The 112,839-nt window shown below is 62.8% G+C and carries 94 protein-coding genes and 1 pseudogene; 53 read left to right on the top strand and 42 right to left on the bottom strand.

Annotated elements, in window-relative coordinates; all coding sequences use genetic code 11:
• Positions 1–133: 133 nt before the first annotated feature.
• The 5 genes from Q8X51_RS26910 to Q8X51_RS26930 all read left to right on the top strand — a co-directional run bounded on the left by Q8X51_RS26910 (position 134) and on the right by Q8X51_RS26930 (position 6,619).
• Positions 134–2,647, top strand: a complete 2,514-nt coding sequence (locus tag Q8X51_RS26910) for a TonB-dependent receptor (protein WP_065948157.1) — start codon at positions 134–136, stop codon at positions 2,645–2,647.
• Between the two features lie 141 nt (positions 2,648–2,788).
• Positions 2,789–4,654, top strand: a complete 1,866-nt coding sequence (locus tag Q8X51_RS26915; protein WP_407694711.1) for a phytase — start codon at positions 2,789–2,791, stop codon at positions 4,652–4,654.
• A gap of 47 nt (positions 4,655–4,701) precedes the next feature.
• Complete coding sequence (tolQ, locus tag Q8X51_RS26920) at positions 4,702–5,394, top strand: protein TolQ (protein WP_407694712.1); 693 nt, start codon at positions 4,702–4,704, stop codon at positions 5,392–5,394.
• A gap of 14 nt (positions 5,395–5,408) precedes the next feature.
• A complete protein-coding gene (gene tolR / locus Q8X51_RS26925; protein WP_027607142.1) occupies positions 5,409–5,855 on the top strand; it encodes a protein TolR in 447 nt (148 codons plus the stop codon).
• Positions 5,852–6,619 carry an energy transducer TonB gene (locus Q8X51_RS26930; protein WP_407694713.1) on the top strand — a complete coding sequence of 256 codons (768 nt, stop codon included), beginning with the start codon at positions 5,852–5,854 and terminating at the stop codon, positions 6,617–6,619. Before tolR ends, Q8X51_RS26930 begins: the two co-directional genes overlap by 4 nt.
• 5 nt (positions 6,620–6,624) lie before the next feature.
• On the opposite strand, the gene Q8X51_RS26935 is transcribed toward Q8X51_RS26930, so the two are convergent.
• The 6 genes from Q8X51_RS26935 to Q8X51_RS26960 form a co-directional block, all read right to left on the bottom strand.
• On the bottom strand, positions 6,625–8,745 hold the full coding sequence (locus Q8X51_RS26935) for a TonB-dependent receptor (protein WP_407694714.1): 2,121 nt from the start codon (positions 8,743–8,745) through the stop codon (positions 6,625–6,627).
• 939 nt (positions 8,746–9,684) lie between these two features.
• Positions 9,685–10,629: a D-isomer specific 2-hydroxyacid dehydrogenase family protein gene (locus tag Q8X51_RS26940; protein WP_407694851.1), complete on the bottom strand. Its 945-nt coding sequence runs from the start codon at positions 10,627–10,629 to the stop codon at positions 9,685–9,687.
• Complete coding sequence (locus Q8X51_RS26945; RefSeq protein WP_330214633.1) at positions 10,626–11,795, bottom strand: acyl-CoA dehydrogenase family protein; 1,170 nt, start codon at positions 11,793–11,795, stop codon at positions 10,626–10,628. The genes Q8X51_RS26940 and Q8X51_RS26945 overlap by 4 nt, the downstream gene beginning before the upstream one ends.
• Before the next feature lie 39 nt (positions 11,796–11,834).
• Positions 11,835–12,518 (bottom strand): peroxiredoxin-like family protein, encoded by a 684-nt coding sequence (locus Q8X51_RS26950; protein WP_407694850.1) that lies wholly within the window; start codon positions 12,516–12,518, stop codon positions 11,835–11,837.
• Positions 12,515–13,879 carry an LLM class flavin-dependent oxidoreductase gene (locus Q8X51_RS26955; protein WP_407694849.1) on the bottom strand — a complete coding sequence of 455 codons (1,365 nt, stop codon included), beginning with the start codon at positions 13,877–13,879 and terminating at the stop codon, positions 12,515–12,517. Before Q8X51_RS26955 ends, Q8X51_RS26950 begins: the two co-directional genes overlap by 4 nt.
• An 11-nt stretch (positions 13,880–13,890) precedes the next feature.
• Positions 13,891–14,865, bottom strand: a complete 975-nt coding sequence (locus Q8X51_RS26960; protein WP_065948163.1) for an ABC transporter substrate-binding protein — start codon at positions 14,863–14,865, stop codon at positions 13,891–13,893.
• A gap of 396 nt (positions 14,866–15,261) precedes the next feature.
• Here Q8X51_RS26960 and Q8X51_RS26965 point away from each other — a divergent pair, with 396 nt between their 5' ends.
• Positions 15,262–15,423: a hypothetical protein gene (locus tag Q8X51_RS26965; protein WP_323147376.1), complete on the top strand. Its 162-nt coding sequence runs from the start codon at positions 15,262–15,264 to the stop codon at positions 15,421–15,423.
• A gap of 70 nt (positions 15,424–15,493) precedes the next feature.
• On the opposite strand, the gene Q8X51_RS26970 is transcribed toward Q8X51_RS26965, so the two are convergent.
• Both Q8X51_RS26970 and Q8X51_RS26975 read right to left on the bottom strand, forming a co-directional pair.
• The gene (locus tag Q8X51_RS26970; protein ID WP_407694848.1) at positions 15,494–17,077 is read right to left on the bottom strand and encodes a rhodanese-related sulfurtransferase; all 1,584 of its coding nucleotides are present in this window, start codon (positions 17,075–17,077) and stop codon (positions 15,494–15,496) included.
• A complete protein-coding gene (locus tag Q8X51_RS26975; RefSeq protein WP_065925151.1) occupies positions 17,074–17,685 on the bottom strand; it encodes a cysteine dioxygenase in 612 nt (203 codons plus the stop codon). Before Q8X51_RS26975 ends, Q8X51_RS26970 begins: the two co-directional genes overlap by 4 nt.
• Before the next feature lie 216 nt (positions 17,686–17,901).
• Between Q8X51_RS26975 and Q8X51_RS26980 the strand changes: the two genes are divergently transcribed.
• Both Q8X51_RS26980 and Q8X51_RS26985 read left to right on the top strand, forming a co-directional pair.
• Positions 17,902–18,807 (top strand): LysR family transcriptional regulator, encoded by a 906-nt coding sequence (locus Q8X51_RS26980; RefSeq protein WP_027608694.1) that lies wholly within the window; start codon positions 17,902–17,904, stop codon positions 18,805–18,807.
• Between the two features lie 722 nt (positions 18,808–19,529).
• Positions 19,530–20,324 (top strand): class II aldolase/adducin family protein, encoded by a 795-nt coding sequence (locus Q8X51_RS26985; protein ID WP_074847032.1) that lies wholly within the window; start codon positions 19,530–19,532, stop codon positions 20,322–20,324.
• Positions 20,325–20,623: 299 nt separating this feature from the next.
• Here Q8X51_RS26985 and Q8X51_RS26990 read toward each other — a convergent pair whose 3' ends face one another.
• Positions 20,624–21,700, bottom strand: coding sequence for an LLM class flavin-dependent oxidoreductase (locus Q8X51_RS26990; protein WP_407694847.1), 1,077 nt, complete (start codon positions 21,698–21,700; stop codon positions 20,624–20,626).
• A 258-nt stretch (positions 21,701–21,958) separates the two neighbouring features.
• On the opposite strand from Q8X51_RS26990, the gene Q8X51_RS26995 reads away from it, so the two are divergent.
• Positions 21,959–22,579: a hypothetical protein gene (locus Q8X51_RS26995; RefSeq protein WP_428977862.1), complete on the top strand. Its 621-nt coding sequence runs from the start codon at positions 21,959–21,961 to the stop codon at positions 22,577–22,579.
• On the opposite strand, the gene Q8X51_RS27000 is transcribed toward Q8X51_RS26995, so the two are convergent.
• Both Q8X51_RS27000 and Q8X51_RS27005 read right to left on the bottom strand, forming a co-directional pair.
• Complete coding sequence (locus tag Q8X51_RS27000; protein ID WP_065925155.1) at positions 22,531–22,863, bottom strand: hypothetical protein; 333 nt, start codon at positions 22,861–22,863, stop codon at positions 22,531–22,533. The genes Q8X51_RS26995 and Q8X51_RS27000 overlap by 49 nt on opposite strands.
• The gene (locus tag Q8X51_RS27005) at positions 22,860–23,168 is read right to left on the bottom strand and encodes a phosphomannomutase (protein ID WP_235865593.1); all 309 of its coding nucleotides are present in this window, start codon (positions 23,166–23,168) and stop codon (positions 22,860–22,862) included. Before Q8X51_RS27005 ends, Q8X51_RS27000 begins: the two co-directional genes overlap by 4 nt.
• Positions 23,169–23,398: 230 nt before the next feature.
• Here Q8X51_RS27005 and Q8X51_RS27010 point away from each other — a divergent pair, with 230 nt between their 5' ends.
• The 18 genes from Q8X51_RS27010 (at position 23,399) to Q8X51_RS27095 (ending at position 42,606) form a co-directional block, all read left to right on the top strand.
• A complete protein-coding gene (locus Q8X51_RS27010) occupies positions 23,399–23,839 on the top strand; it encodes a low molecular weight protein-tyrosine-phosphatase (protein WP_065925156.1) in 441 nt (146 codons plus the stop codon).
• A gap of 41 nt (positions 23,840–23,880) precedes the next feature.
• Entirely contained in the window at positions 23,881–26,100 is a 2,220-nt protein-coding gene (locus Q8X51_RS27015; RefSeq protein WP_407694846.1) for a polysaccharide biosynthesis tyrosine autokinase, read from the top strand.
• Positions 26,101–26,105: 5 nt separating this feature from the next.
• The gene (locus Q8X51_RS27020; protein ID WP_074847030.1) at positions 26,106–27,419 is read left to right on the top strand and encodes a lipopolysaccharide biosynthesis protein; all 1,314 of its coding nucleotides are present in this window, start codon (positions 26,106–26,108) and stop codon (positions 27,417–27,419) included.
• On the top strand, positions 27,416–28,591 hold the full coding sequence (locus tag Q8X51_RS27025) for an O-antigen ligase family protein (protein WP_407694845.1): 1,176 nt from the start codon (positions 27,416–27,418) through the stop codon (positions 28,589–28,591). Before Q8X51_RS27020 ends, Q8X51_RS27025 begins: the two co-directional genes overlap by 4 nt.
• On the top strand, positions 28,588–29,751 hold the full coding sequence (locus tag Q8X51_RS27030) for a polysaccharide pyruvyl transferase family protein (protein WP_407694844.1): 1,164 nt from the start codon (positions 28,588–28,590) through the stop codon (positions 29,749–29,751). Before Q8X51_RS27025 ends, Q8X51_RS27030 begins: the two co-directional genes overlap by 4 nt.
• Positions 29,748–30,299 (top strand): acetyltransferase, encoded by a 552-nt coding sequence (locus tag Q8X51_RS27035; RefSeq protein WP_065925161.1) that lies wholly within the window; start codon positions 29,748–29,750, stop codon positions 30,297–30,299. The genes Q8X51_RS27030 and Q8X51_RS27035 overlap by 4 nt, the downstream gene beginning before the upstream one ends.
• Before the next feature lie 14 nt (positions 30,300–30,313).
• A complete protein-coding gene (locus Q8X51_RS27040) occupies positions 30,314–31,273 on the top strand; it encodes a nitroreductase family protein (protein ID WP_159440249.1) in 960 nt (319 codons plus the stop codon).
• A gap of 1 nt (position 31,274) precedes the next feature.
• Positions 31,275–32,210 (top strand): glycosyltransferase family 2 protein, encoded by a 936-nt coding sequence (locus Q8X51_RS27045; protein ID WP_027608682.1) that lies wholly within the window; start codon positions 31,275–31,277, stop codon positions 32,208–32,210.
• Between the two features lie 69 nt (positions 32,211–32,279).
• A complete protein-coding gene (gene gmd / locus Q8X51_RS27050; protein WP_065925163.1) occupies positions 32,280–33,401 on the top strand; it encodes a GDP-mannose 4,6-dehydratase in 1,122 nt (373 codons plus the stop codon).
• A gap of 2 nt (positions 33,402–33,403) precedes the next feature.
• Positions 33,404–34,381 carry a GDP-L-fucose synthase gene (gene fcl / locus Q8X51_RS27055; RefSeq protein ID WP_065925164.1) on the top strand — a complete coding sequence of 326 codons (978 nt, stop codon included), beginning with the start codon at positions 33,404–33,406 and terminating at the stop codon, positions 34,379–34,381.
• Positions 34,381–35,589: a glycosyltransferase WbuB gene (locus Q8X51_RS27060; protein ID WP_065925165.1), complete on the top strand. Its 1,209-nt coding sequence runs from the start codon at positions 34,381–34,383 to the stop codon at positions 35,587–35,589. Before fcl ends, Q8X51_RS27060 begins: the two co-directional genes overlap by 1 nt.
• A 5-nt stretch (positions 35,590–35,594) precedes the next feature.
• The gene (locus Q8X51_RS27065) at positions 35,595–36,053 is read left to right on the top strand and encodes a GDP-mannose mannosyl hydrolase (RefSeq protein WP_065925180.1); all 459 of its coding nucleotides are present in this window, start codon (positions 35,595–35,597) and stop codon (positions 36,051–36,053) included.
• A 23-nt stretch (positions 36,054–36,076) separates the two neighbouring features.
• Positions 36,077–37,486, top strand: a complete 1,410-nt coding sequence (locus Q8X51_RS27070; protein ID WP_407694843.1) for a mannose-1-phosphate guanylyltransferase/mannose-6-phosphate isomerase — start codon at positions 36,077–36,079, stop codon at positions 37,484–37,486.
• A 178-nt stretch (positions 37,487–37,664) separates the two neighbouring features.
• Positions 37,665–37,904, top strand: coding sequence for a hypothetical protein (locus tag Q8X51_RS27075; protein ID WP_027608676.1), 240 nt, complete (start codon positions 37,665–37,667; stop codon positions 37,902–37,904).
• An 87-nt stretch (positions 37,905–37,991) separates the two neighbouring features.
• The gene (locus tag Q8X51_RS27080) at positions 37,992–39,104 is read left to right on the top strand and encodes a polysaccharide biosynthesis/export family protein (protein ID WP_065925167.1); all 1,113 of its coding nucleotides are present in this window, start codon (positions 37,992–37,994) and stop codon (positions 39,102–39,104) included.
• A gap of 12 nt (positions 39,105–39,116) precedes the next feature.
• Positions 39,117–39,770, top strand: coding sequence for a YjbF family lipoprotein (locus tag Q8X51_RS27085; protein WP_407694842.1), 654 nt, complete (start codon positions 39,117–39,119; stop codon positions 39,768–39,770).
• Positions 39,767–40,534, top strand: coding sequence for a capsule biosynthesis GfcC family protein (locus tag Q8X51_RS27090; RefSeq protein ID WP_315871681.1), 768 nt, complete (start codon positions 39,767–39,769; stop codon positions 40,532–40,534). Before Q8X51_RS27085 ends, Q8X51_RS27090 begins: the two co-directional genes overlap by 4 nt.
• Positions 40,531–42,606 (top strand): YjbH domain-containing protein, encoded by a 2,076-nt coding sequence (locus Q8X51_RS27095; protein ID WP_065925169.1) that lies wholly within the window; start codon positions 40,531–40,533, stop codon positions 42,604–42,606. The genes Q8X51_RS27090 and Q8X51_RS27095 overlap by 4 nt, the downstream gene beginning before the upstream one ends.
• Before the next feature lie 462 nt (positions 42,607–43,068).
• Here Q8X51_RS27095 and Q8X51_RS27100 read toward each other — a convergent pair whose 3' ends face one another.
• From Q8X51_RS27100 to Q8X51_RS27120, 5 genes are all read right to left on the bottom strand, one after another.
• Complete coding sequence (locus Q8X51_RS27100) at positions 43,069–44,460, bottom strand: undecaprenyl-phosphate glucose phosphotransferase (protein WP_407694841.1); 1,392 nt, start codon at positions 44,458–44,460, stop codon at positions 43,069–43,071.
• Positions 44,461–44,702: 242 nt separating this feature from the next.
• Positions 44,703–45,350 carry a winged helix-turn-helix domain-containing protein gene (locus Q8X51_RS27105; RefSeq protein WP_065925171.1) on the bottom strand — a complete coding sequence of 216 codons (648 nt, stop codon included), beginning with the start codon at positions 45,348–45,350 and terminating at the stop codon, positions 44,703–44,705.
• A 31-nt stretch (positions 45,351–45,381) separates the two neighbouring features.
• Positions 45,382–46,086 carry a hypothetical protein gene (locus Q8X51_RS27110; RefSeq protein ID WP_407694840.1) on the bottom strand — a complete coding sequence of 235 codons (705 nt, stop codon included), beginning with the start codon at positions 46,084–46,086 and terminating at the stop codon, positions 45,382–45,384.
• Positions 46,079–46,807 (bottom strand): winged helix-turn-helix domain-containing protein, encoded by a 729-nt coding sequence (locus Q8X51_RS27115; protein ID WP_065925173.1) that lies wholly within the window; start codon positions 46,805–46,807, stop codon positions 46,079–46,081. The genes Q8X51_RS27110 and Q8X51_RS27115 overlap by 8 nt, the downstream gene beginning before the upstream one ends.
• 320 nt (positions 46,808–47,127) lie before the next feature.
• Positions 47,128–47,991: a LysR family transcriptional regulator gene (locus Q8X51_RS27120; RefSeq protein WP_065925174.1), complete on the bottom strand. Its 864-nt coding sequence runs from the start codon at positions 47,989–47,991 to the stop codon at positions 47,128–47,130.
• 101 nt (positions 47,992–48,092) lie between these two features.
• On the opposite strand from Q8X51_RS27120, the gene Q8X51_RS27125 reads away from it, so the two are divergent.
• Positions 48,093–49,097, top strand: a complete 1,005-nt coding sequence (locus Q8X51_RS27125; protein WP_407694839.1) for a quinone oxidoreductase family protein — start codon at positions 48,093–48,095, stop codon at positions 49,095–49,097.
• 62 nt (positions 49,098–49,159) lie between these two features.
• Here Q8X51_RS27125 and Q8X51_RS27130 read toward each other — a convergent pair whose 3' ends face one another.
• Together Q8X51_RS27130 and Q8X51_RS27135 are read right to left on the bottom strand one after the other, a co-directional pair.
• Positions 49,160–49,663: a phage infection protein gene (locus Q8X51_RS27130; protein ID WP_407694838.1), complete on the bottom strand. Its 504-nt coding sequence runs from the start codon at positions 49,661–49,663 to the stop codon at positions 49,160–49,162.
• Positions 49,664–49,808: 145 nt separating this feature from the next.
• Positions 49,809–50,531, bottom strand: a complete 723-nt coding sequence (locus Q8X51_RS27135; protein ID WP_323147513.1) for a pirin family protein — start codon at positions 50,529–50,531, stop codon at positions 49,809–49,811.
• 181 nt (positions 50,532–50,712) lie between these two features.
• On the opposite strand from Q8X51_RS27135, the gene Q8X51_RS27140 reads away from it, so the two are divergent.
• Together Q8X51_RS27140 and Q8X51_RS27145 are read left to right on the top strand one after the other, a co-directional pair.
• Positions 50,713–51,663, top strand: coding sequence for a GlxA family transcriptional regulator (locus Q8X51_RS27140; RefSeq protein WP_407694837.1), 951 nt, complete (start codon positions 50,713–50,715; stop codon positions 51,661–51,663).
• A gap of 95 nt (positions 51,664–51,758) precedes the next feature.
• Positions 51,759–53,282 carry a winged helix-turn-helix domain-containing protein gene (locus Q8X51_RS27145; protein ID WP_407694836.1) on the top strand — a complete coding sequence of 508 codons (1,524 nt, stop codon included), beginning with the start codon at positions 51,759–51,761 and terminating at the stop codon, positions 53,280–53,282.
• Here the strand turns inward: Q8X51_RS27145 and Q8X51_RS27150 are convergent.
• Together Q8X51_RS27150 and Q8X51_RS27155 are read right to left on the bottom strand one after the other, a co-directional pair.
• Complete coding sequence (locus Q8X51_RS27150) at positions 53,229–55,991, bottom strand: ATP-binding protein (RefSeq protein ID WP_407694835.1); 2,763 nt, start codon at positions 55,989–55,991, stop codon at positions 53,229–53,231. The genes Q8X51_RS27145 and Q8X51_RS27150 overlap by 54 nt on opposite strands.
• Positions 55,992–56,049: 58 nt before the next feature.
• On the bottom strand, positions 56,050–56,448 hold the full coding sequence (locus Q8X51_RS27155) for a helix-turn-helix domain-containing protein (protein WP_090403294.1): 399 nt from the start codon (positions 56,446–56,448) through the stop codon (positions 56,050–56,052).
• 204 nt (positions 56,449–56,652) lie between these two features.
• On the opposite strand from Q8X51_RS27155, the gene Q8X51_RS27160 reads away from it, so the two are divergent.
• The 7 genes from Q8X51_RS27160 to uvrA all read left to right on the top strand — a co-directional run bounded on the left by Q8X51_RS27160 (position 56,653) and on the right by uvrA (position 69,102).
• Entirely contained in the window at positions 56,653–57,561 is a 909-nt protein-coding gene (locus Q8X51_RS27160; RefSeq protein WP_407694834.1) for a LysR family transcriptional regulator, read from the top strand.
• Between the two features lie 1,337 nt (positions 57,562–58,898).
• On the top strand, positions 58,899–59,516 hold the full coding sequence (gene lexA, locus Q8X51_RS27165) for a transcriptional repressor LexA (protein WP_407694206.1): 618 nt from the start codon (positions 58,899–58,901) through the stop codon (positions 59,514–59,516).
• The gene (gene imuA, locus Q8X51_RS27170) at positions 59,516–60,130 is read left to right on the top strand and encodes a translesion DNA synthesis-associated protein ImuA (RefSeq protein ID WP_027608658.1); all 615 of its coding nucleotides are present in this window, start codon (positions 59,516–59,518) and stop codon (positions 60,128–60,130) included. The genes lexA and imuA overlap by 1 nt, the downstream gene beginning before the upstream one ends.
• A 7-nt stretch (positions 60,131–60,137) precedes the next feature.
• Positions 60,138–61,553, top strand: coding sequence for a Y-family DNA polymerase (locus Q8X51_RS27175; protein WP_407694205.1), 1,416 nt, complete (start codon positions 60,138–60,140; stop codon positions 61,551–61,553).
• 139 nt (positions 61,554–61,692) lie between these two features.
• Entirely contained in the window at positions 61,693–64,764 is a 3,072-nt protein-coding gene (locus Q8X51_RS27180; protein WP_407694204.1) for an error-prone DNA polymerase, read from the top strand.
• Positions 64,765–64,873: 109 nt separating this feature from the next.
• On the top strand, positions 64,874–66,586 hold the full coding sequence (locus Q8X51_RS27185; RefSeq protein ID WP_074847018.1) for an ATP-binding protein: 1,713 nt from the start codon (positions 64,874–64,876) through the stop codon (positions 66,584–66,586).
• A complete protein-coding gene (gene uvrA / locus Q8X51_RS27190) occupies positions 66,583–69,102 on the top strand; it encodes an excinuclease ABC subunit UvrA (RefSeq protein WP_065927183.1) in 2,520 nt (839 codons plus the stop codon). The genes Q8X51_RS27185 and uvrA overlap by 4 nt, the downstream gene beginning before the upstream one ends.
• A gap of 50 nt (positions 69,103–69,152) precedes the next feature.
• On the opposite strand, the gene tkt is transcribed toward uvrA, so the two are convergent.
• Entirely contained in the window at positions 69,153–71,216 is a 2,064-nt protein-coding gene (gene tkt, locus Q8X51_RS27195) for a transketolase (protein ID WP_407694203.1), read from the bottom strand.
• Positions 71,217–71,391: 175 nt separating this feature from the next.
• On the opposite strand from tkt, the gene Q8X51_RS27200 reads away from it, so the two are divergent.
• Positions 71,392–71,616, top strand: coding sequence for a DUF465 domain-containing protein (locus Q8X51_RS27200; protein ID WP_027608652.1), 225 nt, complete (start codon positions 71,392–71,394; stop codon positions 71,614–71,616).
• Positions 71,617–71,874: 258 nt separating this feature from the next.
• Here the strand turns inward: Q8X51_RS27200 and hglS are convergent, their stop codons facing one another.
• Positions 71,875–73,251, bottom strand: coding sequence for a 2-oxoadipate dioxygenase/decarboxylase HglS (gene hglS, locus Q8X51_RS27205; RefSeq protein ID WP_065948186.1), 1,377 nt, complete (start codon positions 73,249–73,251; stop codon positions 71,875–71,877).
• A gap of 288 nt (positions 73,252–73,539) precedes the next feature.
• Between hglS and Q8X51_RS27210 the strand changes: the two genes are divergently transcribed.
• Both Q8X51_RS27210 and Q8X51_RS27215 read left to right on the top strand, forming a co-directional pair.
• Positions 73,540–74,949, top strand: coding sequence for an OprD family outer membrane porin (locus Q8X51_RS27210; protein WP_407694202.1), 1,410 nt, complete (start codon positions 73,540–73,542; stop codon positions 74,947–74,949).
• A gap of 69 nt (positions 74,950–75,018) precedes the next feature.
• Entirely contained in the window at positions 75,019–77,694 is a 2,676-nt protein-coding gene (locus Q8X51_RS27215; protein WP_407694201.1) for an MGH1-like glycoside hydrolase domain-containing protein, read from the top strand.
• 67 nt (positions 77,695–77,761) lie between these two features.
• On the opposite strand, the gene Q8X51_RS27220 is transcribed toward Q8X51_RS27215, so the two are convergent.
• Together Q8X51_RS27220 and Q8X51_RS27225 are read right to left on the bottom strand one after the other, a co-directional pair.
• Positions 77,762–78,076, bottom strand: a complete 315-nt coding sequence (locus Q8X51_RS27220; protein ID WP_065927178.1) for an SCP2 sterol-binding domain-containing protein — start codon at positions 78,074–78,076, stop codon at positions 77,762–77,764.
• A 56-nt stretch (positions 78,077–78,132) separates the two neighbouring features.
• Complete coding sequence (locus Q8X51_RS27225; protein ID WP_092356735.1) at positions 78,133–78,843, bottom strand: histidine phosphatase family protein; 711 nt, start codon at positions 78,841–78,843, stop codon at positions 78,133–78,135.
• Positions 78,844–79,038: 195 nt separating this feature from the next.
• On the opposite strand from Q8X51_RS27225, the gene sohB reads away from it, so the two are divergent.
• Complete coding sequence (sohB, locus tag Q8X51_RS27230; protein ID WP_407694200.1) at positions 79,039–80,064, top strand: protease SohB; 1,026 nt, start codon at positions 79,039–79,041, stop codon at positions 80,062–80,064.
• Between the two features lie 335 nt (positions 80,065–80,399).
• On the opposite strand, the gene Q8X51_RS27235 is transcribed toward sohB, so the two are convergent.
• Positions 80,400–81,908 (bottom strand): MFS transporter, encoded by a 1,509-nt coding sequence (locus Q8X51_RS27235; protein WP_407694199.1) that lies wholly within the window; start codon positions 81,906–81,908, stop codon positions 80,400–80,402.
• A gap of 150 nt (positions 81,909–82,058) precedes the next feature.
• On the opposite strand from Q8X51_RS27235, the gene Q8X51_RS27240 reads away from it, so the two are divergent.
• Entirely contained in the window at positions 82,059–82,955 is an 897-nt protein-coding gene (locus Q8X51_RS27240; RefSeq protein WP_065927174.1) for a LysR family transcriptional regulator, read from the top strand.
• Here the strand turns inward: Q8X51_RS27240 and dhaL are convergent.
• The 7 genes from dhaL to Q8X51_RS27275 form a co-directional block, all read right to left on the bottom strand.
• The gene (gene dhaL, locus Q8X51_RS27245) at positions 82,912–83,559 is read right to left on the bottom strand and encodes a dihydroxyacetone kinase subunit DhaL (RefSeq protein WP_065927173.1); all 648 of its coding nucleotides are present in this window, start codon (positions 83,557–83,559) and stop codon (positions 82,912–82,914) included. The two genes, Q8X51_RS27240 and dhaL, sit on opposite strands and share 44 nt — an antisense overlap.
• 3 nt (positions 83,560–83,562) lie before the next feature.
• Positions 83,563–84,564: a dihydroxyacetone kinase subunit DhaK gene (locus tag Q8X51_RS27250; protein WP_407694198.1), complete on the bottom strand. Its 1,002-nt coding sequence runs from the start codon at positions 84,562–84,564 to the stop codon at positions 83,563–83,565.
• A gap of 143 nt (positions 84,565–84,707) precedes the next feature.
• On the bottom strand, positions 84,708–85,823 hold the full coding sequence (locus tag Q8X51_RS27255; RefSeq protein ID WP_065948191.1) for an MDR/zinc-dependent alcohol dehydrogenase-like family protein: 1,116 nt from the start codon (positions 85,821–85,823) through the stop codon (positions 84,708–84,710).
• A gap of 27 nt (positions 85,824–85,850) precedes the next feature.
• Positions 85,851–86,606 carry an SDR family oxidoreductase gene (locus Q8X51_RS27260; protein ID WP_065927170.1) on the bottom strand — a complete coding sequence of 252 codons (756 nt, stop codon included), beginning with the start codon at positions 86,604–86,606 and terminating at the stop codon, positions 85,851–85,853.
• 87 nt (positions 86,607–86,693) lie between these two features.
• Positions 86,694–87,701 carry a substrate-binding domain-containing protein gene (locus Q8X51_RS27265; RefSeq protein WP_027608639.1) on the bottom strand — a complete coding sequence of 336 codons (1,008 nt, stop codon included), beginning with the start codon at positions 87,699–87,701 and terminating at the stop codon, positions 86,694–86,696.
• A 36-nt stretch (positions 87,702–87,737) separates the two neighbouring features.
• Positions 87,738–88,715 carry an ABC transporter permease gene (locus Q8X51_RS27270; RefSeq protein WP_027608638.1) on the bottom strand — a complete coding sequence of 326 codons (978 nt, stop codon included), beginning with the start codon at positions 88,713–88,715 and terminating at the stop codon, positions 87,738–87,740.
• Complete coding sequence (locus tag Q8X51_RS27275) at positions 88,712–90,199, bottom strand: sugar ABC transporter ATP-binding protein (RefSeq protein WP_074847010.1); 1,488 nt, start codon at positions 90,197–90,199, stop codon at positions 88,712–88,714. The genes Q8X51_RS27270 and Q8X51_RS27275 overlap by 4 nt, the downstream gene beginning before the upstream one ends.
• A gap of 280 nt (positions 90,200–90,479) precedes the next feature.
• On the opposite strand from Q8X51_RS27275, the gene rpiB reads away from it, so the two are divergent.
• From rpiB to Q8X51_RS27290, 3 genes are all read left to right on the top strand, one after another.
• Positions 90,480–90,941 (top strand): ribose 5-phosphate isomerase B, encoded by a 462-nt coding sequence (gene rpiB / locus Q8X51_RS27280; protein ID WP_016969738.1) that lies wholly within the window; start codon positions 90,480–90,482, stop codon positions 90,939–90,941.
• A 63-nt stretch (positions 90,942–91,004) separates the two neighbouring features.
• The gene (locus tag Q8X51_RS27285) at positions 91,005–91,985 is read left to right on the top strand and encodes a sugar-binding transcriptional regulator (RefSeq protein ID WP_027608636.1); all 981 of its coding nucleotides are present in this window, start codon (positions 91,005–91,007) and stop codon (positions 91,983–91,985) included.
• A gap of 543 nt (positions 91,986–92,528) precedes the next feature.
• Positions 92,529–94,097 (top strand): TerC family protein, encoded by a 1,569-nt coding sequence (locus tag Q8X51_RS27290; RefSeq protein ID WP_027608635.1) that lies wholly within the window; start codon positions 92,529–92,531, stop codon positions 94,095–94,097.
• 19 nt (positions 94,098–94,116) lie between these two features.
• Here the strand turns inward: Q8X51_RS27290 and Q8X51_RS27295 are convergent.
• Positions 94,117–94,407: pseudogene (locus tag Q8X51_RS27295) on the bottom strand (thioredoxin family protein); the annotation flags it as partial.
• Between the two features lie 75 nt (positions 94,408–94,482).
• Entirely contained in the window at positions 94,483–94,731 is a 249-nt protein-coding gene (locus Q8X51_RS27300) for a hypothetical protein (RefSeq protein ID WP_065927168.1), read from the bottom strand.
• Between the two features lie 332 nt (positions 94,732–95,063).
• Between Q8X51_RS27300 and Q8X51_RS27305 the strand changes: the two genes are divergently transcribed.
• From Q8X51_RS27305 to Q8X51_RS27340, 8 genes are all read left to right on the top strand, one after another.
• On the top strand, positions 95,064–95,912 hold the full coding sequence (locus Q8X51_RS27305) for a transporter substrate-binding domain-containing protein (protein WP_027608633.1): 849 nt from the start codon (positions 95,064–95,066) through the stop codon (positions 95,910–95,912).
• Between the two features lie 52 nt (positions 95,913–95,964).
• Positions 95,965–96,627 carry an amino acid ABC transporter permease gene (locus Q8X51_RS27310; protein ID WP_027608632.1) on the top strand — a complete coding sequence of 221 codons (663 nt, stop codon included), beginning with the start codon at positions 95,965–95,967 and terminating at the stop codon, positions 96,625–96,627.
• Between the two features lie 11 nt (positions 96,628–96,638).
• Positions 96,639–97,301, top strand: coding sequence for an amino acid ABC transporter permease (locus Q8X51_RS27315; protein ID WP_065927167.1), 663 nt, complete (start codon positions 96,639–96,641; stop codon positions 97,299–97,301).
• A complete protein-coding gene (locus tag Q8X51_RS27320) occupies positions 97,298–98,080 on the top strand; it encodes an amino acid ABC transporter ATP-binding protein (protein ID WP_065927166.1) in 783 nt (260 codons plus the stop codon). The genes Q8X51_RS27315 and Q8X51_RS27320 overlap by 4 nt, the downstream gene beginning before the upstream one ends.
• Positions 98,081–98,096: 16 nt before the next feature.
• A complete protein-coding gene (locus tag Q8X51_RS27325) occupies positions 98,097–98,486 on the top strand; it encodes a RidA family protein (RefSeq protein WP_012723821.1) in 390 nt (129 codons plus the stop codon).
• Between the two features lie 262 nt (positions 98,487–98,748).
• Positions 98,749–99,513, top strand: a complete 765-nt coding sequence (locus Q8X51_RS27330) for an IclR family transcriptional regulator (RefSeq protein ID WP_315871692.1) — start codon at positions 98,749–98,751, stop codon at positions 99,511–99,513.
• A gap of 9 nt (positions 99,514–99,522) precedes the next feature.
• Entirely contained in the window at positions 99,523–100,731 is a 1,209-nt protein-coding gene (locus tag Q8X51_RS27335) for an amino acid deaminase (protein ID WP_323146023.1), read from the top strand.
• Positions 100,732–100,741: 10 nt separating this feature from the next.
• Entirely contained in the window at positions 100,742–101,653 is a 912-nt protein-coding gene (locus Q8X51_RS27340; protein ID WP_065927164.1) for a sugar kinase, read from the top strand.
• A 61-nt stretch (positions 101,654–101,714) separates the two neighbouring features.
• On the opposite strand, the gene Q8X51_RS27345 is transcribed toward Q8X51_RS27340, so the two are convergent.
• The 8 genes from Q8X51_RS27345 to Q8X51_RS27380 form a co-directional block, all read right to left on the bottom strand.
• The gene (locus Q8X51_RS27345; protein ID WP_010564624.1) at positions 101,715–101,990 is read right to left on the bottom strand and encodes a peptidylprolyl isomerase; all 276 of its coding nucleotides are present in this window, start codon (positions 101,988–101,990) and stop codon (positions 101,715–101,717) included.
• Between the two features lie 31 nt (positions 101,991–102,021).
• Positions 102,022–104,529 carry a PAS domain-containing hybrid sensor histidine kinase/response regulator gene (locus tag Q8X51_RS27350; RefSeq protein ID WP_074847007.1) on the bottom strand — a complete coding sequence of 836 codons (2,508 nt, stop codon included), beginning with the start codon at positions 104,527–104,529 and terminating at the stop codon, positions 102,022–102,024.
• A gap of 134 nt (positions 104,530–104,663) precedes the next feature.
• Positions 104,664–106,622, bottom strand: a complete 1,959-nt coding sequence (locus Q8X51_RS27355; RefSeq protein ID WP_407694197.1) for an acetoacetate--CoA ligase — start codon at positions 106,620–106,622, stop codon at positions 104,664–104,666.
• A gap of 95 nt (positions 106,623–106,717) precedes the next feature.
• Positions 106,718–107,491, bottom strand: a complete 774-nt coding sequence (locus tag Q8X51_RS27360) for a 3-hydroxybutyrate dehydrogenase (protein ID WP_407694196.1) — start codon at positions 107,489–107,491, stop codon at positions 106,718–106,720.
• A gap of 7 nt (positions 107,492–107,498) precedes the next feature.
• The gene (locus Q8X51_RS27365) at positions 107,499–108,890 is read right to left on the bottom strand and encodes a GntP family permease (RefSeq protein WP_407694195.1); all 1,392 of its coding nucleotides are present in this window, start codon (positions 108,888–108,890) and stop codon (positions 107,499–107,501) included.
• A 292-nt stretch (positions 108,891–109,182) separates the two neighbouring features.
• Positions 109,183–110,574 (bottom strand): sigma-54 interaction domain-containing protein, encoded by a 1,392-nt coding sequence (locus tag Q8X51_RS27370; protein ID WP_065948197.1) that lies wholly within the window; start codon positions 110,572–110,574, stop codon positions 109,183–109,185.
• Positions 110,571–112,145, bottom strand: a complete 1,575-nt coding sequence (locus Q8X51_RS27375; RefSeq protein ID WP_407694194.1) for an ABC transporter ATP-binding protein — start codon at positions 112,143–112,145, stop codon at positions 110,571–110,573. Before Q8X51_RS27375 ends, Q8X51_RS27370 begins: the two co-directional genes overlap by 4 nt.
• A gap of 10 nt (positions 112,146–112,155) precedes the next feature.
• Positions 112,156–112,839 (bottom strand): ABC transporter permease subunit (locus Q8X51_RS27380; protein WP_407694985.1); only part of this gene is annotated, 684 nt, incomplete at its 5' end.

Below are 112,839 nucleotides of genomic sequence, written 5' to 3' on the forward strand. Positions count from 1 at the left end.
GGACTGCTCTAAACCCCGGTTTACAGGCCTTCGCGCCGACCCCTGTCACAGAACCGTCATCCCCCACCCCTAGCGTGCCCTCCCAGTTGCCGGGCCCCTTGCCTGGCGCCAACGGATTCTTGGGGAGGATTGCATGTACAAGCGCACCGGGCTCGTCAGCTTTACGCTTACCGCCTTGGCCCTGGCGATGGCCAGTGAACGGTTGAGCGCCGCCGAAGCGAGCGCCACCGAGCACGTCGAGGTGGTCGGCCAGGCCGCCGCCATCGACCAGGCGCTCAAGGAGCAACGCAGCGCCGACAGCATCAAGAGCGTGGTGCATGCCGACGGCGTGGCCCAGTTGCCGGATCAGAACGTCGCCGAAGCGGCGCAGCGCCTGCCGGGCATCAGTGTGGAGCGCGACCAGGGCGAAGGGCGTTTTGTCAGCGTGCGCGGCCTGGGCCCGGACCTCAACAGCGTCACCATCAACGGCACCCTGGTGCCCGCCCCGGAAAGCGCGCGCCGCGCCGTGGCCCTCGATGTACTGCCTTCGGAACTGGTGCAATCGCTGTCGGTGATCAAGACCCTCACCCCGGACATGGACGCCAATTCACTCGGCGGCACCGTCGATGTGCAAAGCCTCTCGGCCTTCGACCATAAAGGTTTGTTCTACACCGGCAGCAGCGAAGCCAGCTACGACAAGAACACCCATCAGACCAGCCCGAAATTCTCCGGCGCCGCCAGTAACCGTTTCAGCCTCGGCGACGGCATTGACAACTTCGGCGTCGCCGCCGCCCTCAGTTGGCAAAAGCGCGACTTCGGCTCGGACAACGTCGAAACCGGCGGCGCCTGGGACTTCACCGACGGCGCCCGGCTCAACGAGTTCGAACAGCGCGACTACGACATCAGCCGCGAGCGTGCCGGCGGTGGCCTGAACTTCGACTACAAGCCCGACGACCTCAGCAGCTACTACCTGCGCACCCTCTACAGCCGCTACACCGACACCGAAACCCGCAACTCCACCAGCATCGAGTTTGCCGACCCCCAGGCCCCGGGCCAACTGGGTGATGCCGAGGGCAAGCGCAAGCTGAAAAACCGTGAGGAAACCCAGGAAATCCAATCCTATGTATTCGGCGGCGAACGCATGCTCGGCCTGTGGACCTTAAGCGGCCAGGCCGGCTACAGCCAGTCCAGCGAAGACAGCCCGGCGCATATCGCCGGCGCCACCTTCGACGGCGGCGACTTTGCAGGCAGCGGTTTCTACGACAAGGACAAACCCCGCCCGATCATCGGCAGCGGCTTCTACGACGCCAGCAACTTCAGCCTCGACAAGGTCGACTGGGAAAAACAGAACACCACGGACACCGAGAAAAACCTGCGCCTGGACCTGGCTCGCGACTATGACCTGAGCGGCTATGCGTCACAGGTCAAGTTCGGCGGCAAGGTCAGCCGCCGCAACAAGGACAACGACCTGGAGGCCTGGGTCTACGAAGACTTCGACACCCTCGGCTTCAGTGCCGACCAACTCAACCTCAGCCGCTTCCAGAAGGGCAGCGTCGACTATCGCCTGGGCAACTACGGCCCCGGCATCAGCCCCGGTGCCATCAAGCAGCTGATCGGCAGCCTCAACCCGGCGGACTTCTATGACGAGACCGAATCGCGGGTCAACGACTTCACCATCCGCGAGGACATCAACGCCGGCTACCTGATGAACACCCTCGACGTTGACGACTGGCGCTTTATCGCCGGGCTGCGCTACGAAGGCACCGAGTTCGAAGCCAAGGGCACGGGTGCCACCGATGGCGTGTTCACGCCCACCGAGACCAAGCGCCGCTATCACCATTGGCTGCCGGGCCTGCATGCGCGCTACAAGATCGACAAGAACACCCAGGTGCGCGCGGCCTGGACCAAGTCGGTGGTGCGCCCGACGTTCGGCCAGCTGGCGCCGGGTTTTGTGATCGACGATGACGAAGCCACCTTCGGCAACCCGGACCTCAAGCCCCTGGAATCGAGCAACCTTGACCTGGGTATCGAGCACTTCATGGGCCGCGCCGGCACCGTGTCGGCGTTTGTGTTCTACAAGGACATCAAGAATTTCGTCTACAACACCGACCTCGCCGGCACCGGCGCCTGGACCAACTTCGCCGAGGCTCACACCTACGCCAACGGCGACAGCGCCAAGCTCTACGGCCTGGAACTGGCCTACTCACAGAAGTTCGACTGGCTGCCCGCACCGTGGAACGGTTTGCTGATCGGCGCCAACAGCACCTTCAGCCGCTCCAGCGCCGATATCGAAGGCTTCGACGCCGCCAGCGGCACGAATCGCAAGCGCAACATCAGCCTGCCCAACCAGTCGGACACCGTCGGCAATCTGATGCTCGGCTGGGAGGACGACAAGCTCAGCCTGCGCCTGTCGGCCAACTACAAGTCGGCCTACCTGTATGAACTGGCCTCGATCAACGACAAGGCCCACGACCTGCACGTCGACGCCCAGACCTTCGTCGACTTCAGCGCGCGCTACTCGCTGACCAAGAACCTGCAAGTCAGCTTCGAAGCCCAGAACCTCACCGATGAGTCGTACTTCGTCTACACCGGCCACCGCAGCTACAACGGCCAATACGAAGAGTACGGCCCGACCTACAAGGTGGGACTGACCTTCACTCATTTCTAACTCACACCTCGATTCCAATGTGGGAGGGGGCTTGCTCCCGATGAGGGGGGCCAGTTGTGCATCCTTCACTGATTGACCGCTATCGGGAGCAAGCCCCCTCCCACATTGGAACTCCATTGTTTTCGAAGGATTTGTTTGTACATGAGAATTTCCAAGCTGTACTTGCTGATATCGGTGTTGACCTGCACTCATGCACTGGCTGCCGATCTGACCCTGACGCCTTGGGCGCCATCCTTGAAGGCCGAAGCCGTGGCCTTCCTGCCCAACACCACCGAGCGCCTGGCCACCAGCACCCGCGACGGCCTGCAACTGCTCGACAGCCAGGGCGCCGAGCTGGCGCGATTCAAGGGTAACTTCAGCAGCCTCGACACCCGCGCCGCAGGTGCCCAGGTGCTGGTCGCCAGCCTCGACAACGAGCGCCAACAGGCGCTGCTGATCAGCCTGGACAGCGCCAGCAAAAGCTGGGGCAAACCGCTGTACCTGCCGACCCGCGACTACCCGGTAAATGGCTTGTGCCTGTACCGCGACGCCGCGGCCAATCTGTTTGTGTTCCTGGTGGGCGAAGAGGGCAAGGGCGAGCAATGGCTGGTGGGCAACGGCGCGACGCTGCTCACCGCCCCCCAGCGTGTACGGGGTCTGCCGCTGCCGCCGTCGGCGCAGTTCTGCCAGGTGGACGATGCCACCCAGCAGTTGCTGGTGAATGAAGAGAATGTCGGCTGGTGGGCCTACCCGGCGCACCCGGAAGCCGAGGTGAAACGCACGCCGGTGGCGCTGTTCGACACTCCCAAACGCGAAGCCGGGGCCATGGCGCTGGTACCCGGTGGTGTGGTTGCCCTGGACCCGAAGACCGCCCGGTTACACCTGTTCCAGCACACCGGCGAGCGCTGGGTGGAGCAACCGAGCCTGGGCCTGCCGGGCCTGAAAGAGCCGGAGCAATTGGCGCTCAATGGCCGCCAGCTGCTGGTGCGCGATGATGACAGCGGCACGCTCTACCAGGCCAGGCTCGACTGGCAGGCCACGCCCGTCGCGGCGGCTGCGGTGCTGCCGGAAGTCGCGGCCTTGCGCCAGAGCGACCCGGTCGGCCGCCAGGGCGATGCGGCGGATGACCCGGCGATCTGGATTCACCCGCAAACCCCGGCCAACAGCCGTGTGCTTGGCACCAACAAGAAACAGGGCCTGCTCGCCTACGACCTCGACGGCAAGCTGTTGCAGGAACTGGCGGTGGGCCGCCTGAATAACGTCGACGTACGCCCCAACTTCAAGCTTGGCGCGCAAACGGTGGACCTGGCGGTGGCGAGCAATCGCGATCACAACAGCCTGAGCCTGTTCAGCATCGACCGCCAGAGCGGCGAGCTGCGAGAGGCCGGTGAAGTGCCCACGCCGCTCAAGGAAATCTATGGCATTTGCCTGTTCCAGCCCGCCAGCGGCGAGATCTACGCGATTGCCAACGGCAAGGACGGCACCTTCCTGCAATACCGCCTCAGTGCGCCGGACGGCCGTGTGCATGGCGAGCTGGTGCGTCAGTTCAAGGTCGACAGCCAACCCGAAGGCTGTGTGGCCGACGACCAGCGCCAGCGCCTGTTTATCGGTGAGGAAGACGTCGGCGTGTGGGCGGTGGATGCGCGCGCCGATCAACCGGCGACGTTGACCAGCGTGATCAAGGTCGGCCCGCAATTGCATGCGGATGTCGAGGGCCTGGCGCTGTACCAAAGCGATAAACATGACTACCTGGTGATCTCCAGCCAAGGCAATGACAGCTACCTGGTGGTGGATGCCGAACCGCCGTTTGCCGTGCACGGCGGCTTTCGCGTCGGCTTGAACGCCGCCGCCGGTATCGACGGTGCGTCGGAAACCGATGGCCTGGAAGTCACCGCCATCAACCTCGGCGGGCCATGGAGCCAAGGCATGCTGGTGGTGCAGGACGGGCGCAAGCGCATGCCCGAGCAAACCCAGAACTTCAAGTTCGTGCCCTGGGCCGAGGTCACCCGTGCATTGAAATTGCCGTGAACCGTCATCAACCGGTCATCACTTTTTAATCGAATGGGAGATTCACCATGCACGCGACGATGGAACATATGACGATCTGGGGTTTGATCAGCGACGCCAGCCTGTTGGTCAAGGCTGTCATGCTCACCTTGCTGTTGGCGTCCTTGCTCAGCTGGTACCTGATTATCCAGCGCGGCAGTGTGCTGCGCCGCCTGGAGCGGCAGTTGAATACGTTTGTGCAGCGCTTTCGCGCCGCGCCGGATCTGCAGGCACTGTGCCGTGAGATCCAACAGGCGGGCGAGGGCGGCATTGCGCCGATCTTTATAGCCGGGGTCCAGGAATACCAGCACTTGCACAGCCATGACCCGGCGGTGCTCGAAGGCGTGGAGCGGGCCTTGCAGGTGGCGATCATCGAGCAGGAAATCGAGCAGGAAAAGGGCCTGCAATTTCTGGCGACCGTGGGTTCGGTCAGCCCGTACATCGGCCTGTTCGGCACGGTGTGGGGCATCATGAATTCATTTATCGGCTTGTCCCAGGTGCAACAGGCGACGTTGTCCACCGTAGCGCCGGGCATCGCCGAAGCCTTGATCGCCACGGCCATCGGCCTGTTCGCGGCGATCCCGGCGGTGATCGCCTACAACCGCTTCGCGGCGCGCGGCCAGACCCTGCTCACCCGTTACTACGCGTTTGGCAATGAGCTGCAGGTACGCCTGCACCGCACCCTGCGCGGTACGTCGATCAACCTGGCCGTCGCCGCCTGAAAGGAGCAACTCCCATGTTAGTCAGGCCGCAACGCAAGCACGGGCCCAAGGCCGAGATGAACGTGGTGCCGTATATCGACGTGATGCTGGTGCTGCTGGTGATCTTCATGGTCACCGCGCCGATGCTGACCCAGGGCGTGAAGATCGACCTGCCCAAGGTCGCCGCCGAGGCGTTGGCCACCGACACCCGCCAGCAGATCCTCACGCTGTCGGTAAAGGCCGACGGTGGCTACTACTGGAACCTCGGCGGCGAACTCGATACCCAGCACCAGACCGACAGCGCCGTGAGCCTGGATGAAATGGGCGCCAAGGTCATGCAGGTGGTGGCGGCGCGCAGCGACACCCAGGTCTATATCCGCGCCGACGACAACGCCGGTTACGGCCGTGTGGTCGCGGCCATGGCGGTGTTGCAGAAGGGTGGTGTCAGCAACCTGGGGCTGGTGACCGAGGCCCCGCAATGACGGCGATGATCATGCACAGTCCCACCCTGACGATGGCGCCCCGGGATGCTTCGGGGTTTTGGAGAAACAGCCTCGCCGCCAGCCTGGCGGTGGCGCTGCACGTCGGCGTGCTGGCCGCGTTGATGCTGGGCTGGTCGACGCAAAAGCCCGTGGTGGATACCCCTCGGGTGATGCACACGCAGTTGGTCATGCTGCCACCGGCGCCAGCGCCCGAGCCTGAACCGGTGGTGGCTGCCCCCGCACCGCCGGAACCGGTGGTGATACCGGTGCCGGTAAAGCCCGTGGTCGATCCACAGGTCCAGGCGCAAAAACTCGAGAAAGCCGCCTTGGCGCGTAAACGCGTCGAAGACAAGAAACTCGAGCAGCAGCAGGAACGCCTGGCCACCGAACAACGCAACCGCGAGCTGGAACAACAACGCCTCGATCAGCAACGCCTGGCCGCTGAAAAAACCCGGGCTGCCACACCCGCGCCAGCCCCTGCACCGGCCTTCGACAGCCGCCAATACCAACCCCTGAGCAAGGAGGCACCGGACTATCCCGAGCGCGCCCTGGACAAGAACATCGAAGGCGACTGCACCTTGGAGTACAGCGTCAACACCCAAGGCCGCGTGGAAAACCCCAAGGTGCTGGACGGCTGCCACCCATTGTTTATCCGGCCTTCACTGGCGGCGGCGAACACCTTTCGCTACCAGCCGAGGATCGTTGACGGCAAGGCCGTGGCCGTACCGGCGGTGCGCAATACCTTCCACTACCGCATCAAGTAACGCACTCAGAGGTCATAGCGCACCGACAGCAACAGCGTGCGCGGATCGTTGACCGAGTAATAACGGGCGCCGCTGGACGGCACATAGCCCACCGATTGCGGGTAAGCGCGGTCCAGCAGGTTTTTCACCGCCAGGGTGGTGGTCCAGTGGCCGTCGCCGCTGATGTAGCGAGTGTTGGCGTTCCAGAAGGTTTGCTGCGGCACTTCCTGGATGTCGTCGTTCAGCGCGTTGGCGTAGGACTTGGTCTGGAACTGCGCATCCGTGCCCGCCAGCCAGGTGCCCGGCAGGCCTGCGGGAATGGTGTAGTTCAGGCCGACACTGGCGTTCCAGCGCGGCGAGAACACCAGTTGCTTGCCATTGGCATCGACCCCGGCACCGCTGGCGTTCTGGAAGTCGTCGTACTGGCTCTCCAGGTAGCCGAGGTTGGCGCTCAGTTGCAGGTCGCGGCTCAGGGCGGTGAGGGTTTCCAGCTCGACGCCGTAGGTGTGGGCCTGGCCGACGTTGGTGCGCAGGCTCACCCCCAGCGCCGGGTCGTAGGCGTTGGTCTGCAGGTCTTTGTAGTCGTTGTAGAACAGCGCGACGTTGGCCCGCAGGCGCTGGTCGAAGAAGTCGCCCTTGAAGCCGGTTTCCCAGGTGGTCACGTCTTCCGGCGAAAACGCCTGCTCGGCGGCGGCGCGGGTCGGCGCACGGTTGTCGTATCCGCCGGCCTTGAAGCCCTTGGCGACGTAGGCGTACTGGTTGAGGTGCGGCGTCCAGGCATATTCGAAGCCGATTTTCGGGCTGGTGGACTGCCAGGATTTGCTCGACTCGGCCGCGAAGTTGGTGCCGGTAATCTGCCTGTCGGTATTGATCGCGTAATTGGTGAACTCGAAGTTCTTGTGTTCGCGGGTAAAGCGCAGGCCGGCGATCAGCGACAGCTGCGGGGTGATCTTGTAGGTGCCCTGGCCATACAGCGCGTAGCTTTCGGTGTTGGTGGTGCTGTACTGGCCCTGGCCGATCACCCGGTTGCGTGCGATGGAGTAGGTGAGGTTGTCGCGGTCGGCATCGAAGCGTTCGCGGTACAGGTACAGGCCGGTGCTGAAGCTGAAGTCGTCATAGTCGCCGTTGAGCTGGAATTCCTGGATGGCGTAGTTTTGCTTGTAGAGGATCAGGTTGTTCTGGATCAGCGCGGCCTGGCCAGAGTTGTCGTAGTCCACCGGCTGGTTGAAGGACGACCAGGCAGTGACCGATTTGACATTCAAGTGATCGTTGATCGCATAGATCGCGCGCAACACCGAACTGCCCTGGTCAAGGCGGTTTTTCGGGTCGAGGCTGCTGTAGCTCTTGAACTTGTCGAAACGGCCATTGGCGTCGAACGGCGAGTAGCTGGTGGTGTCGCCACGGTCAAAGGTGCCGGCCAGGGTCAACTGCACATCCCAAGGTGAATCCTCCGGCTTGTAGCGCAGCTTGCCGCGGTAGGACTGGATATCGACGTTATTGACATCCTTGCCCCGGGTCGGGTTGGACACTGTGCCGTCTCGGCTCAGGCGGAGCGCCGAAAAGCTGCCGAACAACGCGTTGTCTACCAGCGGGCCGCTGATCAGGAAACGGCCGTTCTGCGCATTGTAATTACCCGCACCGAGCTCGACGAAACCACGGGTTTCCTGGTTGGGGTCGCGGGTGATCACGCGGATCGCCCCCGCGCTGCTGTTGCGCCCGTACAGGGTGCCCTGGGGGCCGCGCAGCACTTCGACGCGCTCGACGTCATTGAAGTCGAGCATCGAGGAAATCGCCCGTGGGATGTACAAGTCGTCGGCGTACACCGCCACGGCGGCTTCCTGGATCGGGTCGGTTTCACCGATGCCGCGAATGCCATAGGTCTGGGCGCTGTAGGAGATCGACTGGCGGCTGAGTGTCAGGTTCGGCACCTGGCCCGACAGGTCGCGCACGCTGCGGATCTGCTTGTCGTCGAGGCTCTTCTCGTCGAAGGCGGAAATCGCCAGCGGGGTTTTCTGCAAGTCTTCACTGCGGTGCTCGGCCGTGACATTGACCACCGGCAGCGCGGCGTCATCGGCGTGGGCGTACGCGCCGAACAGGGCGAGGGAGACAGCAAGGGTGAGGCGATTGGGCGCGGCGATGTGGCTCATGGTAGGTCCCTGAGAAAGTGGTGGTTCAGGCAAGGCCTCCACCTGGTCAGGGGTCGGTGCTGGACATAACAATATGGATAGGAAAGGCGTTCGTAAAAGTCCGTTTTGTTATATGCTCATTATTAAATATATGCAGTTAATTTTTATTTATGATGCGTATATCTGATGATATTTCTCGCCTGGCCGCATAACCAGATGTGGGGCTTGCCCCCGTGGCGGCCTTCGGGCCGACCATGTCGTTGGCTTTGACCGAGTACATATCCGTTGCTGCGGTAACGGCTGCCTATGGTTCCGCTCTTACAGCGGCTCACTTTTGGAGGGACCCAAAAGTAAGCAAAAGGTCCTCGCCCCAACACTCGGCACCTCGCCTAGGCTCGGTGTGCCCTCACTCCGGCTTTGGAGCGTGGGCCGCCGCGATGGGCCATCCTTGGCCCAGCGCGGCTAACCCGGCGTCCTGCCGGGTTACCCACGCTCCAAAGCCTGCGTTCGGCCAGCGTGTTTGACGGGGCGATTTGAGATCAAAAGCCAAAGCGCGGCGGCCTTAGAGCCGACCGGAGTTGGGTCTGGTGTACTGGGTTAAAAATGTGGGAGGGGGCTTGCCCCCGATGAGCATGGGTATCTACACAACTTCCAGTGAATACGGAATCTATGGCAATTAGGCTTCTGTGGTGAGCGGGCTTGCCCCGCGCTGGGTTGCGAAGCAGCCCCAAAACCTTCACCTCGATTGATTCTGGCACTCTGCGGTGACCTTATTGGGGCCACTTCGCAGCCCAGCGCGGGGCAAGCCCGCTCACCACAGAGTTATGTGTCAGCCTTTAAGAGTTGTGCAGATACCTATGCCCCGATGAGGGAGTGTCAGTTGGTGGATTTGGTACTGACCCACTGCAATCGGGAGCAAGTCGAATCGTCGCACCGCCCCTCCCACATTTTTGAACGGCATCAGGCGTTAGCCAGATTCGCCAGTGCGATCCCTGAAACGTAGCGTTCCAGATTCGCCAAAAACGTATCGGCAATCTCGTTGCGGCTATTGGTCGAAATCGCCGACGTATGCGGCGACAACCGCACCCGTGGGTGGCTGTACAACGGGTGCCCATCCGGCAAAGGCTCCGGTTCGGTCACGTCGAGCGATGCCAGGCCGATCTGGCCGTTATCCAGGGCCTCGAGCAACGCCTCCTGATCGAGCAGACCGCCCCGGGCGATGTTGATCAGGTGCAGTCCCGGCTTGGCGCTGCCCAGCACATCGCGGTTGATGATATGCCGCGTGGCGTCGGTCAGTGGCGCGGCCACTACCAGGTGGTCGGCGCGGGCGAACAGGTCGTGGATGTCGTTGGCGGCCTGCACTCCTGCGCCGAACGGTGCCTGGCTCTGACGCAGGGCCACAACGTTGATGCCCAGGCCCAGGGCTTTTTGCGCCAGGCTTTCACCAATCGCACCAAAGCCGAGGATGCCCAGGGTGGTGCCCTTGAGTGGGCGCAGGGCGGTGAAATTCCATTGCGAGTCCTTCACCCAGATGTCCGGTAAATGCTTGGCCGCGGCAAAGATCGCCGCCAGGGCGAACTCGGCGAGGTTGTCGGCGGCGCTGCCCCGGGAGGTGGTCACCGGCGGGCCGTTGAACAGCCATTGCGGGTAGAAGTCGATGCCCGATGAGACCAAATGCACCCATTGCGCGCCGTAGGGCCAGCCCGGTGGCGGGGTGTCCGGGGCGGTGTAGCCGCGCACGTTGATCGGGCGCAGCAGCAGGATATTCGCCTGGGGCGGCAGGTCGCTCGGCACGCCCGCCGGCACGCCGATCACCTGGGCTCCGGGGTGGATCGCAGTGAGGCGTGCGCGGATCACGTCGTTGTAGTCTTCGTCCAACTGGCTGGCAATAATCACCTGAGTCATGTGCGTTCCTTCTGGCGTTGGGCGAACACGGCTTTACCGACACCTTGCAGCACCGCATCGTTCTGCGGGGTATGCACGCGACTGCACAGCACATCGCGGTAGTGGCGTTGCAGCGGGCTATGGCGTGACAGACCGGGGTTGCCGGAGGCCTCGATGGCCAGTTCCACGGCGCGGATCGCGTTGTGGGTGACCAGGTACTTCAACTGCGCGGCGTTGGCGGCCGGGGTGTGGCCGTCGGCGGCGGCGTCGAGCAGGCTGCGGTTGGCGAACAGCAGGGTGTCGATATGGCCGACGGTTTCCTGGAAACGCGGCAATGTCGACAACGCCGCACCGAGATTGGATGGCTGGCGCTCTTCCAGCCAGTTCACCAGCCAGTCCCGCGCAGCCTGGGCCACGGCGTCATACACCGAGGACAGCAGCACCGACATCCACAGGAAACCCTCGGCATCCAGTTCCGGTTGCGGCGCGCTCCAGGGGCTGACGCTGACGGCGTGGTCCAGTGGCACCAGCACATTGTCGAGCAGCACTTCATGGCTGCAGGTGGCGCGCATGCCGAGGTGGTCCCAGGTGTCGATGATGCTCACGCCGGGGCTGTCCTTGGGCACCAGCCAGGCGCCCACCAGCGGGTCGGCGTCATCGCTGCGCGCCCATACGCTGAACCAGCTCAGGCCATGGCTGCCGGTGGAGTAGATCTTGCGCCCGCTGATGCGCCAACCCTCAGCGGTGCGCACGGCGGTGGTCGCCGGCAGCCCGCCACGGGCCGGGGTGCCGAGGTCGGGTTCGACGCGCAGGGCGTTGATCAATGCGCCGTTGCGCACCGCGTCCTCGGCCACTTGTGTACGCAGATGGGGCGGCCAGGTCTTGCTGTCTTGCAGGCGGGTATGTTGCAGGTATTGCATCACCAGGATCAGTGCGGTGGACGGTTCGCCCTTGGCAATTGCACTGATCGCCTTGCGCGCCTGGGGCAGGCTGGCACCGCCGCCACCGAGGGCTTTGGGCACGGTGAGGGCGACCAGGCCGTGGTCATGCAGCCGCTGGAAGTTGGCGTGGGGGAAGGCGCCGCTCTCGTCATACAGGTGCGCGGTGCCGGCCAGCTCGGCGCTGAGGCGTTCGAGCAGGGCCTCGAAGTTGGCGACCTCCACGGAGCGTAGAGACGGTTGGGTCATGAGAATGTACTCGGTCAAAATGTGGGAGGTGCGGTGGGCCTAGATGGCGATGCGTACAGGCTGTTGGCCCAACAAGCGCTCCACCACCTGCACCACCGGCTCGGCTTCGGTACGCACCAGCCAGTCCGGGCTGACGTCCACGAACGCCACCGTGCCGTCCTGGGCAATCACCACCACCGTCGGTTGCGGCAACTCCCAGGTCCCCGTGCCGGTGGTTTCACCGATGTGATTGCCCTTGGCCAGGGCTGCATTGCGCGAGGCTTCGTCGAAGCTGTAGAGGATGCCCAGGCGGCGCCCGAGGTGGTTGTCCGGGTCGCTGGCCACCAGCAATTGCAGGGCGTGGCGGCTCTTGATCTCAACCAGCCGTTCAGGCACTTGCGGGCTCACCGCGACCAGGGGCACGCCCAGTTCGCGCAGGCGTGGGTAGAGTTGGCGTTCGTAATAGGGCAGGGCGATATTGCACGCCGGGCAGCCGGCGAAACGGAAGAAGATCAGCACCGCCGGGCCGTCGGCCAGCAGTCGTTCGCGGGTCAGTTCGCCGCCTTCCACATTGAGCAGGGTGAAGGGGTCCAGTTCATCGCCGAGCTGCACGTAGTCGTCTACCCGTGCTTCATTCACCAGGCGCTGGCGCTGGTCGATATTGACCTGCAACGCCGCCGGCGCCCAGGTCGCTACACGCTCGGCGTGCAGCGCCGCCAACTGACGGTTGAGGGATTCGCTCATGCCAGCGCCTCCTGTTGCGTTTCGACCTCGGCGGTGACGCTGTAACGGTTGGCCGGCACGTCCAGGCCAAGGTTGTCGCGCAGGGTGTGGCCCGTGTATTCGCTACGGAACAGGCCCCGCTGTTGCAGCACCGGTACCACCAGTTCGGTGAAGTACTGCAAGCCGTCCGGCAGCACCGAGTTGATGATGAAACCATCGCTGGCGCCGCGTTCGAACCAGGTCTGGATCGCGTCGGCGACTTGCTCCGGGGTGCCGACAAAATCACGCTTGGGCCGCGAGAAGCGCAGCGCCACTTCGCGCAGGGTCAGGCCTTCGTCCCTGGCCAGTTGCTTGATGCGGTCGGAGCCGCCTTTCTGGCTGTTGGCGCCCAGGTCGCCGAGTTCCGGGAACGGGGCGTCCAGCGGGTACTGGCTGAAGTCATGGTCGTTGAACGGGCGGCCGAGGGCGACGATGGCGTCTTCCACGGTGACCAGCTCCACGGCCTGCTGGTAGCGGCTTTCCACTTCGGCCTCGTCGCGGCCGACAATCGGGCGGATGCCCGGCAGGATCGACAGGCTGTCGGCGTCACGGCCAAAGCCTTTGGCGCGGCGTTTGAGGTCCTGGGTATACGCCAGGCCTTCTTCGATGCTCTCCACATGCACAAAGATGGCGTCGGAGTTCTGCGCCGCAAAGTTACGTCCGTCTTCGGACGTGCCCGCCTGGAAAATCACCGGTTGGCCCTGGCGCGAGCGCGCAATGTTCAGCGGGCCTTTGACCGAGAAAAACTCGCCTTTGTGGTTCAGCGCATGCAGCTTGCCCGGGGTGAAGAATTCGCCGCTTTGCTTGTTGTAGGCAAAGGCGTCGTCTTCCCAGGAGTCCCACAGGCCCTTGACCGTGTTCAGGTGTTCCTTGGCGATGCGGTAGCGCACGGCGTGGGGAGGGTGCTCGGCTTTACCGAAGTTGTCGGCGGTGCCGCTGAGCCACGAGGTCACCACGTTCCAGCCGGCGCGACCGCCGCTGATATGGTCCAGGGACGCGAACTGGCGCGCCACCTGGTAGGGCTCGGTGTAGCTGACGGTCACGGTGGCCACCAGGCCGATATGGCTGGTGAGTGCGGCCAGGGCCGAGAGGATGGTCAGCGGCTCGAAGCGGTTGAGGTAATGCGGGCTGGACTTGGCATGGATGTGCAGGCTGTCGGCGATGAACACGAAGTCGAACTTGGCCGCTTCGGCGAGTTCGGTCTGCTGTTTGTAGAAGCCGAAATTCGTACTGGCATTCGGTTGCGCCTGCGGATGGCGCCATTCGCCCCAGCCGTGTCCGACACCGTGGACCATGGCGCCCAATTTCAAATGGCGGGGTTTCAATTGATGTGGCGTGCTCATGTTCTGCTCCTTCAGCGTGATGCTTGGTTGTTGGGGACGCGCTTGGCGTTAAAGCTCGTGTCGAAGCCCTGGGACACGTCGATGTGCCGGGGCAGCAGGCCTTCTTGCTGGTAGGTGTCGGCGGTGGCCTGCAGGCCACTGATCACGCTGTCGTCAATCAGCACCGGGCTCAGGCGGGTTTCCTTGGCCACGGCCACATGCACGGCCAGCGGCAGCCCGGTGATTTTGGCCTGGGCGGCGGCGTACTCGTCGGGGTGGGTATTGGCCCAGGCGTAGGCGCGGTCGACGCGGGCGACAAAGTCGTCCAGCTGCGTGCGCTTGTCGGCGATGGCCTGGCGGGTGGCGGCGAGGTACAGGTGATTGCTCAACAGCGTGTTGCCGCTGGCCAGGATCCGCGCCTGGCTTTGGGACGTGACGACGGTGGTGTAGGGGTCCCAGGTCGACCAGGCGTCGACAGTGCCGTTATCCAGCACCAGGCGCGACTCGCTGGGCAGCAGGAAAATGAACTGCACATCCTTTGTGGTCAGGCCGGCCGTGGCCAGCGCCTTGATCGCCAGGTAATGGCCGATGGACCCACGCCCGGTGACGATTTTCTTGCCCTTGAGGTCGGCCACCGTCTTGATCGGCGAATCCTTGGGCACCAGCAGGGCGGTGGTGTTACGCCCTTCGGCGTGGATGATGCTGACCACCTTTAGCGAGGCGCCGGCGCCAAGGGCAAACACGTAGGGCGCGTCGCCCAGGGCACCAATGTCCACGGCTCCGGCATTCAAGGCTTCGCCCAGGGGCGAGGCGGACGGGAATTCCGACCACTGGATTTCATAGGGCACGTTTTTCGTTTCGCCGGAGACTTCCAGCAGCGTCTTGATCGTCGATTTCTGATTGGCCACCCGCAGCGGTTGCAGGTCGGCGGCGTGGGCGCAGGTGGCCAGGCCAAGGGCCAGGGCAGTGCCCAGGAGCAGGCGTTTGAACGGAGTGGAAAAGACCATGGGATGCTGGCTCCAGGCAGATCGTGAAAGGGTTCGGCTACCTCCGCCTGGAGAAGGGGTCGGTGAGGAGTTCACGTTATGCTCATAAAAACCTTCTGTGAAGGTCTTTTTGGTTATATGTTAATTATTAAAAATATTAAGATAATTGGTTATCTAATATGCGGTTTATGTATTTTTCGAATAGGTAATTGCGGCTGAGGTGCCTGGGTGTCCAAGGGGGCGGCGCCAATCGCTCTCAGCGCAGGTTTGCATAGTGCGAAGTTGTCTAGGCCACTGTCATTCTTCACAGGTGTCCAGGCGTTGCGCCGGGCAGAAAATGGCAGTACGCAGCCAAGTCAGCTGCGAATAAACGATGGGGGTATTTTTACTCTCTCAGCGAACCAGTGAGGATTCGTCATGTTCAAATTATTGGCAACCACATGCGTCATGTTCAGCCTGCTGTTCGGCACCCAGTTCAGCGTGGCCTCGCAAATAGAGGCGGGTGTCCACGCCATGCAGTTTCAGTTGAGCGGTAGCTCGGAGACGGTTTCTTGCACCGACACAGAAGAAAGAAAGTAACGCAGTACCCCCCCGCCCCATCAGCCTGGGGCAGCGCCTGTTCCCGCAATGGGGGCAGGCGTGCCTGGGGTCAAATGACGTAAAACCCATGGGTCCCATCACGGGCCAACTGGTCGACCAAGCCGAATTCCCAATCCAGATACGCCTGCATGGCTTCCCTGGGGTTGTCGGTGCCTTCGTACGGTCGGCGGTAGCGGTCGATGCGCGGCGAGGCCAGGTGGGTTTCGCCTTCTTCCAGTGGCAGTTGCGCGTTGATCCAGGCGGCGGTGCCGTCTTGCAGCAGGAACACTTGCTTGCCGGTGATCGCTTCGACTTCAGCCACCGCCAGGCGCGCCAGTTGGCTGCTGCCGCAGGTCAGCACATAACGCTGGGCGGCGGGCACCTTGGCCAGGGCCTCGGGCAGTTGTGCGCGCAATACCCACCAGGCACCGGGGATATGGCGCTTCACGTAGTTGGCGCTGGCGGTGAAATCCAGCACCACGGTGTCGCCATGCTCGAGCCATTCGGCGAGGGTGTGCGGGCTGATCAGTTCCGCCTGGGGGGGCGCGGGGACTGGAGCGACCCAGGCGCCTTTTTCGCTGAAGTGCGCCGCTTGCAGGTCATCCAGCACATGCACGTCCCAGCCCAGTTGGGCCAGCCACGACGCAGACATGTTCGCCCGCACGCCATCGTCATCCGCCAGCACCAGGCGCGCACCGCGCACGCTGGCGACATGGTCGGTTTCCTGCACCAGTTGGCCGCCGGGGGTGGAGCGCGCGCCGGGCAAGTGGCCGGCTTCGAATTCTTCCGGGGTGCGCACATCGAACAGGTAGGTGGTGCGTGCAGCGTCTTGCTGCCAGCGTTGCAGGTCGGCCAGGGTGGCGCGACCGACGCGGGCCTGGTCGGCGACGCGGCGTGCATCGACGGCGGCGATCTGGCGATGCTCTTCCGAGGTTGGCGCAAAGCGCCGCGACTGGCCGTGGGCGAGCTTCTGCCCGGCCAGGGTCCAGCCGATGGTGCCATTGCGCAGCGCAGACACCGGGTTGGCCACGCCGGCGTTGATCAGCGACTGGGTGCCGATAATGCTGCGGGTACGCCCGGCGCAGTTGACGATGATGCGGGTGGCCGGGTCGGGCGCCAGTTCCCGCGCACGCAACACCAGCTCGGCACCGGGCACGCTGATGCCGGTGGGGATGCTCATGGTCTGGTATTCGTCGAAACGGCGGGCGTCGAGCACCACCACATCGGCCTGGCTGTCGAGCAGCGCCTGCACTTCTTCAGCGGCGAGGGACGGCGTGTGGCGCTCGCTCTCCACCAACTCGCCAAAGGCCTTGCTCGGCACGTTCACATCGATAAACAGCTCGCCACCGGCCTGGCGCCAACCGTCGAGGCCACCTTCCAGCAGGCTGACCTGGGTGTAGCCCAGCGCAACCAGGCGTTCGGCGGCACGGGCGGCCAGGCCTTCACCGTTGTCGTAGACGGTGACCTGGGTATCCCGGCGTGGAATGCGCGAATACACCTCCAGTTCCAGCTTGGACAGCGGGATATTCGCCGCGAACAGCGGGTGGGATTCGGCAAACGGCGCTTCTTCGCGCACGTCGACCAGGGCGAGTTCTTCACGGTCCAACAGGGCCTGGCGAATCCGGGCAAAGCTACGGGTCGGTACGGTGGTCATAGGGCAGGGCTCTTTTCTTTGGACAAATCCCAGATATTCGGGAGGAAGGCGTTGGAATAACCGGAGATAAACAGTTTCTCGCTGCCGTCGGGCTGGTACACCGCACGGCGCACCGCGCCGATATTGGCGCCGTACACATGAATGCTGATCGACACCTGATCGCTGTGGGCATTGCTCACCTGGTGGATGTCGCCGACCTTGGGCGACACCGCCTCGACCTGGCCCGGCACCAATTGAATCGGCTGGCCTTCGGCGACCAGGCTGCCGTCGGGCGCGCGTTCGAAGCCTTGGGAGAACTCTGCGCCGCGCAGCATGCCGATCAGCCCCCACACCCGATGGTCGTGGATCGGCGTGCTTTGCCCCGGCCCCCAGACAAAGCTGACGATGCTGAAACGCTGGCGCGAATCGGCATGCAGCAAGAACTGCTGGTAGCGCTCGGGATCGGGTTGGGCAAATTCATCGGGGAGCCAGTCGTCATGGCTGACCAGTTGCGCCAGCAGCTTGCCGCCACGGTGCAACAGGTCGCCTTCGCGTGGATTGCCGTCGATCAATTCCGCCAGGGCGCCTATGAAGGCTCTGAGTCTCTCGGGGTGTCGGGCCTGGGTCATGGCACTTCCATCGTGTGGTCGCAGGGATGGGTTTATCTAAGCATAATGTTTATAGTTAATATGCTATTTTTTAATGATTAGCTTATAGCTGAAGGTAATTTAGAACCGGTCTGAATAGCGTTAGACGTTATCGATTGCAGCACGGGCTATTCACGCCACGTTCCTGCAACTATGCTTCACACACATCTTAATGACTGTTCTCTATGTGCGGCCCAAATGAAAATTGACGATATCGATGCCTTTGTCGAAGTGATTCGTTGCCAGTCCATCAGCCATGCCGCCGAGTCGTTGCAATTGACCCAGCCGGCCATTACCCGCCGCGTGCAGAACTTCGAGCAGGCGCTGGGCGTGGAGCTGTTCGACCGCAACACCAAACCCCTCAAGCCGACATTGATCGGCACCCGCGTCTATGAGCAGTGCCGGTTGATCCTGCGCGAGATGGATGCCCTGCGTGAGCTGGTGGCCACCGACGCACCGCCCACCGGCCTGCTGCGCCTGGGTGTGCCGCAGACCATCGGCGACGTGGTGCTGCTGGACGCGCTCAAGCACCTGCGCAGCGAATACCCCGACTTGCGTGCCCAGGTCGCCACCGGCTGGGGCAGCCAGTTGGTGGGCAAGATCGAACGCGGCGAACTGGACGCGGCGGCGGCGCTGTTCCCGGCAGGCAAGATCTTCCCGGACAACATCGTCGGCGAGTCCATCGGCAAGATGGAACTGGTGGTGGTCTGCGCCAAGGCCCAACTGCCGAAGAAACCCTGCAAGCTGGCCGATGTGTACCAGAACGGCTGGGTCCTCAACCCGGACGGCTGCGGCTTCCGTGCCGGGTTGCAGCGCACCTTGTCCGATCAGGGCCTGGCCCTGCGGGTCAACCTGGAGACCTTCGGCACCGAACTGCAACTGGGCCTGGTGGCCGACGGCCTGGGCTTGGGCCTGGTGCCACGGCCGTTGCTGGAACGCAGTGCGCACCGCGAGCAACTGGCGGTGATGCCGCTCAAGGATTTCAAGCCGGTGATGGATTTGTGGCTGATCTATCCGCACTTCCTGGGCAACCTGCAGGGGCCGGTGGATGCGTTTGGCAAGCGGGTGGCGGCGTCGCTGCATAAAGTCCGCGACGCCGCGTAAGCCTGTGGGAGGGGGCTTGCCCCCGATGACGGCCTCTGGGCCGACCATTTTTTTGGATTGGACCGGGTACATATCCATTGCCGCGGTAACGGCGGCTTAGGGTTCCGCCCTGACGGCGGCTCACTTTGGAAAAGCCCCAAAGTCCACCTGGGCTCTTGCCCCACCACTCGGCACCTCGCCCAGGCTCGGTGTGCCCGTAATCCGACAGTGATGTGGGGGGGCGCCGCCACGCGCCATCCATGGCGCGGGGCGGCTAAACCGGAATCCCTGCCGGTTTACCCCCCAAATCACTATCGGATTCCGGCCAGCGTGGTTAACGGGGCGCCTGAGATCAAGATCTAAAGCAAGATCAAGGGCGGCTCGCTTCGCATCGGTGTTAGCGTTGCGGGAGATACTCATGGCCATCGGGGGCAAGCCCCCTCTTATCAAACTTAAAATAACTGAATGATTTTAGGGGGTTAAAATTTCACCCTGAAGTCTTGAGTCTTGCCTGAACAATTTCAGGCGACCGCATTCTTGTGGCAAGCCCGCTCGCCACAGTTTGCTGCGCGACAGCGCTGCGTCGAAGAGGTTGTGGGATCTCCCACATTTGCCCTGTATTATTGGTACGATTTATATGAAAAAAAATAATAATTAGCTTAGATTAAAATGTGCTTTTTATTATTTTCGGCCATCCCCTAGGCTTGCCTGGAAGTCCTTAAGGCCATCCAGGAAGTTTTGCCATGAGCAGCGTCACCTCGATCACCAATCTCACCAGCAATGTTCGCCAGCGCGTTACCCCGCAAGAGTGGGAGGTGCGCGTCAAACTGGCCGCCGCTTATCGCCTGGCTGCCTTGTACAAGTGGACCGACCACATCTATACCCATTTCTCCGCCCGTGTACCGGGGCCGGAGGAGCATTTCCTGATCAACGCCTTCGGGTTGTTGTTCGATGAAATCAGTGCGTCCAACCTGGTCAAGGTCGACCTCGACGGCACTATCGTCGATGACCCTACCGGCCTGGGCATCAACTACGCCGGTTATGTGATCCACAGCGCGATCCACGGCGCACGCCATGACCTGCAGGCGGTGCTGCACACCCACACCCGCGACGGCATTGCGGTGTCGGCGCAGAAGGACGGCCTGCTGCCGATCTCCCAGCACTCCATTGGTTTTTCCGGGCGTGTGGCGTACCACGGGTATGAAGGCGTGGCCCTCGACCTGGACGAACGCGAGCGGCTGGTGGCGGACCTGGGTGACAAGAGCGTGATGATCCTGCGTAACCATGGCTTGTTGACCGCCGGCGTCAGCGTTGAACATGCATTTGTGCAGCTACAACAGTTGGAGCGCGCGTGCAATATCCAAGTGGCGGCGCAGGCGGCGGGGAATGCGGAGTTGATCTTCCCGCCGGCCGAAGTGGTGGAGAAAGTCGAACAACAGGCCAAGGTGTTTGCCAGTGGCGAAGGACCGGGGGTGGCGCGGCATTGGAATGCGCTGATTCGGCAGTTGGAGCGCAACGATACCGACTACAAGAACTGATCCTGAGCATAGTGAAGATCAAAATGTGGGAGGGGGCTTGCCCCGATAGCCATCAGTATCTACACAACTTCAGTAGGATGACGCGTAGCAGCTGTCGAGCCTTGGCGAGGCTGCGTTTGCGGCGCGTCTGACACACCGCCGACGCAGCCTCGCCAAGGCTCGACAGCTGCTACGCACGGGGCTCGGCTCAAGATGTGTAGATACCCATGCCCCGATGGCGGTGGATCAGTCAATTTATCTTTGACTGACACTCTGCCATCGGGGGCAAGCCTCTCCCACATGGGTTCTGTGTTGTTTGGTCAGGCGACTTTCTGCTCGCGTTCAGCAATCAGCTGCCGGGTGAGGGGGATCAACCGCTTGCCATAGTCGATCGCATCATTGAGCGGATCAAACCCACGGATCAGGAAGGTGGTGATACCGAGGTCGTAATAATCGACCAATGCCTCTGCCACCTGTTCGGCGGTCCCCACCAATGAGGTGGAGTTGCCCTGCGCCCCCAGCAACCCCGCAATCCCCGTCCACAGGCGCTTGTCCAGCCGCGAGCCCTGCGCCGCCGCCGCCAGCAACCGGCGCGAGCCTTCATTCGGCGGTTCACGCCGCACAAAGCCATTCTTCTCTGCCAACTCAGTGGCCTGTTGCAGGATGCTGTCGGCACGCGCCCACGCCAGTTCTTCGGTCTCGGCGAGGATCGGTCGCAGCGACAGGCTGAAGCGAATCGTACGCCCATGCCTGGCCGCTTCGGCGCGCACCTGGGTCACGATCTCGCGTACCTGCTCATAGGTTTCGCCCCACAGCGCGTACACATCGGCATGCTTGCCCGCCACTTCAATCGCGGCCTTGGAAGAGCCGCCAAAATACAGCGGGATATGCGGCTGCTGCGGCGACTTCACCGCGGAGTGCGCGCCTTCGACCTGGTAGTAGTTGCCGGCAAAGTCGAAGGGCTGATCGCTGGTCCATTCCTGGCGGACCACGCTCAGGTATTCATCGGTGCGCGCATAGCGTTCGTCCTTGCCGATATGGCTGCCATCGGCGCGCAGTTCGCGGTCGTCGCCGCCGGTGATGATATGCACGGCGGTGCGCCCGCCATTGAACACATCAAGGGTGGCGAACTGGCGGGCGGCCAGGGTGGGTTGGGCGAAGCCCGGACGGTGGGCGATCAGGAACTGCAGTTTTTTCGTCACGCTGGCGGCATGGGCGGCGATCAGCGTGCTGTCCGGGCTGTTGGAATGGAACGCCACCAGCGCGCGGTCGAAACCGGCGTCTTCGTGGGCGCGGGCCACGGTTTCCACGTAGTCCGGTTGCAGGGCAGGGCCGCTGCGTGGGTGGATCTCGGAAGCGTGGTGACCGCCGATATAGCCGATGAATTCAATGCTCATGGTCTGTCCTTGTCGAGTAGGGAGTGAGTACCTCCGCCGGGCAGGGGGTCGGTCATGCTCGTCCACGGTAGGGGCCGCGACAGCCTGTGTAAAATGCCGTTTGGTTCTAACCTAATTATTAAAATATAGAATCATATCTGTATGTAGTAATCAGTAAATTGCATTTTGCAGGTGTTGCTGACGCTAGATAACGTTGTGTTTTTTTTGGGCCTGAGGTCTGATGAGCGCCGAAAACGGCACCTCGAAGGTTAAGCAGTGATGCGGGCAGAACTTGCGCAATATGGCGGCATTACCGTCATGATTCCGGCCGCACTGATGATTGCTGTCTGGTTAAGGTATTCCACGCCGTGGGCATTGCGGGCCTGGATAATAACGCTGGGTATTACTTATTCGATCGTGGCGGCCAGCAAGTTGCTGTTTAAAGGTTGGGGCTTATCCTTCCAGCACTTGGATATTGCTGTAATAAGTGGCCATGCCATGAACACCTGTTTGATGGTCACGGTGGCAACGAGTTTGCTGGCCCGCCAGTTCAATCTGGCCTGGCGCTGGCCGGCGGCGTTGGTGGGGTTAGTGATAAGTATCGGGTTCAGTGCTTATTGTGTCGCGCCTTATATACATCCGCTGAATGAAGCCCTGGCCGGTGCCGCACTGGGTGCGACAGCGGCCAGTGTGTTCCTGTGGCGTATTGATGCCGCGCCCATCAAGGTATCCCCCGTGTTCATCGGCGGCGGGCTGGTGTTTTTGCTGGTCTGTGGGCTGGTGCCCAAGTACAACGCGGAGTGGCTGCTCAACCGCGTCGCAGTGACCCTCTCAGGTGCCGACCAGGCCCATCAGGAGCCTGCCTGGCGCCTGGAAACCGCGCACAGGAAGGCCGAGTAGGTCGCCAGGTCCAGCGCCAGGTTGCTTTCCACCATCAGCGCCAGCAGGGTGGTCTGCGCGTTGAACCGTTGCGCATTGCCACGGCGCCGCGCGCGTTTCATCTGCTGGAACAGCGCATGGGTGATCTGCTGGGGGGAGCTGCCACGCAACAGGTCCAGCCAATGGCCGATGGCCCGGGTGTTGCGCTGGTACTGCGCGCCCTGCACCGGTTCGGCAAACCCCTCGAACATCCCCGTCAGCCTGCGCAACGCATAGCCGCGTCTCAAGCCCGCCCACAGGCTCATGGCCGCTCCTCGGTGCCGCAGATATTGGCCAGCAGTTCGGCCGTCTTGACCTGCATGAACTGGCTGTCGCCGCGACTTTCTACGCACAGGCACACCGACAACGGGTCACTGACCTGCAACTTGAAGCGCCAGTCGGCGAACACCATGGAAAACCCGGCGCCGGACGCGTCGCTGTCCAGTGAGTTATCCGCATACAGCACCTGCAGGCGTTCGACGACATGGGTTGAATCATGCACTTCCACATGAATATTTCCCGAAGAAGGAAATAGGCCAATACGCTCTACCAATAACTTTGACGTGTTCATGGCCGTCCCCTGTCTGGTGCATTCAAATCGCACTTTATTATGGGGCGGTGCAAAAATACCGGAATGTTAGTTTTAGTCGGTCAATACCGGGATTGTTATTTTTTGTCTTGCGCGATAGATGGTCTCGGTTTGTAGGCTGTGGTCATAATTACTCGGTCGTTAGTTGCAGCTCATTAAATAAGGTCGTCCCTTTTGCCGAAGAATAAGTGTGCGGTGCGTGGGAGGTTGCCTTGTTCAAAAAGATATTGATTGTGTGCATCGGCAACATCTGCCGCAGCCCCACGGCGGAACACTTGCTGGGTGCTGCGCTTGCACCTTCCGGGATCCAGGTGAGTTCGGCGGGCCTGGCGGCCTTGCGTGACCATCCGCTGGAGCCCCTGGCCGGGCAGGTGCTGGCGGAGCACGGGCATGTGCCCCAGGTGCACAGGGCCCGGCAACTCGACGCCGGCGCCGTGAGTGAGGCCGACCTGATCCTGGTGATGGAACAACGGCACATCGACGGCGTGCTCGACCTCGCCCCCGAGGCGCGGGGCAAGGTGTTCCTGTTGGGCAAGTGGCAGCACGATCGCGAGATCACCGACCCCTATCGCCAGGGCAAGCCCGCCTTTGTGCAGGCCTATGCCTTGATCGAACAGGCCGCACAGGCCTGGGCCCAGCGCCTGGCGCGCTGACGCTCCCTCTTTAAACGATTGCAAGGACGAAGACGCGATTTATGTATTCACCCCAGAACGCTTCCCCTGAAAGCCCTCACCGTGACGAGATCGATGTGCTCGGCATGCTCGGCAACCTGATCGATCACAAATGGCTGATCGCCGGGATCACCGGCACCTGCATGCTGATCGGTGCCGCCTACGCCATTCTGTCGGCGCCGGTGTTCCAGGCGAATGCGTTGATCCAGGTGGAGCCGAAGAAGAACGACATGCTCGGTTTCTCCGACGTCAGCAGCCTGCTGGGCAAGGAATCGCCGGCGGTGACCGAGATCGAGCTGATCAAGTCGCGCACCATCATTGGCAAGACCGTCGATACCCTGGCGCTGGACATCATCATCACGCCCCAGCATTTTCCGTTGATCGGTGGCTTCCTCGCGCGGCGTTATGTGCCTGAACACAAGGGCGATGTTGCGCCGCCGCTGTTCGGTTTCAATCGCTACTCGGCGGGAGGCGAGGCCCTGGTGCTGAGCCGCTTGAACCTGCCGACGGCGTTGCTCGGGACCACCCTGGTACTGGTGGCCGGCGAGGCCCAGGCCTACACGTTATTTGATGAGGACGGCGTCGAGATCGCCGCAGGAAGCGTCGGCGTGCCGTTTGCCGCCGAGGGCGTCGAGGTGCTGGTCAAGGAGCTGCGGGCCAATCCGGGCGCGCATTTCAAGATCGTGCGCAAGCCGCGCCTGGACGCGGTGGCCGACTATCAGGACCTGCTGACGGTCATTGAGCGCGGTAAGGAGTCGGGCATTATCAGCCTGTCCCTGGAGAGCACGCGTCCGGGCCTGGCGGTGCGTACGCTGAATGAAATTTCCAACCTGTATGTGAAGCAGAACGTCGACCGTACCTCGGCCGAGGCGGCACAGAGCCTGTCGTTCCTCAATGACCAGTTGCCCCAGGTGCGGCGCGACCTGGAGAAGGCTGAGAACGCCTTGAACCGCTTCCAGACCCGCAGCAAATCCATCGACATCAGCCTCGAAGCCAAGGCCGTGCTCGACCAGGTGGTGGCCCTGGACACCGGCATCTCCGAACTCAAGCTGCAACAGGCCGAGATGGACCGCAAATTCACCCCCCAGCACCCGGCATATCGCGCCTTGATCGCCAAGCTGGCGGAACTCAATGCCAAGCAGGCGCAGATGACCAAGCGCGTCGAAGGCTTGCCCACGACCCAGCAGGAATTGCTCAGCCTGACCCGCGACGTGCAAGTGGGCACCGAGATCTACACCCAGTTGCTCAACCGCTCCCAGGAACTCGACGTGATGCGCGCCGGCACCGTGGGCAACGTGCGCCTGATCGACAGTGCCGACGTCAACCTGGCCAAGCCTGTGGCGCCGCGCAAGGTCATCGTGGTGCTGCTGGCGATGCTGCTCGGCGGCATGCTCTCGGTAGGCATCGTGCTGGTACGCAGCCTGCTCAACCGTGGCCTGGAAAGCCCGGATGAGATCGAGAAACTCGGCCTGCCGGTGTACGCCTCGATCCCCTTCAGCCTGTTGCAAAAGGCCGAGGAAACCAACGCGGCCAAGGGGCGTTCCGGCGCGCCGTCGCTGCTGGCGGTCAATCACCCCCATGACCTGGTGATGGAAGCCATGCGCAGCCTGCGCACCAGCCTGCACTTCGCCATGCTCGAGGCCAGGAACAACCGCCTGATGATCACCGGCCCGAGCCCGGAGGTGGGCAAGACGTTTGTCTCGGCCAACCTGGCGGCGATTGTCGCGCAGTCGGGCCAGCGCGTGCTGTTGATCGATGCCGACATGCGCAAGGGCTACTTGCACAAGATGCTCGGCAAGGCGGTGGAGGCGGGGTTGTCCGACCTGCTCGCCAAGCGCTGTGATCTGCAGGAAGCGATTCACCCGACCGCCGTGGAGCGCTTCGATTTCATCGGCCGTGGGCAGATCCCGCCCAACCCGTCTGAACTGCTGATGCACCCCAACTTCGCCGCGTTGCTGGCCGAAGTCAGCGAGCGCTATGACCTGGTGATCATCGACACGCCGCCATTGCTAGCGGTGACCGACGCCGCGATTGTCGGGCGCCAGGCCGGCACCAGCCTGATGGTCACCCGTTTTGGCGTGAACTCGGCGAAGGAGATCGAGTTGACCCTGCGCCGCTTCCATCAGAACGGCATCGAGCTCAAGGGTGCGATCTTCAATGGTGTGGAAAAACGCCGGTCCGCCAGCTACGGCTATGGCGACTACGGCTACTACAGCTACGCCTATCAGTCCGACAAGGCCTGATGACCATGAGCAAAGTGCTTGAAATGCCGCGCTCGTTGTCGCGACGGTTTCGCCTCAACGTGCTGAGCTACGGCTACACCCAACTGGTGACGCTGGCGGCGCAACTGGTGCTGGTGCCGTTCTTCCTGCACGCCTGGGGCACCGGGCGCTATGCCGATTGGCTGGTGCTCACCGGCATTCCGTCGATGCTCAGCCTGCTGGACCTGGGGGTGGCCCAGGCGTCGGCCACCAGCGCCACGCTGCGTGCGAGCCAGGGCGATGTGCCGGGGGCGCGACGCAGTGTGCAGACCGCGCTGGCCTTTACCCTGGCGGTGGTGGCGCTGGTGCTGGTATTCGCCCTGACATTGGGCCAGTGGCTCGACTGGGTGTCACTGCTCGGGCTCAAGACCTTGACCGCCGAGCAAGCCGGCCTGGTGGTGTTGTTCATGTCCGGCTACCTGTGCACGCGCTTGCTGGGTGGGCCGATCGACGCCTGGTTTCGCACCATCGACAGAACCGTCGGCGGCGTCTTCATCATGGCCAACCGCAGGACCCTGGACATTGTGCTGTCCATCGTCGTACTGCTGCTGGGTGGCTCCGAACTGCAATTGGCCCAGGGCATGTTTTTCAGCCAGGTGCTGTTCCTGGTGCTGGTGACCCTGTTTGTGCGGCGGATTTCACCCTGGCCGCTGCTGGGGCTGGCGTCGGCGTCCTGGGCCGAGTTCCGTGGTATCTGGAAACCGGCGCTGGGCAGCGCGGCGATCCCGCTGGCGCAGGCGATCACCCTGCAAGGCGGCCTGCAAGTGCTCAACCAGATCGCCGGCCCGGCGGTGGTGGTGGGTTACACCATGGCGCGCACCCTGATGCGCCTGATCATCCAGTTGGGCATCACCTGCAGCAACGCCCTGACCCCGGAGATCTCACGGCTGGCCGGGCGCGGCGAGTTCGAACAGGCACGACGCTTTACCCAGCGCGCCAGCTCCCTGGTACTGGGCCTGTGCCTGCTGGTGTATGTCGCCGGGATCTGGGCCGGGCCGCAGGTCATCCTGCTGTGGAGCCATGGCCTGGTGCAGGTCGATCGCCTGTCATTGGCGCTGATCGGCTCCCATACGATTTTGAATGTGGCCTGGTTCATCCTCGCGGCGATGCTGATTTCCACCAATCGCCACACCCTCACCTCAGTGATCTATGCCGTAAGCAGCGTGATGGCCTTGCTGCTGTGGCTGGCATGCAAGGAGCACATCGATCCGCTGCTGGGCGCGTCGCTGTTGCTGTCGCTGCCGGAACTGGTGGTGTTGGTGTACCTGCGGGTGATTCGCGTGGGGGAGGTCGGCCCATGATGCTGTCCCAGGCGCGCCTGACCCTCTACCTGCCGCTGACGTTCTTCGCCTTGCCCCTGGCGCTGAGCAACAACCTCTCGCAACCGGTGGCGCTGCTGCTGTTGCTGCCGTTCGTGGTGTACGCGGCGCGTGGCTTTACCCGCGCGCTGCCATTGCTGGCGCTGGTGGTCGCGTCCAGTGTGTTGCAGGTATTGGTGAGCAGTGGGGCGAATATCTCGCTGTACCAGTTCCTGCGTTCCGGCATTCCGTTTTTCTATTTTGTGCTGCTGCTGGCCGGGTACAGCTATGTGTTGGCCAATGTGGAAAAAATCGCGCTGGCCCATAGCGTCAACTACCGGCGCATCCTCGAACGCATCATCTACATCTTCGCCCTTGGCCAGTTGCTGCAGGTCAGCCTGTATGGCGTGGGCATCGACCTGACCAACGCCGCGTCCAAGTCCAGCGACGAAGTCGGGCGGATCATGTTGTTTCCCACCAGCTCGGCGGTGCTGCTGTTTTTCTATGCCTGTTGCCAGCGCAGGGTCGGCTTGATGCTGATCCTCGCGGTCACGTTGCTGGCGGCCGGGTCCAAGACCATCCTCGCGGCGATGGCGGTGATGATCCTGTTGTCGGCGATTACCCAGCGCAAGCTCAAGTCGTTGGCGGTGCTGGTGGTGGCCATCGGCGCGCTGGGCACGCTGACGTTCTATGCCAGCCCCTTGGCGGTGTCGCGCTTTGCCACTTACCTGTTCGAGGAGAAGGGCGAGGACGTAACCCGTGCGTTCGAGATCGCCCATGCCAAGGAGTCGTTTCTCGACAACCCGGCCACGGTGTTCCTGGGCAATGGCCTGGCCAAGCAATTGACCCCCGGCGTGCCCACCAATGACGAGCGCTGGTTCGAGAACTCCAAGTTCGATATCGAGAACGGCTACTGGGGCGTGACCGCCAAGCTGGGGGTGCTCGGCGTGGCGCTGTTTTGCCTGCTGTTCAGCGGGTTGCCGCGCAGCCCGGTATCCCTGGCCGTGGTGGCGATCCTGCTGATTTTCTCGTTCAAGACCAGCTACCAGTTCTTCACCACGTTCGATGGCAGCTACCTGCTGGTGTGGTCGATGTTCATCGGCCTGCTCAACAAGGCTGCGCCTGCACGCCAGGCGGTTTACCCCAATTACTTACTGAAACAGGCTGGATCATGAACGCACCTGCTAGCCCCATCAGGGCCGGGATACTGACGTACCACTTCAGCGAAAACTTCGGCGCGGTGCTGCAAGCCTATGCCCTGCAGCGCTGGTTGCAGCAACAGGGCTTGCAGGTAAGCCTGATCAACTACCACCCGGCCTACGTGGAGGATGGCAGCGAGATTCGCCAGCTGTTCAACCCGCGCCAGCTCAAGGCCAACCTCAAGGCCCTGTACCTCAAGGCCCTGGCGTTGAAAACCCGGGTGCTGGGGCCGAATGCCCAGTCGCGCCAGTTCCACGCGTTCAAGACGCGCTTCCTGAATATCCAGGCGCCGCGCTACGCCCACGCCCACCAGCTCAACCAGGCGGTGGCCGGCCAGCAGTTGCTGGTGGCCGGCAGTGACCAGATCTGGAACCCCTCGGGCCAGACCGGCCTCGACCCGGCGTACTTCCTGGCCTTCGACTGCGACAAGGCGATCCGGCGCATTTCCTACGCCGCGAGTTTCGGCAAGGAATACCTGGAGCCGCAGTACCACGCCGAAGCCGAGGGCCTGCTCAAGCAACTGTCGGCGATCAGTGTGCGCGAGGAGAGCGGGGTGAGCATCGTGCAACAGGTCTCGGGGCTGGCCGCCCAGTGCGTGCCGGACCCGACGCTGTTGCACCGCGACTATTCGGCTCTGCTCGCCACGTCCACCCAGACCCGCACCGGCCACGTGTTCTGCTATGCGCTGCGCACCGGCGTGGGCGTGCGCGAAGTGGCCCAGGCGTTGTCACGGCAGGTGGCCGGGCCGATTGTCTCGCCGTATAACGCGCACCGGCGCTGGCGGCAGATCGGCGAGACCGTGCAGGTGGGCCCGCAGGATTGGCTCAAGTTGCTCAAGGAGAGCGCCTACGTGGTGACCAACTCCTTCCACGCCACGGTGTTCGCGATCATTTTCGAGAAGCCGTTTATCGCCGTGGGGTTACCGGGCAACAAGGCCTCGCTGAACGCCCGTGTGCGCAACCTGCTGGAAAAGCTGGAGCTGTCGCAACGCTTCCTGCCGGCAGACGATGCCGACCAGGTGCACGCCTTGATCGCGGCGCCCATCGACTGGGTGGCGGTGCGGGCCCGGCGCCAGGCGCTGCAACAGGTGGGCGAGCGCTACCTGCTGGAACAACTGGCGGCGCTGCGGCCATGAGCGACTTCGCGCAACTCAAGTACGTCGACACCCTGCCGCGCAGCAACAAGGCGCGCCGGCTGTTGTGGGGCATGGTCTATCAGTTGCTGTTTCGTCCTACGCCGCGCTGGATGCTGCACAACTGGCGGCGTTGGTTGCTGCGCTGCTTTGGCGCCAAGGTCGGCGTGGGCTGCCGCATCGCGCCCACGTGCAGCATCTGGGCGCCGTGGAACCTGGAGATCGGCGACTACACCGCCATCGGCGATGGGGTCGATGTGTACGCCATGGCCAAAATCACGCTGGGCTCCAAAGTCACCATCAGCCAGCGCAGCTTCCTGTGCACCGGCAGCCACGACACCCGCAGCCTGCTGCGGCCCTTGGTGACTCGCGAGATCGTGATCAAGGACCACGTGTGGGTCGCCGCCGAGGCCTTTATCCACCCCGGTTGTGTGTTGGAGGAGGGCTGCGTGGTCGGCGCGCGGTCGGTGGTCACGGCCAGCCAGCCGGCCTGGATGATTTGCGTCGGTGCGCCGTGCCGCCCCCTCAAAACGAGAGACATCGCACTATGAAACAGGTGAAACCCATGATGGATAAGGCATGGAAGTTGATGTATTTCGTCAGCGAGTTCTTTCGCGACATGCTCACGTTTATTCGCCACAACGGTTACTCGCCGTTGGAAAGCCGCAACAAGAAGCTGTTCTACAAAATCCTCATCGAAACCCACACCGTGGAAAAGGGCCTGTCCCTCAAGGAACCCAAGCCGCTGTTCGGCAAGGACAAGATCAACGGCATCATCCATATGCTCAACGAATACGACCGCACGTATTCGGCGCTGCCGGTGGAGATGGCCCTCGGCGCGTTCCAGGGTTACCTCGAGCTGCACCGCACCCTCGGCATCAGCGACGACTTCGTGTTTTACCTGGATGCTTATGTGGAGCACCTCAAGCGCGACGGCACCGCCGGCAGCGGTGGTATCAAGCGTGCTGCGCCGTGGCTGGGCAATGGCGGGCTGGATGCCAAGGCGTTCCTGCAATCGCGCTCCAGTTGCCGCATGTTCCAGGCCGGCAAGATCGACAGTGGCCTGCTGACGTCCCTGGTGGAATTGGCGCAGTCGTCACCTTCGCAATGCAACCGGCAGTCGTCGCGGGTGCATGTGTATCAGGACCGCGCGGTGATCGCGCAGCTGCTGGAGCTGCAAGGCGGCTCGCGCGGGTTTGCGCAGTCGGTGGACAACCTGTTTGTGGTCACGTCCGAAGTCACCGCCTGGGGCGGCGCCGGGCAGCGCAACCAGCTTTACGTCGACGGTGCGTTGTTTTCCATGGGCCTGCTGCTGGCCTGCCACGCCAATGGCCTGGGCGCGTGCCCGCTGAACCTGGCGATCCTCAATTCGGTGGAAAAGAAGATCCGTGGCATCGGCGCCATCCCGGCCAGCGAGCGGTTGATCATGATGATCGCCGTGGGGCTGCCCCTGGAAAGCCACTTCCGGGCCGCGCGTTCACCGCGCCGGCTCACCACCGAAGTCCTGCAGATGCACGGTGGCTGATATGAAGCGCGAAACCGTCAGTGTGATCATCCTCACCTACAACGAAAGCCTGCATATCGCCCGGGCCATCGAGTCGGTACGGGCCTTCAGCGACGAAGTGCTGGTGGTCGATTCGTTTTCCACCGACGACACCTGCGACATCGCCCGGCGCCATGGCGCGCTGGTGGTGCAGCACGCCTTCGTCAACCAGGCCAAGCAGTTCCAGTGGGCGCTGGATCACCTGCCGATTACCGGCAACTGGACGATGCGCCTGGACGCCGACGAAATCATCGAGGCCGACCTTGCCGCCGCGATCAATACCCGGCTGCCGACCCTGGCCCGCGACATCACCGGCATCAACTTCAAGCGCAAGCATATCTTCATGGGGCGCTGGGTGCGCCATGGCGGCCGCTACCCGTTGAAGATGCTGCGGCTGTGGCGCACCGGCCAGGGGCGCATGGAGGACCGTTGGATGGACGAGCACATCTCGGTCGCCGAGGGCCGCACCATCACCCTCGACGGCGGGTTTGCCGACCATAACCTGCATGACTTGACCTTCTTCACCCACAAGCACAACCAGTACGCCACCCGCGAAGCGATTGAAGTGCTTAACGCGCGGCTGGGGCTGTTTGCGATACGCGATGAACTGCATGCCGGGCAGAGTTCGTTCCAGGCCAAGGCCAAGCGCCTGGTCAAGAACCGCGTGTACAACCGCGTGCCGTTCACCCTCAGTTCCACCGCGTATTTCCTGTGGCGCTACATCATCCAGCTGGGGTTTCTCGATGGCCGCAGTGGCCTGGTCTATCACCTGCTCCAGGGCTATTGGTACCGCTTTCTGGTGGGCGCCAAAGTGCTCGAACTGGAAACCGCGATTGCGCACTTAAACGATAAGGAAGCCATTGTCCGGGAACTCTCAAAGTTGACCGGCCATAACTTGAACCTGCCCACACCGAAGTAACTGAGCGTTTTTAACAAACACCCAAGTTTGGGTGTCGGCCTTCGCTCGCCTATCAATTGGGAGACAGACATGAATAAAGTCGCGCTTATTACCGGGATCACCGGTCAGGATGGCTCGTACCTGGCCGAGCTGCTGCTGGAAAAAGGCTATACCGTGCACGGCCTCAAGCGCCGTTCTTCGTCGTTCAATACCCAGCGTATCGATCATATTTACCAAGACCCCCAGGCCCTGCGTAAAAACCTGGTCCTGCACTATGGCGACCTGGCGGATTCGTCGAACCTGACGCGTATCATCCAGCAGATCCAGCCCGACGAAATCTACAACCTCGGCGCCCAATCCCATGTGGCGGTGAGCTTCGATTCGCCGGAATACACCGCCGATGTGGATGCCCTCGGTACCTTGCGCATCCTCGAGGCGATCCGCCTGCTGGGCCTGGAAAAGAAGACCCGTTTCTACCAGGCCTCGACCTCCGAGCTGTACGGGCTGGTGCAGGAAACCCCGCAGAAGGAAACCACGCCGTTCTACCCGCGCTCGCCCTATGCGGTGGCCAAGCTGTACGCCTACTGGATCACCGTGAACTTCCGCGAAGCCTATGGGCTGTATGCGTGCAACGGCATCCTGTTCAACCACGAGTCGCCGCGTCGCGGTGAAACCTTCGTGACCCGCAAGATCACCCGCGCTCTGAGCAACATCGCCCTGGGCCTGGAACAGTGCCTGTACATGGGCAACATGGATGCACTGCGCGACTGGGGCCACGCCAAGGACTACGTCCGCATGCAGTGGATGATGCTGCAACAGGAACACCCCGAGGACTTTGTCATCGCCACCGGTGTGCAGTATTCGGTGCGCGACTTTATTCGCTGGTCGGCGGCGGAACTGGGGCTGCATCTGCGCTTTGTCGGCGAGGGCGTGGAAGAGGTGGCGGTGGTCGAGCGGATCGACGGCGACCTGGCGCCGGGCATCCTGGTGGGCGATGTGATTGTGCGCGTCGACCCACGTTACTTCCGCCCGGCCGAAGTCGAGACGCTGTTGGGCGACCCGTCCAAGGCCAAGCGCCTGCTCGGCTGGGTGCCGGAAATCAGCGCCCAGGAAATGTGCGCGGAGATGGTTCGCGAAGACCTCAAGGTCGCCCAGCGCCACGCCTTGTTGCGCCTGCACGGGCATGACGCACCGATTGCCGTGGAGAACTGAGCATGGCACGTGACTTTGATGCGCGAATCTTCGTGGCCGGCCATCGCGGCATGGTCGGCTCGGCCATCGTGCGGCGCCTGTGGGCCTTGGGCTACACACAGTTGCTCACGGCCGGCCGTGACGAGCTCGACCTACTCGACCCGGCGGCGGTGCAGGCGTACTTCGCCAGGCACCGTGTGGACCAGGTGTACCTGGCGGCCGCCAAGGTCGGCGGGATTCACGCCAACGCAACGTACCCGGCCGATTTCATCTACCAGAACCTGATGATCCAGGCCAACGTGATCCACGCCGCCCACAGCCATGGCGTGGAGAAGCTGTTGTTCCTCGGCTCGTCATGCATCTACCCGGTGCATGCCCCGCAACCGATGATCGAAGCGGTGTTGCTCGACGGCGCGCTGGAACCCACCAACGAACCCTACGCGGTGGCCAAGATCGCCGGGATCAAGCTGTGCGAAAGCTACAACCGCCAGCATGGCCGCGATTACCGCAGCGTGATGCCCACCAACCTGTACGGGCCGGGCGACAACTACCACCCGCAGAACAGCCATGTGATCGCCGCCTTGCTGCGGCGCTTCCATGAGGCGACCCAGCGTGGCGATGAGGAAGTGGTGATCTGGGGCAGTGGCAAACCACGGCGCGAGTTCCTGCATGTGGATGACATGGCGGCGGCCAGCGTGCATGTGATGGAGCTCAGCCAGGAACGCTACCGCGAGCAGACCCAGCCGATGCGTTCGCATTTGAACGTCGGTACCGGGGTGGATTGCACCATCGCCGAACTGGCCCAGGCGCTGGTGCGGGTCACCGGCTTCAAGGGGCAGTTGCGCTTCGACGCCAGCAAGCCCGACGGCGCACCGCGCAAGCTGCTGGATGTGAGCCGGATCAACGCCCTCGGCTGGGAAGCCTATGTGCCGCTGGAAGAGGGGCTGCGCGACGCCTACAACGCCTATCTCGCGGCCCTCGAACAGCCTCGGGGCCACTGATGAAGATCCTCCTGTACGGCATCAACTACAGCCCGGAGCTCACCGGCATCGGCAAGTACAGCGGTGAACAGGCGCGCTGGCTGGCAGGCCAGGGCCATGAGGTGCGAGTGGTGACGGCGCCGCCGTATTACCCGCAGTGGCAGGTGGGCGAGGGCTATTCGCCGTGGCGCTTTCGCACCGAGCAGGACGACGGCGTGACGGTGATTCGCTGCCCGCTGTATGTGCCACGCCAGCCCACGGCGTTGACGCGCCTGCTGCACCTGATGAGCTTTTCCGCCAGTTCGTTTTTGGCGGTCATGGGGCAGTGGCGCTGGAAACCGGACCTGGTGATCCTGGTGGTGCCCACGCTGTTTTGTGCGCCCCAGGCACTGTTGTTGGCCAAGCTCAGTGGCGCGCGCTCGGTGCTGCATATCCAGGATTACGAAGTGGACGCGATGTTCGGCCTCGGCATCGGTGGCGGCTCCCTTGTGCGGCGCCTGGCGTTTGGGCTTGAACGCTGGCTGTTGCGGCGTTTTGACCGGGTCTCGACGATTTCCAGCGGCATGCTCGACAAGGCCCGGGGCAAAGGCGTGAACGGCAAGCGCCTGCTGTTCTTTCCCAATTGGTCGGAAACCGCCCGCTTTCGCCAGGTGCCCCGCAGCCCCGGGCTGCTGCAGCGCCTGGGTGTGGCGCCAGGCCAAAGGGTGTTGTTGTACGCCGGCAATATCGGCGAGAAGCAGGGCCTGGAACTGATCCTTGACGCCGCCCAGGCCTATGCCGATCGCCCGGAGCTGGTGTTCCTGATCGTCGGCCAGGGCACCGGCAAGGCCCGCTTGTTCGAGCGTGTGCAGCGCGATGGCCTGCGCAACGTGCTGTTTGCGCCGTTGCAGCCCTACGAGGATTTGCCGGTGCTGCTGGCCTCGGCCGACGTGCACCTGGTGATCCAGAAGCGCGGGGTGGCGGACGCGGTGCTGCCTTCCAAGTTGACCAATATCCTGGCGGTGGGCGGCCACGCCATCATCACCGCCGACCCCGGCACCACCCTCGGCCGCCTGTGCGAGGAACACCCGGGCATTGCGGTGCTGGCTGAACCGGAGTCCGTCGCCGCGCTGAACATAGGGATCGAGCGGGCACTGGCATTGCCCGCGCGCAATGAGGTGGCGCTGAACTACGCCAAGGAGTTCCTCGACAAGGAACGTATTCTGCAACGCTTTATGGCACAGGTCTGATGGGTATGTGGCTTGATTTACCGACCTTCAATACGGTCGTGGCATCGACGCCGCTGGTGGCGATCGACCTGGTGGTGAGAAACACCCGTGGCGAGGTCCTGCTGGGCCTGCGCGTCAATCGGCCGGCTTATGGTTTCTGGTTCGTGCCCGGCGGGCGTATCCAGAAAAACGAACACCTCGACAACGCCTTCCGGCGCATCACCCGCGACGAACTGGGACACCCGTTCGAGCGCGCCCAGGCGCGGCTGCTGGGGGTGTACGAGCACTTCTACGACGACAGCGTGTTCGCCAACGCCGGGGCCGGGCCGAACACCCATTATGTGGTGCTCGGCTATTGCCTGGACCTGGCGGAAGGCCAGACCCTTCAGCCGCCCACGGAGCAACACCAGCATTACCGCTGGTGGCCCGAGGACGAACTGCGCATCAGCCCGCGGGTGCATGAACACACTCGCGCCTATTTCTGACTCTCTCTCCCGAGGACGCTCTCATGTTGTTACCGGTGATCATGGCAGGCGGTTCGGGGTCGCGCCTGTGGCCGCTTTCGCGGCAACTGAACCCCAAGCAGTTCCTGCGCCTGACCGACGCGCACCTGTCGATGCTGCAGCAGACCATCACGCGGCTGGAAGGCGCCAACGTCGCGCTGCCGCAGTTGATCTGCAATGAGCAGCATCGCTTCCTGGTGGCCGAGCAATTGCGCCAGTTGGGCCTGGAACAGGCCAGCATCCTGTTGGAACCGGTGGGGCGTAACACGGCGCCGGCCATCGCGCTGGCGGCGTGCAAGGCGCTGGCCGAGCACCAGGACCCGATCCTGCTGGTGCTGGCGGCGGACCATTTGATCGAAGACGTCCCGGCGTTTCATGCCAGCCTGGAAGTGGCGCTGCCGCTGGCCCGCGACGGCAAGCTGGTGACCTTCGGTATCACGCCCACTTGCGCCCATACCGGCTACGGCTATATCGAACAAGGCGCGGCGGCGGGCGAGGGCGGTTATCGGGTCAAGCGCTTTGTCGAGAAGCCCGACGCCGTCACCGCTGCGGCGTATGTGGCCGACGGTGGGTATTACTGGAACAGCGGCATGTTCATGTTCCGCGCCAGTCGTTACCTGGAGGAGCTGGAACGCTTCCAGCCGGCTATCCTCGAGGCCTGTCGCGTGGCGCTGGAAGGCGGCAGCCAGGATCAACCCTTCACCCGCGTGCATGCCGCGACCTTTGCCGCGTGCCCGGACGACTCCATCGACTACGCGGTGATGGAAAACACCCATGACGCGGTGATGGTGCCGTTGCAGGCCGGCTGGAGTGATATCGGCTCGTGGTCGGCGTTGTGGGAGGCCAGCGAAAAAGATGCCAGCGGCAATGTGATACGCGGCGACGGGCTGAGTCTGGACACCCGTGACACCTACGTCCACGCCGACAGTCGGCTGGTGGCCACGGTAGGGGTGCGGGACCTGATCATTGTCGAGACCAAGGACGCGGTGCTGGTGGCCCACAAGGACCAGGTGCAGCAGGTCAAGGCCATCGTCGACCTGCTCAAGCAGGCCGGGCGCCATGAGCATCTCAACCACCGCGAGGTGTATCGGCCATGGGGCATGTACGACTCGGTGGACAACGGCCAGCGCTATCAGGTCAAGCGCATCACGGTGAAGCCGGGGGCCAAGTTATCGGTGCAGATGCACCACCATCGCGCCGAGCACTGGATCGTGGTCAGCGGTACGGCGCGGGTGACCAATGGCGAACAGACTTACCTGGTGTCGGAAAACCAGTCGACCTATATCCCCATCGGCCAGGTGCACGCCCTGGAAAACCCGGGGGTGATCCCGCTGGAGTTGATCGAAGTGCAGTCGGGCTCTTATCTGGGCGAGGACGATATTGTGCGCTTCGAAGACAAGTACGGCAGGGCCTGAGGTTTTCGGACAATTAATAACGTTTTTAATAACTTCGCCGGGCGCAATGCATTGAAGGCCGGGGCTTGCCGGGAAAACGTTATTTTCAACTAGGTCGGTTGAATATTATCTGTCTGGTGTGCTGTTTAGTTGAATGGCACTATCGGTTTGCCTGCTCACTGATGATAAGGAGTCTGAAATGAGAAAATCACTGGCTATTCTGGTACTCAGTGTCTTGAGTACTTCGGCGATGGCCGACGAGTTACCGTTGGGGCTTGATACCACAGTGGCCGGAACCGTTACGGTGGGGCAAACGTTGTTGGTCGGCACTGCCCTGGTTGCCGGTGTTGCCGCTGTTTCCAACAGCGGCGGCAGCTCCAATGGCGGCACCACCACGGGTACTACCGGCACCACCGGCACTACGGGTACCAGCAACTAGTCGTACACCTTCCGCTTTTAAGACCGCTTGGAATCCCCGCCCAAGTGGTCTTTTTTTCTTGTCGTCTATCGCGAGTGTCCTAGCACTATGATGCGTATTTTTTCTATTGCAGCCGTGGCCGCTGCATTATTGCAAGGCTGCATGTTTTCCCCGGGTCAATATATGGATACGGCCGCCCTGACCGAAGAGGGCGGGCCTGAAAACAGTCGCGTGGATTTAATTCCGATTACGCCAAAGTTATTGGCCATGGACGCGGCAAGTCATGTGCCTTATTCCATTCCAGCAGAACTCTTGAGTTATAAACCCGGGCCGTATTTGATCGGCGCCAATGACGCGCTGTATATCACGGTGTGGGATCACCCTGAACTTACCGCGCCGTCCGGCCCGCAGCAGCAGATCGATGCCAACGGTCGCTTGGTCAGCCCCGAGGGCAACCTGTTTTATCCCTACGTCGGCGAGGTGGTTGCCAAGGGTCGCAGCATTGAAGCGCTGCGCAGCGAGATCACCGACAAGCTGCGCCAGTACATCGACAGCCCCCAGGTGGATGTCAGCGTGTTGCGTTTTGCCAGCCAGAAAGTGGTGATCAGCGGCGCGGTGATCAAGGCCGGGCCGGTGCCCCTCACAACCATTGCGATGAACGTCAGCGAGGCCCTCGGCGCCGCCGGGATCGACCCGATCAACGCCGACCTGTCGAACCTCACCCTCACCCGTGGCGGCAAGCGCTACACCCTGGACCTCGACACGCTCAACCTTGAGCAGTCGCGCCTGAATGACATCTATCTCAAGGACGGCGACCAGCTGTACCTGGCCTACAACGACCGCAAGCGCATCTACGTGATGGGCGAGGTGATGCAACCCCGCGCGCTGAGTTTCAAGACCCGCAGCATGAACCTCTCCGACGTGCTGGGTTCAGTGGGCGGGGTCAACCAGAACACCTCCAACGCCGATGCCATCTACGTGATTCGCGGCGCGCAGAACATCGATGTGGAACCGGCCAAGGTGTTCCAGCTGGAAGCCGGCTCCCCCTCGGCCATGGCCCTGGCCACGCGTTTTGATGTGCAGCCCCAGGACGTGGTGTTTGTCGGCCCGGCGAATATCACGCGCTGGAACCGCTTTATCAGCCAACTGGTGCCGTCCGCGTCGATCATCGGCATTGGTGCATCCACCCAGAACAACCTGAGCGAAGCCAGCAGCCGATAGGGCGGTACCTGCGTGAACAGTCTGAAAATCGGTACGTACGCAGGGTTGGCGTGGCTGTTGGCTGGCTGCAATCCGCTGATGCAGGCCTCGCTGGATACCTTCAAGGCTGCCGTCGGCGGCCCGCCGCCGTTGGTGTTGAGCCAGGCCCAGGTGGATGCGGTGCCGTTCCCCCAGATCAAGGTCACCACGGTGTCCGGCGCTGGGGTGATGGCGTTGATTCGCCAGCGTGACGACCTGCAGTTCTGGGTGGCGTCCGGCAAACAGGTGCTGCTGCTGCGCGATGGTCTGGTGGTGCGCACGGTGGGCCTGGGCACTGACCTGGATGGCACGCGCTGGCAGGGCCAGTCACCGTTCCAGCAAGGGTTGCATCGTGTCCCGGACGGCTATCGCAGCACGCGCCAGATCGACGTGGTGGACGGCTATCGCCTGGGCGTTACGGTCAACAGCCACATGACGCGCCATGGGCTGGAGAGCGTCGAGATTCTCGACAAATCCTATGCCTTGCTGCGGGTGGATGAAGACATCGAGGCCGCCGGCTTTCACGCGCGTAACCGTTACTGGGTCGACCCCGGCGACGGTTTTATCGTGCAGAGCGAGCAGCACCTGACGCCCGACCTGACGCTCACCATTACCCAACTGCAACCGACTCGCAAGGATGCCCCATGATGCTGCGAAAATTGGCCGCGCTGGTGCTGTTGTGCAGTGGCGCCAGTGTGTCCCAGGCGGCGATGACCGTCAGCGGCGAGGTGCGCAATCCGGGGCCGATCCCCTTGGCGCCCGCGGCGCGCTTGCTGGATGTGATCACGGCGTCGCAACCGGATGCCCAGGGCTATTGGCTCGGTGCGGCCTGGCTGCGCCAACCCTTGCTGGCACAGCAGGCACGGCTCAAGGCCGGTGTGCTGTTTGACCTGCAAACCCTGCAGCGTGCGGCGTTGGCGGCCGGTCGCGAAGGTCGCGCGCATGCGGCGGCTCGGCTCTATCAACAGGTGCAGGCCTTGCCGGTGACCGGCCGCCAACAGGCGATGCTGGATCCGGTGGCAGTGGAAGTCGGCTTTGCGCCGAACCCGCTGGTCAGTGAGGGCGACAGCCTGGTTTATCCGCCGAGGCCGGACAGCGTGCGTGTCGTGGGTGCCGTCGCCGTGGCCTGCACGTTGGCATTCCAGCCGATGCAGCGGCCCCTCGATTACCTCCACGCCTGTCCGGCCCTGGCGGAAGCGGACCGCGATTACCTGTGGCTGATCCAGCCCGACGGCCATGTCACCCGCCTGGGTATCGCGGCATGGAATCGCGAGGAGGGCACGCCTCCCGCGCCGGGCAGCACGTTGCTGGTGCCGATCCGCAGCGACGACCTGGACCCGCTCACCCCCGAACTCAATCAGCAACTGGCCGAGTTTCTTGCCACCCAACCCCTGGCCGAGGTCACGCCTTGAAATTATGTATTGCAGCCGTGCTGCTGGTGCCCTGTGGCGTCGCCCATGGCGATCCCCGTTACACCCAAAGCGATTTCGGTGGCGTCGGGCTGCTGCAAACCCCCACCGCCCGCATGGCGCCCGCCGGCGAACTCAGCGTGAATGCCAACCGCACCGAACCCTACAGCCGCTACAGTTTTTCGGCGCAACCCCTGGACTGGCTGGAGGGCACCTTTCGCTACACCGCGATCACCAACCGCCCCTATGGCGCCGAGTCCTTCAGCGGCGGCCAGAGCTATAAGGACAAGGCCGTCGACGCCAAAGTGCGCCTGTATCAGGAAAGCCACTGGCTGCCCGAGGTGGCGCTGGGGTTCATGGACCTGGGTGGCACCGGGTTGTTTTCCAGCGAGTACCTGGTGGCCAACAAGCGCTACGGTGATGTGGATTTCAGTGCCGGCATCGCCTGGGGGTACCTGGGCAGTCGCGGTGATTTCGGCAACCCGTTGGGCGCCTTGGATGATCGTTTCAACCAGCGGCCCACCGCCGAAGGCTCCGGCAGTTTTTCCAACGGCTACTTTCGCGGCCGGCCCGCGTTGTTCGGCGGGATTGCCTATCAGACACCCTGGGCACCGCTGAGCCTCAAGCTGGAATACGAGGGCAACGACTATCAGAACGAACCCCGCGACAACAACCAGCGCCAGGACTCGCCCATCAACCTGGGCCTGGTCTACAAGCTGGCCGACTCCATCGATGTGAGTGCCGCCTGGGAACGTGGCAACACCGCCATGTTCGGCATCACCCTGCACACCAATTTCGTCAGCCGCAAGGCCCCGGTAAAAACCTACGACCCGCCGGCCCCCAAGTTGCCTGCCAAGGCCCCGACCACGCCGATGGACCAGGTGGATTGGGCCGCCGTCTCCCGGCGCCTGCACGATAATGCCGGCTACAACGTGCAGCGCATTACCCAGCGCGGGCCGGAGTTGTTGGTGTACGGCGAACAGCAGCGCTATTTCTACAGCGCCAAGGCGGTGGGCCGCGCCAGTCGGATTCTGGATGGCAGCGTGAATGACCAGATCGATTGGTTCACCCTGGTGAGCGAGCGTTATGCGCTGCCGATCGAAGAAACCAGCGTGCCGCGCGAGACCTTTCGCGAGGTGGTCAACCACCGCGAGGACCTGCAGAACCTGCATCGCCAGGTCGAGGTCAATCGTGCCAGCAACCGCAGCCAGACAGTGCTGTACACCCAGCCGCCCAAACCCTTCACCTATGGGGTGGGGCTGGGCTACAAGCAGAACGTCGGCGGGCCGGATGGCTTGCTCTACCAGGTGTCCGCCGACCTCGACGGCGAGTATCGTTTCACCCGCAATACCTGGTGGAGCGGCCTGCTCAGCGTCAACCTGCTGAACAACTACGACGGGTTTACCTACGATGCGCCCAGTGGCTTGCCCCGGGTGCGGACCGACCTGCGCCGGTACATGACCACCTCCGATGTGACCCTGCCGACCTTCCAGCTCAACCATGCGCAGCAGTTGGACCAGGACCTCTACGGTATGGTCTACGGTGGTTTGCTGGAGTCGATGTACGCCGGTGTCGGCAGTGAAGTGCTGTACCGCCCGATGGGCCAACGCTGGGCATTGGGGGCCGACCTGAACTACGTGCGTCAGCGTGGTTTCGAGCAGGATTTCAGCTTGCGCGATTACCGCACCCTCACCGGACATATCACCGGCTACACCGATCTGCCGTTCAACATTCAGGGCGCCTTGAGTGTCGGCCGCTACCTGGCCAGGGACTGGGGCGCGACCCTGGACCTGTCGCGGGAATTCAACAATGGCGTGCGGATTGGCGCGTGGATCACCCGCACCACTGCATCCAGCGCAGAGTACGGCGAAGGCAGCTTCGACAAAGGCCTGTACCTGTCCATTCCGTTCGATGAGTTGATGAGCCTGTCGACGATGCGGCGCGCCAACCTGGTATGGGCGCCACTGACCCGCGATGGCGGCGCACGCTTGAACCGCGCCTACTCACTGCATTCGATGACCGATGGGCGCGACAGTGAGCTGTTCTACAAGAACATCGACAAGATCACCGAATAAATGCACCCACACAGATACTGTCTCATCCAACACCGCTCAAATCCGTAGCAGCTGCCGAGCCGCGGCGAGGCTGCGTTTACGGCCTGCCAGGCACACCGCTGACGCAGCCTCGCTTGCGCTCGGCAGCTGCTACGGGGGTGAGGTGGTGATGGGGATTGGCATTCGTAGCAGCTGCCGAGCCCCGGCGAGGCTGCGTTTACGGCCTGCCAGGCACACCGCTGACGCAGCCTCGCTTGCGCTACGGGGGTGAGGTGGTGATGGGGATTGGCACTCGTAGCAGCTGTCGAGCCCCGGCGAGGCTGCGTTTACGGCCTGCCAGGCACGCCGCTGACGCAGCCTCGCTTGCGCTACGGGGGGGAGGTGGTGATGGGGATTGGCACTCGTAGCAGCTGTCGAGCCGCGGCGAGGCTGCGTTTACGGTCTGCCAGGCACACCGCTGACGCAGCCTTGCTACGCAGGGGGTCAGTAGATGTCCTTGGACAGCAGCGTAAACGGCGTCTTCAACAGGATCTTGATGTCCAGCCACAGCGACCAGGTATTGATGTAGCGCAGGTCGATATCGACGCGCTGTTGCATCTTCTCCAGGGTCTCGGTCTCGCCCCGGCAGCCATTGACCTGCGCCAGGCCGGTGATGCCGGGTTTGATCCGATGGCGGGCCATGTAGGCGCGGATTTTCCCCGAGTAGTAGTCGTTGTGTGCAATCGCATGGGGGCGTGGGCCGACCAGGGCCATGTGCCCTTGCAGCACGTTGAACAGCTGCGGCAATTCATCGATGGAGGTACGCCGGATAAACCGGCCCACCGGCGTAATGCGTGAATCGTTGCGACTGGCCTGGCGTACCTCATGGTCGTCATGCACACGCATGGAGCGGAATTTCCACACCTTGATCACCTCGCCATTCCAGCCGTGGCGGTCCTGCTTGAAGATCACCGGGCCGGGGGAGGTGAGCTTGATCAGCAGGGCGACCAGCAACAGCAGCGGGCTCAGCACGATGATCGCCAGAGCAGCCAGGCTCTTGTCCAGCAGCGACTTGCTCAGTGCAGCGGTGGGGCGGCTGGTCAGCGGGCTTTCGTTGAGGTAGATCGCCGGCAGCCCATCCACTTCGGCCACGCAATGGTTGAGCAGCAGCATGTTATTGAGGTCGGGCACCCAGATCACATCCACGCTGATCTCCAGCAGGTTGAGGTACAACGCCTCAATGTGGGTGGCGTCCTGCAATGAATGGGTGATGTAGAGCCGGCGGATGCCGTGTTGCCGGATCAATTGGGGCAGTTGCGGCAGCTCGCCGAGGATCTGCGCTTGCGCATCCTCGGTCGCCTCGGCACGGCTGCCGACCAGACCCACCAGGGGCGAGCGTTTTTGCCGTGAGAGGGTTCTGGCCAGGTCCACGGCAAGCTTGCCAGTGCCTACGATCAACGACTTGTGGCGCTCGTGAAGTTGGCGATGGTAATACCGGGACAGGCTGTGCAGCGGTATGTAACACAGTGCCAATAACGGGTAACTGACCGCCGCCCAGAGTAATAAGGTTTCCACAGGGAACAGTGCGCTGGCATTACAGGCTACGCCCACGGCAAACAATATACCCATGGTTAACAGCCAGCCCATGAACAAGCGTCCAAGGCCCACGGCATAATCATCTTTTTTGCTGTAGACATCGCACAAGGTATACGCCGGGAGAGAGGCCAATATCGTAAAGGCGGCCAGGACGCGGTAGTAATACTCCAGTTGGCCAGTCTTCAAGATAACCAGCGTAAATAACAGTGCAACAACTAAGCTCGATGCGAGTGTCCATTGTCCCCAGAACGTCAAACCCCTGGGGGTCAGGTTGCGATGCATTCTAGTGTTATTAAGCATAGTTCTGCTCCCGGTGATGACCGCGCACGTGGTGGCAGGCGTTAAGGGTTAACGGTTAACTTTTATAAACGACAGGCACGCGCAGGCGTGTGCCCATTGATAGTAATGAACGGCAGGGGGCAGTGGCTGACGACTTATAACAAGGTCAGGAGGGTCTGGCGAAGTGGATGTTATAAAAGGGCAGGTAGAAGAGTTTTTAATAGGCAGGGTGAATTAAAAGGCCTGGGTTGTTTTTATTTTTGTTAACGGCGTGGCTGACTAAGCTCGAGCGGCTTTTTGATTTTTTGCGTCAGGCAATAACCACGGTTTCTTACCGCACGAAACAGGCGTTCACCGTCGTTGACCCGCTTGAACTTTTCCTGCAAACGACTCAGGCACATTTCCAATCCGCGGTATAAATCGGGTTCACGACCTATATTACGGATCAACTCTTCTTTGCTGACCACGCGTTCTTCATGGTGCAGCATCTTTTTAATCAGCGCCGATTCAATAGTGGTCAATGAAATGCGCAGGCCGCCCTTGACCAGTGCTCGATCATGTTGGGTGAGCAGCCAGAAATCCTGTGGATACAGTGGCGTTCGTTCGGCGCTGATCTCTTGAGTACGCGTATGGTTATTCGGTGCGCTGTCAGGGGCCTTGGCGGTTGGCATTCTGGATTCTTGCCGCTTGGGGTTAAACGATTGTGAGGGCAAGTTGAGGGTGTGGGTAATAATGTAGGTATTAAAATGCGGGGTGATCTGTGGTTGGGAAAACGCCGGATTTGTATCGGCGGGGTCCGTGGTCGCCGGGGCGTTTACATCGTAATAGAAGAACTCTGCGTTGGGCGTGAAGTCCTGCAGTGCGATAGACGCAAGTGTTGGAGCGAAGGCGTGTTTCTTGAAAGAACTCATAGGGTCCACCCATATCAGGAAGATGCAGTTGTTAAAGGCAGTCAGCGGGGGAGTAATAGCCGCCCTGAAAGTATTCGAACGGCAAGTTTTTAGCCAGCATGGCGCTGTCGGCAAACTCGACCTGATCGGCGATGAAGCAGACCCTGCAGGCACTGATCAGTTCCAGCATGTGATCGTAAAGCCGGTCGAACAGGTCCGAGCGCGTATTGAGGCTGAGCCTGAGGGCAGAATCCGGAAAGGGCATTTTTATATAGTCGTAGAGCTCGAGGTCGACCAGCAGGTCTGCCGGCTTTGTATCGAGTCTGTAGTTGTTGTAGGCCAACGTGATACCGCTATGGTCTTTCAACTTATACAACTGACGCACCATCGCCCGGCGTTCTACCGGACCGGGCAGGGCGTCCAGTGGGTTGTCGAGACTGAGGGTGAAGGGGTGTTTGTGGTATTCCAATGCCTGCGCGGCCTGAATGATCGCCTTGAGGATGTCCTCGTTCATCAGGGCCGATTGACCCATGCGCAGAAGCGTATGACTCGTCGCCGGGCTGACCGCCTTAGGCGTTTTGCGCGGTGGGTGGATATGGCGCAAGGCGTCAGTGCAGGCACTTTCAAGTTGTTCGGGATCCACGCCATCCGCCACGCTGATTTCGCTGCCCCACCAGGCATGACCGCGATCAACGATGGCTTGCCTGATGATCTTGAAGTGCGGGGTATGTACAGGGGGCGTTTTTTCACTATTCACGGCTCGGCCCCTCCTTAGTGGGTTGGAAATGGCTGGCGCAAATAAGACCCCGGCTGAGTTTATAACCATAACCGCGAATATTTTGGATGATGTTTTCACCGTAGTGCGCCTTGATTTTACTGCGCAAACGGCTGATGGATTTTTCCAGTGCACGGGAGTCGTAGTACTTGGTATTAAGTCCCATGACACGGGCGATCTCATTATGACTGAGCAGTCGGTTCTGAATAAGCGCTTCCAATACTTTCATTTCGACGAAGGATATTTCCAACTTTTTCCCGTCGCCATACAGGCACATGCGGTCTTGGTCGAGAATCAGGTCGCACTGATTGAGTCGAGCGCTTTCACTGAGAAAGGCATCAAACAGATTCAACTTTTTTTCGGGTGAAGTTTCGATCGCCTTGATGCAGTAATCGGCGCCAGCCAGGTAGTATTTTGTTTTGCTCAGGGTCGACGCAAAGGTGATCACGACGAATATCGTGCAGTCGGGGTTTTCAGTTCGCGCTTTTTTTATTATGTCCAGGCTCAGATTGCTGGCGGAGGGTGTATCAATTTCTATAATGATGGCACGGTAATGTACGTGGCTTTCCTGGGTGTCAATTAGTTGACCGTAGCAACGTGTATCGACTTTTAAATTATTCGCTACAGTGCGAACTAAAAGCGCCCGAAAGTCCTCTGATTTCGATTGAGTCCGTGCAATAGCGAGGACGTTGGAAAAATGCATCACCTACTCCCTTTTCCGGCATGCAAGGCCGTCAGTTCAATCGCTGCTAGCGTTTAGATACTAATCGAATTGATTCCGCTAAAACGTGACAAATTTTAACATTCACCACTTGGTTTTTACGAGCGCAGGGGGTAATAGGGGGATATTTCATGGGAGGTTGTACCGACTTACACATATCCTAGTGCAAACTCTTAATGCTCGATAAGTATTTTAGTTCCAACGATTTTTTTGACGGGTGCAGGTTTAAGCGTTGACCTTCTCAGACCGGAAAAACGCCTGCAGAGCGCCCCGAAGGTTGGCGGCCGGCCCCTCGGATGGGCTCAACGGCGCAACTGCACTTCGGCCTCGATGCACGCCACCAGAAACTCCATGACCACCTTCACGGACGGCGAGCGGCGCATGTCGGGGTACACCGTGAGCCAGATATCACGTAAAGGGCCTTCGACCGCAGTGGGCAGCCTGACCAGCAGCGGGTCGTGATCGCCCACCAGGGTCGGCAACACCACCGCGCCCACCTGGGCCCTGGCCGCCATTTGCTGGGTGGCCAGGTCGCTTGCGGCAAACGCGATCTCACGGCCGCCGCGCAGTTGGTGCATCCAGGCTTGCTGGGGCAGGTGGTCACGGCTGCTGTCGTAGGCGATGAACGTCCACTGCGCAGCCGGCAATTGCTGGAACGTCGGCGGGCCATACAGCCCGAAGCGCACCACGCCGACTTTCCTGCGTACCAGGGCTTCCTCATCGGGACGCACCGTGCGCAGGGCAATATCCGCTTCACCTTTGTCCAGCGCGGCCAGTTGGGTCGACGGCATCAGCACCAGGTTCAACTGCGGGTATTGGGCGCGCAGCCGCGCTATATGGGGCGCAATGCAATAGTGGGCGATAGACGGCGGGCAACTGACCCGCACCGTGCCGGCCATTTCGATCGACGCGACCCGCGACAGGCGCATCACCTGGGTCGCCATTTCGTCCATGCCCGCCGCCAACTCCGCCAATGCCAGGCCTTGCGCGGTCAGCGGGCGGCTGCGCGGCAGGCGGTCCACCAGTTTGACGCCGAGGGCTTTTTCCAGCGCATCGACGCGGCGCCCGACGGTGGCGTGCTCCACCTGCAACTCGCGGGCGGCCGCCGACAACGACTGGCTACGTGCCAGTACCGTGAAGTAATACAGGTCCTGCCAATCGAACATCGGGTTATTTCCGCACGGAGGCTGGGAAGCTTTGGGGAATTTTCCTACTGAGAGCGTCCTTTTACCATGGCCGCTTCCCAGTGCACACGGAGTTGTCCCCGATGAAAGCCATTACCTTGCAAACCTACGGCGGCCCTGAAGTCGCCCAATTGCGCCATGACGTCCCCAAACCCCAGGTGTTGGCCGGGCATGTGCTGGTCAAGGTGGCGTGCGCCGGGATCAACTTCATGGATATCCATACCCGCCAGGGCAAATATGCGCAGTCGTCGACCTATCCGGTGCGCCTGCCCTGCACCTTGGGTATGGAGGGCGCCGGCGTGGTGGTGGAAGTCGGCGCAGGCATCAGCCATTTGGCCGTCGGCGACCGGGTGGCGTGGTGCATTGCCTGGGGCGCCTTCGCCGAGTACGCCCTGGTGCCCGCGGCCAGGGTGGCGCAGATTCCCGGTGCCATCGCCTTCGATCAGGCGGCTGCGGCGATGTTTCAAGGCTGTACCGCCTACTACTTGATCGAGGATGTCGCCAGGTTGCAGGCCGGCAGCACCTGCCTGGTCCACGCTGCGTGCGGCAGCATCGGCCAGTTGCTGGTACAGATGGCCCGGCGCTCAGGCGCCACGGTGTTCGCCACCGGCAGCACCGCTGAACGATGCGCCATTGCCCACGAGCGCGGGGCCCACCAGGCCTGGGTCTATGACGGCGGCCGATTTGCCGAGCGGGTGTTGGAGGCCACGGGCGGGCAGGGCGTGGATGTGGTCTTCGATTCGCTCGGCAAAAGCACCCTGCGTAACAGCTTCCGCGCCTGCCGCACGCGCGGCCTGATCGTGAACTACGGCAATGTCTCGGGTTCGTTGACCGATCTCGACCCGATGGAACTGGGGGAGGCGGGCTCGCTGTTTTTGACGCGCCCCCGGCTGGCCGACCATATGGCCGACGGCGCCACCGTACAACGGCGTGCCAACGCGGTATTTGCGGCGATGCTCGAAGGTACGTTGACGGTGGCTATCGAAGGGCATTACACGCTGGAAACGCTGCATCAGGTACATGAGCGCATCGAAGCGCGGCAACAGATCGGCAAGGCTGTGGTGTGGGTGGACCGCGACCTGCATTAATCGAAGACGAAAAAAAACCGGCTGATCAGGCCGGTTTGGGGTGCCCCGCGAACAGTGCGGGATTAAGCGTGGTTGTCCAGCAGGCGATCGGCACCGCCTTCAACAATACCGCGTTGCTGCAAACGATCGGCACCGCCTTCGGCCAGGCCACGTTCCTGCAAGCGATCAGCGCCACCTTCGGCAACGCGGTTGCCTTGCAGGCGATCGGCGCCATCTTCGGCGAAGCGGTTGCCTTGCAGGCGATCGGCGCCATCTTCGGCGACGCGGTTGCCTTGCAGGCGGTCGGCGCCATCTTCGGCGACGCGGTTGCCTTGCAGGCGATCAGCGCCACCTTCAACAATACCGCGTTGCTGCAAGCGATCAGCACCACCTTCGGCAACACGACGTTCCAGCAAGCGATCCGAGCCACCTTCGGCAACACGACGTTCCAGCAGGCGATCCGAGCCACCTTCAGCAACACGGCTTTCGATCAGGCGATCCGCGCCGCCTTCAGCAACAACAGGGTGGGCAAATGCGTTTGCAGCGAGTACCGAGAAAGCGAGGCTAAGCAAGATTTGGCGTTTCATGATGGTGTGCTCCGAGTGTTTTAGTTGGGTGTTGCCTGGTATGGGTTTGATGTTACGCGTTGCATTTTTTAAGAGAACTTCATTGGGCTGATGGTGACTATCGATGCCAGCGATGGCCCGTTTCAAAGGGCCATCGCCGAGCCGGTCACGGCATCTGTGGCCGTTCCTGAGGGCGCAGGTCGAACACCAGCACCTCGGCATCCTGGCCCTGGCTCAGGCGGATTTGCCGCTCATCGCGCACTCGGGCACCGTCGCCTTCCTGCAAGCGCTGGCCGTTGATGTCCACGCTGCCCCGAGCCACATGGATGTACACGTGGCGATCCGGCGGCAGGTCGAGGGTCGCGACTTCGTCGCCGTTGAACAGCCCGGCGTACACCCGGGCGTCCTGGCGCACGGTCAGGGAGCCGTCGCTGCCGTCCGGCGAGATGATCAGTTGCAGGCGCCCTTGTTTCTGCGCCGCGCTGAAGTGCTCCTGTTGATAGCGCGGCTCGGCACCGGCCACGGCGGGCACGATCCAGATTTGCAGGAAGTGCACGCCACGGGTCTGGCTGTGGTTGAACTCGCTGTGGGCCACGCCGCTGCCGGCGCTCATCAGTTGCACATCGCCGGGGCGAATCACCGAGCCGGTGCCCAGGGTGTCCTTGTGTTCCAGGGCGCCTTCAAGCACATAGGAGAAAATCTCCATGTCGCGGTGCGGGTGTTGGCCGAAGCCTTTGCCGGCCGCGACGCGGTCGTCGTTGATCACCAGCAGGTCGGAAAAACCCTGTTCATCGGGGTTCCAATAGTTGGCGAACGAGAAGGTGTGGAACGACTTCAACCAACCGTGATTGGCGGCGCCGCGTTCGGAAGCTTTGCGAAGGGTCAGCATGGTCTTGTCCTCAAGTGAGCGCGGGCTGCGAGATGCAGGGCGCTTGCGTTGAGAAGAAGGTTACTGGCAACCTGAAAATTCATTAAGAAGCTGAAATTTGAATAACTGTCTCCTTGAGATTGACAGTAAAAGCCATGCCATAATGCCTTTCGCTTTCTTCCCCTCGATGGATGCTTCCCGTATGAAAACCGTGGCCATGGCGCTGTTCCCGGACTTCCTCCTGCTTGACATGGCCGGGCCGCTCGAAGTGTTTTCCATTGCCAACCGCTACCTGCCGGCGGCGGAGCATTACCAGATCCTCACCCTGGGTACCGAGCCCGGTCCGTTGCGCGCCTCCAATGGGGTGCTGGTCCAGACTGACCTGCTGCTGGACCAGGCCCAGGCGGCTTATGACCTGCTGCTGGTGCCCGGCGGCCCGGGTGCCTATAACGAATGCCATCCGGCGCTGCTACCCTGGCTCAAGGCGGCGGCGCCACGGGCGCGGCGCTTCGGCTCGATCTGCACCGGCGCCTTTGTGCTGGGCCACGCCGGGCTGCTCGACGAACGCCGCGTGACCACCCACTGGCACTACACCGAGCGCCTAATCAAGGCCTTCCCCAAGGCCATCGTCGAGACGGATCGCATCTACCTGCAGGACGGGCGGTTGATTACCTCGGGCGGGGTCACCGCCGGTATCGACCTGGCGCTGTCGATCGTCGCCCAGGACCATGGCAAGCAAGTGGCGGTGGATGTGGCCAAGGTGCTGCTGGTGGTGATGAAGCGCCAGGGCGGCCAAGCCCAGTTCAGCCCGATGACCGCGTCCGTGGCACCCCAGGAAACCGCGATCACCCGGGTGCAGAACCATGTGCTCGCCCATCTGGACCAGCCCTTTACCATCGAGTCCATGGCCGAGCTGGCCGGCATGAGCCCGCGCCACTTTGCCCGGTTGTTCGCCAAGGACGTGCAGATGACGCCCATGGCCTTCCTGCAGGGCGCGCGCATCGACCGCGCCCGGCAACTGCTGGAAACCACCGACCTGCCGCTCAAGACCGTGGCGTTCCACGCAGGCTTCGGCAGCGTGCGGCACATGCGCTTTCTATTCAGTGAAAAACTCGGCCTCAACCCGACCCAATATCGCCAGCAGTTCAGTTAACGACAGGATGTCCGTCTCGCGCACCCGATTGTCCGTATCGCTCCCTGTGCCAGCATTGCCCTGTTACAGGTAGCTGGCAAGATAAGGTCGAGCCCATGGAAAAGGATGCGCGGAAGCCCAAGATCGGGCGTTTCAGCGCGATTGCAGACATGAATATGCCTCAGGCGATTGACGCGGATAGCACGGTGCGCTTCGGTGACTATGCCTTTCATCGGCAGCAGCGGCTGGTGAGCAAGGCGGGTTGGCCGGTGCCGTTGGGCGGGCGGGCTTTGGATATTCTGGCGGTGCTGCTGGAGTCGCCAGGGCAATTTATCAGCAAGGCCACCCTGATCGAGCGGGTCTGGCCGTGCAGCGTGGTGGAAGAGAACAACCTGCGGGTGCACATCGCCGCACTGCGCCGTGCCCTTGACGGGCAACGCTTGATTATCAACGACCCCCAGCGCGGTTACTGCTTCGCCGCCCCCGTGCGGGTCGCGGCTGCCGCGGTGCTGCCCCGGCATAACCTTGCCCCCCGGCTCAGCCCGCTGATCGGTCGCGATGAACTGCTGGGCGTGCTGGTGCGGCGGGTGTCCGGGCAGCGCCTGATGACCCTGACCGGGTGCGCCGGCGTGGGCAAGAGCACCTTGGCCCTGGCCCTGGCCGAGCGCGTGTTGCCGCGCTACCGCGACGGTGTGTGGTGGGTCGACCTGGCCACGGTGGAGGCGCCGCTGATGATGCTGCGCCACCTGGCCACGATCCTGCATCTGGAACCCAGCGGCAGTGTCACGCAGTTGTGCCGCCAGTTGGTCTCCCGGCAATTGCTGCTGGTACTCGACGGCGCCGACCTGCTGCTCGGTGCCTGTCGACATCTTTTGCGGGCGCTGCGCGAAAATGCGCCCCAGGTCAGCGTGCTGGTCAGCAGTCGCGAAGCGTTGCAGGCCCCAGGCGAATGGGTGCTGCGCGTGCCCCCGCTGGGCGTGCCGGCGCCGTCGGCGCTGGGCAGTGTTGAACAGGCCATGGCGTTCCCCGCCGTGCAACTGTTCGTCGCCCGGGCATGTGCCGGCCAACAGGGCTTTGTGTTGCGCCGACAGGACCTGGCGCCGTTGCGGGACATCTGCCGGCGCCTCGACGGTATTCCCCTGGCCCTTGAACTGGCGGCCGCCCAAGTGGATGCGCTGGGCGTGCGCGGTCTACAGGCGCAGTTGCACAGTGGATTGCAGGTACTGACCCGGGGCCGCCGCACAGCGGTGGAGCGCCACCAATCCCTGACCGCGGCCCTGGACTGGACCTACGAGCGCCTGAGCCTGCCGGAGCGCTGGCTGTTCCTGCAACTGAGCCTGTTCAAGATGGCTGTGACCTTGCCCACCCTGGGTAAGCTGGTGGCCGGCACCGAGCTGGAACACGCCGATTTGTCGTACCTGCTCGGGCGGCTGGTCGGCACCTCGCTGCTGAGCCTCGAACCCGGTCCGGGGTATCCGCGCTATCGTCTGCTCAACAGCGTGCGCAGCTATGGCCTGGCACTCCTGCGTAACCCGCAGCAGGTGGCGCGTTTGCAGCAGGGTTATGGGCATTACCTGGGAGCGTTTTCAGGCCGGCCGTTTGTCCTGCAACTCGTCGAGCAGGCGGCGTACGCGGACTAGGTCCTGGGTGGCGAAGCCTTCGCTGAATCGCGCGTAGACCGAACCCAGCAGGTCGCGAGCAGCCTGCACACGACCCTGCTGTTGCCACAGCCGCGCCAAGGAGTCCGCACAGCGCAGTTCCCAGGCCAACGCGCCTTGCTGGTGTGCCAGGCCCAGGGCTTCGAGCAGCAGCGCCTCGGCCCCGTGGGGATCGGCCATGGCCTCGGCGCGAACGCGCAGGATTTCCGGGCTGCACCAGCCGGCGGCACCGCTCCGGGCGCGTTCGAACAAGGCCTCATCCACTGCACGGGCGTTGAAGGTCACCAGGATGTCTGCGACCAGCCCCAATCCCTGCACATCGGCGATCTGCGCCGTGCCTTCGTAGCATTGCGCCCAGGTGTGGAACAACTGCACCGAATGCTTTTGCGCCTGCTGTAGCAGCAGGTCCAACTGGTCGCGGGCTGCGAGGGTGTCGCCGTTGTAGTGGGCGATGACCACCCCAGCCAGGGCCAGGGTGTAGCAAATCGATGTGCCGTGGTTGATCTGCAACGCCAACTCCAGCGCCTGGCTTGCGGTGCGCCACGCACGTTCGGGAAAACCGCGCAGCCACAGGATGCGCGCGAGGATGGTCAACGAGGCCACGCTCTGGTCGTACTGCACGCCAAAGCCGTGGGTAAACCGGTTGAGATGGCCGCTCTGGGCCATGCGCTGGATCACCTGTTCGGCATTCTGCTGCGCCAGTATCTGATTGCCGGCGAAGTGCTGCGCCAGCACCCTCAGGCGTTGGGCGCTGAGGGCCAGCAACGGCTCGGCCTGAGGTCCCAACCGGTCGAAATGCAGGCTTTGTTCCAGGGCCTCGCGGTAGTTGCCGCCACACAGGCTGACCGCCATTTGCCCCGACACCGCGCGCAGTTGGCCGACCAGGTTGCTGTCGGCTTCGGCCAGGCGCCGTGCATGGGCAAAGGCTTCGATGGTCTGCGGCGTACCGCCCTGGATGTGATAGGAAAAACTGCCGAAGGCCAACTGCAGGGCCATGTTCAAGTGCGGGCTCGGCGTGCTCGATTGCCCCAGCCGCGCCAGTGCCTTGCCCACATACAGGCCGTGTTCGCGCAGCAGCGACAGCTCCTGCCACAACGGCATGGCGCTGACGGTGAGACGAATGCCCAGCAGGTGCACGCCCTGGTCGCCCAGGCCCCAGTCGAGGGCGGCACGAATGTCTTCGCGCAGCGGCGCATAGCGGTCGATCCAGGTTTGGGTGGCGGTCTGTTCCCAATCGTCCTGCGCCTGGTTCATCAGCACCAGGCAGCGCCTGGCGTGTTGTTCACGGGTGGCGTCGAGTTCATTGGCAACGCTGAGTTTTTCCAGGGCATAGGTGCGGGTGATGTCCAGCAGGCGATAGATCACCTCGTCATCCCCGGCCTCCACATTGAGCAAGGATTTCGCCACCAGCTGGGTGATCGAACCCAGCACCTCGGCCGGTGCAACCTGTTGCCCGGCGATTACCGCCGCCGCACTGGCCAGGCTGAAACCACCGCGGAACACCGCGAGGCGACGCAGACAGATCTGCTCGCAGCCGGTGAGCAATTCGAAGCTCCAGTCCAGGGTGGCACGCAAGGTTTGATGGCGGGGCAGGGCGCTGCGTCGGCCACGGGTGAGCAGGCGAAAGTTGTCTTCCATCTGCACCAGCAGGCCGGGCAGGCCGAAGCGCTCGATCTGCGCGGCCACCAACTCGATTGCCAGGGGAATGCCGTCCAGGCGTTGGCAGATATCAATGGCCAGGGGCAGTTCGGCTTCGCTCAGTTCAAAGCTGTCCTGATGGGACATGGCCCGCTCGATCAGCAGTTGCAGGGCTGGATAACCCAGGGCCTGAGCGCGGTTACCGGTGGCGGGCGGGCAGGCCAGGGGTTCCAGGCGCTGCACCGACTCGCCCTCGGCGCGCAAGGCCTCGCGGCTGGTGGCGAGGATGTGCAATTGGGGCGCGTGGCGCAGCAGGGCCTCGCTGATCAGCGCGATGTCGTCCAGCAGGTGTTCGCAGTTGTCGATCACCAGCAGCAACTGGTGCTCCTGCAGGCGGCGTGCAAACACGGGCAACGGTTCGTGCTCGGTGTGGGTGAGGTCGAGGAGCGCGGCGAGATTGGGCAGGATCATCGACGGCGCGCTGAGAGGCGCCAGGTCCAGCAGGCGAATACCGTCGCGGTAATGGCCGATCAACAATTCCGCCACGCGCAAGGCGACGGTGGTCTTGCCGATGCCGCCGGCGCCGGTCAGGGTGATAAAGCGCTGCTCGGGCAGCTGCTGTACCAGGCTGTCGATCAGGGCCTGGCGGCCAAGCATGCGCGTGCGTCGCAGCGGCAGGTTGTGGCTCGGGCGTTGGGGGGCGCCTTCGGTCGGTAGGCTCATCGGCTCGATGCTCAGTGGCGCCACAAAACTGTAGCCACGTTGGGCCACCGTAACGATATAGCGCTGCCCGGCCTGGCCATCGCCCAGGGCCTTGCGCAGCGCCGCCATGTGCACCCGCAGGTTGCCGTCTTCCACCACGCTTTTGGGCCAGACCCGGGCGATCAGTTCCTGCTTGCTCACCACTGTGCCGGCCTGCTCCAGCAGGATCAGCAGGATGTCCACGGCCCGCCGTCCCAAGCGCAATGGGCGACCGGCCTCCAGCACCAGGCGCTGGTGCGGGTGGATACGGTAAGGGCCGAAATGCACGGCCTGGTCGCGTGGGGCACTCATGGGTGGCCATGCTCTGGGAAAAGTAAGCGGCCAGCATATTCCAGGTGCATGCAGACCACTAGGCAGCGATCTCTTGAGGCTTGTGACGCAGTTGGTGATTTCGCCAGGTCATCGGGTTGACGCCCTCGCTGCGCGTGAACATATGGCAGAAATGCGCCTGGTCGCAAAACCCGCACTCCAGGCTGATTTGCGTGAGGCTCAAGGAGGAGCCGGTGATCAGTTCCTTGGCCCGCTGGATGCGTTGCTGGCGTATCCATTCCTGGGGCGACAGCCCGGTGGTGCACTTGAATGCGCGGGAAAAATGGCTGCGCGACAGGGCGCAGGCCTGGGCCAGGTCGGCAATCGCCAGGCTTTCGCCGAGGTTGGCGAGGATCAATTGCTTGGCGATCCGTTCGCGCCGGGGGCACAGGCCGCCGGTGGCGGATAAGCGAGGAGCACAATACGCAGGTCGGGCCATGACGGATATCCGCAGTCGATGGGAGCGTTCCCGGTGAATGGATGCAGTGTAGACCGGCTCATTTTTGGCGCCCCACCGTCTGGCTGGCGAGTTAATCGTTGTTAATTTCGCCAGGTTCGGTCACGAAAAAGACAGCACAGGCATGCAATCCAGGCAGTGTTTTGCCTGCTTAGCTGGCAGCCTGCTAACCGTTTGGATACCGCCATGAACCGCAACGACCTGCGCCGCGTCGACATGAACCTGTTGGTGATTTTCGAAGCGCTGATGTTCGAGAAGAACCTGACTCGGGTCGCCGAAAAGCTCTTCATGGGCCAACCGGCGGTGAGTGCGGCATTGGGCCGGCTGCGAGATTTGTTCGACGACCCGTTGCTGCTGCGCAACGGCCGGGGCATGGAGCCCACGCCACGCGCCGTGGCGATACTCAAGGAGCTGCAACCGGCCATGGACACCATTTCAGGCGCAGTCAGCCGCGCCAAGGATTTCGACCCTTCCACCAGCTGTGCGGTGTTCCGCATCGGCCTGTCCGACGACGCCGAGTTTGGCCTGTTCCCGCCGTTGCTCAGCCAACTGCGCGAAGAAGCGCCGGGCATTATCGTGGTGGTACGCCGCGCCAATTACCTGCTGATGTCCGCATTACTGGCCAGTGGCGAGATCTCGGTGGGCGTGAGCTACACCACTGAACTGCCGGCGAATGCCAAGCGCAGGAAACTGCGGGACATTCCCTGCAAGGTGCTGCGCGGGGATGGCGGCGTCGAACCGCTGACCCTCGACGATTATTGCGCACGGCCCCATGCGATGGTGTCGTTCTCGGGGGACTTGAGCGGCAATATCGACCTGGACCTGGCCCGTATCGGCCGTGCCCGGCGGGTGGTGCTGGCGGTACCGCAGTTCAGTGGCTTGCGGGCGCTGCTGGCCGGTACGCAGATTATTGCCACGGTGCCGGACTATGCGGCGTGTGCGTTGACCGAGGGCACGGCGCTGCGGGCAGAGGATCCGCCGTTTGCGATCGATGCGGCGGAGTTGTCGATGGTGTGGAGTGGGGTGCATGACAATGACCCGGCGGAGCGGTGGTTGAGGGGCAGGATTGCGCAGCATATGGCGGGAGGGGGGTGAGCTTGGTGGCCTCTGGACCGACCGGAGTTGTTCCGGGTGTACTCGGTAGAAATGTGGAAGGGGCTTGCCCCCGATGAGCATCAGTATCTACACAACTTCTTTCAGCGGTCTGTGGCGAGGGAGGCCGCCCAGCCTGTAAACAGGCTGCGCTTTCGCGCAGAGAACATGCCGATAAATCGGCAAATAATTTATTTTTAAAATTAATGAGATAAATTTTGTTCTATAAGAGCTTGCTCCCGTGGCGGCCTTCGGGCCGACCGTTTTTTTGGAGTTTTAGCGAGTACATATCCGTTGCTGCGGTAACGGCGGCTTAGGGTTCCGCTCTTACAGCGGGTCACTTTTGGAAGAGCGCCAAAAGTAACCAAAAACGCTTCGCCCCAACACTCGGCACCTCGCCTAGGCTCGGTGTGCCCTCACTCCGGCTTTGGAGCGTGGGCCGCCGCGATGGGCCATCCATGGCCCAGCGCGGCTAACCCGGCGTCCTGCCGGGTTACCCACGCTCCAAAGCCTGCGTTCGGCCAGCGTGTTTGACGGGGCGATTTGAGATCAAAAGCCAAAGCGCGGCGGCCTTAGAGCCGACCGGAGTTGGGTCTGGTGTACTGGGTTAAAAATGTGGGAGGGGCGGTGCGACGATTCGACTTGCCCCCGATTGCAGTGGGTCAGTACCAAATCCATCAACTGACACTCCCTCATCGGGGGCAAGCCCCCTCCCACATTTGGATCTCCATCCAGCAGGTAGACCTCAGCCTGCTTTTGCTCTGCTTTTGCTCTGGCTTTTGATCTTGATCCTAGGCGCCCCGTCAACCACGCTGGCCGAACGCAGGCTTGAATCCGTGGGTAACCCGGCAGGACGCCGGGTTAGCCGTCCTGGGCCAGGGATGGCCCATGACGGCGGCCCACGGATTCAAGCCGGAGTGAGGGCATACCGAGCCTAGGCGAGGTACCGAGTGGTGGGGCGAAGGCCTTTTGCTTACTTTTGGGCCTTTCCAAAAGTGAGCCGCCGTAAGGGCGGAACCAATATCAGCCGTGACCGCAGCAACGGATATGTACTCGGTCAAACCCAACGACATGGTCGGCCCGAAGGCCGCCACGGAAGCAAGCTCCCTCGCCACAGACCACTGAAAATTGTGTAGATACCCATGCCCCCGATGAGGGCGTGTCAGTTGATGGATTTGGTACTGACCCACTGCAATCGGGGGCAAGTCGAATCGTCGCACCGTCCCTCCCACATTTGATCTGCATACATCAGGTATGCCGTTACCTGAATAACGGATATGTACTCAGTCAACTCAACCCCGACTACCGGCTCTTGTAAGAAATTTCCCAGAGGAGTACAAATGTACTCCATGACGACCCTGACCCCCCGCCGCACCGCCATCCTGACCTTTATCCGCGACCGTATCGCGCAGCAAGGCCAACCCCCCAGCCTTGCCGAGATCGCCGAGGCGTTCGGCTTTGCCTCCCGCAGCGTCGCGCGCAAGCACGTCGTGGCCCTGGCCGAAGCCGGTTTCATCGAGGTCAACCCCAACCAGGCGCGCGGCATTCGTTTGCTCAACCAGCCCCCGCGCCCGGAGTGGCTGGATGTCCCTGTACTCGGCCGAGTGGCAGCCGGCCGGCCCATCGGCGCGGATGCCGACGTGCACAGCCGCCTGCAACTCGACCCCGCCACTTTTGCGAAAACCCCGAATTACCTGTTGCGGGTGCAAGGCGATTCGATGATCGAAGACGGCATCCTCGACGGCGACCTGGTGGGTGTGCGCCGCAGTGCCGAAGCCTTGAACGGGCAGATTGTGGTGGCGCGCCTGGACGGCGAAGTCACCATCAAGCGTTTCGAGCGCAGTGGCGAGCGTGTGCGTCTGCTGCCGCGTAACCCCGCATACGAACCTATCGTGGTCGGCCCCGACCAGGACCTGGCCATCGAAGGGGTGTTCTGCGGCCTGGTGAGGCAAGGCTGATGGGCGCCGTGGTTGCACTGGATACGCTGTTCAATGGCGGCCGCGTCTGGAAAGGCCGGCCTGTCGCGCCTCCGGCCAGCGTGCAGCCTACGGGGCTGGCGGCGCTGGATGCGGTGCTGCCCACGGGCGGCTGGCCGGAGTCGGCCTTGAGCGAAATCCTGATGGCCAGGGACGGTATCGGCGAACTGCAACTGGTGCTGCCGACCCTGGCGCGATTATCGGCGGCGGGGGAGCGCATTGTGCTGGTGGCGCCGCCCTATACCCCGTACCCCCACGCATGGCAGAACGCCGGGGTGGATTTGCGCCAGCTGTCGGTGGTCCAGGCCGAGGCGCGGGATGTGCTGTGGGCGGTGGAACAATGCCTGCGCTCCGGCAGTTGCGGCGCGGTGCTGTGCTGGCCGCACAAGGCGGATGACCGCGCCTTGCGTCGCTTGCAGGTGGCCGCGGAAACCGGGCAGACCCTGGCGTTTGCCTGGCGCGCCTTGAGTGAAGCGATCAACCCTTCGCCCGCCGCCCTGCGCCTGGCCGTCGAGGCCAAACCTGCCCGGGTGCGGGTGCTCAAGTGCCGGGGTGGCTTGGCTCATCCGGCGCCGATTGCACTGGCGGGGCACTGAGGTTGCCATGCGCTGGGTGTGTATTGTCTTCCCGCAATTGGCGCTGGACGGGGTGCAGCGCCTGCACCCCGAGCCCGACCAACCCCTGGCGCTGCTGGCCGGCACACCGCAGCGGCGCGTGCTGCAAACCGTCAATGACGCCGCCCGCGCACTGGGCCTGCGCCCGGGGCAATCGCTGACGGCCGCCCATGCCCTGGCCAAGACCTTTGCCAGTGCCGAATACGACCCCGTGGAGATCGAGCGCTGGCAGCAGTTTCTCGCCGCCTGGGCCTACCGCTTCAGCTCCCAGGTCAGTGTGTATTACCCGCGTGCCTTGCTGTTCGAGATCGAATCGAGCCTGGGCCTGTTCGGGCCCTGGCCTCGGTTCGAGGCACGCCTGCGCCAGGAGTTGACCGAGCTGGGCTTTCGTCACCGTATCGTCGCCGCGCCCAACCCGGCGGCGGCGCGGGTGCTGGCCAATCTCTACGATGGCCTGGCCGTGGCCGATGAGGATGCGTTGCTCCAGGCCCTGGCGCCATTGCCCATCGACCGCGCCGGCCTCGACCCGCAGGCGGCCACCGCGTTGTCGCGCATGGGCCTGCGTACCCTGGCCCAGGTGCAGGCGTTGCCCCGGCACACCCTGGCGCGGCGCTTTGATGCCGGCCTGCTCAAGCACCTCGATGCCTTGACCGGGCAACGGCCGTTGGCCCTGGCGTTCTATCAGCCGCCGGACCAGTTCGATGTGCGCATCGAGTTGAATTTCGATGTGCAATCCCACCAGGCCTTGTTATTCCCCCTGCGCCGTTTGACCGGCGACCTCTCGGCGTTCCTCTGCGGCCGTGACAGTGGCGTGCAGCGTTTCGACCTGCACCTGGAACATGCCGATGCACCGGACAGTGTGATCAAGGTCGGCCTGCTGAGCGCCGAGCGTGAGCCGGCGATGCTGTTCGAACTGGCCCGTGGGCGCCTGGAGCACGTGCAAGTCACCTCGCCGGTGCGTGGTTTTCGCCTGGTGGCCCAGGACCTGCCGGTGTTCGTGCCGCAACGCCAGGACCTGTTCGACGATCGCCCGCAACAGACCCTGCCGTGGGAACAACTGCGCGAACGCCTGCGTGCACGCCTGGGGGATGAGGCGGTGCAAGGCCTGCGCTTCCATGCCGACCATCGCCCCGAATGCGCCTGGCAAATGGCGGCGGATAAAAGCCCGTGCGCCACCTTGAACAAGGTGCGGCGTCCCGGCTGGTTGCTTGACGAACCGACCTTGCTGGCCGAGCAGGGCGTGCAGATCCTCATGGGCCCGGAACGCATCGAATCAGGCTGGTGGGACGGTGCCGATATTCGCCGCGACTACTACCTGATCCAGACCCGAGCCGGCCAGCAAGGCTGGGCCTATCGCTGCGTGGGGCAAAGCGATGGGCTGTGGCTGCAGGGCTGGTTCGCATGAGCCCCCATAGGCTGCAACCGGCCCTCTGTAGGAGCGAGCTTGCTCGCGAAAAACCTAAGGGCACCGCGATGACCCAGGGCTCCCGCGTCATCGTTAACGCGCTTCGCGAGCAAGCTCGCTCCTACAGGCGGCGGTGGCCATGAGTTATGCCGAGCTGCACTGCCTGTCGAACTTCAGCTTCCAACGCGGCGCCTCCAGCGCCCTGGAGTTGTTCGAGCGGGCCAAGCGCCAGGGCTACAGCGCCCTGGCGATCACCGATGAATGTACCTTGTCGGGCATCGTGCGGGCCTGGCAGGCGGCGAAGGCGGTGGGCTTGCCGCTGATTATCGGCAGCGAAGTGCGCATCGAAAACGGCCCGAAACTGGTGCTGCTGGTGCAGGACCTCAGCGGCTACCAGCACCTGTGCCGCTTGATCACCGTGGCCCGACGCCGGGCTGAAAAAGGTCGCTACCGCCTGCTGCTGGAAGACTTCGAGCAGCCGTTGCCCGGCCTGCTGGCGCTGTGGGTCGCCGAAGACAGTGACACCCAGGCCTCCATCCACTGGCTGCGCCGTACCTTCGCCGAACGCCTGTGGCTGGCGGTGCACCTGCACTGCGGCCAGGACGATGCGCGGCATCTGGAGCAACGCCTGCACCTGGCCGCCAGCCTGCAGATTCCGGCGGTGGCCTGCGGCGATGTGCATATGCATGCCCGTGGCCGCCGCGCCCTGCAAGACACCATGACCGCGATCCGCCATCACGTGCCGGTGGCCGACGCCGGCACGCGCCTGCACCCCAACGGCGAGCGGCATCTGCGCAGCCTCGACGCCCTGGCCACGCTGTACCCGCAGGCGCTGCTCGACGAAACCCTGGCCATCGCCCAGCGCTGCCGCTTCGATCTTGGCCAGTTGCGCTATCACTACCCGCGCGAGCTGGTGCCCGAGGGCCACGATGCCGAATCCTGGTTGCGCGCCGTCACCGACGAAGGCATCGCCCGGCGCTGGCCGCACGGGGTCGACGCCAAGACCTTGCAGCAGATCCATCACGAGCTGACATTGATCAGCAAACTGGGTTACGAAAGCTACTTCCTCACGGTGCATGACATCGTGCGCTTCGCCCGCAGCCGGTCGATCCTGTGCCAGGGCCGGGGCTCGGCAGCCAACTCGGCGGTGTGTTTTGCCCTGGGCATCACCGAGATCGACCCGAGCCTGACGAGTACGCTGTTTGAGCGCTTCCTGTCAGAGGAACGCAACGAGCCGCCGGACATCGACGTCGACTTCGAGCACGAACGTCGCGAAGAAGTGCTGCAGTACGTGTTCCAGCGCTATGGCCGTACCCGCGCGGCGCTGACGGCGGTGGTCAGCAGTTACCACGCCGCCGGTGCGGTGCGCGATGTGGCCAAGGCCCTGGGCTTGCCGCCGGACCAGATCAACGCGCTGGCCGAATGCTGCGGGCGCTGGAGTGACGATGCGCCGCCCCTGGAACGCCTGCGCGAAAGCGGCTTCGACCCGGACAGCCCGATCCTGCGCCGTGTGCTGACGCTCACCCAGCAACTGATCGGTTTTCCCCGGCACCTGTCCCAGCACCCCGGGGGCTTCGTGATTTCCGAATACCCACTGGATACCCTGGTGCCGGTGGAAAACGCCGCCATGGCCGAGCGCACCATCATCCAGTGGGACAAGGATGACCTCGATGCGGTCGGCCTGCTCAAGGTGGATATTCTCGCCCTGGGCATGCTCAGCGCGATCCGCCGCTGTTTCGATCTGCTGCGCCGCCATCGTGGCCGTGACCTGTCGCTAGCGACGATCCCCCAGGAAGACCAGGCCACCTACGCGATGATCAGCAAGGCCGACACCGTCGGCGTGTTCCAGATCGAGTCGCGGGCGCAGATGTCGATGCTGCCCAGGTTGCGGCCGCAAACATTCTACGACCTGGTCATCGAGGTCGCCATCGTGCGCCCCGGGCCGATCCAGGGCGGCATGGTGCATCCCTACCTGCGCCGACGTAACGAAGAGGAGCCCACCACCTATCCGTCGCCGGAGCTTGAGGCGGTGCTCAAGCGCACCCTGGGCATCCCGCTGTTCCAGGAACAGGTGATGCAGATCGCCATGGTCGCCGCCGACTACAGCCCCGGCGAGGCCGACCAGTTGCGCCGTTCCATGGCCGCCTGGAAACGCCACGGTGGCCTGGAACCGCATCAAGCACGCCTGCGCACCGGCATGTTGAAAAATGGCTACACCGAGGCTTTTGCCGCGCAGATCTTCGAACAGATCAAGGGCTTCGGCAGCTATGGTTTCCCCGAGTCCCACGCCGCCAGTTTCGCCTTGCTGACCTACGCCAGTTGCTGGCTCAAATGCCATGAGCCGGCGGCCTTCGCCTGTGCGTTGATCAACAGCTGGCCCATGGGGTTCTACAGCCCGGACCAGATCCTGCAGGATGCGCGGCGCCATCGCTTGCAGATCCGCCCGGTGGATGTGCAGGCCAGCGACTGGGATTGCAGCCTGGAACCCATCGATGGCCAGCAACCGGCGATTCGCATGGGGTTGCGCATGATCTCGGGGTTTCGCGAAGAGGATGGGCGGCGCATCGAAGCCGCACGTCAGCGCCGGGCGTTCAGGGATATTGCCGATCTGGACGCCCGCGCCGGGCTGGATGCGCGCACCCAGGCGTTGCTGGCGGATGCCGGGGCCTTGCGTGCCCTGGCCGGCAACCGGCATACGGCGCGCTGGGCCGTGGCAGGGGTGCATAAGCAGCTTGGCTTGTTCGCCGGCCTGTCCAGCCCCGATGAGGCGCGGGTGGAACTGCCGAAACCGACGGTGGGCGAGGATCTGCACGCCGACTACGCCATGCTTGGCACCACCCTTGGCCCGCACCCATTGGCGCTGCTGCGCGCCGAGCTGCGTAAACGGCGTTGCCGCAGCTCGAATGAACTGCAGGCGGTGGAGCATGGGCGCACTGTCAGCGTCGCCGGGCTGGTCACCGGTCGCCAGCGCCCCGGCACGGCCAGTGGCGTGACCTTTGTCACCCTCGAAGATGAATTCGGCAACCTCAACGTGGTGGTCTGGCGCGACCTGGCCGAACGTCAGCGCCAGGCCCTGGTGGGGTCGCGATTGCTCAAGGTGGACGGGCGTTGGGAGGCGGTGGGCGAGGTGCGACACCTGATCGCCGGGCGCCTGACCGACCTGACGCCACTGCTGGACGGCATCACGGTGCGCAGCCGGGATTTTCACTGAGGCGGGTAGCGCCGGCGGTGATTACCCCCTAATTTATACAAAATGAAACCATCGCCCCTTGATACGTTCCAAATTTTGCGACCGTCCTTTCTCTGCGCAGAGCCGAACGATGCAATTCTTATCCGACCCCCACGGCTGTGAAGGTTGGGCCGGCGAAATGGCCCAGCGCATTCGCGCATTTGACTGGTCAACCACCGACCTGGGACCCCTTGACCGCTGGTCCACCAGCCTCGCCTGTACCGTGCAGATGATGCTGGCATCCCCCGTGCCCATGGTGATGCTCTGGGGGCCGGCGGGGTACATGATCTACAACGACAGCTATTCGGTGTTTGCCGGTGGCCGCCATCCTTATTTGCTCGGCACGCCGGTGGAGCTGGGCTGGCCGGAAGTCGCCGACTTCAACCGCCATGTGGTGGACACCTGCCTGGCCGGCGGCACCTTGTCGTTCAACAACAAAGACCTGGTGCTGCTGCGCAACGGCCAGCCGGAAACGGTGTGGCTGGATCTTTATTACAGCCCCGTCGCCGGGGATAACCAGCAACCGGCCGGCGTGCTGGCGATTGTGGTGGAGACCACCGCCCACGTGCATTCCGAACGCGTGCGCCAGGAACTGACCCATAACCTGGAGCAACGGGTGGCCGCCGAAGTCCAGGCGCGTTCCGCCGCCGAAGACCAACTGCGCCAGTCGCAAAAGCTCGAAGCCATTGGTGGCCTGACCGGTGGCGTGGCCCACGACTTCAATAACCTGTTGCAAGTGATCGCCGGCAACCTGCACCTGCTGGCCCGCCATGAACCGGAGAATGCCCAGGTGCAGCGGCGGGTCACGGCGGCCATTGCAGCGGTGGAGCGGGGCGCCAAACTGTCCTCGCAACTGCTGGCCTTTGCCCGGCGCCAACCGTTGTCACCGGCCGTGTACAACCCGCAGCGCATCTACGCCGGGCTGGGCGAACTGCTGCAACGTGCGTTGGGTGAAACCATTCATATCGATGTGCAGTTGCCCCAGGATTCCTGGTGCATCAACGTCGATCGCAACCAGTTGGAAAATGCGCTGCTCAACCTGGCGATCAACGCCCGCGACGCCATGAAAGGCGAAGGCGTGATTCGCATCACCGGCGAAAACATCATCCTCAACCCCAAGGATTGCCGCGGCAAAAGCATCAAGCCAGGCGAGTATGTGCGCCTGGCCGTCACCGACATTGGCGTGGGCATGCCGGCAGCGATCCTGTCGCGGGTGTTCGAGCCGTTTTTCACCACCAAACGCGATGGCCACGGCACCGGCCTTGGCTTGAGCATGGTGTTTGGTTTTGTCCGCCAGAGCGGTGGGCATGTGGACGTGTGGAGCGAGGAGGGCAAGGGCACCGTGGTGCAAATGTACTTTCCGCGCAGCCTGGGCGAAGAAGTCCAGGAGACTCACTCAGAACCCGTGCCCCACGACATGGGCCAGGAGACCATCCTGGTGGTGGAGGACAACGAGGATGTGCGGGTGACCGTGGTGGATCTGCTCGAACAGGCAGGCTACACGGTGTTGACCGCCGAAGACGGCGACCGCGCGATGCAAGCCTTGCAGGACGGCGTGCGGCCCGACCTGATCTTCACCGATGTGGTGATGCCCGGCCGTATCAAAAGCACTGACCTGGCCGAGTGGGCCCGCGTCCAATCGCCGCCGGTGGCGGTGCTGTTCACCTCGGGGCACACCCGCGACATCCTCTCCAGCAATCACCTGCTCAGCGCTGACATTCATTTGCTGAGCAAACCCTACAGCCCCGAGGCCCTGACGCAACGGCTGCGCAGCGTGCTCACCGCCAGACAAGGTTGTTCATGACGTCACAGCGCAACATGCCTCCGATCACTGCCCAGCACCTTGGATTCGTAAAGGTGCGCGGCGCCCGCGAACACAACCTGAAGAACGTCGACGTGGACATTCCCCGGGATGCCCTGGTGGTGTTTACCGGCGTCTCCGGCTCGGGCAAATCGTCCCTGGCATTTTCCACAGTGTATGCCGAGGCCCAGCGCCGCTATTTCGAATCGGTGGCGCCCTATGCACGGCGCCTGATCGATCAGGTCGGCGTGCCGGATGTCGACAGCATCGAAGGTCTGCCGCCCGCCGTGGCGTTGCAGCAGCAGCGCGGCACGCCGAGTGCGCGTTCCTCAGTGGGCAGTGTGACCACCCTCTCGAGCCTGATCCGCATGCTGTATTCGCGTGCCGGCAGCTACCCGCCGGGACAGGCGATGCTGTATGCCGAGGACTTTTCGCCGAACCTGCCCCAGGGCGCGTGCCCGCAATGCCATGGCCTGGGCCGTGTGTATGAAGTGACCGAGGCGCTGATGGTGCCCGATCCGTCCCTGACCATCCGCCAGCGCGCGGTGGCGTCCTGGCCCCTGGCGTGGCAGGGCCAGAACCTGCGCGACATTCTCGTGACCCTGGGCTATGACGTGGATGTTCCCTGGCGCGACCTGCCGAAAAAACAGCGCGACTGGATCCTGTTCACCGAAGAAACCCCCACCGTACCGGTGTATGCCGGTTTCACCCCGGCGCAAACCCGCGATGCACTGAAACGCAAGCTGGAGCCAAGCTACCAGGGCACGTTCAGCGGCGCGCGGCGCTACATCCTGCACACCTTCACCCACACCCAAAGCGCGCTGATGAAGAAGCGCGTGTCGCAGTTCATGCAGGGCAGCGCCTGCCCGTTGTGCGAGGGCAAGCGGCTGACCCGGGCGGCGCTGTCGGTGAAGTTTGCCGGGGTGGACATTGGCGAGTTGTCGCAACTGTCATTGACGCAATTGGCCGCGTTGTTGCGGCCGGTGGCGGCGGGGCAGGACAAGATGAAGCTGTCGGTGGAAAAACGCCTGGCGGCCCAGCGCATCGCCGAGGATCTGCTGGAGCGGGTCAGTACCTTGATCGAATTGGGGTTGGGCTATCTGTCCCTGGAGCGCAGCACGCCGACCCTGTCGTCAGGGGAGTTGCAGCGCCTGCGCTTGGCCACGCAATTGGGCTCGCAGTTGTTCGGCGTGATCTATGTGCTGGATGAGCCCTCGGCAGGCTTGCATCCGGCAGATGGCGAAGCGTTGTTCACCGCGCTCGAACGCTTGAAAGCGGCGGGCAATTCGTTGTTTGTGGTGGAGCATGACCTGGAAACCATGCGCCGCGCCGACTGGCTGATCGATGTGGGCCCGGCCGCCGGCGAGCATGGCGGGCACGTGCTGTACAGCGGGCCACCGGCCGGTCTGGCGGACGTTGAGGCGTCGCAGACCCGGGCCTATCTGTTCGCCGACAAGCGCCCTGGGAACCCGGCGCGCCGTGAACCCAGCAACTGGCTGAGCCTGGAAGGCGTGACGCGCAATAACCTCAAGGACCTGAGCGTGGATGTCCCGTTGGGTTGCTTTACGGCGGTCACCGGTATTTCCGGCTCGGGCAAGTCCAGCCTGGTCAGCCAGGCGCTGCTGGAACTGGTGGGCAGCGGCCTCGGCAGCCGGGTGGAAAACGACGAAGAGCCGAGCCTGGAAGACGACGCCCCGCAAATCAGCGGCGGGCGCATCAGTGCCGGTCTGGAGCACATTCGCCGCCTGGTGCAGGTGGACCAGAAACCCATCGGCCGCACCCCGCGCTCCAACCTGGCGACCTACACCGGTTTGTTCGACAACGTGCGCAAGTTGTTTGCCGCCACGCCAGCGGCGAAGAAGCGCGATTACGACGCCGGGCAGTTCTCCTTCAACGTCGCCAAGGGCCGTTGCCCGAACTGCGAAGGCGAGGGCTTTGTCAGCGTCGAATTGCTGTTCATGCCCAGCGTCTACGCCCCGTGCCCGACCTGCCACGGCGCGCGCTACAACCCTGAAACCCTGGCCGTCAAATGGCAAGGCCTGAGCATCGCCCAGGTGCTGGGGCTGACCGTGGAACAAGCGGTGGAGGTGTTCGCCGAGCAACCTGGGGTACTGCGTTCACTGCACGTGCTGCGGGATATCGGCCTGGGTTACCTGCGCCTTGGGCAGCCGGCGACGGAACTGTCCGGCGGCGAAGCGCAACGCATCAAACTGGCCACCGAGCTGCAACGCAATGCCCGGGGCGCGACGTTGTATGTGCTGGACGAACCCACCACCGGGCTGCATCCGCGGGATGTCGACCGCCTGCTCAGTCAGCTCAATCAACTGGTGGATGGGGGGCATACGGTGGTCGTGGTGGAACATGAAATGCGTGTGGTGGCCCAGAGTGACTGGGTGATCGACATCGGACCGGGAGCCGGGGACCTGGGCGGCAAGGTGGTTGCCAGTGGGACACCGCAGAAGGTGGCCAAAAACAAAACCAGCCGCACCGCGCCATTCCTGGCCCGAGAGCTGCTCTAACAAGCGATGAGATCCAAATGTGGGAGGGGCTTGCCCCCTCCCACATTTGCTCAGCGTTGCGTCAGTTGGATCTGCGCTTTGGCCTGCTTCACCACATTCTCAACCGTAAACCCGAACTGCTCCTGCAACTTCGCCAGCGGCGCCGATGCGCCGAAGCTGTTCATCACTACCTTGGCGCCGGTCTGGCCGACATAGCGGTCCCAGCCCAGTGGCCCGGCCTGTTCCACCACTACCCGGGCCTTCACTGCCGGCGGCAACACGCTGTCGCGGTAGGCCTGGTCCTGGTCTTCGAACAGTTCCCAGCTGGGCATTGATACCACCTGCGCGGCAATCCCTGCGCTTTTCAATTGCTCATACGCGGCCACCGCCAGGCTGACTTCACTGCCGCTCGCCAGCAGAATCACCTGAGGATCATCCGCCTTCGCCAGCACATAGGCGCCCTTGGCCGCCCCCGATGCCGCCGCGTACTGGGTACGATCCAGCGTCGGCAGGGGCTGGCGGGACAGCACCACGCAACTTGGCCGGTGGGTCTGCGCCAGCGCGACCTTCCACACTTCCAGGGTTTCATTCGCGTCGCCCGGGCGCAGGGTCAGCAACCCCGGCGTGGCGCGCAGTTGGGTCAGGTGTTCGATGGGCTGGTGGGTCGGCCCATCTTCGCCCACGCCAATCGAGTCATGGGTGAAGACGAACACCACCGGCAACTCCATGATCGCGGCCAGGCGGATCGGCGGCTTCATGTAGTCGCTGAACACCAGGAACGTCGAGGTGTACGGCCGCAGGTAGGACAGCGCCATGCCGTTGGCAATCGCGCCCATGGCGTGTTCGCGGATGCCGAAGTGCAGGTTGCGCCCGCTGTAGTCGTCGGCACTGAAACGCCCGGCACCGTCGAAGGTGAGGTTGGTCTTGGTCGAGGGCGACAGGTCCGCCGAGCCGCCGAGCAGCCACGGGATCTGCCGGGCAAAGGCATTCAGTACTTCGCCACCGGCGGCACGGCTGGCCACGCCCTTGCCGTCGGGGTCGAAACCGGGCAGGTCATCCTGCCAACGCTCCGGCATTTCGCCGGCACGCATGCGGCGCAACTCCTCGGCCAGTTCCGGCTCGTGCTGCTGCAGCTGCGACAGGCTGTGCTGCCAGGCGTCATATAACGGCTGGCTGCGCTCCAGCAGGGCGTCACGCAACACCGTGCGGGCCTCATCGGGGACCAGGAAGCTGGAATCCTGCGGCCAGCCATACGCGGCCTTGGTCAGGCGGATTTCCTCATCGCCCAACGGCTCGCCATGGGCGGCGGCGGTGTTGTGTTTGTGTGGCGAACCGTAGCCGATCACGCTGTCGACCACGATCAGGGTCGGCGCGCCGGTGTTGCCCTTGAAGGTGTTCAGCGCCTCGCTCAAGGCCTGCAAATCATTCGCGTCGGTGACGTGCACGGTGTGCCAGCCATAGGCCTGGAAGCGCTTGATCACGTCCTCGCTGAAGGCCAGCTCGGTGTGGCCTTCGATGCTGATGGTGTTGTTGTCGTAGATCCAGCACAGGTTATCCAGCTTCAGGTGCCCGGCCATGGACGCGGCTTCGCTGCTGATGCCCTCCATCACGTCGCCGTCGCCGCACAGGGTGTAGACGTTGTAGTCGAACAGCACCTGGCCGTCGCGGTTGAAACGCTTGCCCAGCCAACGCTCGGCCATGGCCATGCCGACACTGTTGGCGCAGCCCTGGCCCAGCGGCCCGGTGGTGGTTTCCACGCCGGTGGTCATGCGGTACTCGGGGTGGCCGGGGGTCTTGGAACTCATCTGGCGGAACTGCTTGATATCGTCCAGGCTGATCGCCGGTTGCCCCGAACGTTTGCCGTGGGCATCGATCTCGACCACACCGGCCAGGTGCAGCAGCGAATACAGCAGCATCGACGCATGCCCCACCGACAACACAAAGCGGTCACGGTTGGGCCAGTCGGGATGCTCGGGGTGGTAGCGCAGGCAGCGGCTCCACAGCGTATACCCCACCGGCGCCAGGCCCATGGGCGTGCCGGGGTGGCCGGAGTTGGCCTTCTGCACGGCGTCCATGGCCAGGGTGCGCAGGGTGTTAATGCATTGGGTGTCGACAGCGGTGGCAGCATGAGTCATGAAACCGTTCTCCCTCGGGTGGCGATCTACAGTGGAGGGCTGGGTGTGGCAAAGGTTTGATCCCATTGCCCGCGCCACGACGAACGGGGATGTATTGACCCTGAACATGACAAGACCGGCTGGAATGGGCTAGTTTCAAGGGGGTAAGCCATTGATCAACATGCGGAGGTACGCCATGCCAGTGAAACACGACCTGTATCAGGATTTGGGGTTGAGCAAGGAAGCCGTTCACGAACGCAGGGCGAACGACAAACGCCTGGACTCGCTGTTCACTCAATACGATGCGGCCGATGGGGAGGTGCTGAAGGCGGAATCGGCCAAGGCCAGCGATGAGGAGGTGGAGAAGCTGAAGAAGAAACGCCTGTTGGTCAAGGACGAGATTGTGGGGCGATTGGGTTAAATGAAAAGCTTGACCCACCGGTAGGAGCGAGCTTGCTCGCGAAGAACGTCAACGATTACGCAGCTCTTCTGATTTAACCCGGCGTTCTCAAGTTTTTCGCGAGCAAGCTCGCTCCTACAAAAAGCACAGCGTATTTATTCAGGATTGTCTTAGGGACATCATTCACGCCACTGTCTATGATCCCGCTCGCCCACCCGGCCCTGGGGACTGTTGCGGCGCAAGGATTGCGCCGGTGAGCCGGGTGGGCACTCTCCGTTTTTACACCAGCAGTGTCCGGGTGCATTCATCTATGGAGCGCTGCTGCGTCTCGCCATACACCTTCAATTCATCGACAGTCGTGCGCCCCAGGGCCTTCTCGAATTCGGCCTGGTTCGAATTGGCCGCGTAGTGACTCTGCGCCCCATCCCCCAGGTTCGACTGAAAAATCCCCGCCGCACTCACTGGCAGGAAATCCTCATACACCAAGGGTTCGACAGCCACATGGCCGGCGGCGACCAGTGCCTCCAGTGTGCGCGGTTGATCGGCCTGGCCGCGTGCCGCCAGGCCTTTCTCCGTGGCGAAGTAGCGGAAGTAGGCCAGATCCTGCTCACGCATCTGCCCGTGGTTATCCGGGAAGGCCTGGAAGTGCTGCTCCATCAACTGCATGTAGCGCGCGGCATTGCCCTCGTTGGGGAAGGCGCCCAGTTCGTCGCGCGCGGCATTCAGCAGTTGGTCGTACAGCGCGCGGCCCTTGGGCGTCAGCGCCACGCCACGCTGTTCGATTTCGCCGAAACGCGCGCTATGGCTGCCCTGGGCATCGGTGAAGGCGATGGGTTCGTCGAGGGCCTTGAAGCTGGTCTGGCGCAACAGGATCGGGCACTGGCGGCGGGGCGGCCCTTCGATCACGGCCTTGGGGGTGATGCCCTTGCCGGGCATGGCGGCCTGGACCTGGTCGATGTCCAGGGTGCGCGGGGTCAGGTGGTTGATGTGCGGGCCCTTGAAGGCCACCACGTCGGCGATCAGGCGGTGCTGGTCGCTGAGTTGCTGGTACTGCGCGGCGGTCACGGTCGCGGTGTGGTGCCAGCGGAAGGTTTCCAGGGCCTGGCGCACAAACTCATCGGCATCCGCAGCGTTGAGGCCACCGTCCTTCTCCGCTTGTTCGATCAGCGCCAGGGCGCGGGGAGTGAATATCGAGCGCTTGGCCAGGGCGGTTTCGGCGAACCCGCGCAGCTCGGGGTTTTCGATCAGCTCCAGGCGCAGCAATGAGGTAAACACGCGAAACGGGCTGGTCTGCAGCGCGCTTTCGTGCACGGCGCGGAACGCCGTGGAATGCACCGGGACGCCGGCGGGGGTCAGGTCGTAGTAGCCCACCGGCTGCATGCCCATCACCGCGAACAGGCGGCCGATGGTCGCCAGTTCCGCCGCGGTGCCGAGGCGGATGGCGCCATGGCGTTCCATGTCCAGGCGCTGGATCTCGCCGGTGCGTTGCAGCTGTTGCGCCAGGCCCGGTTCGCTGGCGAGTACGCGGGCGTTGGTGGCGGCGACCAGCTCCATCAGTGCGCCATACAGCGGAACTTCATCTCGGTACATGTCGGACATGGCCTTGGAAAAGCCCTTGCGGATCTCGTCGGGGCTGACATGTGCGGTGCTGTGCATAGAAAAATTCCTGATGACGATGCTGATGGGCGCGGCCGATACCTGGATTTTGTTGGGCTGTGGGCGGGCGTGCAAACGAAGAATCCTCTGGACTTCATTCTGCAAATGAATGAAATGACGTGAATATGACAAAAAACGGCGGCAGGGAAATTTCATTTTCCAGGCCCTTTTCTAAAGAAAGCTTCACGAGGTCCGCCCTGGCCGGCATGAAAGAATCGTCACGTTTGCAGAGCCGACAGTGGGTTTGCACGCCAAACACGATAAAAAAACATTCAGGGGCCGCAGTTAATGAAAATTTCTACACTGGCGCTGTCGATCACCGCCGCCGTTCTTGCACAACAGGCTTACGCTGATGACTTCGGGCTCGGCTCGCTGGGCACAGGCAATGGCCACAGCGGCTTTCTCGAAGACAGCCATGCGTCCGTCAGTTCGCGGACCATGTACTACAGCGCAGATAACCGCTCGGGCACCAACAACGACTTGCGTGAAGCGGCCACCGCGCTGCGTTTCGACTACAAATCCGGCTTCACCCAAGGCACCGTTGGCCTGGGTTTCGACGTGATGGCCTTCGGCGCCCTGCGTCTGGACGGCGGCGATGGTCACACCGCAGGCCCGGGCCTGGCGGGTAATGGCAACAGCTTCTTCCCGACCAAAAACAACGGCACCGAGCCGGCCGATGCCTTCGGTCGCGCGGCCGGCAACGTGAAGTTCCGCATTTCCCAGACCGAGTTGCATGTCGGTGGTGGCCTGGCGCCGGTGTTGCCGATCCTGGTCTCCAACGACAGCCGCGTGGCGCCGCAAACCTTTGACGGCGGCATCCTCACCTCCAACGATATTCCCAACGTCACCTTCACCGGCGGCGAGCTGAACCGCGTCGAAGGCCGTGCCTCCAGTAACTCCACGGGCTTGAGCGTGGCCGGCGGTACGCGCGACAGCGACAGCTTCAAGTTCGGTGGGGTGGACTACAAGCCGTTTGGTTCGTCCGACAACGCCATCGCAAAAAACCTGACGTTGCAGTACTACTACGCCCAGTTGCAGGACTTCTACAAACAGAACTACGTCGGCCTGGTCCACGTGCTGCCCCTGGGCAACGACCAGTCGTTCAAGACCGACCTGCGTTACTTCGACAGCAGCAGCGACGGCAAGAATGGCGAAAGTGGCTACCAGTTCAACAACAACGGCGGCTACGCCAAGCACGCCAACGAAGTGGACAACAAAACCTACAGTGCCGCGTTCACCTACCAACTGGGCGGCAGCAGCCTGATGCTTGGCCACATTGGCGTGGGTGACGATGGTGGTTTTGTCTGGGTCAACCAGGGCAGCCTTGCCGATCCCCACGCCCAAGGCGCCGGCGGCAGCGACTTCTACCTGTTCACCGATGCGGTGGTGGGCCAGTTCTCCCGGGCGGGCGAGCAGGTCAACTTCGGGCAGTACGCGTATGACTTCAAGGCCTACGTGCCGGGCCTGAAAGCGTCCGTGGCCTACCTGGACGGTACGGATATCAAGTCGAAGGTCGCCGGTGGCCCTGACCAGAAAGAAAACGAAACCGACTTCCGCCTGGACTACGTGGTGCAGGCCGGTCCTCTGAAAGGCTTTGGTACCACCTTGCGTACCGGCACCTATCACGGCAAAAACACCGGCACCGCCGACCAGGACCAGACCCGCCTGATCTTCAACTACACCTACGCCATCTTCTAAGTCTTCATGTGCACCCGGGCGTCATTGGGCTCTACACTGCTCCTCACCTGGTAGGCGATGGAGGACCCGATGACGGCCACACCCGACACCCGAATACTGGACACGATCGAAGGCCAACGCCTGGCGACGCCGGAGGCCGAGCGTTGGCGCGAGTGGGGCCCCTATCTGAGCGAACGCCAATGGGGCACGGTGCGCGAAGACTACAGCGCCGACGGCGATGCCTGGGCTTACTTCCCCCATGAACATGCACGCAGCCGCGCCTACCGCTGGGGCGAGGATGGCCTGGCCGGCTTCAGCGACAAGGCGCAACGCTGGTGCCTGGGCCTGGCCCTGTGGAACGAGCGCGACGCGATCCTCAAGGAACGCCTGTTCGGCCTGAATAATGCCGAGGGTAATCACGGTGAAGATGTCAAGGAACTGTACTTTTTCGTCGACGGTGTGCCCAGTCATGCCTATATGCGCATGCTCTACAAATACCCCCATGCCGCCTTTCCCTACGCCGACCTGATCGCCGAAAACGCCCGCCGTGGGCTGGGCGATGCCGAGTACGAGATCCTCGATACCGGTGTGTTCGAAGACAACCGCTACTGCGACGTCAGCGTCGAATACGCCAAGCATCAGCCCGACGATATCTTCATGCGCGTCACCGTGCACAACCGCTCGCAACAGCCGACGCGCCTGCAGGTGCTGCCGCAGGTGTGGGCGCGCAATGACTGGAGCTGGACTTTTGATGCACCCAAGCCGCAGTTGAGGCTGGACGGCGAATACGTGCTGGCCCGTCATCATGAACTGCCCGATCGGCATCTCAGCGCCTGGGGCCAGGAGGGCCTGGAATGGCTGTTCTGTGAGAACGAAAGCAACTTCCCGCTGCTCGACGGGCAACCGGCGCCGGGGCCTTTCAAGGACGGGATCAACGACTACGTGGTCGAAGGGCTGGACGCTGCGATTCGCCGCGACACCGGTACCAAGGTGGCCGCGCGCTTTATCCTTGAACTGGCGGGCCTGCAAAGCCAAAGCCTTTACCTGCGCTTTGCGCCCGTGGACCCGCCCGAGGTCAACGCGCGCAAACTGTTTGAACAGCGGCGCCAGGAGGCCGATGACTTCTACGCCGCCTTGCAGCAAGGCATCGCCGATGACGATGCGCGCAATGTGCAGCGCCAGGCCCTGGCCGGCTTGCTGTGGTCCAAGCAGCTCTACTATTTCGATGTGAACCAGTGGCTCGACGGCGACCCGGCCCAGCCCGCGCCACCGCCCGAGCGCCTGCATATCCGCAATACCCATTGGCGGCATCTGTCCAACTTCGACATCCTCTCCATGCCCGACACCTGGGAATACCCGTGGTACGCCTCTTGGGACCAGGGTTTCCAGGCGGTGGCGTTTGCCCTGATCGATCCGGGGTATGCCAAGCAACAGCTGTTGTTGCTGGTGAAGGACCGCTTCATGCACCCCAACGGCCAACTGCCGGCCTATGAATGGCGTTTCGACGACGCCAACCCACCGGTGCATGCCTGGGCCAGCTGGCGCGTGTACCAGCAGGACAAGGCGCTGACCGGTGTGGGCGACCTGGATTTCCTCGAGCGGATTTTCCACAAGCTGCTGCTGAATTTTTCCTGGTGGGTCAACCGCAAGGACGCTGAGGGTCGCAACCTGTTCCAGGGCGGCTTCCTGGGGCTGGACAATATCGCCTTGTTCGACCGCTCGGCCGCGTTGCCGCCGGGTTATCAGCTCGATCAGGCCGACGGCACCGCCTGGGTGGCGGCGTATGCGCTGGACTTGATGCGTATCGGCCTGGAGTTGGCCAAGCGCAATGCGGTGTATGTCGATATCGCGGTGAAGTTTTTCGAGCATTTCCTGTATATCGCCGGCGCCATCAACCGCGTCGACGACAGCGCCGAAGGCCTGTGGGACGAGCAGGACCTGTTCTTCTACGACGTACTGCACCGTCCCGATGGCCAGAACGAGCCGGTGCGGCTGCGCTCCATCGTCGGCCTGATGCCGTTGTTTGCCGTGCTGGTGCTGGAGCAACGCGAACACGAGGGGCTGGAAGGGTTGCGTGAACGGCTGTTGGGTTTCATGCATCACCGGCCGGACCTGGCCAAACTGGTGTCGCGCTGGAACGAACCGGGGCAGGGCAATCGCCTGTTGCTGGCGCTGTTGCGTGGCGAGCGCACCAAGGATTTGCTGCGGCGCATGCTCGATGACGACGAATTCCTCTCGGCCTTTGGCGTGCGCTCCCTGTCCAAGGCGTTCGCCGAGCAGCCACTGGCGCTGAAGATGAATGGCGACACCCTGTGCGCCCGTTACCAGCCGGGTGAATCCGACTCGCGCCTGTACGGCGGCAATTCCAACTGGCGCGGGCCCTTGTGGATGCCGGTGAACTACATGCTGATCGAATCGCTGCGCGAATTTCACCGCTACTACGCGGACAACTTCTCGGTGGAATACCCCACGGGCAGCGGGTATCTGGCATCCCTGGAGGACGTGGCCGACAGCCTCAGCCAGCGGATGACCCGCCTGTTTCTGCGGGATGAAAACGGTTCACGACCGTCGATGGCGGGGTATGCGCAGTTGGAGGCGGACCCGGCCAGTCGTGAGCTGGTGTTGTTCCATGAGTATTTCCATGGCGAGACGGGGCGGGGGTTGGGGGCTTCGCACCAGACCGGATGGAGTGCGTTGGTGGCGTTGCTGCTACAGCCCAAATGCGGGAGGGGGCTTGCCCCCGATAGCGGTGGGTCAGTCAACTGATGACGCGACTGACAAACCGCCATCGGGAGCAAGCCCCCTCCCACAGGGATTCAGGGTTGCCCGTGAATCAGGAAGGGAACAGTTCGCTCAGCTTCATGGCCAGCATCATGTCGCCTTCGGTGCGCAGCTTGCCGCCCATGAAGGCCTGCATGCCGTCGGTGGAACCGTCGACGATGCCCTCCAGGGTCTCGCTGTCCATGACCAGGGTCACTTGGGCGTCCGGGTTTTCGCCTTCCAGCAGTTCGCAGGTCTTGTCTTTGACTACCAGGGAAAAGTTCTTGGTGTCGTCGATACGGAAACCGAACACCAGGTCCAAGCCTTCGGCAGCGCTTGGGTTGAATTTGGCTTTCATTGCTTCTACGGCTTTAGCTACGTCAGTCATGGTTTCGATCCTTTTATGGTGAGTCCAGTGACCTTGGGGTCACGGTTGGCCGCACTTCATCGGAAGGTGATGAGTTGCGGCGCCTTCAACAGTTGCAAGTGGGTGTGACTGTTGAAGGAAGCCAGTGCCACCTCGCGACCGCGGAATTTCAGCTGGTTGAGCGAGGTGTTAACAATTTGCCAGTTCAGTTCGAAGGCCTGGGCGGCAGGCATCCGGGTAATCAGGTGGAGCAGGGCGGTGATGGTGCCGCCGGAGGTGAACACCGCGATCTTCTGCGTGTTGTCCGCCGCTTCCAGAATGCGTTGCAGGCCACCCTGGACGCGCTCGACGAACCCCAGCCAGCTTTCCAGCCCCGGGGGGTCATAGGTGCCGGCCAGCCAGCGCTCGATGATCAGGGCGAAGATGCGTTGGAACTCGCTGCGGTTTTGCGCGGCGTTGCGCAGGATGTCCAGAGCGTCGGGTTCGCTGCCGAGCAGGTCGGGGAGCAGGGCGCGGATGATTGCGTCGGCGTCGAATTCGTTGAAGGCGCTGTCGGTTTCCAATGCAGGCACCGGCAGGCCGAGGGTGCTGTATTGATCGAAGGCGGCAGTGGCGGTGTGCTGCTGGCGGCGCAGGTCGCCGGCGATGCAGCGGTCGAACACCAGGCCCATATCCGCCAGGTGGCGGCCGAGCACTTGCGCTTGTTCCACGCCGACGGGCGACAGCACGTCATAGTCGTCTGCACCGAAGGAGGCCTGGCCATGTCGAATCAAATAGATGCTGCCCACGTCCGTTTTCCCGGTACGTTGAAAGTCTGGCGAGGTTATGAGGATGCCAGGGTGCTGTCAATGAAAAAACATACGCTTGTTTTAAAAGCTCGTTGGAGCGCGTTCCTGCTGGCGGTTTGAGCACTGGCCGCCCGGCGATCCCGTCGGTATGCTTGGGCAATCCGCGCCTGGCGCCGTGCATTGTTAAGGAGACACATGGATTTTTTGGCTGAATACGCGAGCTTTCTGGCGAAGACCGTCACCCTGGTGGTCGCTATTCTGGTGGTCTTGATCAGCTTCGCGTCACTGCGCAGCAAAGGGCGTCGCAAAGCCGCCGGCCAACTGCAGGTCAGCAAGCTCAATGACTTCTATAAAGGCCTGCGTGAGCGCCTGGAGTCGAGCCTGCTCGACAAGGAGCAGCTCAAGGCCCTGCGCAAGTCCGAAAGCAAAGCCGAAAAGAAGAACGGCAAGAAGAAACCCGAGGTCAAGCCACGGGTGTTCGTGCTGGATTTCGACGGTGACATCAAGGCCTCGGCCACCGAGAGCCTGCGCCATGAAATCACCGCGCTGCTGAGCCTGGCCACGCCCAAGGACGAAGTGGTGCTGCGCCTGGAAAGCGGCGGCGGCATGGTCCACAGCTACGGCCTGGCGTCGTCGCAACTGGCGCGTATCCGCCAGGCGGGCGTGCCGTTGACCGTGTGCATCGACAAGGTCGCGGCCAGCGGCGGCTACATGATGGCGTGCATCGGCGAGAAGATCATCAGCGCACCGTTTGCCATCCTCGGCTCCATTGGCGTGGTGGCGCAGTTACCCAACGTCAACCGCCTGCTGAAAAAGCACGACATCGACTTTGAAGTGCTGACCGCCGGCGAGTACAAGCGCACCCTCACGGTGTTTGGCGAAAACACCGAGAAAGGCCGCGAGAAGTTCCAGGAAGACCTGGACATCACCCATCAGCTGTTCAAGAACTTCGTCTCGCGTTATCGCCCACAGCTGGCGATTGATGACGTAGCGACCGGAGAGGTGTGGCTGGGTGTTGCCGCGCTGGATAAGCAACTGGTCGACGAACTGCAAACCAGCGACGAATACCTGGCCACCAAGGCCAAGACCGCCGAAGTGTTCCACCTGCACTATGCCGAGCGTAAAAGCCTGCAGGAACGGGTGGGCCTGGCGGCCAGCGGCTCGGTAGACCGGGTGCTGCTGACCTGGTGGAGTCGCCTGACCCAGCAACGCTTCTGGTAAGGCCCTTTGGGGGATAGCTAATACCTGTGGGAGGGGGCTTGCCCCGATGGCGGTGGGTCAGTCACAGTTGCATTTCTGACACACCCTCATAGGGGCATAGGTATCTACACAACGTTGGCTCAACGCTGAACGCACGGCGGATAGGGCTGTTGTGGTGAGCGGGCTTGTCCCGCGTTGGGCTGCGAAGCAGCCCCAAAACATAGTCCCGGAGCTGCCTGGCACACTGCAGCGCTCTTATTGGGGCTGCTGCGCAGCCCAACGTGGGGCAAGCCCGCTCGCCACAGTTACAGTGTTCCTCCTTAACTGACTGGTATTAAGGCAAGCCCCCTCCCACATTAGTTCGGTGTGGGAGGGGGCTTGCGCATCAGCCTCCCCACCACCAGCGCTCCGAGCAATCCCAGCACACCCGCCACCCACAATACGTAACTGAATCCACCCACAAACGCCTGCTGCGCCAGCGGTTGCACCATCGCCCGTGCCGGCTCGGGCAACAAGCCCATTGCCGCCGGCATATCCCCGGCCACCACCCGTGAAGCAATCCCCGCCACCTGCGCCTGCCATTGCGTGTCGATACGTGCGCGCAACACGTGCTCGCTGTGGCTGCTCAGCAGTGCGCCATACACGCCAATCGCCAACATGATCGCGCTGAACCGCATGGTGGTGCTCATGCCCGACGCCATCCCCGCACGGTCCCGTGGCACGCAGGCCATGATGTTTTTTTGCGTATCACCATTGAGCAAACCGGCACCGGCACCGGTGACGGCAATCGCCAGGGCGAAGGGCAGGTAGCCGCCGATATTCACCGCCCAGGCACTTAGCAGGTTGCCGCAGCCCACCAGGGTCAACCCGGTTGCCATCATCGTTGCCGGTGCGAAGCGCCCCGCCAGCCGCGCGCCGATCCGGGGACAGACCAGCATGGTCAGGGCGAACGGCAGCATGCCCAGGCCCGAGGCAATCGCGGAGAAGCCCAGGCCGTTCTGCAGATAGAACGGCAGCAGCGTCATCATCACTTGGGCACAGCCGGCGTAGGCAAACATCCCGAGCAAGGCGCCGATAAAACGCGGGTGGCGAAACAGTTGCAGGTCCACCATGGGCCGCCGCTGCACACGTTCGACCCCTACAAATACACCCAGCAACACCGCACCGCCGATCAGGCGTGCATAGGTCAGCGGGTTATCCCAGCCGATACGGTTGGCCTCGATCAGGCCCCAAATCAGGCACAACAGGCTCGCGCTGAAGGCCAGGCTGCCCCACGGGTCGAGGCGGGCGGATTGGCTATCGCGGGATTCCGCAATGGCGTGCAGCACCAGGCTCATCAGCGCCAGGCCCACGGGCAGGTTGAGGTAGAAAATCCAGCGCCAGCCCAGGTACTCGGTGATCAAGCCGCCCAGGGTCGGCGCGGCCGTCATCGCCACGCCCATGCAGGCGCCCCAGAACGCCCAGGCCTTGGCCCGCTCGACTTCATCGTGGAAGGTGTGGCCAATGGAGGCCAGGGCTGACGTGAGCAATAACGCTGCACCGACGCCCTTGACCGCGCGGGCGATATCCAGCCACAACGCACTCGGCGCCGCCCCGCAGCCAACGGAGGCGAGGATAAAAATACTCAGGCCCCAGACCAGGGATTTTTTGCGCCCGAACCGATCGGCAATGCTCCCGGCCGGTAGCAGCAAGGCGGCAAACGCCAGCATGTAGGCGCTGACCACCCACTCGATATCGGCAAAGTTCGCCCCCAGGTCGCGAGCGATGCTCGGCAGGGTCACGGCGACGATATTGGTGTCGAGCACGATCAGCGAGCAGACGCCGGACGCGGTCAGCAACGTCAGGCGCGGGTTGACTCGGCTCATGATTGGATTACCTTACAGGCAATAGGGGAAATGCAGTTGATGGGCATCGCAAGGGCGCTCCAGTGGTGAGGTGCTTCGAGCTTATCCCTGGCCACTGCTGGTATTGTTAGCCGCTGTGGAGCACTTCATTACCTTTGAGCTAATCCTGTTATGGATATCCGCCATTTTCGCTACTTCCTCGCCGTGGCCCGGCAGCGCAACTTCACCCGTGCCGCCGAGCAATTGGGCATTGCGCCACCGACCCTGAGCCGGCAGATCCAGGACATGGAAACCAGCCTGGGCACGCGCTTGTTTATCCGCCGGCAACGCGAAGTCAGCCTCACCGAAGCCGGCGCCGCCTTGCTGGTCGAGGCCGAAGCCACCGTGCGCCAGTTTGAATTCGCCCAACGCCATGCCCAGCGTGCCGGGCGTGGCGAGATCGGCCATATCGAATTGGGTTACGTGGCTTCGGCGCTGTACGCCGGGCTGTTGCAGCGGCAGATGCGTGCGTTCGGCCAGGCATTTCCCGACGTCAGCGTGACGGTGCGCGAATGCGCCATGGCCACGCTGCCGAGTGCGGTGGCGGACGGGCGCTATGACATCGGCTACATCCGCTCGCCGATGACCTTGCCCGAGGGGGTGGAGGCGGTGCGCCTGGACGGCGAAGGTTTTGTCCTGGCGCTGCCCCAGGATTCCTGGCTGTTGGGGCTCGCGGCCATAGGCTGCGAACACCTGCAAAACGAGACATTTATCCTGCCGGAGCAAATCAGCGGCACCCTGCATATCGCCGCGCAAGGCGGTTATGCTCCGCGCCTGGGGCCACAGCCGGGCGGGCTGGTCGCGGTAGTGGCGCTGGTGTCGATGGGGCAGGGCGTGGCGGTGGTGCCCGCGTCAATGGTCGGGCATGTGCAATTGCCGGGCGTGGTGTACCGCAGCATTCAGGGCTGCGACGCATCCTCGTGGCTGTCGCTGATTCACCGGCGCTTCGAGAAAGCGCCGGCGGTGGCGCGGTATATCCAGCAGGTCAAGCACTCAGGCGCGGCTGCACCGAATCCGCCAGGCGCGTAAGGATCAGGCAGCACGACACCGCCCCCGCATCCAGCACGCCGAGTGAGCGCTCGCCCAGGCGACTGGCGCGGCCGATCTTCGCCACCAGGTCCTTGGTGGAGTCGCGCCCCTGGGAGGCGGCGGTTTTCATCGCCTCCAGTGCATCACTGAAGGACGCCCCCGAGGCGTGCGCGCGCTCGAAGGCTTCCACCGCCGGGATCAATGTGTCCATCAGGCACTTGTCGCCCACGCCCGCTTCGGTGATGTCCTGCAACGAGGTCAGGCCGCCGCGCAACAGGTGGGCGAAGGTGGCCGCGTCGATGTCGTCACGGCCACGCACTTCGTCGGCCATGCCGATAAACAGGCTGCCATACAACGGCCCCATGGAGCCGCCGATGCCTTCCATCAGGCTCAGGGTCAGTTCATCCAGGGCTTCGGCGAGGGTCAGTTGGCGACCTTCGATCGTGCGCCCGCAATGGGCGAAGCCCTTGGCCATGTTGATGCCATGGTCGCCGTCGCCAATCGCGCCGTCGACTTCGCTGAGGTATTCACGGTTGGCCACGATCACGCTAACCAGGTCGGTGACGATGGCGCTGCCGTGGTGGCTGGAAAAATGCTGGCTCATGGTTCAGTCCGCCTGGGTCATGCCGATGGAGCGGCAGGGTTGGTCGATCAGGGTTTTCAGCTCGGCGTCGAGGCCGAGCAGGGTCAGGGTCACGCCCATCATTTCCAGGGAGGTGAAGTAGTTGCCGACGTAGCAGCGGTGAATCTTCAAGCCCTTGGCCTTGAGTTGGCGTTCGACCTCGGCATAGAAAATATACAGCTCCATCACCGGCGTGGCGCCAAGACCGGAGACCAGCACCACCACGCTGTCATCCTGGCTGAAGTCGCGGTCGGCGAGGATCGGCGCGAGCATGCGCTCGGCCATGGCGGCGGCGGATTCGATCGGGATGACCTCAATGCCCGGTTCGCCGTGATGGCCGATGCCCAGTTCCATCTGGCCGTCGGGGATCTGGAAGTTGGGCTTGCCCACGGCGGCAATGGTGCAGGGCGTGAGGCCGATGCCAATCGAGCGGCACTGGTCGACGGTTTTCTGCGCGACGCGAATCACGCCGTCGAGGTCGTAGTGCTGGGCGGCTGCGGCACCGCCGATCTTCCACATGAAGATTTCCCCGGCCACGCCTCGACGTTTGGCGATCTCGGCCTTGGGCGCGGAGGCCACGTCGTCGTTGGCGACCACGGTGCGGATGCGCATGTCTTTGCTGGCGGCCATTTTCATCGCCAGCTTCACGTTCATATTGTCGCCGGCATAGTTGCCGTACAGGCAGGCCACGCCGGCGCCATGGTCGGCAGCGCGGAAGGCGTCGAAAAAGCTCTTGGCGGTGGGCGAGGAGAAAATCTCGCCGACGGCCACCGCGTCGACCAGGCCGGGGCCGACATAGCCGAGAAAGGCTGGCTCATGGCCGGAGCCGCCCCCCGTGACAATGCCGGCACGCCCTGGCCCGGAAGGCCTGGCCTTGACGATCACCCGTGGGTTGCTTTCGTACTGGCGCAGTTCGGGGTGCGCGACCAGGATGCCGCGCAGCATGTCCTCGACCACTTGGTCCGGATCGTTGATGACTCGATTCATAACGCGGGTTCCTGTGTTCTTTTTGTAGGAGCGAGCTTGCTCGCGAAAAGCGTGAAGACACCGCGTTTATCCAGAAGCCCCGCGTTATCGTTGTCGACCTTCGCGAGCAAGCTCGGCTCCTGCAGTAAAGCGGTTGTGTGTTCCTAGGGTTCGAGTACAACCTTGAGCGACTTGTCGCCACGTTCCATCACCGCAAACGCTTCCTTGAAGTCCGCCAGGGCGAACTTGTGGGTGACTACATCGCGCATATCGATCTTGCGGTTGCCGATAAAGTCGATGGCCCGCGGGTACATGTACGGCCCCAGGTGCGAGCCGAGGATGTCCAGCTCCTTGCGGTCGCCGATGATCGACCAGTCCACCGTGGCCTCGTCGTTGAATACGCTGAACTCCACGAAGCGCCCCAGCTTGCGCAGCATCGCCAGGCCCTGGTTCACCGCCTTGTGGTGCCCGGTGGCCTCGATATAGATGTCGCAGCCATAGCCGTCGGTGATCGCGCGGATGTTGGCCAGTACGTCCACTTCGGCCGGGTTCCACACTTCGTCGGCGCCCATGCGCAGGGCGAGGGCGGCGCGTTCGGGTTTCATGTCGAGCACGATGAGTTTTTTCGGGTTGCGCAAACGCACGGCGCCGATGATGCCCAGGCCCAGGGTGCCGGCGCCGGCGACCACCACAATGTCGTCATGGTCGACGTTGGCGCGTTCCGCCGCATGCAGTGAGCAGGCCAGGGGTTCGATCAGGATCGCTTCGTCGGGGGCGATGGATTCCGGCACTTTGTGAATGATGCCTTCCTTGGTGAAGATCATGTACTGTGCCATGGCACCCTGCACATTGTTCTGGAAACCATAGAGGTCGTGTTTCTGGCACATCCAGTACTGGCCGTGGTTGCAGAAGCGACAGCCCCAGCACGGCACGATCTGCTCCGAGATCACCCGGTCACCGACCTTCACGCCGCGCTTTTCCGCGCCCGGGCCCAGGGCCACCACGCGACACACGAACTCATGGCCGGGGATCATCGGCGGCTTGACGTAGCGCGGTTGCTCGGCATCGCCCCAGAACGACGGCGCGCCGCGATAGGTCTTGATGTCGCCCATGCAAATGCCGCACAACTCGACCTTGGTGAGGATCTCATCGGGGCCGGGCGTGGGTACGTCGACGGTTTCCAGGCGATAGTCTTCCGGGCCGTGGCAAACCACGGCCTGCATGGTTTTCGGGATGGCCGGCGAGAGTTGTTCGGGTGTGCGTTCGGTGACAGTGGACATGACAAAACCTCACGACAGATAAATGAATTACTGAATGCTGTAGCCGCCGTCGATCACCAGGTTGGCGCCGGTGATCATCTGCGCGGCATCGCTGAGCAGGTACAGCGCCAGCCCGGCGATTTCCTCCGGCTGCGCAAAGCGGCCCGCCGGGATCTGCAATTTGGCCCGTTCGCCGACTTCACCGGCCCAGGCCTTCTTGCCCAGCGCGGTCTCGACGATGGTGGGGGAAATGGCGTTGACATTGATGTGCGGCGCCCATTCCATGGCCAATACCTTGGTCATGCCGACGATGGCCGCCTTGCTGGCGCAGTAGGCGACGTGGCGGTCGAGGCCGATCACCGCGGCCTGGGACGCGAGGTTGACGATGCGCCCGCTGCCCTGGGCGAGCATGTGCCGGGCGCAGGCCTGGGCCACGAAAAAGCTGGCCTTGAGGTTGATGTCCAAGGTGGTGTCCCAGGCGCTTTCGCTGACATCGACGGCCTTGTCCAGCAGGGCCACGCCGGCGCTGTTGATCAGGTAATCCAGGCGTTGGAAGTGTGCGAAGACCTGGTCGATGGTGTGTTGCACCTGGTTGATCTGGCTGAGGTCGACGGCAATGCCCAGATGCCCGGCACCCAGGCCCGCTGCCACTTCAACCACCGCCGGGTCGCGGTCGAGCAAAGCCACGCGGGCGCCGCGCTCCACCAGCAGGCTGGCACAGGCCAGGCCGATACCGGCGGCGCCGCCGGTGATCACCGCGCAACGGCCGTTGAGGTCGAAGGCTTGGTTCCAGAATCCAGACATGCATGACTCCTCTTTCAATAACGATCGAGATCCAATGTGGGAGGGGGCAAGCTCTCTCCCACACTTGACTGTATTTCAAGCCAATGACTACTTACCGCCACTGACTTGTTTGTACAGAGCATCGGCGTTGGCGTTAGTCACGGGCACCCACGGCAGGATGTAGGTCTTGGCCGTGCCATCGCCCCATTTCACGTCCTTGGCATAGCGCTCCCAGATCACCGACTGCGGCTTGTAGTCCTTGCCGGCGAGTGCGCGCAACGCCACGTCCAGTGCGCCCTGGGACTGGGCCTGGGCGTCCTGGAGGAAGGTGGTGACTTCGTCTTTCTTCGCCGCCTGGATCGCGTCCGGCATGCCGTCGATGGACGTGACGGGCACATCCTTGGAGGTCAGGCCGTGGGATTTGAGGGCCTGCACGGCGCCGAGGGCCATGTCGTCGTTCTGCGCGATCACGCCGTTGATGCCTTTGGGGTGGGCGTTCAACCAGTCTTCGGTCAGCGCCAGGGCCTGGGCGCGGTCCCAGTTGGCGGTCTTCTTCTCGATGATCTTGATGCCAGGGTGCTTGCCCAGCACTTCCAGCTCGCCTTTTTCGCGGTCGATCTGCGCCGACTGGCCAATCGGGCCCTGGATGATCACTACGTTGCCCTTGCCGTTGAGCTTGTCGACCATGGCCTGGGCCTGCAGGCGGCCGCCTTCCACATCATCGTTACCGACGTAGGGCACCGAGGCGTCGGCGACCTTGGTGTTGGAGGCGATAACCACCACGTCGTTGCTCATGGCTTGCTTGACGGTGCCGACGCCGGCCTTGGTGTCGATCGGCACGAACAGGATCGCGTCGTAGCGCTGGGTCACCATGTTTTCGATCTGATTGTTCTGGGTCAGGGCGTCGTAGTTGCCGTCGAACACCGTCAACTGCACGGTGCCGTCCTTGACCGCCGGGTGCTCCTTGAGCTCGCGGACCCAGTTCTGCATGAACTGGCCCTTGAGGCCATAGACGGCCGCGCCGACCTTGTAGGTCTTGCCATCGGCGGCCATTGCGATACTGCCGGCGAGCAGGGAGAGAGCCGCCGCGGCGGCCAGGGTGGTACCAAGTTTCATGGGGGGAACTCCGGTTATTGTTGTAGTGGTCGTTCTCTAGCGTTTTTTCTTGCGCCACACGTCGATCAGTACTGCAAACACGATGATCAGGCCCTTGGCGACCTGCTGGTAATAGGAGGACACGCCGAGCAGGTTCAGGCCGTTGTTGATCACGCCGATCAACAACGCGCCGAACAGCGTGCCGACAATGCTGCCGGTGCCGCCCGACAGGCTGGTGCCGCCGATGACCACGGCGGCAATCGCGTCCAGCTCATAGGACACCCCGGCCTGGGGCAGGGCGGAGGTGGTGCGTGCCGACAACACCACGCCCGCCAACCCGGCGAGCAGGCCGGACACCACGTACACCGAAAACATCACCTTGCGCACGCCGATCCCGGAGGTGCGCGCGCTTTTTTCATTGCCGCCCACCGCGTACACATAGCGGCCGTAGGTGGTGTAGCGCAGCACCATCCAGAAGATCAGCGCGACCACGGCGAAGATGATGATCGGCACGCCAATCGGGCCGATCTTGCCGATGCCCAGGGCCAGGTAGGCGTCGGGCAGGTCGGTGATCGGGCTGCCGTCGTTGAGGATGAAGGTCATGCCGCGGGCAATGCTGAGCATGCCGAGAGTGGCCACGAACGGCGGGATCGACAGGTTGGCGACCATAAAGCCGTTGACCACGCCGAGCATCGCCCCGGCAAACATCCCCGCACTCACCGCCGCCAGCAGCCCGTAGCCCTGGGTCGCGACCATGGCGCTGCACAATCCGGCAAAGGCCAGGATCGAGCCGACGGAAAGGTCGATGCCCTTGGTCAGGATCACGTAGGTCATGCCCACCGCGAGGATGCCGTTGATGGAGGTCTGGCGCAGGATGTCCATCCAGTTGCGCCAGGTCATGAAGTACTCGCTGGAAAACGCCATCACCACGCACAGCAGGATAAACACCAGCGGCAGGCCGAAACGGTCGAGGGACAGGCGCAGGCGGTTGCGTGGCGCTGTGGTGATGGGGGCGGCAATGGTTTTGGCATTCATGAGGCAAGACTCAACAGGGCTTCCTGGGAAAGGGCGGTGTCGGTGCTGATGGTCACCAGGCGGCCGCCCTTGAAGACGGCGATGCGGTCACTCAGGTGCAACAGTTCCGGGGCTTCCGACGACACCACGATGGCGGCGCCACCGGCGCGCACGAATTGATCCAGCAGGTGGTAGATCTCCTGCTTGGCGCCCTCATCGATACCCCGTGTCGGCTCATCGCACAGCAGGCACACCGGTTCGGTCGACAGGCATTTGGCGAGCACCACTTTCTGTTGGTTGCCGCCGCTCATGGACGCCACCGGCAGTTCCAGTGAGGTGGTTTTGATCTGCAGGCGCTTGACCATGTCCTGGGCCAGTTGGGTTTCCTTGCGCGCATTGATCAGCGACCAACTCGACAGGCGCTTGTAGGCCGACAGCGCAATGTTGGAAAGAATGCTGCCGGTAAGCACCAGGCCGCTGTCCTTGCGGTCTTCGGTGACCAGCGACATGCCGGCATTGATGGTCGCCTTGGGCAGGCCCACGGGCATGGGCTTGCCTTGCAGGGTGACGCTGCCGGAGTCCGCCACGGTCAGGCCATAGATGCAGTTGAGGAATTCACTGCGCCCCGAGCCCATCAGGCCGTAGATGCCGAGGATTTCACCCTGGCGCAGTTGCAGGCTGATGTCGTGGAACTCACCGGCGCGGCTGAGGTTGTCGACTTGCAGGCAGGTGTCGGCGGCGCATTCGCGGCCGACCTTGTGGTCGATGCGGGTCAGTTCCTGGCCAACGATGCCGCGCACCAGGTGGTCGCGGTCGATATCGGCCATGCGTCCGCTTTCCACAAAGGCGCCGTCGCGGAAGATGCTGTAGTCATCGGCGATCTGCGCCAGTTCGCTCAAGCGGTGCGATACATAGACGATGCCGGCGCCCCGCGCGGTGAGGCGGCGAATCGCCTTGAACAGGGTTTCGGCTTCGCGCTCGCCAATGGCCGACGTTGGCTCGTCCATGATCATCACCTGGCAGTCATGGCTGAACGCCTTGGCGATTTCCACCAGCTGGATCTGCGCCACGCTCAGTCGGTGCATGGGGCTGCTGGCGTCGACATCGAATTCAAGGCTTTCCAGCAGCTCGCGGGTGCGGCGGTTCAAGGCCTTGTTGTCGACGATGCAGCCGGCGCGGCGCGGTTCGCGGCCCAGCCAGATGTTTTCGGCGACGGTCATGTAGGGGATCGGTTCCAGTTCCTGGGTGATCATCGCGATCCCCGCCGCGAGGGCTTCGCTGGGGCGATTGAACTGTACGGCGGTGCCGTTGAGCAGAATGCTGCCGGCATCGCGCGGGGTGATGCCCATCAGGATGCTCAGGAAAGTCGACTTGCCTGCGCCATTGCCGCCGCACAGGGCGTGGACGCTGCCGGCCCGCAGAGAGAGGCGCCCGTCACGCAGGGCAGGGATCCCGGCGTAAGCCTTGGCGACGTGTTCAGCCTGGAGCAGTAATGGCGTGGCCATCGGCGTGTCCTCGTGCTGTGAATTCTTATTAGGTCGCACAGTCATGTTTCGCTGTGATCATATGTGTATCAAATGAAATTCTGATCAGTCAATCTCTTTCATGTAAATGCTGCGATTCTGATCTTTTTCGCCAATTACCCTTTTTTAGAGCGCTTTGACTGGAAAGTCAGTTAAATCCTGCTTGACAGGAGAGGGTTACGCCTGCGAAATGAATGAGAGAAATTTCATTGAGTGATCAGTTGATCAGTCATAAGCACTCACGGCAGCGGAGCCAGACACCATGAACACACCTTTCCCGGTGGCTATCGGATGCGATGAAGCGGGTTTTGAGCTCAAGGAGCTGTTAAAGCGCCATATCGAGGCGCTGGGCTATCCGGTGACCGACTTCGGCACCCATTCCACCGCGCCGGTGTTGTACCCGGACATCGCCCTGGCCGTGGCCACCGCCATCAACGCCGGGCAGCAGCGCCTGGGCGTGCTGGTGTGCGGCACGGGGATCGGCATGGCGATCTCGGCCAACAAGGTGCTCGGGATTCGTGCGGCCCAGGCCCATGACACGTACTCGGCAGAGCGGGCGCGCAAGAGCAACGATGCGCAGATCCTCTCTATCGGCGCGCGGGTGATCGGCGCCGAACTGGCGAAAAGCATCGTCAAGTCGTTCCTGGAGTCGGAGTTCGAGGCGGCACGTTCCGGGGCCAAGGTCGAGCGCATCAATGCGATCGAGCGCGATGGGCATCAATAGTGGACGTAGCAGGGCAAGAGTCGGGAGAATGCGCCTTTGACGCCGAAACGGAAGCCCGTCCCCATGAGTGACAGTACCCAGCGCATGGCCAGCGATATTGATCAGATGACTGAAGTGGCGATGCTCTATTACCTCGAGAACGTCACTCAGGAAGCCATCGCCAAGCGCTTCGACCTGTCCCGGGCCAAAGTCAGCCGATTGCTCAAGCGCGCGCGGGATGAAGGCATTGTCGAGGTGCGCGTCTTGCAGCATCCGGCGATGAACAACGAGCTGGAACAGGCCTTGGTGGCGCGCTTCAAGCTGGATCGCGCGTTGATCGCGGTGGACCACAGCGACCCCGATACCCAGCGCTCGGCGGTCGCCAGCCTGGTGGCCAACTACCTGAACAAGACCTTGAGTGACGGCATGATCGTCGCCGTGGGCATGGGCCGCAACGTCGGCGCCGTGGCCGATAACGTGTTCCTGCCGGTGACGCGCAACTGCACATTTGTCTGCGCCATTGGCGGTTCGCTCAAGGCCGGCGAATACATGAACCCCGATCACATCTGCCGGCGCCTGGCCCTGCGCTTTGGCGGCGAGAGTGAAAGCCTGTACGCCCCGGCCCTGGTGGCCAACCCGGAGTTGCGCGGGGTGTTGATCAACAACGACACGGTGCGCTCGACCCTCGACCGTGCGCGGCGGGCTGATATGGCGCTGATCGGCATCGGCGACATGAGCGAAAACAGCAATATGGTGCGCATGGGCTGGTTCTCGCCCCAGGAGATCGCCCAGGCACGCTTGTCCGGCACCGTGGGCGACATGATGGGCTATGACTTCATCGACATCCATGGCCAGCCGGCGGTCAACGCGATCCAGGGGCGAGTGATCGGGTTGACGGTGCAGGAGTTGTTTCGCATCCCGGACGTGGTGGCGATTGCCAGCGAGAACACCAAGGCGGCGGCGACGTTGGGGGCGTTGCGGTCGGGGGTGATCAATACGTTGGCGACGACGGTGACGAATGCCCACACCATCCTGGCGCTGGACGATGCAACCCGTAAAACCTGACACGCCCTCGTCGGGGCATGGGTATCTACACAACGTTGGCTCAACGCCGGACGCCCGGCAGACAGGGCTGTTGTGGTGAGCGGGCTTGTCGAATCGTCGCACCGCCCGCGCCGGGCTGCGAAGCAGCCCCAGTAAAGAAGTACGCGGTGTATCAGGCACTCTGTAGAGGCTGGTTTTGGGGCTGCTTCGCAGCCCAGCGCGGGGCAAGCCTGCTCACCACAGAGATTTGGCAGGATCTGAAAATACTCATGCTCATCGGGGCAAGCCCCTTCCCACATGATTTTGTGTGGGGTTCGAAGACAGGTTTTGTAATAGTTTTGCGTTGCAGGAAATTTGTATTTCGCCTGTAGGATTCAAGTCCTTTTGTTATTTCAGGACCTGCATGAACATCCTCTCGGAGCCTCCCAGTCGTCTTTCCCCAAGACATCCGCCGCCGCTGTTCCCGCTGAAACACCCCGTATCCCGACTGCCAGCCGTGTCCCGGTCCACTGACCGCGCCTTGCCGTGCCCGGCATTCTGAAACCTGTAGAGAGACTTGTATAAATGGAATGGTTAGCGGATCCAACGGCCTGGCTCGGCCTGTTGACCTTGATTGTGCTGGAACTGGTGCTGGGCATCGACAACCTGGTGTTTATTGCGATCCTGGCGGATAAGCTGCCGCCGGAGCAGCGCGACCGAGCGCGCTTGATCGGTTTGTCCCTGGCGTTGCTGATGCGCCTGGGCTTGCTGGCGAGTATTTCCTGGTTGGTAACCCTGACCCAGCCGCTGTTCGAGGTGTTCGACAAGAGCTTCTCCGGCCGTGACCTGATCATGCTGTTCGGCGGTGTGTTCCTGTTGTTCAAGGCCACCATGGAACTGCATGAACGCCTGGAAGGCCATGTGGCCCAGCGCACCGGCAACGTGGCATACGCGATGTTCTGGCCGATTGTGGCGCAGATCGTGGTGCTCGACGCGGTGTTCTCCCTGGATGCGGTGATCACGGCCGTGGGCATGGTGGATGAGCTGGCGGTGATGATGATCGCCGTGATCATTTCCATCGGCCTGATGATCGTCGCGAGCAAGCCGCTTACACGCTTCGTCAACGCCCACCCGACGGTGATCATGCTGTGCCTGGGCTTCCTGATGATGATCGGTTTTGCCCTGACCGCTGAAGGCCTGGGTTTCCATATTCCCAAGGGCTACCTGTACGCGGCGATTGGTTTCTCGATCCTGATCGAGGTGTTCAACCAGATTGCCCGCGCGCGTCGCAAGAAGTCGGCCCAGGGCGTGTTGCCGGTGCGTGAGCGCACGGCCCATGCGGTGATGCGCTTGCTCGGCGGTCGCAGCCTGGCGGTGGAGGAGGTGGGGGAAGAGGTGGCTGACCTGTTGGGCGAGACGGATGCCGCCCAGGGGCCGCTGTTCGACCGACGCGAGCGGGTGATGATCAGCGGTGTGCTGCAACTGGCCGAGAGGCCGATTCGCAGCTTGATGACGCCGCGGGCCAACGTCGACTTTATCGACCTGGCGGACGACCCCGACACGATTCGCCTGAAGCTGATGCATTCGTCCTATTCGCGCCTGCCGTTGATCCGCAATGGCGCGGTGGATGAACCGTTGGGCTTTGTGCATAAGAAGGAATTGCTCAAGGAGTACCTGGCCGGCAACGAGCCGAACCTGGAGCACCTCGCACGCCGGGCGATCAACCTGCTGGAGAGCTTTTCGATCCTCAACGCCCTGGAACAGATGCGCCAGGAATCCACCCATATCGCCTTCGTGATCAACGAATTCGGTGACTTCATGGGCGTATTGAGCATGACCGACATTCTTGAATCCATTGCCGGTGAGTTGCCGGACGCCAGTGAGATCGAAGGGCCGGATATTGTCGAGGAGGGCGCGGGCTTCCGTGCCAATGGCGCCCTCAACCTCACCCAGATTCGTCAGCGTACCGGCTTCAAGGCCGTCGCGACCGAGGACTACCAGACCCTGGCCGGCCTGGTGATGAGCCTGCTCGACCGCCTGCCTGTGGTGGGCGATAGCCTGGAGCATGAGGGCTGGCGCCTGACGGTGGCGGCGGTAGAGGAGCGGCGGGTGACGCAGGTGTTATTGCAGCCTTGCGGCGTGCATAACGCCTGAAGGTGTCCTCCACAAACTGCGCTTGCTGCTCCTCGGGTCCGAAACCCTTGAATGTTTCCATCAAGGTGCCGTTCTGGAAGATCAGCAGCGTCGGGGTGCCTGTAACCTGCGGGTGCCTCGGCGTTTTCGCGCAATCGAGCACCAGGCTCACTACTGATCGGTACTGGGCGGCAATCTGCTCAAACAGCGGCCCGGCTACCCCGCAGGCCGGGCAGTGAGCTGAGATGAACAGCATGAACACCGGGCGCGAACTGCTCAGCACGCGCCGGTAGTCGTCGGTAGTGGCAATGGTTGCAGTGGCAATCCCCATGATGATCTCCCTTTGGACCGTGCAGGTTTTTTACCAACGCTAGGCCCGGGGACTGTCACCGTCTACTGTCAACCTTCACAGGTCTGCCTCACGCTCCACCCGTTCCCGGGCCTTGCGCGCCTGGTTTGCGCACTTGCGGTATTCCTCATTGTCCCGGGAGGCCTTGGCCCGGCGGTAGTCGTGGTGGTTCTGGCTGGTGTAGTTGGTGTCGAAGGCTTCCTTGAGCCTGCGCAGTTCTTCCTTGCAGTCGCGGCGGTCGTTGCTGGCCGACGCGTTGCCAGCTGCCAGCAAGGTGAGCATCACCAGGGTAAGGCATGACTTCATCAGGGCAGGGTCCTTGTCGGCAGGGATGTGCCAAGGCTAGTCCAGCGTGGGGATTTTTCCACGCTGCGCGCGCACTGCAACGGTGCGCGGTAACGCTGTCGCAGTGCGTCCAAAGGGACCTGTCACCGCCATATGGGGCCCTGGGTAGCAAAGTGATTGCAGATGCTGGCGTAGCGCCTTGTCTCCCCGAAATATTTATCTATCTGATTTAAAAAGCCTTTATTGCAGGCATGTTTTTCTTTGAGGGCGTGTGGCACACTTTCTGCTGTCTATTCCGTTGTTACATACTATGTTCCGGTATAGCGGAATACACAACTCCTGGAGTGCTTGTCATGCATCACCGACCTTCCGTGTTCAAAGCGTGTGTTTTTCTCTTCGCCGCATCGGCTTCCCTCGCAGGCATCGTGCAGGCGGCGGACAGCAAGCTCGATGATGTGCTCAAGCGTGGGCACCTGATCGTGGGTACAGGCAGTACCAATGCGCCGTGGCACTTCCAGGGAGCGGATGGCAAGTTGCAGGGGTTTGATATCGACATCGGCCGTATTGTGGCCAAGGGCTTGTTCAACGACCCGAGCAAGGTCGAGTTTGTGGTGCAGTCGTCCGACGCACGCATTCCCAACCTGCTGACCGACAAGGTCGACATGAGCTGCCAGTTCATCACCGTCACCGCCAGCCGTGCCCAGCAAGTGGCGTTCACGCTGCCGTACTACCGCGAAGGCGTGGGCCTGCTGCTGCCGAACAACAGCAAGTACAAGGAAATCGAAGACCTGCAGGCGGCGGGCGATGGCGTCACCGTGGCGGTGCTGCAGAACGTGTATGCCGAAGAACTGGTGCACCAGGCGCTGCCCAAGGCCAAGGTCGACCAATACGACAGCGTCGACCTGATGTACCAGGCGGTGAACTCCGGTCGCGCCGATGCCGCCGCCACCGACCAGTCCTCGGTCAAGTACCTGATGGTGCAGAACCCTGGCCGCTACCGCAGCCCGGCCTATGCCTGGAGCCCGCAGACCTACGCGTGTGCGGTCAAGCGTGGCGACCAGGACTGGCTGAACTTCGTCAACACCGCGTTGCATGAAGCCATGACCGGTGTGGAATTCCCCACCTACAAGGCGTCGTTCAAGCAGTGGTTCGGTGTGGACCTGCCGGAACCTGCCATCGGCTTCCCCGTCGAGTTCAAGTGATTCGTGAAAACCGGGGCGCCGCCAACGGCGCCCCCATCAGGTACTGCTGACCATGAACTATCAGTTGAACTTTGCCGCCGTGTGGCGCGATTTCGACACCTTGCTGGCGGGGCTCGGCCTGGGCCTGCAACTGGCATTGCTGTCGATCGCCATCGGCTGCGTGATCGGCCTGTTGATGGCGTTTGCCATGCTGTCCAGACATCGTGCGTTGCGAATCCTGGCCTCGGTGTATGTGACGGTGATCCGCAATACGCCGATCCTGGTGCTGATCCTGTTGATCTACTTCGCCTTGCCTAGCCTGGGTATCCGCCTGGACAAGATCCCCTCGTTCATCATCACCCTGTCGTTGTACGCCGGTGCCTACCTGACCGAAGTGTTCCGCGCCGGGCTGTTGAATATTCCCAAGGGCTTGCGTGAAGCCGGACTGGCCATCGGCCTCGGCGAATGGCGGATCCGCGCCTATATCACCGTGCCAGTGATGCTGCGCAACGTACTGCCCGCGCTGTCGAACAACTTCATTTCGCTGTTCAAGGACACTTCCCTGGCCGCAGCCATCGCAGTGCCCGAGCTGACCTATTACGCCCGCAAGATCAACGTCGAAAGCTACCGGGTGATTGAAACCTGGCTGGTCACGACCGCGCTCTACGTGGCGGCCTGTTACCTCATTGCCATGCTGCTCCGTTACCTGGAACAGCGTCTGGCGATCCGTCGTTAAGGAGGGTGTCCATGTACGAGTCCCCCAGCTGGCTGCATGAGTTGTGGATCGCCCGGGATACGCTCTGGGCGGGGTTTCAGGCCAGTGTCGCGGTGTCGGCACTGGCGATTGTCTTTGGCACGCTGATCGGTATCGTCGCCGGGTTGATCCTGACCTACGGCAAATTCTGGATGCGCGCACCGTTTCGCCTGTATGTCGACCTGATCCGTGGCACGCCGGTGTTTGTGCTGGTGTTGGCGTGTTTCTACATGCTGCCGGCGCTCGGCTGGAAAATCACCGCGTTCCAGGCCGGCGCCGTCGGGCTCACGCTGTTTTGCGGCTCCCACGTGTCGGAAATCGTGCGCGGTGCACTGCAAGCCATTCCCCGTGGGCAGTTGGAAGCAGGCAAGGCGATTGGCCTGACATTCCGGCAGTCCCTGGCCTACGTGCTGCTGCCCCAGGCGCTGCGACAGATCCTGCCGACCTGGGTCAACTCCTCGACGGAAATCGTCAAGGCCTCGACCTTGCTCTCGGTGATCGGCGTGGCTGAATTGCTGCTGAGTACCCAGCAGGTGATCGCACGTACCTTCATGACCCTGGAGTTCTACCTGTTCGCCGGGTTTCTGTTCTTTGTCATCAACTACGCCATCGAGTTATTCGGGCGCTACATTGAAAAACGGGTGGCCTTGCCATGAACCAACCTCAAATAACCGAGCCGCTGCTGGACATCCGCGGCCTGCGTAAACAATACGGCGAGGTCGAAGTGCTCAAGGGCGTCGACCTGTCCATGGCGCGCGGCAACGTGGTGACGTTGATCGGCTCCAGCGGCTCGGGCAAGACCACCTTGCTGCGTTGCGTCAACCTGCTGGAAGAGTTCCAGGGTGGGCAGATCACCCTGGATGGCGAGTCCATTGGCTACAGCGACATCGGCGGCAAGCGCGTGCGTCACCCCGAACGCGTGATCGCCCAGCACCGGGCGATGACCGGCATGGCGTTCCAGCAGTTCAACCTGTTTCCCCATCTGAGCGCGTTGCAGAACGTCACCCTCGGCCTGTTGAAAGTTAAGAAAATGCCTAAGGACGAGGCGGTGGCACTCGCGGAAAAATGGTTGGACCGTGTAGGACTTCTGCAGCGCCGCGATCACTTCCCCGGCCAGCTGTCCGGCGGCCAGCAGCAGCGTGTGGCGATAGCCCGTGCCATTGCCATGAACCCGAGCCTGATGCTCTTCGACGAAGTCACTTCGGCCCTCGACCCGGAATTGGTGGGCGAGGTGCTCAGTGTGATCAAGGGCCTGGCGGAAGAGGGCATGACCATGTTGCTGGTCACCCACGAAATGCGCTTTGCCTATGAAGTTTCGGACAAGATCGTCTTCATGAACCAGGGCCGGATTGAAGAGCAGGGCTCGTCGAAGGACATCTTCGAGCGGCCGCAATCGCCGCGCCTGGCGGAATTTCTCAAGAACATTCGTTTTTAATCAGGAGCATCGTTTTATGAGCATCACTCGTTACGGAGCCGGCAGTACGGCCGGCGGTGGCCAGCCGCGTCCCTTCGCCCGCGCGGTGGAAGCGGACGGTTGGTTGTACGTCTCGGGCCAAGTGCCTGCGGTGGACGGCGAAATCATCACCGGCGGGATCATCGAGCAAACCCGGCAGACCCTGCGTAATGTGGTGGCAATCCTCGAAGAAGCCGGCTACGAGTTGAAAGACGTGGTGCGGGTCGGCGTGTGGCTGGAAGACCCGCGGGACTTCTGGAGTTTCAACAAGGTCTTCGGCGAATACTTCACCCCGGAACACGCCCCGGCGCGGGCCTGTGTGCAGGCCAACATGATGGTGGACTGCAAGGTCGAGATTGATTGCGTGGCCTACAAGAAAAAGGGCTAAATTGCCCTCACTCTTAAGCCCACCAGAGATCAAATGTGGGAGGGGGCTTGAACCCGATAGCGGTGTATCAGTAACAGATGTGTTGATTGACACGCCGCCATCGGGGGCAAGCCCTAATGCCAGTCAGTTAAGGCTTTTTGTAGGAGCGAGCAAGCTCGCTCCTACAGGAGGCGATGTACGCTTAACTGACTGGCATTAGGGCAAGCCCCCTCCCACAGTGGACCTGCGCCAGCCCTACCATTTCGACCGGACCGAAATTGCCATGACCGAAGACACCATCAAACGCCGCGCCAAAGGCCTGGACCGTGCATTCGATATCCTCGATTTTCTCAAGGAAATCGGCCAGCCCCTGCGCCCGAATGATATTGCCAGCGGCATCGGCAGCCCCAAATCCACGGTCTACGAATTGGTCGCCTCCTTGTTGGAGCGGCGCATCCTCGAAACCGTGGGCAAGGACGGTCACGTCTACCTCGGCCGTCAGTTGTACTTCCTCGGCCAGGCGCATCTACGCCATTTCGACCTGACCCGCGAGGCCGACCACGCCTTGCAGGAGATCGTCAGCCAAACCCACGAAACCGCGCAGATGTGCCTGCTCAACGGGCGCAAATACACGGTGGCGCTGATGCGCGAAGGCGAGCGGCATTTCCGCATTTCCTCGGACATCGGTGAAGACGCGCCGATCCCATGGACCGCCTCCGGGCGCCTGTTGCTGGGGCACTTGAGCGACCAGCAGATCATCGACCTGATCGACCACGACGACTTTATCCTGCCGGACGGCCAGCGCCTGCCGCAGGAGACCTTTCTCGCGCAAATCCGCCAGGCCACCCTCGACGGGTTCTTTTCCTTCGACAGCGTGGCCGACACCTTTACCCACTGCTTTGCCGCCCCGGTCCGGGACGCGCAGGGCATCAGCATTGCGACGCTGTGCATCGTCGCCCCTCGGGCCGATGCGAGCAAAAACTACAACGACTATCGCCGGGTGTTGATCGACAGCGCCAACAACCTGGCTCGTCGCATCAACGAATAGGAGTTTTCCATGTCAGCCATCAATGCCGTTGAAAAGGGCGCCGCCGCCGTCGGTGCCCACCTGGTCCGCGACGTCGGCCTGCCCGCCCTGGTGCTGCACCGCGATGCCCTGGAGCACAACATTCGCTGGATGCAGGATTTCGTCAGCAACAGCGGCGCGGAACTGGCGCCCCACGGCAAGACCAGCATGATGCCGGCGTTGTTCCAGCGCCAGCTTGCTGCGGGCGCCTGGGGCATCACCCTGGCCAACGCGGTGCAGACCCGCGCCGCCTATGCCGGTGGCGTGCGCCGGGTGCTGATGGCCAACCAGTTGGTGGGCGCACCGAACATGGCGTTGATCGCCGACCTGCTGGCCGACAAGGATTTCGACTTCCACTGCATGGTCGACCACCCGCACAACGTCGCCGACCTGGGCCTGTTCTTCGCTGCCCGTGGCCTGCGCCTCAACGTGATGATCGAATACGGCGTGGTCGGTGGCCGTTGCGGTTGCCGCAGCGAGCAGGAAGTGCGCGACCTGGCCAAGGCGATCAAGGCCCAACCAGCCCTGGCCCTCACCGGTATCGAAGGCTACGAAGGTGTGATCCACGGCGAGCACGCCATCAGTGGCATCCGCGACTTCGCCGCGAGCCTGGTGCGCCTGGCCGTGGACCTGCAAGACAACGGGGCCTTCGACCTGCCCAAGCCTATTATCACGGCGTCGGGGTCGGCCTGGTACGACCTGATCGCCGAGTCCTTCGAAACCCAAAACGCAGCTGGTCGTTTCCTCAGCGTGCTGCGCCCCGGCAGCTATGTGGCCCACGACCATGGCATCTACAAAGAGGCGCAGTGCTGCGTGCTCGACCGCCGCGGCGACCTCCACGAAGGCCTGCGCCCGGCCCTGGAAGTCTGGGCCCATGTGCAATCGTTGCCTGAGCCGGGGTTTGCGGTGATCGCCCTGGGCAAGCGCGACGTGGCCTACGACGCCGGTTTGCCGGTGCCGCTTAAACGCTATCGCGCCGGGATCCTGCCGGCGGAAGGCGATGATGTGAGCGCCTGCACCGTCACCGCCGTGATGGACCAGCACGCCTTCATGACCGTCGCGGCAGGTGTCGAGCTGCGCATCGGCGACATCATTTCCTTCGGCACCTCGCACCCTTGCCTGACCTTCGACAAGTGGCAGGTCGGCTGCCTGGTGGATGAGCAGTTGCGGGTGATCGAGTCCCTGGAAACCCGTTTCTGAGTGAAAAGCCATGACCACCACCCATCCCAGCATCGCCCTGATCGGCGAATGCATGATCGAATTGCAACACCGCGCCGATGGCAGCCTGCAACAGAGCTTCGGCGGCGATACCCTGAATGCGGCGGTGTACCTGCGCCGTGAGCTGGGGGATATCGGCACGGTGGACTATGTCACCGCCTTGGGCGATGACAGCTTCAGCGACGCCATGTGTGCGCACTGGGCCGAAGAAGGCCTGGGGCTGGAGCGGGTCCAGCGCCTGCCCGGACGTTTGCCCGGCTTGTACTGCATCCAGACCGATGCCAACGGCGAGCGCAAATTCCTCTACTGGCGCAACGAAGCGGCCGTGCGCGACTGCTTTACCACGCCGGCGGCTGCGCCGATCCTGGCGGCATTGCCGGACTACAACGTGGTGTATTTCAGCGGCATTACCCTGGCGGTGCTGGGTGAAGTCGGGCGCCAGCGCTTGCTCGAAGTGCTGATCGAAACCCGCCGACGTGGCGGCGCAGTGGTGTTTGACAACAACTACCGGCCACGGCTCTGGGCCACGGTGGACGTTGCCCGCGAGGCTTATCGCAGCGTACTGGCCGAGGTGGATATCGCCTTGCTGACCGAGGATGACGAACGCGCGTTGTTTGGTTATGCCGACAGCGAACAGGTATTCGCGGCGTACCCGGCGATTGCGGAAGTGGTGCTCAAGCGCGGTGCGGATGCGTGTTTGATCCGTTGCGACGGCGAGCGCCTTGCCGTGCCGGCGCTGAAGGTGGAGAAGGTGGTGGACACCACGGCGGCGGGGGATTCGTTCAGTGCGGCGTACCTGGCCAGTCGGCTCAAGGGTGGTTCGCCCCAGGAGGCTGCTTTGGCCGGGCATCGATTGGCGAGCCGGGTTATCCAGGTGCCGGGGGCGCTGATCCCCAGGGAGTAGGTGAATGGCCGCCTGCGGCGGATCGGGGGCTTGCCCCCGATAGCGGTCTTAAGCCAAAGCCTCAATCCCGGTAAAACACCTGCACCAGGTGATACCCGAACTTGCTCTTGATCGGCCCGTGCACCACCTTCACCGGTTTCTTGAAGATCACCGCATCGATCACCCCGACCATCTGCCCCGGCCGCACTTCACCCAAGTCGCCGCCGCGCTTGCCGGACGGGCACGTGGAGTACTTCTTGGCCAGCACATCAAAGGCTTCGCCCTTGGCAATGCGCTGCTTGAGTTGTTCGGCTTCTTCGCTGGTTTTCACCAGGATATGGCGGGCTTGGGCTTTCATCGGTCTCTACCAGGTGTGCGACGGCGCGCGATTATGCCTGAACTGAATCATCGACGCTGATCATGCTGCGGATTTTGGTCGCCAGCAGGTCGATGGAAAACGGCTTGGCGACCATGTCCATGCCGTCCTCCAGGAAGCCCTGGCGTTCGGCGGCTTTCTCCGCGTAGCCGGTCATGAACAGCACCTTGAGCCCCGGCCGATGCTGGCGAGCGATCTCCGCCAGTTGGCGGCCGTTCATGCCGGGCAGGCCGACGTCTGTCACCAGCAGGTCCACGCGCAAGTCCGACTCCAGCAACGGCAGCGCTGCACGCGCATCCCCCGCCTGGTGTGCGGTATAACCCAACTCGTCGAGCACATTGACCACCAGCATGCGCACCGCCGGGTCATCCTCGACCACCACCACCGCTTCGCCGGCAAGGGCCAGCGGGACTTCGCCCAGATGGGCGGGCTGGCTGCTTTCCAGGGAGGTGCCGTGCAGGCGCGGCAGGTACAGGCGCACGCAGGTACCCTGGCCCGGTTCGCTCTGGATGGTCACGTGGCCACCGGACTGCTGGGCAAACCCATAGATCATCGACAGCCCCAGGCCGGTGCCCTGGCCGATGGGTTTGGTGGTGAAGAACGGGTCGAACGCCTTGGCGAGAATCTTCGGTGCCATGCCGCTGCCGTTGTCACACACGCCGAGCATCACGTAGTCGCCGGCCCTGACCGGTTCGAGGGTGGTGATATCGGTGCCGTCCAGGTAACTGTTGGCGGTTTCGATCAGCAGTTCGCCGCCATCGGGCATGGCGTCGCGTGCGTTGATCACCAGGTTGAGCAGGGCGTTTTCCAGTTGGCTGGCGTCGGTGTTGACCGGCCAGATGTCGCGGCCCAGTTGCACCTTGAGCGTGATATGCGCGCCCTTGGTGCGCTGGAACAGCTCCTCCAGGGACGCTACCAACTGGTTCGGATCCAGCGGGCGAAGGTCCAGCGACTGGCGCCGCGAAAACGCCAGCAGACGGTGGGTGAGGGCGGCCGCGCGATGGGCCGAGGACACGGCGGCGTCGGTAAAGCGGCCGATTTCGTCGCTGCGCCCGGCGGCGATGTAGCGCTGCATCAGGTCCAGGCTGCCGATGATGCCGGTGAGCATATTATTGAAGTCGTGGGCGATACCGCCGGTGAGCTGGCCCACCGCTTCCATCTTCTGCGCATGGCGCAGGGCATCTTCGGCGCGCTCGCGCTCGAACATCTCGTTTTGCAGGCGTTCGTTGGCTTCGGCCAGCGCCTGGGTGCGCTGGGCCACGCGCTCCTCGAGGTTTTCGTTGAGGTGGCGCAGGGCTTCTTCGGTGAGTTTGCGTTCGGTTTCATCGATGACAAAGATGTAGAAACCGTTCACCGAGCCGTCATTGCTGAAGCGCGGCAGGTATTTCATCAACGCATGGCGCGGGCGGCCATCGCGATGGGGGGTGACGGTCATGAAACTGCAGGCCTTGCCCCTGAGCGCGGCGGTGATCTTGTCCTCGCGCCCGGCGTACACATCGTCGCCGAGCACCTCGCGGATGGTCTTGCCGTACAGCTCCTGGGGCGTCATGCCGTACCAGTCGAGGTAGGCACTGTTGTTCAGGCGAAAGCGCTGCTCGTGGTCGACGTAGCCGATCAGCACCGGCATGGCGTTGATGATCAACTGCAGTTCGGTCTGGCTCTGGCGCAGGGCCTGCTCGGTGTTTTTGCGCTCGGTGAGGTCCAGTGCCGCGCCGAGGAAGCGCGCGGGGCGGCCTTGATGATCCTTGTAGCAACGCCCCCGGGCGAACACCCAGCGCACCTGGCCGTCGGCTTGTTGCAGGCGATATTCCTCGGCGTATTCAGTGCCGTAGGTGATGCAATGCTTGATGCTGCGCGCCACCATGCCGCGATCTTCGGGATGTACGCCTTGCAGGTAGTCGCTGATCGGCAACCGGCTGGCGTCGCTTGGATCAACCCCGTGCAGGTAGGCGAAGTGCGCGTCGGCGATAAAGCGGTCTTCGCCAATGTCCCAGTCCCAGGTGCCCACCGCATCGGTGGCGGCCAGGGCCAGTTGCAGGCGTTGTTCGGTGTTGTGCTGGGCCTTGCGCCGTTCGTTGGTTTCGATGGCCGTGACCAGGATGCCGGCCACATTGGCGCGTTCATCGCGGATCGGGCTGTAGGTCAGGTCCAGCCAGATTTCGGTGTCGCGATTGTTACGTTGCAGGACAAAACGCTGCTCGCTGAAGGTGCGCACCTGGCCGCTCAGCACGGCGTCGTAGATCGGCGCAGTGAAGCTTTCGAGTTCCGGCCAGGTCTGGTGCGCCGGCTGGCCCATGGCCTCCGGGTGTTTATTGCCCGCCAGCAAGGCGAAGCCGTCGTTGTAGAGTTGGGTGAGTTCGCTGCCCCACAGCAGGAGCATCGGCATCGGTGAGTGGATGACGATGTCCACGGCTGTGCGCAGGCTTTGCGGCCAATCATTGGCCTCACCGAGGGGGCTGTGCGCCCAGTCCAGCCGCGCAATCAATGCAGCGGCTTCGCTGCCGGTGGTTGTTCCCTTCATAAAAAGCCCTGAGCGTAACGCTTTGAAAAATGACAACACCCATTATCCCGTGGGACACCGATGGGTGACTACCCTCGAAAAATAGCATGCATTGAGGGTTTGTCTTCAAATGAGTGCGGCAGGGCTGAAACCTTTCATCTTTCCGCCAGTTCGGGGCGGTCGCGAAATTGCTCCAGGGCCTGCGGGTTGGCCAGTGCGTCGGTATTCTTCACCGGCTCGCCGTGCACCACGTTACGCACCGCCAGTTCGACGATCTTGCCGCTGATGGTGCGCGGGATATCGCTGACGGCGAGGATCTTCGCCGGCACATGGCGCGGCGTGGTGTTGGCGCGGATCACCTGGCGGATCTGTTGCTCCAGGTCCTCATCCAGTTCGATCCCGTCATCCAGGCGCACAAACAGCACGACCCGCACATCGTCCTGCCAGCGTTGGCCGATGGCCAGGCTTTCCAGCACCTGCGGGACTTTTTCCACCTGGCGATAAATCTCCGCGGTGCCGATGCGCATGCCGCCGGGGTTGAGCACCGCGTCGGAGCGGCCGTGAATCAGCAGGCTGCCGTTGGGGCGTTGCTCGGCGTAGTCGCCCTGGGCCCACACCCCGGGAAACTGGCTGAAATACGAGGCGCGCAGCTTCTTCTGGTGCGGGTCGTTCCACAAGCCGATGGGCATCGCCGGGAAGTGCCGGGTGCACACCAGCTCGCCTTTTCCCCCGACCACCGGCCGGCCTTGGTCGTCCCACACCTCGATGGCCATCGCCAGGCTCTTGCATTGCATTACCCCGCGCCGCACCGGCAGCACCGGATTGCCGATCACAAAGCAGGAGACGATATCGGTGCCACCGGACATCGATGACAGGCACAGCTCGGCCTTGATCTCGCGGTACACGTAGTCGTAGCTCTGGGGCGACAAGGGCGAGCCGGTCGAAATCAGGCCCTTGAGGCTGCCCAGGTCGTGGCTCAGGCGCGGTTGCAGCCCGGCCTTTTCCAGGGTGGCAAGGAACTTGGGGCTGGTGCCGAACACGCTGATCTTTTCCGCGTCGATCAGGTCGATCAAGCGTTCCGGGCCGGGGTGAAACGGCGAGCCGTCATACAGCACCGCCGTGGCCCCGATGGCCAGCACCGAGACCAGCCAGTTCCACATCATCCAGCCGCAGGTGGTGTAGTAGAACAGGCAGTCCTCGCTGGATATGTCCGCGTGCAGGCCGTGTTCCTTGAGGTGGGTGAGCAGCACGCCGCCGGTGCCGTGGATGATGCATTTGGGCACGCCGGTGGTGCCGCTGGAATAGAGGATATACAGCGGATGGTCGAACGGCACCGCGACGAATTCAGGCTCGCCGCCGGGTTGGTAGAAGTCGTTCCAGAGGGCGACGCGGGCCTGGGTCTGATAGTCCTCGACGCAGGCCTGGGGCCGTGCATACGGGACGATGATCAATTGCTCCAGGGACGGCAGGCGTTCGAGGATTTCATTGAGCTTGGCGCTTTGGTCGATGGTTTTACCGGCGTAGCGGTACCCGGCGCAGGTGATCAGCACCTTGGGCTCGATCTGGCCGAAGCGGTCGATGACGCCTTGGGTGCCGAAGTCTGGCGAGGAGCATGACCAGATCGCGCCGAGACTGGTGGTGGCAAGCATGCCGACCAGGGTTTGCCAGGTATTGGGCATGCACGCGGCGACCCGGTCACCGCGGCCGACACCGGCCGCCCGCAGGCTGTCCTGCAGGCCGGCGACGTGGGCGGCCAGTTCGGCGTAGGTCAGTTGTTCGCGCTGGCCGTCTTCGCTGATCGCGACCACCGCCGCGTGATCGTCGCGGCGGCGTAACAGGTGTTCGGCAAAATTCAGGGTCGCGCCGGGAAACCACTGGGCGCTGGGCATCTCGACGTCTTCGATCAGCACTGCACTGGGCGGGCTGCGAAACTGCACATCGAAGAACGTGACGATCGCCTGCCAGAAGTCCGGGCGCTGGTCGATGCTCCACTGGTGCAGGGCCGGATAGTCGCTGAGCTGCACGCCGTGGCGATCATTGATAAAGCGCCGGAACTGGTCCATTCGCGTGGTGTGGATGCGTTCGGGGGAAGGTTGCCAGAGGATTTCGGACATCAGCACGGTCTCTTGTTCTTGTAAAAATCTACCCGTCAACATAGATCAACTGTGGGAGGGGGGGGCCCCACAGTTTAGAACTCCAGTGTCTGGTTTTATTGGGCCAGCCAGCCACCATCAATGTTCCACGCCGCCCCCCGCACCTGGGCCCCGGCCTCGCTGCACAAGAACAGCACCAGCTCTCCCAGCTGCGACGGCGTCACGAACTCCAGGGACGGCTGTTTCTCCGCCAGCAGATCATGTTGCGCCTGCTGCGGATCGACGCCATTGGCCACGCGATCATCAATCTGCTTCTGCACCAGCGGCGTCAGCACCCAGCCGGGGCAGATCGCGTTGCAGGTCACGTTGCTGGTGGCGGTCTCCAGGCCCACCACCTTGGTCAAGCCGATCACGCCGTGCTTGGCCGCCACATACGCGGCCTTGCCCACCGAGCCGACCTGGCCGTGCACCGAGGCGATGTTGACGATACGCCCCCAGCCCTTGGCCTTCATGCCCGGCAGGCTCAAGCGTGTGCTGTGGAACACCGAGGACAGGTTGATCGCGATGATCGCGTCCCAGCGCTCCAGCGGGAAGTCCTCCACCGCCGCCACGTGCTGGATGCCGGCGTTGTTGACCAGGATGTCGACACCGCCGAACTCACGCTCGGCGTAGGCGAGCATGTTGGCGATCTGCGCCGGGTCGCTGACGTCCGCCGGGTGATGGCCGACCTTGCCGCCAAACGCCTGCACCTGGGCGACCACCGCGCTGGCGTCGCCGAAGCCGTTGAGGATCAGGTTGGCGCCGGCCTTGGCCAGGCTCAGGGCGATACCCAGGCCGATGCCGCTGGTGGAGCCGGTAACCAGGGCGGTCTTGCCGTTCAATCTCGTCATGAAAACCTCACACAATGCCGGTGGCGTAGAAAGTACCGATCACCACGAACACCGCGAGGGTCTTGATGATCGTGATGCCGAAAATGTCCTTGTAGGCTTCGCGGTGGGTCAGGCCGGTCACAGCCAGCAGGGTGATCACCGCGCCGTTGTGGGGCAGGGTGTCCATGCCGCCGCTGGCCATGGCCGCGACCCGGTGCAGCACTTCAAGAGGAATATTGGCCGCATGGGCCGCCGCAATAAAGCTCTCGGACATGGCCGCCAGGGCGATGCTCATGCCGCCGGACGCAGAGCCGGTGATACCGGCCAGCAGGGTCACGGTAATCGCTTCGTTGACCAGCGGGTTGGGGATGCCTTTGAGCCAGTCCGCCAGCACCAGGAAGCCCGGCAGCGAAGCGATCACCGCGCCGAAGCCATATTCGGAAGCGGTGTTCATCGCCGCCAGCAATGCGCCGCTGACTGCGCTTTTGCTGCCGTCGGCGAGCTTACTTTTGATCGCCGACCAGCCGAATACCAGCACCATGATGATGCCCACCAGCAACGCCGCCTGCACCGCCCAGATCGCGGTGAGCTTGGCGATTTCAGTGGTCACCGGTGCGCTCATGCCCGGCAGGCTGAGGCTGTGGGTCTTGCCGTACCACTGTGGGATCCAGTGGGTGAACAGCAGGTTCATCACGCCCACCAGGATCAGCGGCGACAGCGCGATCCACGGGTTGGGCAGGGCAATGTTCTCGGCGGTCTCAGGCTCGTTGCGCAGCTCGGTGCCGTAGCCTTCACCCGCGCGCTGGGCCTTGTTGCGCTGGCGCGCCAGGTAGAGCATGCCGGCGCAGAACACGAAAATCGTGCCGATCAACCCCAGCCACGGCGCCGCCCAGGCGGTGGTGTTGAAGAAGGTGCTGGGGATGATGTTCTGGATCTGCGGCGTGCCGGGCAGGGCGTCCATGGTGAACGAGAACGCACCGAGGGCGATGGTCGCTGGGATCAGGCGCTTGGGGATATTGCTCTGGCGGAACATCTCCGCCGCAAACGGGTACACCGCAAACACCACCACAAACAGCGACACGCCACCATAGGTGAGCAGGGCGCAGACCAGCACGATCACCAGTATCGCCTGGCGCGTGCCGAGCAAACGGATCGCCGCCGCCACGATAGAGCGCGAGAAACCCGACAGCTCGATCAGCTTGCCGAACACCGCACCGAGCAGGAATACCGGGAAATACAGTTTGATAAAGCCGACCATTTTCTCCATGAACACCCCGGTAAAGGCAGGGGCGACGGCGGACGGGTCGGTGAGTAGCACGGCGCCGAGGGCGGCGATGGGGGCAAACAGGATAACGCTATAGCCACGGTAGGCAGCCAGCATCAGCAACGCGAGCGCTGCCAGGGCAATGATCACACTCATGGTGTGTCTCCATCGGATTGTTATTGTTGTGGGTGAAGCAGTGGGGAGGGCTATAGCGAGATGTGTGCCATATTTTCAAGCTGTTGAAATATATGGATATTTTTTAATTTCTTTGGAGTGTTTTTGCATGCTGTCTCAATTTAGAGACAAATGAAGACCAAATGTGGGAGGGGGCTTGCCCCGATAGCGGTGCATCAGCCAGTAAATGTGTTGACTGGCCTGATGCTATCGGAAGCAAGCCCCCTCCCACAGGGAGTGTCTTTATATGGAGAATTTTGTCTCTGTTTGGAGATCAGGCGATTCCAAGTGCCACCATCTTCTTGTACAACGTCGACCGCCCCAGCCCCAATCGCCTGGCCGCCTCCACCACATTCCCGTCACACGCCTGGAGTGCCGCCGCAATCACCTGCCGATCAAACCGCTCCCGCGCCGCCGCAAACGTCTCACCCTCAACCGTGTCCACTGCGCCGCGCGTCACCGGGCTGAACGTGCCAATCGCCGCGCGAATGTCCCTAGCGTTCAGCACCAGGTCATCGCTCAGCAACGCCGCGCGCTCCAGCACGTTGCGCAGTTCGCGGATGTTCCCCGGCCACGCATGCTGCGCCAACAGCGCCAGGGCCTCGCGGTCCAGTTCATGCTGGCTGCGCAGTTCCTCGAGGATCGCTTCGCTCAGCGCCGGAATGTCCTCCAGCCGTTCACGCAGCGGCGGCACCTGGATCGGCAATACGTTCAGGCGGTAATACAGGTCCGCACGGAACTCACCGCGCTTGATCGCCGCTTCCAGGTCCATGGAGGTGGCCGCGATCACCCGTACATCGCTGTGCAGCATTTCGTTGGAACCCACCGGTTCGAATTCCTTTTCCTGCAACACCCGCAGCAGCTTGCTTTGCAGCGGCAGCGGCATATCGCCGATTTCATCGAGGAACAGCGTGCCGCCCTGGGCAATCTGGAACTTGCCTGGACGGCCCTTGCGATCGGCACCGGTAAAGGCGCCCGGCGCGGTGCCGAAGAACTCGGCTTCCAGCAGGTCATGGGGAATCGCCGCGCTGTTGATGCTGACAAACGCCTTGTGCGCACGCGGTGAGGCACCGTGGATCGCCTGGGCGAGCAATTCCTTGCCGGTACCAGTCTCGCCCAGCAGCAGCACCGGCGATTCGGCGCTTGCGCTGCGTCGTGCACGGCGTTTGACTTCCAGGCTGGCGGCGCTGGTGCCGATAAAGTGCGCGAAGTTGTACTTGCTCTGGCGTGAGCGCAGCAACGAGCGGGTGGAGGCCAGTTCCTGCTGCATGCTCAGGTAGCGTTCGATCAGCGGCGACAGGTTGCGCAGCTCATCGAACAAGGCAAAGCCAATCGCACCGATCACTGCACCGGCGTCGTTGTGGATCGGCAGGCGCATCACCACCAAAGGGCCTTTGGGGGTGTCCTGGATGTCCAGCAGAATCGGCCGGTCGGTGCGCACCACCTGGCGCAACAGGCTGTTGGAAATCACCCGCTCGCACGGCTGGCCGATGGCTTCATCGGCACTCTTGAGGCCGAAGCGCTTGGCGTAGCGCTCATTCATCCAGACGATATTGGCGTCGCGGTCGACAATCACCGTGCCTTCGCTGGACTGCTCGATGATCTCGAACAGCGACTGGATCGCCAGGCCGCGAACCTGTTGGTAGTCCGTCAGGCTGGTACTCATGACGACAGCCCGCCGGCCGCCGCCAGGAGTTCTTTGGTATACGGATGCTGCGGTGCTTCGAAAACGTCATGGCTCGGCCCGCGCTCCACCACCTTGCCGTCCTTGATCACGATCATGTCATGGGCCATGGCGCGCACCACGGCGAGGTCATGGCTGATAAACAGGTAGGTCAGACCGTACTTTTCCTGCAATTCACGCAGCAACGCTACGACCTGCTTCTGCACCGTACGGTCCAGTGCCGAGGTCGGTTCATCCAGCAGCATCAGCGCCGGCTTGAGCACCAGCGCGCGGGCGATGGCGATGCGTTGGCGCTGGCCGCCGGAGAATTCATGGGGGAAGCGATGGCGGCTGGCGGGGTCGAGGCCCACGTCCTTGAGCACCTGGATCACTTGCGCATCGCGGTCGGCCAGGCTGCACGGCGCATGCACCTCCAGGCCTTCGCTGATGATCTGCTGCACCGACATGCGCGGGCTAAGGCTGCCGTAGGGGGCTTGGAAGACCACCTGCATCTGTTTGCGCCACGGGCGCATTTGCTTGTGGTTGAGCGGGTCGAGAGACTCGCCCTGGAAGCGGATGCTGCCGGTGGAGTCCAGCAGGCGCAGGATCGCCTGGCCGAGAGTGGACTTGCCCGAACCGGACTCGCCGACAATCCCCAGGGTCTTGCCGCGCTGCACGCTGAGGCTGATGCCATCCACCGCGCGCAGGTAGGTCTTGCGCCGGAACAGGCCGCCGCCCAGGGGGAATTGCACGCTCAGGTCGTGCACGTCCAGCACGGTCTCCCGTGGCTCGCTGCACAGCACATCGCCGGACGGCTCGGCGTCCAGCAGCAGGCGGCTGTAGGGGTGTTGGGGGGCCGTGAACAACGCCTCGCAGTCGGCCTGCTCGACAATCTCGCCGGCACGCATCACGCACACCCGCTGGGCAATGCTGCGCACCAGGTTGAGGTCATGGCTGATCAGCAGCAGCGACATGCCTAGGCGGTGTTGCAGGGACTTGAGCAGCAGCAGGATCTTGCGCTGCACGGTCACGTCGAGGGCGGTGGTGGGCTCGTCGGCGATCAGCAGTTCCGGCTCACAGGCCAGGGCCATGGCGATCATCACCCGTTGGCGTTGGCCCCCGGAGAGTTGGTGGGGATAGGCCTTGAGGCGTTCCTGTGGTTTCTGGATACCCACCAACTGCAGCAACTCGAGGATGCGCGCCTGAGCCGCCTTGCCGCCGAGGCCCTTGTGCAGCAGCAAGGTTTCGCCGATCTGTTTTTCGATGCTGTGCAGTGGGTTGAGGGAGGTCATCGGCTCCTGGAAGATCATCGCAATGCGGTTGCCGCGCAGTTTCTGCAAGGTCGACGCCGAGGCGCCGATCAGTTCCTGGCCGCGATACTTCACGGAGCCGCGGGTTTCAGTACCGGCTTCGGGCAGCAGTTGCAGAATCGAGTGGGCGGTCACCGACTTGCCGGAGCCGGACTCACCCACCAGCGCCAGGCACTCGCCGGGGCGTACGTCCAGGCTCAGGTTGCGTACCACGGTCTGGCCGCTGAAGGCGACGCTGAGGTCGCGGATTTCGATCAGGTTCATACGCAGTCACTCATGAGCGTGGGTCGAAGGCATCACGTAATGCCTCGCCGATAAAGACCAGCAGCGACAGGATCAGCGCCAAGGTGAAAAACGCCGTCAGGCCCAGCCACGGCGCTTGCAGGTTCTGCTTGCCCTGGGCAATCAGCTCGCCCAGTGACGCACTGCCCGCAGGCATGCCGAAACCGAGGAAATCCAGGGCGCTCAGGGTGGAAATCGCCCCGGTGAGGATAAACGGCAGGTAGCTCAAGGTGGCGGTCATGGCGTTGGGCAGGATGTGCCGGCGAATGATCTTGCCGTCGCCCAGGCCCAGGGCCCGTGCGGCCTTGACGTACTCCAGGTTGCGCCCGCGCAGGAACTCGGCGCGCACCACATCCACCAGGGCCAGCCAGGAAAACAGCGCCATGATCCCCAGCAACCACCAGAAGTTCGGCTCGACAAACCCCGACAGGATGATCAGCAGGTACAGCACCGGCAGCCCGGACCACACTTCAAGGATGCGTTGGCCGAGCAGATCCACCCAGCCGCCGTAATAGCCCTGCAAGGCCCCGGCGGCGATGCCGATGGTGGCGCTGATCGCGGTGAGTGCCAGGGCAAACAGGATTGACACCCGCGCGCCGAAGATCACCCGTGCCAGCACATCCCGCGACTGGTCATCGGTACCCAGCCAGTTCACCGTCGAGGGCGGGCTGGGGGC

Source organism: Pseudomonas sp. Yb2C2, assembly GCF_052112325.1.
Lineage (GTDB): Bacteria > Pseudomonadota > Gammaproteobacteria > Pseudomonadales > Pseudomonadaceae > Aquipseudomonas > Aquipseudomonas marginalis.

Excerpts from the sequence above, each read along its gene's own strand:
- Q8X51_RS26910 (WP_065948157.1), top strand. The coding sequence starts at position 134 with ATGTACAAGCGCACCGGGCTCGTCAGCTTTACGCTTACCGCCTTGGCC.
- Q8X51_RS26915 (WP_407694711.1), top strand. The coding sequence starts at position 2,789 with ATGAGAATTTCCAAGCTGTACTTGCTGATATCGGTGTTGACCTGCACT.
- tolQ (WP_407694712.1), top strand. The coding sequence starts at position 4,702 with ATGCACGCGACGATGGAACATATGACGATCTGGGGTTTGATCAGCGAC.
- tolR (WP_027607142.1), top strand. The coding sequence starts at position 5,409 with ATGTTAGTCAGGCCGCAACGCAAGCACGGGCCCAAGGCCGAGATGAAC.
- Q8X51_RS26930 (WP_407694713.1), top strand. The coding sequence starts at position 5,852 with ATGACGGCGATGATCATGCACAGTCCCACCCTGACGATGGCGCCCCGG.
- Q8X51_RS26935 (WP_407694714.1), bottom strand. The coding sequence starts at position 8,745 with ATGAGCCACATCGCCGCGCCCAATCGCCTCACCCTTGCTGTCTCCCTC.
- Q8X51_RS26940 (WP_407694851.1), bottom strand. The coding sequence starts at position 10,629 with ATGACTCAGGTGATTATTGCCAGCCAGTTGGACGAAGACTACAACGAC.
- Q8X51_RS26945 (WP_330214633.1), bottom strand. The coding sequence starts at position 11,795 with ATGACCCAACCGTCTCTACGCTCCGTGGAGGTCGCCAACTTCGAGGCC.
- Q8X51_RS26950 (WP_407694850.1), bottom strand. The coding sequence starts at position 12,518 with ATGAGCGAATCCCTCAACCGTCAGTTGGCGGCGCTGCACGCCGAGCGT.
- Q8X51_RS26955 (WP_407694849.1), bottom strand. The coding sequence starts at position 13,879 with ATGAGCACGCCACATCAATTGAAACCCCGCCATTTGAAATTGGGCGCC.
- Q8X51_RS26960 (WP_065948163.1), bottom strand. The coding sequence starts at position 14,865 with ATGGTCTTTTCCACTCCGTTCAAACGCCTGCTCCTGGGCACTGCCCTG.
- Q8X51_RS26965 (WP_323147376.1), top strand. The coding sequence starts at position 15,262 with ATGTTCAAATTATTGGCAACCACATGCGTCATGTTCAGCCTGCTGTTC.
- Q8X51_RS26970 (WP_407694848.1), bottom strand. The coding sequence starts at position 17,077 with ATGACCACCGTACCGACCCGTAGCTTTGCCCGGATTCGCCAGGCCCTG.
- Q8X51_RS26975 (WP_065925151.1), bottom strand. The coding sequence starts at position 17,685 with ATGACCCAGGCCCGACACCCCGAGAGACTCAGAGCCTTCATAGGCGCC.
- Q8X51_RS26980 (WP_027608694.1), top strand. The coding sequence starts at position 17,902 with ATGAAAATTGACGATATCGATGCCTTTGTCGAAGTGATTCGTTGCCAG.
- Q8X51_RS26985 (WP_074847032.1), top strand. The coding sequence starts at position 19,530 with ATGAGCAGCGTCACCTCGATCACCAATCTCACCAGCAATGTTCGCCAG.
- Q8X51_RS26990 (WP_407694847.1), bottom strand. The coding sequence starts at position 21,700 with ATGAGCATTGAATTCATCGGCTATATCGGCGGTCACCACGCTTCCGAG.
- Q8X51_RS26995 (WP_428977862.1), top strand. The coding sequence starts at position 21,959 with ATGCGGGCAGAACTTGCGCAATATGGCGGCATTACCGTCATGATTCCG.
- Q8X51_RS27000 (WP_065925155.1), bottom strand. The coding sequence starts at position 22,863 with ATGAGCCTGTGGGCGGGCTTGAGACGCGGCTATGCGTTGCGCAGGCTG.
- Q8X51_RS27005 (WP_235865593.1), bottom strand. The coding sequence starts at position 23,168 with ATGAACACGTCAAAGTTATTGGTAGAGCGTATTGGCCTATTTCCTTCT.
- Q8X51_RS27015 (WP_407694846.1), top strand. The coding sequence starts at position 23,881 with ATGTATTCACCCCAGAACGCTTCCCCTGAAAGCCCTCACCGTGACGAG.
- Q8X51_RS27020 (WP_074847030.1), top strand. The coding sequence starts at position 26,106 with ATGAGCAAAGTGCTTGAAATGCCGCGCTCGTTGTCGCGACGGTTTCGC.
- Q8X51_RS27025 (WP_407694845.1), top strand. The coding sequence starts at position 27,416 with ATGATGCTGTCCCAGGCGCGCCTGACCCTCTACCTGCCGCTGACGTTC.
- Q8X51_RS27030 (WP_407694844.1), top strand. The coding sequence starts at position 28,588 with ATGAACGCACCTGCTAGCCCCATCAGGGCCGGGATACTGACGTACCAC.
- Q8X51_RS27035 (WP_065925161.1), top strand. The coding sequence starts at position 29,748 with ATGAGCGACTTCGCGCAACTCAAGTACGTCGACACCCTGCCGCGCAGC.
- Q8X51_RS27040 (WP_159440249.1), top strand. The coding sequence starts at position 30,314 with ATGATGGATAAGGCATGGAAGTTGATGTATTTCGTCAGCGAGTTCTTT.
- Q8X51_RS27045 (WP_027608682.1), top strand. The coding sequence starts at position 31,275 with ATGAAGCGCGAAACCGTCAGTGTGATCATCCTCACCTACAACGAAAGC.
- gmd (WP_065925163.1), top strand. The coding sequence starts at position 32,280 with ATGAATAAAGTCGCGCTTATTACCGGGATCACCGGTCAGGATGGCTCG.
- fcl (WP_065925164.1), top strand. The coding sequence starts at position 33,404 with ATGGCACGTGACTTTGATGCGCGAATCTTCGTGGCCGGCCATCGCGGC.
- Q8X51_RS27060 (WP_065925165.1), top strand. The coding sequence starts at position 34,381 with ATGAAGATCCTCCTGTACGGCATCAACTACAGCCCGGAGCTCACCGGC.
- Q8X51_RS27065 (WP_065925180.1), top strand. The coding sequence starts at position 35,595 with ATGTGGCTTGATTTACCGACCTTCAATACGGTCGTGGCATCGACGCCG.
- Q8X51_RS27070 (WP_407694843.1), top strand. The coding sequence starts at position 36,077 with ATGTTGTTACCGGTGATCATGGCAGGCGGTTCGGGGTCGCGCCTGTGG.
- Q8X51_RS27075 (WP_027608676.1), top strand. The coding sequence starts at position 37,665 with ATGAGAAAATCACTGGCTATTCTGGTACTCAGTGTCTTGAGTACTTCG.
- Q8X51_RS27080 (WP_065925167.1), top strand. The coding sequence starts at position 37,992 with ATGATGCGTATTTTTTCTATTGCAGCCGTGGCCGCTGCATTATTGCAA.
- Q8X51_RS27090 (WP_315871681.1), top strand. The coding sequence starts at position 39,767 with ATGATGCTGCGAAAATTGGCCGCGCTGGTGCTGTTGTGCAGTGGCGCC.
- Q8X51_RS27100 (WP_407694841.1), bottom strand. The coding sequence starts at position 44,460 with ATGCTTAATAACACTAGAATGCATCGCAACCTGACCCCCAGGGGTTTG.
- Q8X51_RS27105 (WP_065925171.1), bottom strand. The coding sequence starts at position 45,350 with ATGAGTTCTTTCAAGAAACACGCCTTCGCTCCAACACTTGCGTCTATC.
- Q8X51_RS27115 (WP_065925173.1), bottom strand. The coding sequence starts at position 46,807 with ATGCATTTTTCCAACGTCCTCGCTATTGCACGGACTCAATCGAAATCA.
- Q8X51_RS27120 (WP_065925174.1), bottom strand. The coding sequence starts at position 47,991 with ATGTTCGATTGGCAGGACCTGTATTACTTCACGGTACTGGCACGTAGC.
- Q8X51_RS27125 (WP_407694839.1), top strand. The coding sequence starts at position 48,093 with ATGAAAGCCATTACCTTGCAAACCTACGGCGGCCCTGAAGTCGCCCAA.
- Q8X51_RS27130 (WP_407694838.1), bottom strand. The coding sequence starts at position 49,663 with ATGAAACGCCAAATCTTGCTTAGCCTCGCTTTCTCGGTACTCGCTGCA.
- Q8X51_RS27135 (WP_323147513.1), bottom strand. The coding sequence starts at position 50,531 with ATGCTGACCCTTCGCAAAGCTTCCGAACGCGGCGCCGCCAATCACGGT.
- Q8X51_RS27140 (WP_407694837.1), top strand. The coding sequence starts at position 50,713 with ATGAAAACCGTGGCCATGGCGCTGTTCCCGGACTTCCTCCTGCTTGAC.
- Q8X51_RS27145 (WP_407694836.1), top strand. The coding sequence starts at position 51,759 with ATGGAAAAGGATGCGCGGAAGCCCAAGATCGGGCGTTTCAGCGCGATT.
- Q8X51_RS27150 (WP_407694835.1), bottom strand. The coding sequence starts at position 55,991 with ATGAGTGCCCCACGCGACCAGGCCGTGCATTTCGGCCCTTACCGTATC.
- Q8X51_RS27155 (WP_090403294.1), bottom strand. The coding sequence starts at position 56,448 with ATGGCCCGACCTGCGTATTGTGCTCCTCGCTTATCCGCCACCGGCGGC.
- Q8X51_RS27160 (WP_407694834.1), top strand. The coding sequence starts at position 56,653 with ATGAACCGCAACGACCTGCGCCGCGTCGACATGAACCTGTTGGTGATT.
- lexA (WP_407694206.1), top strand. The coding sequence starts at position 58,899 with ATGTACTCCATGACGACCCTGACCCCCCGCCGCACCGCCATCCTGACC.
- imuA (WP_027608658.1), top strand. The coding sequence starts at position 59,516 with ATGGGCGCCGTGGTTGCACTGGATACGCTGTTCAATGGCGGCCGCGTC.
- Q8X51_RS27175 (WP_407694205.1), top strand. The coding sequence starts at position 60,138 with ATGCGCTGGGTGTGTATTGTCTTCCCGCAATTGGCGCTGGACGGGGTG.
- Q8X51_RS27180 (WP_407694204.1), top strand. The coding sequence starts at position 61,693 with ATGAGTTATGCCGAGCTGCACTGCCTGTCGAACTTCAGCTTCCAACGC.
- Q8X51_RS27185 (WP_074847018.1), top strand. The coding sequence starts at position 64,874 with ATGCAATTCTTATCCGACCCCCACGGCTGTGAAGGTTGGGCCGGCGAA.
- uvrA (WP_065927183.1), top strand. The coding sequence starts at position 66,583 with ATGACGTCACAGCGCAACATGCCTCCGATCACTGCCCAGCACCTTGGA.
- tkt (WP_407694203.1), bottom strand. The coding sequence starts at position 71,216 with ATGACTCATGCTGCCACCGCTGTCGACACCCAATGCATTAACACCCTG.
- Q8X51_RS27200 (WP_027608652.1), top strand. The coding sequence starts at position 71,392 with ATGCCAGTGAAACACGACCTGTATCAGGATTTGGGGTTGAGCAAGGAA.
- hglS (WP_065948186.1), bottom strand. The coding sequence starts at position 73,251 with ATGCACAGCACCGCACATGTCAGCCCCGACGAGATCCGCAAGGGCTTT.
- Q8X51_RS27210 (WP_407694202.1), top strand. The coding sequence starts at position 73,540 with ATGAAAATTTCTACACTGGCGCTGTCGATCACCGCCGCCGTTCTTGCA.
- Q8X51_RS27215 (WP_407694201.1), top strand. The coding sequence starts at position 75,019 with ATGACGGCCACACCCGACACCCGAATACTGGACACGATCGAAGGCCAA.
- Q8X51_RS27220 (WP_065927178.1), bottom strand. The coding sequence starts at position 78,076 with ATGACTGACGTAGCTAAAGCCGTAGAAGCAATGAAAGCCAAATTCAAC.
- sohB (WP_407694200.1), top strand. The coding sequence starts at position 79,039 with ATGGATTTTTTGGCTGAATACGCGAGCTTTCTGGCGAAGACCGTCACC.
- Q8X51_RS27235 (WP_407694199.1), bottom strand. The coding sequence starts at position 81,908 with ATGAGCCGAGTCAACCCGCGCCTGACGTTGCTGACCGCGTCCGGCGTC.
- Q8X51_RS27240 (WP_065927174.1), top strand. The coding sequence starts at position 82,059 with ATGGATATCCGCCATTTTCGCTACTTCCTCGCCGTGGCCCGGCAGCGC.
- dhaL (WP_065927173.1), bottom strand. The coding sequence starts at position 83,559 with ATGAGCCAGCATTTTTCCAGCCACCACGGCAGCGCCATCGTCACCGAC.
- Q8X51_RS27250 (WP_407694198.1), bottom strand. The coding sequence starts at position 84,564 with ATGAATCGAGTCATCAACGATCCGGACCAAGTGGTCGAGGACATGCTG.
- Q8X51_RS27255 (WP_065948191.1), bottom strand. The coding sequence starts at position 85,823 with ATGTCCACTGTCACCGAACGCACACCCGAACAACTCTCGCCGGCCATC.
- Q8X51_RS27260 (WP_065927170.1), bottom strand. The coding sequence starts at position 86,606 with ATGTCTGGATTCTGGAACCAAGCCTTCGACCTCAACGGCCGTTGCGCG.
- Q8X51_RS27265 (WP_027608639.1), bottom strand. The coding sequence starts at position 87,701 with ATGAAACTTGGTACCACCCTGGCCGCCGCGGCGGCTCTCTCCCTGCTC.
- Q8X51_RS27270 (WP_027608638.1), bottom strand. The coding sequence starts at position 88,715 with ATGAATGCCAAAACCATTGCCGCCCCCATCACCACAGCGCCACGCAAC.
- Q8X51_RS27275 (WP_074847010.1), bottom strand. The coding sequence starts at position 90,199 with ATGGCCACGCCATTACTGCTCCAGGCTGAACACGTCGCCAAGGCTTAC.
- rpiB (WP_016969738.1), top strand. The coding sequence starts at position 90,480 with ATGAACACACCTTTCCCGGTGGCTATCGGATGCGATGAAGCGGGTTTT.
- Q8X51_RS27285 (WP_027608636.1), top strand. The coding sequence starts at position 91,005 with ATGAGTGACAGTACCCAGCGCATGGCCAGCGATATTGATCAGATGACT.
- Q8X51_RS27290 (WP_027608635.1), top strand. The coding sequence starts at position 92,529 with ATGGAATGGTTAGCGGATCCAACGGCCTGGCTCGGCCTGTTGACCTTG.
- Q8X51_RS27300 (WP_065927168.1), bottom strand. The coding sequence starts at position 94,731 with ATGAAGTCATGCCTTACCCTGGTGATGCTCACCTTGCTGGCAGCTGGC.
- Q8X51_RS27305 (WP_027608633.1), top strand. The coding sequence starts at position 95,064 with ATGCATCACCGACCTTCCGTGTTCAAAGCGTGTGTTTTTCTCTTCGCC.
- Q8X51_RS27310 (WP_027608632.1), top strand. The coding sequence starts at position 95,965 with ATGAACTATCAGTTGAACTTTGCCGCCGTGTGGCGCGATTTCGACACC.
- Q8X51_RS27315 (WP_065927167.1), top strand. The coding sequence starts at position 96,639 with ATGTACGAGTCCCCCAGCTGGCTGCATGAGTTGTGGATCGCCCGGGAT.
- Q8X51_RS27320 (WP_065927166.1), top strand. The coding sequence starts at position 97,298 with ATGAACCAACCTCAAATAACCGAGCCGCTGCTGGACATCCGCGGCCTG.
- Q8X51_RS27325 (WP_012723821.1), top strand. The coding sequence starts at position 98,097 with ATGAGCATCACTCGTTACGGAGCCGGCAGTACGGCCGGCGGTGGCCAG.
- Q8X51_RS27330 (WP_315871692.1), top strand. The coding sequence starts at position 98,749 with ATGACCGAAGACACCATCAAACGCCGCGCCAAAGGCCTGGACCGTGCA.
- Q8X51_RS27335 (WP_323146023.1), top strand. The coding sequence starts at position 99,523 with ATGTCAGCCATCAATGCCGTTGAAAAGGGCGCCGCCGCCGTCGGTGCC.
- Q8X51_RS27340 (WP_065927164.1), top strand. The coding sequence starts at position 100,742 with ATGACCACCACCCATCCCAGCATCGCCCTGATCGGCGAATGCATGATC.
- Q8X51_RS27345 (WP_010564624.1), bottom strand. The coding sequence starts at position 101,990 with ATGAAAGCCCAAGCCCGCCATATCCTGGTGAAAACCAGCGAAGAAGCC.
- Q8X51_RS27350 (WP_074847007.1), bottom strand. The coding sequence starts at position 104,529 with ATGAAGGGAACAACCACCGGCAGCGAAGCCGCTGCATTGATTGCGCGG.
- Q8X51_RS27355 (WP_407694197.1), bottom strand. The coding sequence starts at position 106,622 with ATGTCCGAAATCCTCTGGCAACCTTCCCCCGAACGCATCCACACCACG.
- Q8X51_RS27360 (WP_407694196.1), bottom strand. The coding sequence starts at position 107,491 with ATGACGAGATTGAACGGCAAGACCGCCCTGGTTACCGGCTCCACCAGC.
- Q8X51_RS27365 (WP_407694195.1), bottom strand. The coding sequence starts at position 108,890 with ATGAGTGTGATCATTGCCCTGGCAGCGCTCGCGTTGCTGATGCTGGCT.
- Q8X51_RS27370 (WP_065948197.1), bottom strand. The coding sequence starts at position 110,574 with ATGAGTACCAGCCTGACGGACTACCAACAGGTTCGCGGCCTGGCGATC.
- Q8X51_RS27375 (WP_407694194.1), bottom strand. The coding sequence starts at position 112,145 with ATGAACCTGATCGAAATCCGCGACCTCAGCGTCGCCTTCAGCGGCCAG.